Raw genomic sequence first — 97,278 nt, forward strand, 5'->3', positions numbered from 1 at the left:
TCCTCGCCCGCCACCTGGTCGCTGAGCGGGGCGTAAAGCGTCTGCTGCTGTTGTCACGGCGTACCCCCGAAAAGGGTTTGATCAAAGACCTTGCCAAGCTCGGCGCCCAGGTCGACACCGCACGCTGCGACGTGTCCGACCGCGCGGGGCTGGAGCAGGCGCTGGCAGCGGTGTCGCCAAAGCATCCCCTGACCGCGGTCATCCACACCGCCGGAGCACTCGACGACGGCGTCATCGAAGCCCAAACACCCGAACGCCTCGACACCGTCCTCAAACCCAAAGCCGACGCCGCCTGGCACCTCCACGAACTCACCAAGAACAGTGACCTCGCCGCGTTCGTCCTCTACTCCTCCGCCGCCGGCGTCCTCGGCGCTGCCGGCCAAGGCAACTACGCCGCCGCCAACGCCTTCCTCGACGCCCTCGCCGAACAACGCCAAGCCGAAGGGCTGCCCGCCCTCTCCCTGGCCTGGGGTTTGTGGGAGCAGACCAGCGGCCTGACCGCCACACTCACCGACACGGACCACCACCGCATCCGCCGCAGCGGCCAGCGGATGATCACCGCCGAACACGGAATACGCCTCTACGACACCGCCACACACCACGGCCACCCACTCCTGATCGCCGCCCCGACCAGGCCCGGCCTCGGCACCGAAGTCCCCGCCCTGCTGCGCGGACTCGCCACGGCCCGACGCCCGCAGAACCCGGCCGGGGCGGCTGACCGGAGCGTCCACGCCCTCAAGTCGCGCCTCATCGGCCGGACGGCCGCCGAGCAGCACCGCCTCATGCTCGCCTTCGTGCTCGGGAACGTGGCCTCCGTGCTCGGTCATGGCTCGGCCGACGCCATCGCGGCCGACAAACCCTTCAAAGACCTCGGCATGGACTCGCTGACCTCGGTCGAACTGCGTAACAGCCTGGCCAAGGCGACCGAGCTGCGGCTGCCGGCGACGATCGTGTTCGACCACCCGACCGCGGATGCCCTGGCCGCGCATCTGCTGGTGAAGCTCGGTCTGCCGGCCGCGTCACAGCCCCCCGCCGAACCGGTGGCGGACCGGGCGCCGGTGAACGAGCCGATCGCCATCGTGTCGATGGCCTGCCGGGTGCCGGGTGGCGTCACGTCGCCCGAGGGCCTGTGGCGCCTGGTGGAGTCGGGATCCGATGCGATCTCCGCGTTCCCCGGCGACCGTGGCTGGGACGTCGCGAACCTGTACTCGCCGGACCCGGACGCGCCCGGCAAGTCGTACAGCGTGCAAGGTGGCTTTCTGGACGGAGCGGCCGCGTTCGACGCCTCCTTCTTCGGGATCAGCCCGCGGGAGGCGCTGGGCATGGATCCGCAGCAACGGCTGCTGCTGGAGACGGCGTGGGAGGCGGTCGAGCGAGCGCGTATCGACCCGAGATCGCTGCGCGGCCGCGATGTGGGCGTCTACGTGGGTGGGGCGGCGCAGGGCTACGGGCTGGGGGCCGCGGAGGCGCAGCGGGACAACCTGATCACCGGTGGCTCGATCAGCCTGCTGTCCGGGCGCCTGTCCTATGCGCTCGGGCTGGAAGGACCGGGACTGACCGTGGACACCGCGTGCTCGTCGTCCCTGGTCGCCCTGCACCTGGCGGCGCAGGCGCTGCGGCAGGGCGAGTGTTCGCTGGCGCTGGTGAGCGGGGTGTCGGTGATGCCCACCCCGGACGTGTTCGTGGAGTTCTCCCGGCAGCGCGGCCTGGCGTCCGACGGCCGGTGCAAGTCGTTCGCCGCCTCGGCGGACGGCACAAGCTGGTCCGAGGGGGTGGGTGTGCTGGTGCTGGAACGCCTCTCCGAGGCTCACCGGCTGGGGCACCAGGTCCTTGCGGTCGTACGCGGCACCGCGGTGAACTCCGACGGTGCGTCGAACGGGCTGACCGCCCCCAACGGCGCGGCGCAACAGAGGGTGATCCGCCAGGCGCTGGCCAACGCCGGACTCGGCACGGCGGACGTGGACGCGGTGGAGGCGCACGGGACGGGTACGACGCTCGGCGACCCGATCGAGGCCGAGGCGATCCTGGCCACGTACGGGAAGGACCGCTCCACACCGGTCTGGCTCGGCTCCCTGAAGTCGAACATCGGGCACACCATGGCGGCCTCGGGCGTCCTCGGCGTCATCAAGATGGTCGAGGCCATGCGGCACGGCGTACTCCCCCGGACGCTGCACGTGGACGAGCCGTCGCCGCACGTGGACTGGGCGGCCGGCGAGGTCGCGCTGCTGACCGAGAACCAGCCGTGGCCCGGCGACGTGCGGCCGCGCCGGGCCGGCGTGTCGTCGTTCGGCCTGAGCGGGACCAACGCGCATGTCGTGCTGGAGCAGTACGAGGCGCCGGCCGCACCGGTCACGGCGAAGGAGAGCGGGCCGCTGCCGTGGGTGCTGTCGGCGCAGAACCCGAAGGCATTGCGACAGCGGGCCGGGCAGTTGGCCGCGGCCCTCGCCGAGGACTCGACGTGGCATCCGCTCGACGTCGCCTACTCGCTGGCGACCACGCGCTCCGACTTCGCCCACCGCGCGGTCGTGGTAGGCGCCGACCGCGAGGATTTCCTTCGTACGCTGGGGAAGCTGGCCGACGGCGCCGGCTGGCCCGGCCTGATGACCGGGACCGCGAAAACCCGGCGCGTCGCCTTCCTGTTCGACGGGCAGGGCACGCAGCGGCTGACCATGGGTCAGGGGTTGTACGAGAGTTTCCCGGCCTTCACGCGGGCCTGGGACACGGTGAGCGCGGAGTTCGGCAAGCACCTGGACCATCCGCTGGCGGACGTCTACTTCGACGGAGTCGGAGGCGCCGCGGCGACCGCCAATCTCGTGGACGACCCGCTCTACGCCCAGGCGGGCATCTTCGCCGTCGAGGTCGCGCTGGTCGAGCTGCTTGCGGAATGGGGTGTACGCCCGGACGTCGTCACCGGCCACTCGATCGGTGAGGCCGCGGCCGCGTACACCGCCGGAATGCTCTCGCTGTCGGACGTCACCACCCTGATCGTGGCTCGCGGAGCGGCGCTACGGGCGGCGCCCCCCGGGGCCATGCTCGCCCTCCGGGCCGGTGAACAGGAAGTACGGGACTTCCTCGACGATACGGGCGCAGCGCTCGACCTGGCCGCGGTCAACGGTCCGGCGGCGGTCGTCGTGTCGGGTGCGCCGGACGCGGTGACGGACTTCGCCTCGGCGTGGACGGCGTCGGGGCGCGATGCCCGACGGCTGAAGGTCCGGCGTGCCTTCCACTCCCGCCACGTGGAGGGGGTGCTGGATGATTTCCGTACGGCGCTGGAATCCCTGTCCTTCCGTACCCCTCTCCTGCCGGTCGTGTCGACGGTGACCGGACGCCTGATCGATCCGGCCGAGATGGGCACGCCGGAGTACTGGCTGGACCAGGTCCGGCAACCCGTCCGCTTCCAGGACGCCGTCCAGGAACTGGCCGGACAGGGAGTGGGCACCTTCGTGGAGGTCGGCCCGTCCGGGACGCTGGCGTCGGCCGGGATGGAATGCCTGGACGGTGACGCCACGTTCCACGCCCTGCTGCGTCCCCGCTCGGCCGAGGACGTCGGTGTGCTGACCGCCCTCGCCGAGCTGCACGCGGGTGGGACGGCCGTCGACTGGGCGACGGTTCTGGCCGGCGGCCGGCCGATGGATCTGCCGGTCTACCCGTTTCAGCACCAGTCCTACTGGCTCGCCTCGGCGGCGCCGGAGCCCGCGACGGAAACGGTCGCCGACGACGAGCCTCCCCAGACGGACGAGCCGCGCACGATGCTGGAACTCGTCCACCTGGAGGTGGCCGGGGTCCTGGGCATCACCGACCCCGACACCATCCTGGACGACGCGTCCTTCCTCGAGCTGGGCTTCGACTCGCTCAGCGGCGTCCGCCTGCGCAACCGCCTCGCGCAAGCCACCGGGCTCACCCTGCCGCCCACTCTGCTGTTCGACCACGTCACGCCGGCCGCGCTGGCCACCGAGCTGGACGCGCTGCTCGACGTGGACGTGGACGCGGCCGGGGTCCTCGACCTCCTCGAGGAGGTGGACGAGCTGGACGAGGAGGCTATCGCCATGAGCGCGGCGGAACACCGGGCCATCTCCGACCTACTGGCCAAGCTGTCCGAGAAATGGAAGGTCAAGGGATGACCGCTCCCCCGCGTACGGCCGCTTTCGACAAGTGGGTGACCATTGCCACCCCGTCACCGCAGAGCGCGGTCCGGTTGGTGTGCCTGCCACACGCCGGTGGATCGGCGAGCTTCTTCTTCCCCGTGTCCCGGGCGCTCGCACCGCGGGTGGAAGTGCTGGCCGTGCAGTATCCGGCCCGGCAGCAACGGCTGCGCGAGCCGGGCATCGACAACATCCCGGAGTACGCCGACCAGATCTTCGCCGTGCTCGCGGAGCTCGACGACAAGCCGCTGGCCCTCTTCGGGCACAGCATGGGAGCGATCCTCGCGTACGAGATCGCCCTCCGCATGCAGCAGGCCGGCCGCCCGGCACCGGTGCGGTTGTTCGCCTCCGGCCGGCGCGCACCGTCCCGGTACCGGGCCGACCGAATTCACGAGGGTACGGACGCCCAGGTCGTCGCCGAGCTCAAGCGCCTCGGTGGCCCCAACCCGGCGCTGCTGGCCGACCCCGAAATGCTGGAGCTGATCCTGCCCGCGGTCCGCAGCGACTACACCGCCATCGAGCGGTACCGGCACGAGCCCGGCCGCAAGCTCGACTGCCCGATCACCGCCGTCATCGGCGACAGCGACCCCCGGGTGTCGGACGACGAGGCCCGGGCATGGGCGGACCACACCGCGGGCACGTTCGACCTGAAGACCTTTCCCGGCGACCACTTCTACCTGGTCGGCCAGGCCCAGAACGTCATCATTCTCATCGACCGGGCCTTGGCGACCCCCAACCGGTAGCAACCGTGCCCAGACCCGCCCGTGGGGTCGCCGCGGGCTCCGACTTGTGCGCGGTGACCGCAGGCGGCGCCCGGCCAACCAAAGGTCGTACTTGAAATCCCCCCGGGATCCAACTTCCCGCAGAGGCGGAAGGGGCCGTCGGATCGGAGAATCTACGGCGTCAACGCACCGACGTCGCTTGGAGTGATCATGTCTGTCGCAACGAACGACCGGGAAGCCATCGCGTGGGCCTGGCCCGCCGTGTTCCTCATGTTCATGCTCGGGGCGGTGGGCAGTGTCGCGTACGCCGCGGCGTGGTTGTGGGAAACGTTCGGCTAAGCAAAGCCGCCTGCGGGAACCCCTGACAACCAAGGGTTCCCGGAGGCGGCAGCGGGTGACTCAGGCCGCGATCCGCCGGCGGCGGGCGGCCACCGTCAGGGCGGCGCCGCCCAGCAGCAGCGCGACCGCCACGCCCACCAGCACGCCCGCGCCCGGCCCGGTGACCGGCAGACCGCCGCCACCCTCGCCCGGTGCGGTGATCGTGATGTCGGTGTCCTGGCTCAGCGGCAGGCCGTTCGCGCCGATGCCGAGCGCCCGGATCACGTGCTCACCGGTCACGCCGGGCGGCAGGTCGACGCGCAGGGTCGCCACGCCGTCGGCGCCGGCGATCGCCGTGCCCAGCACGGTCGGCGTGGAGTAGAGCGTGAACGTCACCCGCGCGCCGGGGTCGTAGACCTCCGCGTGCAACTGGACGCGGTCGCCGGGCACAGTGCGCGGCCGGTCGAGGTCGATGCCCTTGTTCGTAGTGGACGCGGGCGTCGCCGCGTCGCTGAGCGGGCTGACCGGCGAACGGCCCAGATCGGACAGGGCCACCACCGAGAAGCGATACGGCGTCCCGTTGTCCAGCCCGCCGATCAGGCACGACGTGGCGGTCGCGCCGCCGGAGCAGGTGGCGCCGCCAGGGGCCGCCGTCACCAGATACCCGGTGACGGTCGAACCGTTGGCCTCCGGCCGCACCCAGGTGATCTTGACGGCGCTGTCCCCCGCGGCCGCGGCCGGCTTGGCCGGTGACGACGGCGGGGCGGGCGGAGTGGGCGGAGTGGACGCGCTGACCGTGGCGGCGCCGGTGACGGTGGCGCTCGCGTCACCGTCGAAGCCGCTGTTGCTCTTCGCCGTCGCGGTGACTGTGACGGCGGACGACGCGCCTTCGGACAGTCCGGTCACGGTGATCAGGCCGTCGCCGTCGTCGGTGGCGGTGGCGTCGTTCGTCTCGGCGAACGTGTAGTCGTACACATCGCCGTCGTAGTTCGTGATGGTGAACGTGAACCCGGTGGCGGTGCGGGTGACCGCGGAGAACGCCGGCGTCTCCGCGGGGGCGTTCTGGGCGCTGTTCGTGTACGACGAGCACGCGGTGCCGCCGCCGGCCAGGGCGGCGTTGAACTGCACGGTGGCGCTCTGGCCGGGGTTCAGGCCGGTGACCGTGGCGGTCACCGGGGTGTCGCCGGTCGCCCAGCTGGTGCCGCTGAGCGAGGCGGTCCCGTTGTTGGCAAGCGCCGTGATGTTGCCGGCCGTGGCGAACGAGCTGGTCACCTCGAAGGTGAAACCGCTCGTGCTCCGCACCGGGTTGCCGTACACGAGGCCGTGGCAGGCCCACGCCGGGCCGGCGGTGCCGGTCACGACGGCCGCGGACCCGGCGACGGCGAGGAGGCCGGCCACGAGGAGGCGTGCCGGGGTACGACGGCGTGCGCGCCGCGGAGGTGGTTGCTGGACCATGGTGCTCCGTTTCTGATTGCCCGACCGGGCGTTCGGCCGGCCGACAGTCAGGACACCACAGAAGTATAGCTTTCCCGGCATAACGGACAGCGTGTCGAGAACGCCATCATGACAGAACCAAGGATCGGACGATGAGGCCGCCGCAAGGCCTTTCAGTCATGTGGTGCAGGGCTTGCAACACCGTGCAGCTCGCGCCAGAGGTACTCCAGTGTCAGTGCCGAGAGAATGGCGGCCTGCTCGTTGTCCGCAGCAGCGCTGTGCCCGCCCTCCACGTTCTCGTAGTAGAAGACGTCGTGGCCCTGTGCTCGGAGCAGAGCCGTCATCTTGCGTGCGTGTCCGGGATGGACGCGGTCGTCGCGGGTCGAGGTGACGAACAGGCCCGGAGGGTACGACCGGTCAGGCCGGACATTGTGGTACGGCGAGTACTTTCGCAGGTAGGCCCAGTCAGCCTCGTCGTCGGGATCACCGTATTCTGCGGTCCACGAGGCGCCGGCCAGCAGCTTGGTGTAGCGGCGCATGTCGAGAAGCGGCACGGTGGCAACGACCGCCCCGAACAGTGTGGGGTAGCGGGTCAGCATGACACCCATCAGCAGCCCGCCATTGCTGGCGCCCTCGATACCCAGCTGTGCCGGGGTGGTGATCCCGCGTGTCACCAGGTCGGCCGCGACCGCGGCGAAGTCCTCGAACGCCTTGATCCGCTTGTCCCGCAATGCCGCCTGATGCCACGCCGGGCCGAACTCGCCGCCGCCACGGATGTTCGCCACGGCATAGGTGCCGCCTCGCGCGAGCCAGCCGCGCCCCATGACGCCGTCGTAGTACGGCGTCTGCGAGATTTCGAAGCCGCCGTACCCGGTAAGCAGAGTCGGCGCGGTGGCAGACCCACCCACGACGAAGTACGGCACGCGGGTGCCGTCGGCCGAGGCGACGAAGTACTGGCGTACCTGCATGCCGTCCGGGTCGAAGAATGCCGGCGCCCGCTTCAGTACCTCGACGCGACCTCCGACGGTGCCCAAGCCAAGGGTTTCCGGCCGCAGGAATCCGGCCGAGGCGATCAGGTACGAGTCGTCGTTGTCGGGGTCGGTGTCGACGATCCACGCGTCGTCGAGTTCACCGGCCCCGGACAGTGGCTGCCGACGCCATCCCGAGGCGCTCGGGGTAAGCAGGTGCAGGTGGGTCCGGACGTCAGCCATTGTGGCGATGAGCAGGTGATTGCGCGTCCACATGTACGAGCCGAGCGACGTGCGGTCATCGGGCTGGAACAAGACACTCACGTCGCGCCGGCCGTCGAGGTACGCGCCGAACGGGGCGGCCAGCAGCACACCGGCCGGATGAGTGACGCCGCCGACCGTCCACGGCGACCTGAGCAAGATCAGCAGCCAGTCCCGGTGGATGTCGCAGCCGGCGTCGTCCGGCACGTCGATCTTGACAAGGTCACCGGTCGGCCGGCGCAGGTACAGCTCGCTGCGGTAGAAGTCCAGGGTCCGGCCGACGAAGTCGCGCTCGTGGCCGGGCGTCGGGTCGTGGCCCGCGCTGACCGCGATGTCGTCAACCTGCCCTTCATATACGAGCTCCGCCTCCGACAGCGGGGTGCCGCGCCGCCACCGCTTCACCACACGCGGGTAGCCGGAGGTCGTCAGGGTCCCCGACCCGAAGTCGGTCGCGACGTAGATGTGGTCGGCATCGATCCAGTCCACGTCGCTCTTCGCCTCGGGCAGTGTGAAGCCGCCCTCGACGAAGGCCCGGCCGCGCAGGTCGAACTCGCGGACCGCCATGGCGTCGGCGCCGCCCCGGGACAAATTGACCAGGCAGCGGTCGTAACCGGGTTCCAGCACTGTGGCGCCGCCCCACACCCAGTTCTCTTTCTCGGCCGCGCTCAGCGCGTCGACATCGAGCAGGACGTCCCACGCCGGCTCGTCGCGCCGGTACTGCTCCAAGGTGGTCCGCCGCCACAATCCTCTCGGATGGGCGGCGTCCTGCCAGAAGTTGTAGTAGAGGCCATCGCCGCGCCAGCCCGGGTAAGGGATCCGGTCCTTGCTGTCGAGCACCTCCCGGATCGCGTCCTTCGCCCGGACGAAGCCCTCACCGGCGAACGCGGCCAGCGTCTCGGCGTTGCGGCCCGTCACCCATCGCACAACAGCTGGCGAATCCGACTCTTCGAGCCACAGGTACGGATCGTCGGCATCCTCGTACAGTTCGGCCTCCCCGGCTCGATCACGTAAACGATGATCGCACGCTCAGAAACCGACCGGTCGGTTCACGGTCAGACTCAACAGCCGCAGTTACCAGGAAGTCGGCCCCTCCGATCCCCATCGCGGCCGATCGACATCGGGCTTTAGCGGACTGATCCACCCCTCCGTCGCCGGCGCGCGTCCATTTCGGTGAACTCATCTACCGCAGACGTACGCGTTTCATTCTCGTGCCTCTCGCCTGGCGTGATTGATGTACTGGCGTCGCGAGGTGGAGCCGGCCCGTGCCGGGCTCCGCCCGGGTGGGCGGAGCCCGGCACCGCTCAGCGGGATCCGTCAGTAACGACGCTGTGTCAGTAGAAGACGCAGTTCTGGGTGCCTGGGCACTGGAACCGCGTGGTCTCCAGCGGCGAGATGAACCGCGGCATCTCCGGCTCGTCGTCGGTGGTGAAGACACCGACCACCGAGCCGTAGTAGTCGGCTGCGTTGACGAGCCGGTTCCCGTAGAGCGTGCCGGTGTCCCATCGGGCCGCTACCCCGGATGCGATTCGCCGGCTGCCGCCGTAATGGTTGCCGCAGCTCAGATCCGGCCAGAAATCGATGGCCTCCCAGCAGTTCGCGGCGACCGCCTCGAAGCTGACGCCGGGCCCACTGTCCCAGATGAACGTCTCCCGCCACTGCGCCTGGCGACCGTTCAGGTTGGTGCGGATGACGATGTCGAAGCTGCCGATCAGTGTCGGCCCGCTGCCGTACGCGGCGTTGCCCTTTGTCTCCTCGAGGAACTTGTTGCCGAACGGATTGCGGTGGCAGACGGCCTCGTTCTCGCACCACGAGTCGTAGTCGTCCGCGAGGGCAGACGCCGAATCCGTACCGGAGGTCAGCGGCGCCACCGGCGTCAGCGACTGGGTAGCCTTGCCGTTGGCGTCGCGCCTCGTGACGGTCAACCCCGCCGCGGTGCACGTCCATGCCGGGGCCTTGCTCTCGGCGGCCAGTTTGATGCACGGCGCGAAGATCTCGGCAGCGCGGTCGAGCTTGGCCGGCTCCTGAGCCGCCGCGGGCCCGGCTCCGACCATTGACAACGCCAACGCTGCGACGACGGCGCCAAGCAGCACACGGAATCTGGACACGTTATCCCCGTTCCGGTGACGGTCCGCACCGATAGCGGACCTCGTGTCCGAAGAGCATCATTTCGGTGCTTCACATGGGCTTCATCCCGTGCTCGTTCTTCGGCTCAGTGGGCCCGGCTCGCGGCTGCTATTTCGGCGTCGGCGACGTGACGCACCATCGCTGGTGGCGTCAAACACTTCAGGGCCGTACCACAAACCAAGCTTTTCTGTCCGGTGGAGCCGAGATTCGACTCTGGCCGCGTGGGCCGACGTGAAGGGTGATGATTACGACGTTTGCTTGATCAGGGGCGGTCCGGGGATCTGATGTGATCGAGGTGTCGCGGTGAGAAATTGGAGTATCGGCCGGCGGATCGGTGCCGGTTTCGCCGTCGTGGTGATGACGATGGCCGCGCTGGTCACGGCGGGCGTCGTCCAGGTGCGCAGCATCGACTCGAAGCTGACGATCATCAATGACGAGAACGCGGTGAAGCAGCGCTATGCGATCAACTTCCGGGGCAGCGTGCATGACCGCGCCATCGCGATCCGCGATGTGGTGATGGCGGGCGGCGCTTCGGAGGTCGACGACGAGGAGACCCTGATCGGGAAGCTCGCGGACAAGTACAAGGACTCGGACGCGAAGATGCAGCAGATCTTCGCCGACCCGGCGGCCACCAGCGATGACGAGAAGAAGGCCTACGCGGCCATCAACCAGGTGCAGGCCAGCACTTTGCCCCTGCTGCCCGAGGTGATCGAGCTCAAGCGGGCCGGGAACCAGACGCAGGCGATGACGGTGCTGAAGGAGCAGGCCAAGCCCGCCTTCGTGGAATGGCTGCGCGTCATCAACGTGTTCATCGATCTAGAAGAGGCGATGAACAAGAAGGAGACGGCCGCGGCCCGGCAGACCGCGGGCAGCTTCAACGCTCTGATGGCCGCCCTCTTCCTGGCCGCCATCGTGATCGCCGTCCTGGTCGCCTGGCGCACCACCCGCACCATCACTCAACCGCTGGCCGAGGCGGGCGAAGTCCTCAGGGAGGTCGCGGGCGGCGACCTTACCCGCCGCCTGCACGTCCAGTCGGCCGACGAAGTCGGGCAGATGAGCGGCTCGGTGAACACCGCGCTCGACGCGGTCGGCTCGGTGCTGACCCGGCTGGCCGCGAGCTCCGCGACCCTCGGCACGGCCAGCGACCGCATCGGGGAGATCTCCGGCAAGCTGGCCGGTGGCGCCCAACGCTCCTCGGAACAGGCCGAGATGGTGGCCGCGGCGGCCGGCGAGGTGTCCCGCAGCGTTCAGACGGTCGCCACCGGCTCGGAGGAGATGGGCGTCTCGATCCGTCAGATCGCCCACAACGCCAGCGAGGCCGCCCAGGTCGCCGGGCAAGCCGTCACCGTCACCCGGACCACCACCGAGACCGTCTCCCGGCTGGGCACCTCCAGCCAGGAGATCGGCGACGTCATCAAGGTGATCACCAGCATCGCCGAACAGACCAACCTGCTCGCCCTCAACGCCACCATCGAGGCGGCCCGGGCCGGCGAGTCCGGCAAGGGCTTCGCGGTCGTCGCCGGGGAGGTCAAGGACCTGGCCCAGGAGACGGCCCGAGCCACCGAAGACATCTCCCGCCGGGTGCAGGCCATCCAGGCCGACACCAGTGGCGCGATCACCGCCATCCAGGAGATCTCCCGCATCATCGCCCAGATCAACGACTATCAGACCACCATCGCCTCGGCGGTCGAGGAGCAGACCGCGACCACCACCGAGATGAACCGCAGCGTCGCCGAGGCCGCAACCGGCTCGGGTCACATCGCCGCCAACATCGACGACGTGGCCACGGTCGCCCGAACCAGCAGCGAACTGGTCGGCCAGTCCGAGCATGCCGCCGGCGAGTTGTCCGCGGTAGCCCGCGAGCTGCGGGAACTGGTCGGCGCCTTCCGCCTGTGAGCGATGGGACGTGCCGTCGGCCGCAACGGGGCCGGCGGCGCGTCACCGGACTGTTCGCAGTGTTCACCACCTTCTTGTCATTGGCCGGCTTCGGGCGGCCGGGAGGTGGTGTGCGTGGCGGTTGCTGGTGGCTGCACGAAGGCGCGGACGCGGGTGAGCAGTTCCTGGCTGGTGAAGGGTTTCTCGACGTGGTGACGCCGTCGGGCAGGGTACGGCGGTCAGCGCGGCGCCGGCCCCCATGGCCCGCTTTCGCGGCTGGGCGAAGTAGGTGTCGCGCTGGTGCGGGTGCCCACCGCGCAGACGCTCGGGTACCAGGACGTCGACGCACCGGCCGAGCAGTTCCTCGCGTTGGTAGCCGAACATCCGTTCGGCCTGGGCGTTGATCAGGGCGATGATGCCGTCGCGGGTGACGCCGATGATCGCGTCCGGGGCGGCTTCGAGCAAGCCTTCGAACATCGCCTCGGCGCGCTCGCGTTCGCTGATGTCACGGGAGATCGACGCCACCCCGGTGGCCTGGCCGTTGGCGTCGGTGATCGGCGAGAGGGTCAGCGACACGGTGATCGTGGCGCCGTCCTTGCGGCGGCGCTTCACGCGGTACTGGTCGATCCGGTCTCCGGTGGCGATGCGGGCCATCAACTGGCCCTCGGCGTGTTCCTGTCCGGGCGGGAACAGCATGGACGCGTACCGGCCGAGCACCTCGTCGCGCCGGAAGCCGTAGAGTTGTTCGGCGCCGGTGTTCCAGCTGGTGATCACGCCGTCGAGGGTCTTGCCGATGATCGCGTCGTGCGACGACTCCACGATCAAGGCGAGGCTTTGCCGTTCGGCGAGGATGTCGGCCCGCCCGGCCAGCGCCGCGGCACGGTGAGCCAGCTCGGTGAAAGCCGCGATGTCGTCCTCGGCGAACAGGCTGCGGTAGCGGTTGAGCAGCAGCAGCGCACCCGGGCCGTTGCCGGTGGGCACCGGCGCCACGGTCACGAACCGGGTGCCGCTGGCCCGGGCGAACATCACCGCCGCCGGCGGTGGATGAGTCCACCCGGCCAGGGCGTCGATCGGGCTGTCAGCGCTCAGCAGCGCGTCGCAGTCCGAGCTGGTCTGCTCGTAGTCGCCGGCCGGCAGGCCGGCGTGTCCGGCGACTTGCACCGTGCCGGTGTGTGTCCGCATCAGGATCACCACGGCCTCGGCACCGAGCACCGTGGCGGCTTCGTCGCAGAAGTGCTGCCACGTGCGCGTCGCCGGCTCGTCCGCGGGCGCGTCGACCAGTCGGCACAGCACCGCGGAGGTCACCTTCTGCGACCAGCTGCGGCGCAACGCGCGCGGCGGCACGAACGCCACCAGATACAACACGCCTGAGATCACGGCGACGGCCCGTGCTTGCACCGCCTGGCCGGTGGCGGAGATCAGCAGGGCGGAACCGATCAGGCCGGTGCCGGCCGCGGCACACCACAACCGGGCCCGCGCCGCGCCGCCGCGCTTCCGCGCCTCGGCACCCAGCAGCCACGCCGCGAGACCCTCGCCGATGAAGAAGACGCCGACCGCGGACCAGACCAGCGGTCGCGGCACCGGCTGCTCCGCGGAGGTCAGCACCGGCACCACGGTCAGCCATGCCGTGAACGCCACGGGCCACCACCACGAGGGCACCGGACGCAACCGGCTCACCAAACGCAGGCTGAACAACGGCTTCGCCAGCAACAACGCGATGGCCAGAACCATCACCGCTCGCGGCGGGATGCCCATGAACAGACGTAGCAACCCGACGACGAACAACATCGCCACCGCCGCGAACATCCACATCACGTCACGCAGCAGCGGATCCCGGCGCCGCAGATACCACCAGCTCACCCAGGCCAGAACCACCACGAACAGCGACGTGACCAGAAGCAGCGCCATGGAACCTCGGTCCCGCCGGCCGCGAGCCCGGCAATAGGGGCAATTCGGTTCAGGATATTGCAGAAGCGCGAAGTCATGTTCAGAAACACGACGTATCTGGCCGGCTCACGTTCGAGCTGTTCGCCGCCCTGGCTGAGTTCGAGCGTGTCCTGCCGCGCGAACGCACCAACGCCGGGCCGGCCGCCATCGCCTCCACCCGGGCCGGCGGCCGACCTCGCAAGATGACCACATGACCGGTGGGGCGAGTGTGTCTAGAACAGGTCACGGCTGGGCCGGGTGCGGCAGCGTCGGCGGGTTCGGGATCGCCCGATCGGCAGCTCGCCGACACTTCTTAAGCCATCCGAATCCCCTTGTCCTCCACGAACCGCGTGTACTGCGCGAACGCCACATCAAGCTCTTCCTGGGTCACCCCGTAGTGATCGAGCGAGTAGCGATGCGTGGGCGCGCCGGTTCTCTGAGCCGACTGCCGGTCGTACCATTTCCGGGTTCTGGCACGGCTCTGATCGTCGAGTGTCCGGCCACAGTGTTCGTAGACTTTCTCCGCGACACCCTCCGGGTTCTCAACAAGGTCGCGATAGCTGACGTCGAGGAATCGGTCTTCGAGTTCCGGGTGGGCGGCTCGGAACCGGGTGGCGCCGAAGAGCATGCGGCTCATCTGGTCGAGCTGTTCGCGTCCGATCGCTACCGGGTCGGATGTGTGGGCGGAAGCGTTTCGCACCGATTCGGTGAGGCTGAACCAGGACGGCATGAATTCGTGCGGACTGCGATGGGTCTGAATGAAGATCGCGTCCGGATAGGTCGCCAGCAGCGTTTCCAGCTCAGCGAGGTGGAACGGCATCTTGAGCAGCCACTGGCGCCGGGGAGCGGCCAGCCGCACACCGCGTTGCCAGCCGAGATGTTGCAGCGTACGACGATGCAGATCGTAAGCCAGGCCGGAACGCCGGCCGGTCAGCCAGTGCGCGTACTCGGGGACATGGAATCGCACCGTGTACGACCACCCGGCGAAGGACTGGTCCAGGAGCGGGAAGTCCTCTTCCGGCGCGTCGATGTCCACCTCGTGGATGCCGTGCATCGTTTCGGTCAGCTCATCGGCCGTCAGCAAATCGTCGACGTACTCGTTCCGTGCCGCCTCGGGTTTACCCACGGGTAGCGCGGGGTGCGCCAGCTCGGCCGGACGTAGCGCCCAGAAGCGGTCGCCTTGCGCAAGGAGCCGGTGCAGCAGCGTCGTTCCGGTGCGGTTGATGCCGATGATGAAGACGGGGCGCTCGACGGGCTCGGTGGCGATGGCCGGTTCTTGCTGGTACTCGCTGGTGAGCGCCGCACGGTTGGTCAGTGTTCGGGAGAACAAGAAATTGACGCCGGCGAGTCGTTCCTCCCGCAGCCGCGCTGCCGGGTCCCGCATCGCATGAACCAGTTTGTCGAGTCCTTCGACGAGTTTGGCCGGGTAGGCGTCGTCGAACTTCACGGAGAAGCGTTCGGCCAGATGACCGGCGCGACGAAGCAGGGCGTCCACGTCGAGGGAGGTTCGTGGCCGGGGAAACGGCCAGGTCTGTTCGTGCCGCACCATCCAGGAGAGGCTACGGGCGGTAGTGGTGATCAGCCCGGGCCAGGCCGGCGGTACGAGCGCGTCGGCGGAGAGAGCGTCGGCGGTGACCGGAGGCGCCGATGGCGAAGCCGTCGGCGCGAACCAGTACCGGGCGAAGTGATCGACCAGGCCCCAGTGCTGGTGGAGGGGCGAGCGGCTCCCCCGGGCCAGGCACGCGTGCCGGAACTCCGCGTAGCTGCATTCTCTTGTCTCGACGCCGAAGTCGGCCAGGTCCAGGCCATGTTCCACCGGGCGCGGGTTGACCAGATGATAGGTCGTCCGCCGGCGGCCGGGGTTGCGGGAGATCGAGACGAGCAACTGGCTGACGGTGTCCACCGGCTCGGTCCATGCGTACCGGAAGCCGGTCGGCCTCAGGCCGACGTCGAGGACTGCCATCATGATCCGGGTCTTGATGTCGCTGCTCTGGAGGTAGCCGGTCTCCCCGGACAGCGTGGTCTGCGGCAGCCGCATGATGGCGACCGGGACACCTGCGCTCCCGGCGAATCGCATGCCGTGCTCCACGACCAGCTTGGACCACGGGTAGCCGAGCACATCGGGCGGAGCGATCGACTCCAGCGTGTCGAGGTCCGGGTCGTCGCCGTCATCGATGCGATGGCCGCTGAACTCCCCCGCGAAATTGCTGAAGTACTGCGGGAAGACACCCATCGTCGAGGCGTAGATGAGGTGTTTGGTACGCCGACGCAAGGTCAGCTCGATGATGCCGGCGAGGCTGGCGGTGTTGGCCACGCGCACGGTCGAGTAGGGAGACAGGAGGTTGACACTGGCCGCGAGGTGATAGACGGCGTCGAGCTCGCCGCTGAGCCGATCGAAGTCCGGTTCGGTAAGACCGAGATCGGCCTGTTGGATATCGCCCGGCCACACTGTCAGGCGCTCCGCGTAGCCTTCGTCCCAGATCTCGGCCTCTCGCATGGCCGCCCGGATGCGTTCCAGGCCACGCGCGGGATCGTCGGCGCGTACAAGGCAGTGCACGGTCAGCTCTGGGTTCTGTCGCAACAACTCATGCAGGACGAATCGTCCGACGAAGCCGGTCGCGCCGGTGAGCAGAACGGCCCGGAAACGGTCCGGGCTTACCGGGTCGGTGACACCGTGGGTGTGCACCGCGGCGCCGATGGTGTGTTGCAGCCGGTCGAGGTCGGCCTGGCACTGGGCCGGCAGCCGGCCGCCGCGTTTCCCGGTCGGCTGGGGCGCCCCGGGTTCGGTGTCGGGCCGCAATATTGCCTCGGCCACGGATTCCGGTGTCGCTGTGGTCATCAGCTCCAGCAGGCCGACCCGGCGCCGGAACCGGGTGGCGATGAAGCCGGCGAGTTCGGCGACCGAGATGGAGTTGAGTCCGAAGGACCTGATGGGCTCACGGGCACCGATCCCGTCGTGCCCGGAGAGGGCGGTGATCTTGTCAGCGATCTCCCGCACGATGTCTTCGACGGTATCGCCCGTGCCACCTGCCGCGACGAAGGCCGCGTCGTTGGCGAGCCAGTGACCGGTACGCATGTAGTCGGCTTGATCGACGCCGCCGGGCCGGCTCGCCAGGTCGGCAGAGACGAGGTGCCCTTCGGGCGTCCCGCGTCGCAGCGCGTAATCCAGGTTCGCGATGGCCAGGGCAACGCTGATCGGCGGTATCCCAGCCGCCTTGGCCAGGTGAAGCACCCGCGGATCCCGGATGGCCATCCCGACCTCGGCGACGGCCGCCATGTTGTAGGCGAGGGCGGGCAGGCCGAGTTCACGCCGGTGCGCCGCGAGTCCGTCGAGGAACGCGTTGGCGGCGGCGTAGACCGTCTGTCCCGCGTTGCCGAAGGTCGACGCGATCGAGGAGAGCAGGACGAAATGGTCCAGCGGGGAGCCGCTGGTCGCCTCGTGCAGGTGCCATGCACCATCCGCCTTCGGCGCGAACACCGTTGTCACCGAGTCGTGAGCCACGTTGACCAGCAGCTGGTCGTCCAGGACAGCAGCGAGATGGAAGACGCCCTTGAGCGGCCGGGTCAGGCCGGCGATACATCGGTCGACATCCTCCCGGCGGGACACGTCTCCGGGTACGACGTCGATCTGGACGTCCTCGCCGGGGAAGAACTGGGCAATGTCGCTGGCATCACGGACCCACTTGGCGGTGCGGCCGCTTCCCGGGTCCCGATCGAGCAGAGTCAGATGCCGGGCGCCGACCGAGACCAGGTAGGAGACGAGGCGCAGGCCGATGCCCCCCATGCCACCGGTGACAAGGTAGGTCGCCTCGGCGTCCAGGAACGGGCGCCGATCGACCACCTCGAGGCCGGCCGCCTCCTTCTCGGTGGGCGCGGTCAGGACCAGTTTTCCCTCGTGCTGCCCGTTGGCCATGAACCGTAGTGCGTTCTCGTAGTCGCCGTACGCGAAGGGCTTCACCGGCAGTGGCGGTACGGTGCCGTCCTCGATCAGCCGGAGGCATGCCTGGGCCAGGGCTCGGGCGTGAGCCGGGTCGTCATTCAGCAGACGGTCGACGTCGATCGCGGCGAAACGAAGGTTCTTCCGGAACACCGCGAGGCCAAGCGCGTTGTCGGCGTAGATGTCGACCTTGCCGATCTCGCAATGCCAGCCGCCGGGACGCAGCGCCCGCAGACACAGGGTGATGTGGTGCCCGGCCAGCGAGTTCAGCACCACATCGACGCCCTCGCCGTCGGTCGCCGCCATCAGCTCGTCGTACCAGGAGTAGCTGTGCGAGTCGAAGGCGGCCTCCACACCGAGATCGAGCAGGCGGGCACGCCGCTCCGGCGTGCCGGCCGTGGCGTACACCGTGGCTCCGGCGTGCCGGGCGAGCGCGATCGCGGCCTGGCCCACTCCACCCATCGCCGAATGGACGAGTACCCGTTGACCGGCGCGTAGCCGGGCCAGGTCGATCAGACCGTGGTACGCCGTCAGGTAGACCGACAGCACCCCGGCCGCCTGCTCCATCGTCAGCCCGGGCGGAGCGGGGAAGACGGCGTCGGCGTCGACGACGACGCGGTCACCGATGCAACCGCCCTTGAGGAACATCACCCGCTGGCCGGCGGTCAGGCCGCTCACCGCCCCGCCGGTGGCGACCACGGTGCCGCTGCCCTCCATGCCGACCTCCCGCCCGAGCGCAGAGTGCTCGTAGGAGGCAGGGGGCAACAGGTCCATGGTGACCATGACGTCCCGGAAGTTCAGCGCCGCCGCGGCGACATCGATGAGGACCTGGTGCGGCCCGGGTTCCCGCGGTGACTGCGTCCGCATCGACAGGCCGCCGAGCTGTCCGGGCGAATTCAGCATGAGACGGTACGGTCGGCCGATGTCGGCGGGGACGGTGGCGTGTCCACCGGGCTCGCGGGCGAGCCGCGGGGCGTAGAGCCGGCCCGATCGGATCGCCAGTTCCCGTTCGCGCACGTCGTGCCGGGCCAGCCAGTCCAGCACCGGCAGGTCTGCCGCGTCACCGACGTCGACCAGCCGTAGGTCCACCGAGATCCCTTGGTCGAACTCGTGACCGAGCGCCCGGACCGCCCCCCACAGGGCGGCACCCCGCGGCGAGTTGACGTCCAGAACGGACCGCCGGGTGACCACGGTCAGCCGGCACGGCACGGCCGGGAGTTGTGCCCGGGCGTTCGACAGCGCCTGCGCGAGCAGCAGAAACCGGGCCGTGAGTTCCGCGCCGGAGGGATCCGCGTCGTCCTCGCCGGTGCAGAAGACATCGATCGAGCACAGAGACCGCAGCCGCTCCTGGGTCGCATCGGAGTACAGCGACTGTGCGTCGAGCGAGTCGAGGGGCTCACCGCCGTCGCCGATGACCCAGCGCGGGCCGGCCTCATCGGTAGGCCCGTCGTCGAACGGCTCGCCCGGTGAGCTCCACGCGGCAACCCGCTCGTCTCGGCAGATCAGAGTCCAGCCCGGTCCCGGCGGATCGAGCTCGCGATCCGGGTTCCGGATCACAGCGACGCCGCCCGGCACCAACAACCGCCGCAGGAAGGCCCATCCCGCATCGGTGAGCCTTGTCGTTCGGGCGTCCGCGAACACCGACTCGCACGCCGCCGCGCGCAGGAGCCCGGTGTCGAGATCGATGGAGTCCGGGTCCTCGAGGTCCGCGGTCGCGACACGTACCGCTGGACCTTGTTTGAACGCGTCGAACAACAGTTTGGTGCGCTCCGCGGTCGATCCGAGCAGCCACAGCTCGATCTGTTCAGGGCCGGGTGCACGGCTCAGGTACTCCGCGGCAGCCGTCCGATCCGGTTCGAGGGTCTGGCTGAACTCCGCCACCCGCCAGGTGCGGGCCGTGTCCCCGCGTGTTCCGGACGCCAGCGCGGTGACCACGGCGGACAAGGTCAGATCCTCGGCGGCCAGCTGGCTGAGCAGGCCGCGCGTGTCGGTCACGAACTTCGGCTGCCAGTTGATCACGAACTTGCTGCGTTCGATCACGTCAGCCTTGGGGTTGGCCATGAAGCTCGTGTACTCGGCCAGACGGGCCACGCGTTCGCCGGTGCCGGCGTCGTAGACGACCAGACTTCCGGTCCCCTGCTCGCCCAGCGCCAGGCTCAACTGGCCGAGCTCGTGCGCTGCCATCTCGCTCGGCGGAATGAAATGGCACACCAGGTGGCCCGAGGTGGGTAACCGGTCGATGGTCAGCCCGCGCATTCGCCGCGGAAAGCCGGAGATGTCGGAGCACTTCATCACGAAGTACAGGAAGGCCTGGAGGGCGCCGTCGAGCAGCGGCACGGCGAAGTGGTACCCGGCGTGCCGGCCGTCGCGCCAGAGCGCGTCGTCCAGCCGCAGATCCAACAGCAGTTCCTGGGTCGCGACATCGCGCTGTACCCGGGTTACCGGCTGGAAGTGCGGACCGTACTGGAAATAGTCGCCCAGTACCGCGTTGAGTTGTCCGTAGAAGGCTTCGCGCGAACCCATTCCGCCGTCCTCGGTGAACCGGGACCGGTCCAGGGTGGCCAGAACGTTTGACGGGTCCTCCGTGGGCGGCGTGCGGCGGACCCGCCCGGTGCAGTGCAAGGTGCTCTCACCGGTCGCGCCGTAGCTCAGAGACAGGATGCGGAACGAGTACTGACCAGGCTCGCCCGCCTCCGGTGTCAGCTCGGTCCGCAGGCGGAGCGCGACGTTCGTGACCGGGCAGGGCTGGTGGAACTCGACGTGGTCGAAGGAGGCGGGTGCACCGCCGAGCGCCTCCAGCACCATCTCGACGTACCCGGCCGCAGGCATGATGGGAGCGTTCTGTACGCGACGGTCGGTGAGCCAGGAGAAGTCCGCCGCGCTCATCCGCACCTCGAAGCGCGGGTGCTCGTCGGGCATCGCGCGGCCGATCAGTGGGCCCGCCGAATACAAGCCACGCTTGACCAGATGCATGTCATCGTGTGCCGGATCGAACGTCACCACGTCGTTCCTGGGATGGAGCGGCAGCAGGTGGCTGATCGACCGCGGGTTCGGGTACTGCGCGGCGAAGTCGAGGGCCACGCCCTGGCGGAACAGCGCGCCGAGCGTCTCGTGGAACGCCGCGCGGGAATCGGTGTCCCGGCGAAGGGTCGTCACCCGGGCTACATCGGCGGATTCCTCCAGACACTGGTGGACGGCGCTCAGCAACACCGAATGAGGCGCCACCTCGATGACCACGTTCGGCTCCAGTTCCGCTGCGGCGGCTTGCACCGCGGCCCGGAACCGCACGCGCTCACGGACGTTCGACCACCAGTAGGCCGCGTCCAACCGCTCGGTCGGACAGCCGGTAACGCTGGAGACAAAAGGTACCGACGGCGAGCGCAGGCGGTCAGCCAGGAAGGCCAGGCCCTCGCGCAGCGGCTGCTCGATCGGATCCATCGCCCGGGAGTGGAAAGCCACGTTGCCCCGCAGCATCCGGTGCGTTATCGCGCGCTGCCGCAGAGCCTCCGTCAGCGGGATCAGCGACGCCTCGGCTCCGCAGACCACCGTACTCACGGGTGAGTTCTCACATGCGATCTCGAGGCCGGCGTCCGGCAACTCAGCCAGCAGCGCCTCGGTGCCGGCCAGATCGAGGTCCACGGCCAGCATCCGGCCCGACCCGGCGGTGCGCTGCTGCAAAGTAGACCGGTGGAACGCCAGCCGGGCGGCGTCGGTCAGGCTCAGAATCCCGGCCGCGTACGCCGCGGCGACCTCGCCCGCGCTGTGGCCCACGACCCCATCGGCACGAACTCCCCACGAAGCCAGCAGGTCGACCAGGGCAGCCTCGATCATGAAGATCGCCGGCTGGGCGAGCCGGGTCTCGTCCAGTTTCCCCTGCGGTTCGTTGAAACAAGCTTCACGCAACGAATACCCGGCTTCGTGCTGCCACACGGCGTCGATGGCGTCGACGGTCCGGGCGAAGATCGGGGCGGTGGCGTAAAGCTCACGACCGCAGCCCGCCCATTGGGTTCCCTGGCCGGCGAAGACCATCAGGATGCGCCGCTCCCGTTTCCGCTCCTCGACCTCGGAGACTTCCGGGCGGTCGCGGACGAACGCGTCCAGTTGTGCGACGAGATCCTCCGGCCCCGTGGCGGCGAACGCCGTCCGGACTGGGAAGTGGGTCCGGCGGCGGCTCATGTTCGCGGCGAGCGTGTACACGTCGAACGGTGGCGAGCCGGCGAGCAGATCACGGTAGGCCGCAACGCTCTCCCGCAGCGCCTCAGGGGTACGGGCCGACAGCGGGAACAAGTAGCCGGCGTCAGGCGCCACCGGCCGGGAGTACATCGCCTCACGATCGGGGCGGTACTCGGCCAGTACAGCGTGACCGTTGACACCACCGAAGCCGAACGAATTGATACCGACCAGGGCCGGCCGGTCACCGAAGGCCTCGCTCGTCGTCTGCACTCGCAGTCCGGTGAAGTCGATATCGGGATTGGGCACCGCGAAATGGCTGGAGATCGGGGCGTACGCCCGGTGTTCGAACATCAGCAGCGTCTTGAGGAGGGCACAGGCGAAAGCCGCGGCCTCCATGTGCCCGACATTGCTCTTGACGCTCGCCACCCGCAGCGGGACAGACCTCGGCGGTTCACCGAAGACCTCGCGGATCGCGTTGCCCTCGATCCGGTCGCCGACCCGTGTCCCGGTCGCATGCGCCTCGAGGTAGTCCACGTCGCCGGGCGAGATTCCGGCTCGGCCACACGCGCTCCGCATCAGATCCACCTGCGCATGCTGAGTCGGGGCGGTGATCATCCGCCCGGCTCCGAGACCCTCGGCGCCATCGGCCGCGCCGGCCGTGTTCACCGCCGTCCCGGCGACCACGGCCAGGATGCGATCTCCGTCGCGCTGCGCCGCGGCAAGCGGTTTGACCAGGTATACGAACGCGCCCTCCGAACGCATGTAACCGTTGGCCGCCGCGTCGAAGGAATGGCAGGCGCCGTCCGGGCTGATGACCCCGAGTTGCGCGAAGGCAGCACTGGTCAGGGCGCTGCCCAGATGGTTGGACGCACCGACCACGGCCTGGTCGCAGTCGCCGCCGGCAAGGGCGGTCACCGCCGCATGCAAGGCGGTCATCCCCGACGAGCACGCGGTCATGTAGGTGGCGGAGGGTCCCATCAAGTTGAAGGTGTACGAGATGCGACTGGCCAGCATGTCGGAGCTGGATCCGCTGACGCTGTATTCGTCCGGACCGAACAGCGGCCGCCAATTCGTGGACGAAGAATCCTGAGCTCCGATAAAGACACCGGTACGACTGTTGCGCAATCGCTCATGGCCCCAGCCGGCGTGCTCGAATGCCTCCCACGTGCAAGTCAGCAGCGTGCGGGACTGCGGGTCCATGGAATTGGCCTCAGGCACGGACACGCCGAACAAGCGGCTGTCGAACAGGTAGAAATCGTCTCCGGACAGCAGACCTTCATAGGAGGAGCCGAATCGATCGGGACCGGGCCGACCGGCGGATGGTTCGTATCCCGGGCCGTAGCGGCCGGCAATCGGCTCCCGGATGAACCCGCGCTGGCTCAGCAACTGCCAGAACTGGTCGGCGGTACGAATTCCCCCTGGCAGCCGAAACGCGTATCCGACGATGGCACATGCGGCGCTGTCTTCCACGATGACCTCGCTGAACGACGATGGGCCGGCGCCTCGAGCGTCCGCCGATGAGGAGAAGGGCGCTCGGGCCGGAGCCGGCGGACAAGTGGATTGCTGCGACTTCCCGTATCAAGCAATCGCTGATGAGGAATTCTTCAAGCGCATTCGGCCGAGGTCCCCGGCTGGGATGGAAATGCGAGCCTTCGAAGACGACTGTGACCACGCAGCCCGGCCCAGCGGCCTCGGCTGGTTGAGCCGGGCAAGTCCGCTCGTAGCGGCTACCGCGGTGAGCAGAGCGGCGCGTTTGAAACGTTCCAATCACGTTCCATTTTTCTCCTCCTTCAACCGGACGTCTGCTGCCCTCATCGCTATGGACGATCCGGTGAGGCCGGAGTTCAGTGCGTCGCCAGTGAAAGTGTTCACAGTGGAGGGGCCGGCGATCGCGCAAAGACTCTCAGGCCGCACGCCACAGGCTGCGTGTCGAGGAGCCGCTGTTACGGCGGCGACCAGGTCGTGCGAGCCCTCCGGAAGGCTCGGTGTCGTTCTTGATGAGGCCTAGGCTGAGTTGGTCAGCCGCCGGCTGTCACGGACGCGACCAGGGCGGGCCGGTAACGGCCCGCCCTGAGCACGCCTTGTCTCTCAGACAACGGTTTACGGTGCTGATCGATCTGGTCCTGGATCTGCTGAGCGACCTGTTCGGCCGCCGACGACGCCGGCAGGTTGGACACCGCGCCCGAAGGAAGATCACCAGCAGCGCGAAGTTGACCAGCACGAACGGGATGTCGGCACACCTGATGCCCTGGTTGCCCACGCCGGCCTGATGAGTGGGACGGCGTGGGCGGTCCAGGAGTATCGGACCTGCGGTGTTACCTCGAACTGGTGCCGAGGCAGGTGTAGCCCAGCGCGAGCGGCAGGACGGTGAACACACCACCCTGGTTGGTGCACACCTCGCGAGCCTCACTCAGCCGCTGCCTGCTGGAGGGAACGAGGAGGAACGCGCAGGCGTACCCCAGCGGGTTCACCCTGAGGGAAAGCGTCCCTCCGCTGGCCAGGCAGAGTGCCGACGCGTTGGCCATGTCCGAACCCGGGCCGGATCCCGGCGGGGTGCTCGTGTTCTCGCAGTTGGCATGGATGTCGGGGTCCGGCGCGGGTCCCTGGCAGGTATCGGTGCCGAGCCCGCCGTCGAGGCTGTCCTGGCTGCCGTCGTTGGAGGCGCCGGCCAGGGTGTCGTTGCCGGCACTGCCGGAGATGGTGTCGATGCCCAGGCCGCCGGTGAGCGTGTCGTCGCCCGTGCCGCCGGTGAGGGTGTCGTTGCCGTCGCCGCCGTTGATCGTGTCGTCGAAGTCCGTGCCGGTGATCGTGTCGTTGCCGCCGTTACCGTTGATCGTCTTGCCGGGGTCGGTTCCGCCGCAGTCGATCGTGTCGTTGCCGGGACTTCCGGTCACGGTCGTGTCGGTCTGTGTGACGCCGGGGCCGACGACGCAGGGGGTGGCGGCGTAGGCCGCCGTCGCACCGCTGAACAGAGCGATGGGGAGAACAATGGCCAGGGCTGCACCGCCGGCGAGCATGCCGCGGCGAAGCCGATGGATCCGAGGGTGGTTCATGGTGGCGCCTCCAGTGCTGATCAGGTGCATGGATGGCCGCCCGAACCGGTCGCGTGATGCTGTCGCCGCCAGGCCCGAAAGGTCTGCTGGCGGGCGCATCGCGCTGACAGGAGAGGCTCGTGCAGACAGGAGGCTGGTGTCACGCCGGGTATGCCTGCGTGGGATGCGTCCGCGAAACCCCGGCCTCGGGCAATCGTGGATTTGGCACACTGCCGTGGTCTGGGGTAGCAAGACGTAACGGTACGCCTACTGTGGAGCGACCGCATCCGGAGGGGCGGGACCTGGGCGCGTTCGCGGCGTTGCGCGCATCCAGGCGACCGCCACCGAACGGCGCCGCCAGGGACCGCGGCGCTGACCGCTACACCGTGCCGGCGAGCCAGGCGGTCTCGCCCTGGTGGAACGCGTCGAGCTCGGCCGGCCGGTCGTCGCCGAGCAGGTCCTGACTCACGGTCACACCGCGGGTCGACTGGATCCAGGTGAGGAACCGGTAGGACGGCCGGAGCCCAGCGAGCTGGGCCACGTCCACCGGGAGCACCTCACCCGCGTGGACGGGGCGCAGTTCGTCGCGCTCCAGCAGGACCTCGAAGCTCATCAGCCTCCACCGCCCGTCGTCCCGGACGGCTCGTGAGAAGAACCGGCAGTAGGCGTGGAAGTCGACCTCCACTCCGTCCACCGTGGTCCGGTTGAAGATCTTCGCCGGGCTCTCGACGGTCGCCCGGTCGCCCTCGACCCGCGCGTAGGCGGGGAAGACCCAGTGCTTGCTGTTCCCGGTCCGCGCCATCCACGCCTTCGTCGCCTCGACGTAGGCCTCGCCGCCACGTCCGTCGTACCACGTGGTCCGCACGTAGGCGTCGTCGTGGAAGCAGTCACGCATCACGTCGAAGAGTCGCTGGTCGCGGGCGAAGCGTTCCCGCCGCACCAGGTCGAAGAGCTCCTCGCGGTCCAGGAGGACGGCCAGCCGTTCGCTGTGGTCAGGGTTCACCATGTCGTCCTCTCGTTCACCGCGGATAGCCGAGCACGGCCTTCACCTCGAGGTACTCCTCGAAACCGAACCGCCCGAACTCTCGTCCGTTCCCGGACTGCTTGTAGCCGCCGAACGGCAGGCTGCGGTCGAACGGAGCGCCGTTGAGGTAGACGCGTCCCGCACGGATGCGGTTGGCGACCCTGCGGGCGCGGTCAGGGTCCTTCGACTGTACGAAGCCCGCCAGCCCGAACGGCGTGTCGTTCGCGATCTCGACGGCCTCGTCCTCGGTCTCGTAGAGCAGGATCGAGAGCACGGGGCCGAAGATCTCCTCGCGCGCGATCCGCATCTGCGGCGTGACGTCGCCGAACACGGTCGGGCGGACGTAGAACCCCTCGTCGAGTCCGTCGGGGCGCCCGGGGCCGCCGACCACGAGCGTCGCACCCTCGTCGATCCCCGACTGCATGAGCGCGGTGATCTTCTCCAGCTGCGTCCGGCTCACCACGGGCCCCATCGTGGTCGACGGATCGAGCGGATCCCCGAGACGGACCTCGGCGACCGCCCGTCGTGCGGCGGCGTACGCCTCGTCGCGCTGCGAGCGGTGCACGAGCATCCGCGTGGGCGACTGGCAGTTCTGGCCGCCGTTGGTGAAGCAGGAGTGCACCCCGGCGACGACCGCGGACTCCAGGTCCGCGTCGGGCAGGATGATGTTGGCCGACTTGCCACCGAGCTCGAGCGCGACGCGCTTCACCGTGTCGGCCGCGAGCTTGGCGACCCTGATGCCGGCGCCGGTCGAGCCGGTGAGCGAGACCATGTCGATGCCGGGGTGCGCCGCGATGGCCTCACCGACGGTGGGACCGTCGCCGTTGACGAGGTTGAACACGCCGGGCGGCAACCCGGCGTCGTGGATGACCTCGGCGAGCAGCATGGCGCTGAGCGGCGCTATCTCGCTCGGTTTGAGCACCACGGCGCATCCCGTGGCGAGGGCCGGGGCCACCTTCGACGCGACCTGGTTCAGCGGCCAGTTCCACGGCGTGATGAGACCGCAGACGCCGATCGGCTCCCGCCGTACGATTCCGGCTCCCATCTCCTCCTCGAAGCGGTAGTCCGCGAGCACGCGGGCCGCCTCCTCGAAGTGGAACAGCGCCACCGTGGCCTGGCGTTCCGTCGAGAACGTGATCGGCGACCCCATCTCGCGGGTCATCGTCCGGGCGATCTCGGGCAGCCGAGCCCGGAAACCGGAGATGATCCGCTCGAGGTGCTCCAGCCGTTGCTCCACGCTGACTTGCGAGTACGCGGTGAAGGCCTCGCGCGCCGCCACCACCGCGCGGTCGACGTCCTCGGCCGTCCCGAGGCTGATCGTCGCGAACGTCTCCTCGGTCGCGGGGTCGAGGACGCCCAAGGTCCGCGGCGCGGCCGGATCGACCCACGTACCCCCGATGTAGAACTGATTCCTAGTGAACATGTCGCTCCAAAGGGACATCGACGCGTGAGCGGAGCTCGGAGAACGAGATTCCCCACGTCTCCCGTACGAGGACCTGGTCCCCGCCGGTGATCTCGAACGTGGCGACGTCGGTATAGACCCGGTCCACGCACCGCAACGCGGTGAGCGGATACGTGCATCGACTGACGAGCTTCGGCTCGCCGGTCCTGGTGAACAGCGACATCATGACGAAGACCTGCTTGGCGCCCACGGCGAGGTCCATCGCCCCGCCGACCGCCGGGATCGCGTCGGGCTCGCCGGTGTGCCAGTTGGCGAGATCCCCCGATGCCGAGACCTGGTAGGCGCCGAGGACGCACAGGTCGAGGTGGCCGCCTCGCATCATGGCGAACGAGTCGGCGTGGTGGAAGTACGAGGCGCCGGGCAGCTCGGTCACCGGGAACTTGCCGGCATTGATCAGGTCGGGATCGATCGCGTCGCCCGTCGCCGCCGGCCCCATGCCGAGCATGCCGTTCTCGGTGTGGAGGACGACCCCCGACGCCGGGGAGAGGTGGTCGGCGACGGTTGTGGGCTGACCTATGCCCAGGTTGACGTACGCCCCGCGGGGAATGTCGCCCGCCAGCACCCGGGCCATCTCGTCCCGTCCCAGCGGGCCACGGCCGGTGTGCTCGACGATGCTCGGAGACACCACGCTCATGACGACACCCGCACGATCCGGTCGACGTAGATGCCGGGGGTGACCACGGCCTCGGGATCCAGCACTCCCGGCTCGACGACGTGCTGCACCTGCACGACCGTGGTCGTCGCGGCCGTAGCCATGACGGGAGCGAAGTTACGTGCCGTCTTGCGGTAGACGAGGTTTCCGAGGGTGTCCGCGGTGTGGGCGCTGATGAGCGCGACGTCGGCGGCGATGGGCAGCTCGAGGACGTACGTCCGGCCGTTGATCTCGCGGGTCTCCTTTCCCTCCGCGAGGAGGGTCCCGACTCCGGTGCGGGTGTAGAACCCGCCGATCCCGGCTCCGGCGGCGCGCATACGCTCGGCCAGGTTCCCCTGCGGCGCGACCTCGAGCTCGATCTTCCCGCCGCGGTACAGCTCGTCGAAGACCCAGGAGTCCGTCTGCCGGGGGAACGAGCACACGATCTTGCGCACCTGCCCGGCCGCGAGCAGCGCCGCGAGCCCGGTGTCCGCGTTGCCCGCGTTGTTCGACACGACGGTGAGGTCTCGTGCTCCCTGCCGGATCAACGCGTCGATCAGGTCGAACGGCATGCCGGCCGTGCCGAAGCCGCCGACCAGCACCGTCGACCCGTCGGCGATGCCGCTGACCGCCTCGTCGGCGGAGGCGCAGAGCAGCGTCATGCGACGTTCTCGAGCACGACCGCCAAGCCCTGACCCACACCGATGCAGATGGCGGCCACGCCCCATCGTTCACCGGACTCCACGAGCCGCGCCGCCAGGGTCCCGAGAACACGCCCGCCCGAGGCGCCCAGTGGGTGCCCGATGGCGATCGCCCCGCCCTTGGCGTTGACGACCCCGGCGTCCCGCAGCCCGAGCCCGAGCCAGGCGTCGATACAGGCGATCGACTGGACGGCGAACGCCTCGTTCAGCTCGACGGCGCCGACGTCGTCCCAGGTGATGCCGGCCCGCCCGAGCGCGTCGTTGGCCGCCTCGACCGGGGCGTAGCCGAACCGCTGCGGCTCCAGCGCCGCCCAGCCGCGACCGGCGATCCGCGCGACCGGGTCACGACCGATGGTCGCGGCCGCGCTCGCCGAGCCCAGCAGGATCGCGCTCGCGCCGTCGTTCAACGGTGAGCAGTTGCCGGCGGTGATCGTCCCGTCGGGCCGGAACGCCGGCTTCAGCCCGGCCAGCGCCTCGACCGAGGTGCCGGCCCGGATGCTCTCGTCCTGGACCAGGTCGGCGCCGGGGACGGGCACCACGAGGTCGTCGTAGAAGCCCTTCTCCCACGCCTCCGCCGCGAGGCGGTGCGAGCGAGCGCCGAACTCGTCCTGCCGCTCGCGCGAGATCGAGAACTTCTCCTGGAGCTGCTCGTTGCACTCGCCCAGCGAGGCGGTCCAGTCGGCCGGCATCCGCTCGTTCACCAGGCGCCAGCCCAGCGTCGTGGAGACCGCGGTGACGTCGCCGGCCGGGAACCGGCGCGACGGCTTCGGCAGGACCCACGGCGCCCGCGTCATCGACTCCACGCCTCCGGCGATCGCGATCTCCGCGTCGTCGACCTCGATCATGCGTGCGGCCATCATGGCGGCGTCCAGCGACGAGCCGCAGAGCCGGTTCACCGTGGTGGCGGTCACCGAGACGGGCATGCCCGCCAGTAACACGGCCATCCGGCCGACGTTGCGATTGTCCTCGCCGGCGCCGTTGGCGTTGCCCCAGAACACGTCGTCGACCCGGCCGGGGTCCAGGCCCGGCGAGCGGTCGAGCAGTCCCTTCAGCGCGGTCGCGGCCAGATCGTCGGTCCTCGTGTCGGCCAGGGCTCCGTTGAACCGGCCGAACGGGGTCCGGACCGCCGTGTACACGAATGAGCTGCTCATCGGGTCGTCTCCACTTCCTGCCCCACCTCAGGAGGCGTGCCGTGCCAGTTCGGGAGGACGTGCCGCCCGACGAGGTCGAGCGTGTGGCGGGCGACGTCCGGCGGCGTGCCGAACGGGGCGACCCGCAGCTGGACCGACGTGACCCCCGCCCGGACGTACCGGGCGATCGTGGCGTCGATCTCGTCGGGCGTACCCACCATGGGGAGTTCCAGCTCGGCCGGGCCGTCCGCACCCATCCATGAGCCCCGCTCGGTGTAGTAGTCGGTCGCGGCCTTCAGGTGGCGCGCGGCGAGCTCGCGGGCCGTGGCGGCATCCTCGTGGACGACGCAGAACCTGGTGGTGGCGACCGCTCCCCCGGTCTCGCCGCGACACGACCAGTAGGCCGCCGACTGCTTGATCAACAGGTCGTCGCAGTAATTCGTCGCGCCGTAGAATCCGTCGGCGAGCGTCGCGGCCCGACGGGCCGAGGCCGGCACCTTGCCACCCACCAAGATCTGCGGCCCGCCGCGCTGCACCGGTGGTGGGATCGCCACCTCGGCGGACCAGGCGTCGCGCAGCAGCTTCAGCGTGGCGTCGAAGGCCGCGCCGGCCGGACCCGACGCGGGCAGCCCGACCCGTTGGGCGACCTCCGGGCCGCCGAGCCCGAGGCCGAGGGTGAGCTTCCCGCCGCACAGCTGGTCGAGCAGCGCAGCCTCATAGGCCAGCTTCCGCGGACTGTACGCGCGCAGGAGCAGCACCGCTGATCCCAGCGCCAGGGACGTCCGTCCGGCCAGATGTCCCAGGACCACCAGGGCGGACGGGAGGTGGAACGGCTGAGAGGCCGCGTGATAGCTCTCCCCCACCCACGCGGAGTCGAAACCGTGCTGCTCCGCGCGGGCGAGCATCCTGACCGTGCGATCCATCTGTGGACGGACCGGCTCCTGGGAGCTCAGGTCGAGCGCGACCCCCAGCCGCATTCAGCGGGCGCTCTCTGCTCGCTTGGTGACGTCGTCGTAGGAGAACTCGTTGATCGCCTTGAACATCTCGTCGGTGTAGATCTCCTTCGCCGGGAACTTCTTGATCAGTCCGGCCGAGGCCATGAAGTCGAGCGAACGGGTGAACGCGGCCTCGTCGATCCGGCCCAGGGCCTTGTCGTCGAAGCCCTGTCCGTCCAGGCGTACCTGGAGGACCTTGATCCCGTCAGCCAGCGCCTTCTCCTCCGGGCCGGATCCGCGGGTCTCCGGGTGGAGCTTCCACAGGTCGCGGATGGCGGCCTCGGGGTTGGCCTTGGCGAAGACGAACGCCTTCGCCACCGCACGACCGAACCGTTGGAGGACGTCCTTCTTGGCCTCGAGGTTCTTCCGGGTCGTCGCGAAGCCGCCGCCCCACGCCTCCGCCGTCTCGTTGACCGGAAGCGGCGTCAGGGTGACGCCGGCGTTCTTGACGGCCTGGTACTGGATGTCCCAGAGCGCCAACGCATCGACCTGGCCGCTCTTGATGGCGTTGATCTGCTGGGCGCCGGCACCGATCGGCACCAGGCTGGCCGCGTTCTCGTTCAGCCCGTTGAGCTTCATCGCAGTCCGGGCGAACGTCGCGCCGGAGCTCGCGACCGCGGTGACGCCGATCTTCTTACCCTTCAGGTCGGCGATGCTCTTCACGTCCGAACCGTCCGGCACCTGCAGGCTGTAGATCCACTTCGGCCAGTAGGAGCTGAAGTAGGCCAGGTTCAGATCCTTGTCGTGCCCGATGGCCACGGGCTCGACCGTCATGAGGCCGAGGTCGGCCCCGCCGCCGGCGACCTGCTGCGCTGCCTGGGTGGCCGACGGGAACAGGTTGGTCGTGACCTTCAGGCCCTCCGCCTCGTAGAAGCCCTCGGCCTCCACGACGGCCATGACCGCGAAGCCGGCGTTCCAGCTGGGGGACGCCATCGCGAACTTCACCGACGTCAGCCCGCCTGACTCGGCCGAGTCGTCGGATCCGCTGCCGGAACCGCACGCGCTCAGCATTACGGCCGCACACAGGACGGCGGCTGCAACTCCTCGTATCTTCACAATGGAACCCTCCTATAACGGGAGCGGGTAGGTGTCTTCGTTGAGCACTCGGCCCGGCGTCCGGGAGAAGTCCAGACGCGGCGGACAGAAGATGTCGATCAGCTGGTTGGTCCCCGAGCCCACGGCCTCGCTGGTGTGGATCATGGGCGGAGGGATCACGGCCACCGAAGGGCTGCCGCAGCGCAGGTGCCGGTCCTCGCGCCACTCGCTGCGACGTTTCGACCACGGGGTACGCAGGTGGTGGACGTACTCCCCCTCCACGGCGAGCGAGCACTGCTCGAAGTCGTCGTGGTCGTGCGGCGAGAGGCTGTCAGGATCACGCGGACCGATCCTGGGCGCCAGGAAGTTGACCATGAAGGTGCTGCACCGCACGATCTGGCCCGGGCGGACGGCGTCCTGCGTCACCTTCAGGTCGGCCAGTCGGTAGGGCCGGATGCGATAGCCCTCCGGCGGGTCCGGCCACGGCTCGAACGGCCTGACGTTCGGGTGCGGCTCCGCGTACGAATCCCGGTTGCGCGCCTTGTCCAGCAGGTCGGTGGACCGGGAGCTGAACAGCCGCACGACGGTGCAGTCGTCGACGCCGACGATCGCACTGCGGCCCGGCGGGACCATCACCACCGCCTTGCCCGAGACCGACGTGACCTCCCGCGACGCACGGACCTCGACGCTGCATTCCTCGTAGGGGAGGATCACGACGTACTCATCCGGCTGATCATCCCGCTCCAGCACGTCGCCGGCGACCAGCGTCGTGTGGGCGAGCACGAAGTTGTGTCCGCGGAAGTACCACGTCGACGATCCGCCCGGGGTCGTCTCGTCGGGATCGCCCGTACCGAGGTCGGAGAACTCCACGTCGGGCGGGGTGGCCAGGGTGGTCATCGCCTGTCCTTTCGGGTCAGCGGCAAGATGCCGGTTCAGTCGTCCAGGCCGAGCAGGAAGGCCGGGTTGTCGCAGAAGATCTGCCGCAGCGACCCCTCGTCCAGGCCGAGGTCCAGCAGCGCGGTCGCGACGCGGATGTAGGAGTCCACCGGCAGCGGCCGACCCTTCTGACCGAGGTCGGAGGCGATCACGGTGTGCTCCGGGCCGATCTTCTCGATCCAGTCCAGGAGGATCTTCGGGTCCCACTTCTTGGTCCCCTCGGGGTCGTAGAAGCCGGTCTCGTGCTCGACGAACGCTCCGTAGCCGACAAGCTCACGGCACTTCGCCTCGTCCGCACCGATGACGTAGTCGGGATGGTTGAGCAGCATCCGGGTGACACCCTTGTCCTTGGCCGCGGCAAACAGCTGGGTGATCGACTCGGTCTCCATGTGACCGCCGGTCACCATCGCGCCGCTCTCCTTCACCAGGTCGAGCACCTCGTGGACCTGAGGGATGAGCTCACCGTCCTCCTGGTGGATGTCGACCCGGGACGACGGCACCTCGACGCTCGCCGTGGGGAAGCCGACGCCCTCCGGATGGCAGTCGATGTGCCGGCCGGCCGAGAACGTCGGAAACCACACGGCCCTGCCCCCCATGCGCAGTGACATGGCCACCGCTTGCGGGTTGATGCCGCCGACCATGCTGTTCAGGGTTATCCCGCCGAAGACCGGGGTGCTGATCTTCGCCAGCCGGTCGCTCATCGCGAGCAGGTCCATGACGGTGTTGTGGTGGTGGGACTTCACCAGCACACCCCGCATGCCGAGCCGCTCGCCGTCCTTGCCGGCCTCGGCATGGTCGATGCGTCGAGGGAACGGGTTCGGGCCGGAATGGCAGTGCAGGTCAACGCAGCCGTTCAGCAGCTTGACGATCGCGGACGTGTCAGTCATGAAGTCTCCAGGCGTCGGCGTTGTTCGCATCACAGACTGAGAGTTCGCTATCCGGTCTGTCAAGGAAGTGTTTCGGATGGTGCTTCCGCGAAACCCGCAGGAAAACCTTGCAGGGAGATGTGCGTGGTGCTTACCCTCCGTCCGTACTGCGAACAACAGGCACGCTTCGTGGACACTCAACGGGACGGGGTGAGAGCCAATGGCGGCGGACCAGGTCGACGAGCCGGTGACTGCTCGCGAGCAGGACATCCAGGCGGTGAGCCGGACCGCGCAGATACTCGGCCTGTTCTCTCCGGAGACTCCGGAGCTCTCCGTCGCGGAGGCCACTCGCCGGCTCGGTCTGAAGCGGACCACGGTGCACCGCTACTTCAGCTCGATGATCAGCTCCGGCCTGCTCGAGCGCGTGGAGGACTCCGCACTCGTCCGTCCCGGACGGTCGATCCTTCAGCTCGGCAGCTTCACGCTGGGACAGCAGCGCATCATGCAGATGGCGCCGGCCTACCTGCGCGAGCTCGCGCTCGAGATCAAGATCAGCATCGTGCTGTCGCTGTGGGGCACCTCCGGACCGGTGGTCTCGCTGGTGGAGGAGGCCGACCATCCCACCCTGGTGACGGTGCGCGTGGGCTCGCAGCTCGCCCTGAACTCCTCGCAGGCCAAGGTGTTCCTGGCCTTCCTACCCGACCAGTTCCACGCCGACCGGCTCACCGGCAGCCTCCCCGAGCCCCAGCGCACCGAGACTCGCGGTCGTATCGAGACGATCCGGCAGGCCGGCATGAGCAGCGCCGTCAACCACCGCGGCATCTGCGTCCTCGCGGCGCCGGTGTTCGCGGCGACCGGGATCTGCGCCACGATCGCGGCCGTCGGCACCGAGCGGATGCTGCCGGAGGCGCTGGACTCCCGAGAGGCCACGGCGTTGAAGGCCGCCTGCAAGCGACTGACCAAGGAGATGGGCGGCACGTGGCCCGAGGCGACCGACTAATCACAGGTGAGGAATGACGGACATGCCGACCAGCACCGACACCGACTGCGTGATCCGCTTGGACTCGCTGTCCATGCTCTACCCGACGAAGTCCGGCGGGACCGTCCAGGCCCTCGACGACGTATCCCTCAGCGTCCGAGCCGGTGAGTTCATCTCCATCGTCGGCCCCAGCGGCTGCGGCAAGAGCACGCTGTTGCGGATCATCATGGGCCTGTCCCGTCAGACCTCCGGACAGGTCACCTTCGGGCCGTCGGAGGACACCCACCGCAACCAGCTCGGGATGGTGTTCCAGCAGCCGCTGCTGCTGCCGTGGCGCACCGTACGGAAGAACCTGCTGACGTCGCCGGACCTTCACCGGCTCCGGGACGCCGGGACCCACGCGAAGGCCGACGAGCTGCTGGTGATGCTCGGCCTGGAGGAGTTCGGCGACCGGTACCCCAACGAGCTGTCCGGCGGGATGCAGCAGCGGGTCGGGATCGGCCGCGCCCTGATGCACGACCCGCGCATCCTGCTCATGGACGAGCCGTTCGGCGCCCTCGACGCGATGACCCGCGACCAGATGGGACTGGACCTGCTGAAGATCTGGGACCAGGACCGCAAGACCGTGCTGTTCGTGACGCACAGCATCCCCGAGGCGGTGCTCCTCGCCGACCGCGTCGTGGTCATGACACCGCGACCCGGCCGGTTGGCCGACGTCGTCGAGGTCGCGCTCCCTCGACCCCGGCGGATCGAGAACGTCAACACACCCGAGTTCGGCGAGATCGTCCTGAAGATCCGCAAGCTGCTCGACTCCGAGCACAGCGCCCACTAGGAGGTCTGATGTCCACCCAGACGTTGGAAGCGCCTGCGAACTCGGACACCTTGGCCCGAGGCCGGCGCCGCCGAGTACCGGAGATCACCTACAGCGTGCTGGTGTTCATCGGGCTGTTGGTGGTGTGGCAGGTCGTGGTGAAGATGTTCGACGTCTCCAACATCCTCGTCCCCGCGCCCACGGCCGTCGCCGGCTCCCTGGTCGACGGCTTCCAGGACGGCAGCCTGATCACCCACTCGATAGTCACCCTGAAGGAGATCCTGATCGGGTTCGGCATCGCGGTCGGCTCGGCACTGGTCTCCGCGGTGCTCATCACCCAGTTCCGGCCGGTGGAGCGCGTGCTCTTCCCGCTGCTCATCCTGACCCAGACCATCCCGAAGGTCGCCATGGCGCCCCTGCTGATCGTCTGGTTCGGCATCGGGATCAGCTCGAAGGTGCTGACCGTGGCCCTGATCGCGTTCTTCCCCCTCCTCATCAACGCCGTCCTGGGATTCCGGTCCGCCGCCTACGAGCAGGTCGAGATGCTCCGGTCCTTCGGCGCGTCCCGCACGCAGGTCATGCGGCACCTGCAGATCCCGTCCGCGCTCCCGCACATCTTCGCGGGACTGGAGGTCGCCGTCATCCTGTCCGTGACCGGCGCCGTGGTCGCGGAGTTCGTGGGCAGCTCCGAAGGTCTGGGCTACCTGATCCAGGCGAGCAACTTCACCCTGGACGTGGCCAGGACCTTCGCGGTGATCGTCGTGCTGTCGGCCGTCGGCATCGCACTGCACGCGGTCGTCGTACAGCTCGGCAAGTGGCTGGTCTTCTGGACCGCCACCCCCACCGACACCGCCAGCGAGATCTGAGCCATGGCACGGGTACGCGACGGGATCAACGGCGGCACGCTCGGGACCTGGATCAAGCTCTCCAGCCCCGAGAGTGTCGAGATCATGGCCTACGCGGGCTTCGACTTCGTGGTCATCGACCTCGAGCACACGACACTGGACCTGGGCGCCGCCTCGGCCCACATCGCGATGGCCCACGCCCTCGGGGTGCATCCGCTCGTCAGAGTGCCTGACCACGGCCTCAGCGTGATCCAGCGGGTCCTGGACGCCGGCGCGGCCGGCGTCGTCGTGCCGCACGTCGACACGGTCGAGCAGGCCCGGGCGGTCGTGCGGGCCACCTGCTTCCCACCGCGCGGCGACCGCGGGTCCGGCGGCACCAGCCGAGCGGGTCGCTGGGGGCTGCTGCCACGGGCGGAATACCTCGAGTACGGCAACGAGCAGGCCCTGTGCGTCGTCCAGCTCGAGAGCGAGGTGGCGATCAGGAACACGAGGGAGATCCTGGCCCTCGACGGCATCGGTGCCGCGTTCGTCGGGACGGCCGACCTCTCGATGTCGATGGGCGTCGCGGCGGGAAGCGACGAGGTGGACCGGCTCGCCACGTCCGCGCTGGCGGCCGCCGCCGCGGCCGGTGTTCCCATCGGCACCGCGTCCGCCACGAGTGACCAGGCCCGGGCCGCGCTGGCCTCGGGCTACGACTACGTGGTGGTCAGCAACGACACCTCGATCCTCGCCAGCGGAGGCCGGGCGATCGTGAACGCGCTGAAAGCGCCCGTCGCCGGGCGATTCGCCCGGTGAGCGCGCCACGTGTCGCCATCGTGACGGGCTCGAGCTCCGGGATCGGAGAAGGGATCGCCCGCGCGCTCGCGGCCGACGGCTTCACCGTCGTGGTGAACTCGGCCACCTCGGTCGACGCCGGTGAGCGGCTCGCGGCCGAGCTCCCGGGGGCGAGCTACGTCCAGGCCGACATCGCCGATCCCTCCGACGCCGTGCGCCTGGTGTCGACGACCATCGAGCGGCACGGCCGGCTCGACCTGCTGGTGAACAACGCCGGGGTGTCGCGACCCGTCCCCCACGCCGACCTGGATGCGGTCACCGCTGACGACTGGCACCGGATCCTCGGCGTCAACGTCGTCGGGACGTGGCAGGTCTCCGTTGCCGCCGTGAAGGTCATGGAGCCCGGCGGCCAGATCATCAACATCACCTCGGTGGGCGGCTCGCGCCCCCTCGGCAGCTCGATCCCCTACTCGGTCAGCAAGGCCGCGCTCGACCACCTGACGAGGCTGCTGGCCAAGGCCGTGGGTCCAGACATCCGGGTGAACGCGATCGCGCCCGGGCCGCTCAAGACCCGACTGACCTCGGACAGCCTCGCCACGCGGGCGGCGCGCACCGTGGCAATGACACCGCTGGGCCGGCTCGGGCAACCATCCGATGTCGCGGCAATGGTTCTGGCGCTCATCAAGGTCCCCTTCGTCACCGGCGAGGTGATCCACGTCGACGGCGGCATCAACCTCGTCACCCACGTCGACGCGCCTCGCAACGACGACGCGTGATCCCGAGGACTGTGCCGACGAGAGCGCCAACACGAGCGTCGTGGAACAACGGCCAATCCTGACCGTGAAAGGCTGACCGCCGTCGTCTCCGGGGCCGTCCGGCTGTCAACCAGCCGACTTGCGGCTCGCTGAGCGGGCTGATCCGGCCGGTTGCCCACCGGTTGCCCATCGAATGCCCATTGTGGTGCGCCACGGTTCCGGCGCAGACATCACCGGGATTCGAGGAGGAACCACATGCACGTGCGAACCAAAATGTTGTGGGCGGTGGGTGCGGTTGTGGCCGTACTCGCCGCACAGACCGTGAACAGCGCACCAGCGGCGGCCGCGACCCTGCCGTTCGGCACGGTCAGGGCCTTCGTGACGCAGTCCGTGCCCGATCTGCGGCCGGAAAAGCCTCACAGCACGCCGTGTCCGGCGGGTGAGCGGGTGCTCGGCGGCGGTGCCTTCACCGTCGGCGGCATCCATGCTGTGATCACGGAGATGCAGCCGATCCACCCGGCCACCGGCCCGGACAGGTTCCAGGTCACCGCGGCGGCCGACCAGTTCGGCATCGCCGGCGTGTGGAGCATTCAGGTGTTCGCGTTCTGCGGTGTTGTGCCGGCCAGCACTGAACTGGAGATCCAGCCCCTCACCATCCCGCCGACCTCGGCCCCCGTTTCCCAGGCGTTCACGCGATGCTCGCCGGGCAAGCTGGTGGTCGGCACCGGCGGAAAGATCGAGAACGGCGCCGGGCAGGTCGACCTCGGCACGGTGCCGGGCAGCAGCGGGGGCGCCGCCGCCTCGAGCGCGGCGCTGGCGAAGGAGGACGCCGACGGTTTCGCCGGCCAGTACACGCTCACCGGATACTCGGTGTGTGCGCGGCCCAACCACCCACTCGATTTCGAGATGGTCCGGCAGACCTTCCGGGCCGCCGGTGGCGTGCCGAGCCAGACGGCCGTGATCGCCTGCCCGTCCGGGATGGCGCTGACCGGTCTCGCCGGCACGACCGTCCGGGCCGGTACGCATCTCCAGCAGATCCGGCCGACTGTGGCCGGCGGCCGACCGGCGAACCTCGCCTCCTTCGGCGCCCAGTCGGCGCCGACGCCGGACACGGCGTGGGACATGGACGCCACCGTGTTCTGCGCTCGATGAACGGCGGGTAGGCCACTCGGGTCACCGTCTCGCCTCACGCGGCGGGATGGTGGCCCGTCCGGCGCCGGCTCTCCTCGGCCTGGTCGGTACGCCGTGCCGAGGCTGTGCCGGGCCGCCGCCTCCGCGGCCGCGTCGTTCTCGTGCCGGGCGGCGAGCAGCGCCGCGTCCGCCGCGGTGAACCAGTCGGAGGCGTACCGGCGCAGGTGGAAGTATCCGCGCAGGGTGTCGGCGAGCTGCCATCCGGCGCGCCGCGGACCATGCGCCGCGGCGTACCTGATCGCGATCGCCAGGTTGTGCCGCTCAGCCTCCAGCCAGGCAAGCGCGGCCGTCTCGTCGGGGTACGTGTGGCGGCCGGTGGCCGGGACCGTTGTGGCGTTGGGGAGGCGGAGCATGTGTGGGTAGAGCATGTCGGCGGCGGCCCGTGCGCGGCGCAGGTAACCGTCGTAGAGCCGCCCGATCGCCGCACGCCGCCGATCGGGCGGGTCCTCGTCGTCCGCCCGCTCCATCGCGTAGAGCCGGAGCAGGTCGTGTGAGACGTACCGGCCGCGGGCGTGCTCGTCGAGCAGGTGCGCGTCGGTGAGGTGGCGCAGCAGACCAGCGGCCTCCCGCGGGCTGGTGTCACCGAGCACGGCCGTCGCGTCGTCCGCGGTGTGATCGGCGCTGGGCGCGATGCCGAGCAGGCGGAACAGGCGCCGGGCCGGGGTCGCCAGGCCGGAGTAGGACAGGTTGTAGGAGGCGCGGACGGCGTGCTGCTCGTCGCTTTCCACGGCGAGCGCCCCGAGCGGACTGAGCGCGTCCATCTCGGCAACCTGGTCGGCGACGGTCCGCCGCGGATAGAGCGTCAGGTTGGCCGCGGCGATGCGAAGGGCCAATGGCAGGTACGCGCACCGCGCGGCCAGCTCGGCCACGGCGGCCGGTTCCCCGGCGACCCGGTCCGCGCCGAGCACGGTTTCGAGCAGGGCCCTCGCCTCGGCCGGCGACAGAACGTCGAGGGTGAGGTGCGCGGCGCCCTCACGGGCCACCAGCCCGCCGAGCTTGTCGCGGCTGGTGACCAGCACCAGGCCGGGCCGCCCGCCGGGCAGCAGCGGGCGGACCTGGTCGGCGCTGCTCGCGTTGTCCAGCACGACCAGGATCCGTCGGTCGGCCAGGATCGTGCGGTAGAGAGCGGATGCCTGCTCCTGATCGGCCGGAATACGCTCGACCGGCACGTCGAGCGCCCGGAGGAAGCCGGTCAGCACCTCGATCGGGCGTAACCGCGGCGCCGCGGCGTACCCGCGCAGGTCGGCGTAGAGCTGGCCGCCGTCGAAGTGGTCGCGCACGCGGTGGGACCAGCGCACCGCGAGGGCGGTCTTGCCGACACCGGCTGTCCCGCAGATCACGGCGATCGACGGCGCGCCCCCGCTGTCGCCCAGCACCTCGTCGAGCCGGAGCAGGTCGTGCTCGCGGCCGGTGAAGGCGGACGCCGAGGTCGGTAACTGGGCCGGGACGGCGGCTGGCGCGCCGGACAGGACGTCCTGATGCGCCTGCCGCAGCGCCGGCCCCGGCTCGACGCCCAGCTCGCCGACCAGCGTCGCCCGGACCGTCCGGTATGCCTCCAGTGCGTCGGCCTGCCGGTCCGAGCGGTGCAGCGCGGTGATGAGCTGGGCCCAGAACCGCTCGCGCAGCGGGTGGTCCGCGGTCAGCGCCTGTAACTCGGCGATGAGCTCGGCGTGCCGGCCCAGCCGCAGCTCGTTGGCGACGCGCTGCTCGACGACGGCGAGCCGATGCTCCTCCAGTCGGGCGGCCTCGCTCCGGCAAGGGTCCAGGTCGATGCCGTCGAACGCGGGTCCGCGCCACAACGCCAGTGCTTCCCGCAGCATGGCGGCGGCACGCTCCCGGGCCCCCGTCTCCGCGAGCTGCGTCGCGTCCTTGACCAGCTCGTCGAAGCGGTCCAGATCCAACGCGCCCGGAGCGAGGCTCAGCACATATCCGGGCGCCCGGGTCAGCAGGACTCCGTCTCGTCCGGTGGTCAGCGCCCGGCGCAAGCCGGCGACGCACTCCTGCGCCAGGCTGCGGGCGGCGGACGGGGCGGACGCACCCCAGAGCTGCTCGGTGATCTGATCGATCGACACCACCCGGCCCGGTCTGGCCAGCAGCAACGCGAGCAGGGCGCGTTGCTGCGGCCCGCCCAGCGCGACGAGCCGCTCGCCGTCGCGGACCTCGAGCGGGCCCAGGATGAGAAACCGCACGCGGCGACCCTAAACCGGATGGTTGCCCGGCATTGTCGGCAATTCGATGATGTGGGACTCCCAACTGCCGACGCCCTCGCGATCAACTTCGCCCGCAACGTACGCGGTGCCGACGTCAGTCCTTGACCTTGGGCCGGCTACTTGCGGCGGGCGACGTAGACGACGTTGACCGCGTAGCGATCCGCCCCGGGCGAGCGGGTCGCCACCGCGTCGGCCGCGCGAGCCGCGACGCCTACCACCGGGCGCTCGTACCAGCCCGGGGTCAGCATCGAGAACCCACGACGCTCGACCAGCCGGAAGCCGTGCCGGTCGAACAGCGCGGTCACCTCTTGGTGCGACAACTCGGCGAACCATCGCCGCCCGGCGTGCCGGCCGGCGCGCAGGTGCCTCAACGAGCTGGCGTTGCCGTGATTCTCGACGACCAGCAGTCCCGCGGCGGGATCGGGCAGGGCCTGCGCCGCGAAGGCTAGGGCGCGATCGCGCACCACCGGATCCACGTTGAGCAACAGCCGGAACATCGTCACGATCGCGGGACGTCCCGCGTCGATCGGCGCCGGCACCGGGCCGTCGGGCGCCACCGCGTGCCAGTGGGCCCGCGCCCCGACCTCGGCCGCCTTGGCCATCATCTCGGTCGACGTGTCGTAGCCGTGCGCCTCACGCACGAGACCGTGCAGAGCCCGGATGGCCCGCCCGGTGCCGCAACCGAAGTCGTGCTGCACCGGCTTGCCGGCACGAAACGTGGTCCGCACCAGGCTGCGCAGGTAGCGCCGCTGGCGGTCGTTGATCCGTGACGCGTAACTGTCCGGCGCATAGGTGCGATGTTCGTACTTCTCGACCGCCGCGCTGTCGCGGAATACCTTCGTGTAGTCGGTGACCATGGGCCGCCCCTCCGAACGCGAGTTCCAACAAATTCCTACAACGAGTAGGTTTGAGGGAGGACGCGGCAGAGCGCGCGGTATGTCGCAGTCGGCGAGCCCGCCGCCGACCTCACGTCCCGGCCGGGGTGAACTGCCATTCGGGAATCGCGTCGAACGCTCCGACATCATGGGCGGGAACCACATGCACCCGATCGGCCAGGGCGATGATCCGCAGGAGGCTGGTACGCACGTCCGCCGGCCGGACGTCCGCGAGCATCCGCAGCAGCCCCGGCCGCTCCGCCCGCAGCGTGACCCCTTCCCTCTGCCAGGTCAGGTCACCGATGAAGGCGAACCGGCGGTCGTCAGGCAGGGTCACGAAGACAACGACCGAACCATCGGTATGACCCCCGGCCTCCACGATGACCACCGAGCCGTCGCCGTGCACATCATGGCTCCTCGGGAAGCCGAGGTAGGCCGGCCCGTCGAACGAGTAGCGGTGGATCTCGTGGTCGCGCGAGACGTCGCGGAACACGACCGCGTCCTTGGCCCGGTCGACGTACCGGCTCTCCCCGGCATTCATCCAGATGGGTACGGGGAGCCGGTCCAGGCCGCTCACATGGTCCCAGTGGGCGTGCGTGATGATGACGCCGCGCAGCCGGGCCAGGTCGTAGCTCGTCGCCGACAGCTGCTGATACACGGTGGCGCCGACCTGGTGCGGGCTGCGCCGGTAGGACGGCATCGTGGCGATGTGCGCGGCCACGTTCTCGCCGAACCCGGCGTCGATCAGCAGGTCACCCGCCGGATGCCGGACGAGGACGGCGGTCGCGGCGAAGCGCCGGGTCTCCGAGAACGCCCCGCCGCGGTAGGCGAGAAAGGCCTTGTTCTGGTACGTGCCGGTGGGAAGCCGGTAGATCGCCATGTCCGGCGGCGGTGCGGCCGGTGGCAGCGGATCCGTCCACGGCGCCGGGGCCGGCAGCGGCGAGGGCCGGAACGATCGGATCGCGAGGAGTACGGCCGCGACACCGGCGACGGCTACGCCCGTCCAGAGGATGGCCATGGTGTTGCCGTACCTTCCTGATCGCCCGACGCGTGCGGGGTTGTCCGTCACCGGTTCATTGGATCTCGGTCGGCGGCCCGGGTCCAAGACCCGTTCCGCCGGTGCCATACCGTGTGGGTATCGTCGGAGGGGTGGATCTCCGTTCGCTCGCCTACTTCGTCGCGGTGGCCGAGGATCTCAACGTGGGCCGGGCGGCGGCGCGGCTGCGCATGTCACAACCGCCGCTGAGCAGGGCGATCAAGGCTTTGGAGGGCGACTTCGGCGTCGAGTTGTTCACGCGTACCGCTCGCGGGATGACCTTGACCCAGGCCGGCCACGCGCTGCTTCCCGAGGCACGCGAGATACTCGCCCGGGTGGAGTCCTTGCCGTCGCTGGTGACCCAGGCGTCCGGCACGCGCGTCATCACGATCGGGACGCTGGCCGACAGCCTGGATCACGCGGGCCGGGCGATGATCGACACCTTCCGTGAGCGTTACCCCGGCGTGGAGATCCGCATCGTGGAGGGCGACCTCACCGATCCCACCGTGGGTGTCGGCCGCGGGCTGGCCGACGTCGCCGTCACCCGCGGCCCCTTCAACGCGGCCGGGATCGCCGTCGCTGAGATCCGCCGGGACGCCGTCGGGGTCGTCCTGCGGGAGTCCGATCCGCTCGCCGGCCGGGATCGGGTCCGGCTGAGCGATCTGCGGGACCGGCGCTGGTTCCGCCTCGCGGGCTCCACCGACCCGCTCTGGCGGGACTTCTGGGCCGGCGGCCGCGAGGCGGTGCCCGGCGTCGACACCATCGTCCGGACCGTACGGGAATGCATCCAGGCCGTCCTGTGGTCGGACGCGGTCGGTCTCGCCCCGCTCACGATCAATCGCGCGAACGGCATCGTCGTCGTTCCGGTGGAGGGTGTCGCGCCGAGTCCGCTGCTTGTCGCGTGGCGGCGCCGCGAGCGACGGTCCCTCGTTCACGGGTTCGTCGACATCGCGGCGGCAGTGCCCGCGGCCTGACCCACCGGACCTCAGACGAGCTTCAGCATTACCTCGGCGCGGCCTCAGCGGGCGGCCATACGTTGCGACCTCCGGTGCCTCAGGTATCGGGTTCGTCCCTTCCGCCCCGCAACGGAGCCGCCCGATGTCCTCCTCCGCACAGCCCTCCCCCGGCCGCCGGCTCCTCCGGCTCGGCCTGACCGTCGTGCTTTCGGCCGCCGTGGGCGCTATCGCCACCACCGGCGGCGCCTCCGCGCTGGCCGCCGGTGTCCCGGCTGCGCCGGACAACCTGCTGGTCTTCCCCGACCGCGATTTCATCACGGTCGAGGGCTACCAGGACCACATCGGCGAGGCCGCGACCATCGAGGTGACCCGCCCCGGCGTCGGCATCGTCGGGTCCGCGCAGGGCGTCGTCGCCGAGGGCGACGTCGCCTTCGAGGTCAACCATCCGGGCGGCTACTGCTGGGGCGCCGGGACCGGCCTGAAGGTGACGCCGGACATCCGGCCCGGCGACGTCGCCTCGATCCGGTTCGGCGACACCGCCGGCGGCGACACCCGGGTCCAGGACGGCTTCGTCACCGAGGACGCGGTGCAGAACGGCACCACCGTGACCGTGACCGGCCACCTCGGGGCGGGCGTCAACCCGGCCAACATCGAGCAGCGGATCATCGAGCCGGAACTGACCGCGACCGCCGTCGGGCGGCGGGACGTCCGCGCGCTGCCCGGCCCGCTCACCCCGGCGCCGAAGGGCGGATACCAGTCCGGGCTTTCGGTGAACGGGGACGTCTTCACCGCCACCTACGTCTTCGACGACGCGGCCGTCGCCCACATCGCCGCCAACGCCTCGCTCGGCGAGCGGCTGCTGTCCTGGGAGGTCACCGACCTGATCGGCAACCGGCAGGGCGTCACGATCGCCGAGTTCGGCGAGCCCGGCGGCCCCGGCATGGGCGGCTGCCCGAACGGCCCGCTGGCCTCCGGCCCGGTCGGGCCGACCGACGTCGTCGCGGCCAAGGTGCCGGGCGGCGTCAAGCTCACCTGGACGCCGGCGCTGGCCATCCCCGGCACCCCGGCGATCACCGGCTACCGGGCCACCGCGGTCGGCCAGACGATGACCGGCAACGAGCAGGTCGAGGTCGGCCGGCGGATCACCGGCCAGTCGGCCCGGGGCACGACCATCACCGGCCTCTCCGACGCCGAGACGTACGACGTGGAGATCGCGTCGGTCAGCTCGGTCGGCGAGACGTTCCCGCGGGTCTCGGTCCGCGCGGTCACCGACACCACCCCGCCGACCGTGGCGGCGTCCCGGTCGTCCGGCTCGTACGCGGTCCCGCAGACCGTGACGCTGACCGCGAACGAGGCCGGCTCGGAGATCTACTACACCGCCGACGGCACCGACCCGCTGATCGCCGACATGCTCTCCCCCACCGCGATCCACTACACCGCGCCGATCCTCGTCGCCGCGGACACGACCTTGCGGTTCGTCGCGTTCGACCCGTCGAACAACGTGTCGGTGGTGGGCTCCCGGACGTACACGATCACCAACACGCCGACGCCGGACGCGCCGGCCTTCGGTTCGCCGACGATCGGGACGGGTCAGGTCACCCTCCGATGGACCTCGGCCGATCCGAGCATCACCGGGTACGGGGTGCAGGCCTACGACGCGGCCGGTGCGACCGTCGGCGCGCTGGCCGAGACCACCGCCACCAGCCTCGTCGTGACCGGGCTGACCGCCGACACCCCGTACTTCTTCACCGTTCAGGCGAAGAACGTCAACGGATGGGGTACGCCGTCGGCCAAGCTCGGCCCGCTGACGCCGCAGGGCGCCGTGGTCGCGAACGCCGGCCCGGACCGCACCGGGGTCGTCCGCAACACCCGGGTCGCCCTGGACGGCGCCGGGTCGACGCCGGGCGCCACCTACGCGTGGACCCAGCTCGCCACCGGCACCACCAATCCGATCGGCGCCACCGACCCGGACCGGGTGGCGCTCACCGGGGCGAACACCCTGAGCCCGAGCTTCACCCTGCCGTTCTACCGCTACCCGATGACCAACCGGCCGCTGACCTTCCAGCTGACTGTGACCACCGCGGCCGGTTCCAGGTCGGACACCGCGCTGGTGGTGCCGGCCGTCGACCAGGTGGCGATCGGCACGGCGTCGTGGAAGGCCGGCGACTTCCGGGTCACCGGGGCCGGCTCGGTCGTCGGGGCGACCATCCTGATCCACTCCGGATCGCTGGCCGGCCCGGTGCTGACCTCGACCGGGGTGGTGGCGGCGCCACCGCTGGCCGGCGGCACGTTCGACGTACGCCTGCGGAACGGTGCCGCACCCGCGGCCCGGCCCGCGACCATCTGGATCGAGTCCAACCGGGGAGGCATCGCCGGGCCGTTCACCGTCAACTGATCACGCTGAGCCGCCCGGCCCCGGCCGGGCGGCTCAGCCGGTCACCTCGACGACGCCCATCATCCCCATGTCCTCGTGTTCCAGGTTGTGACAGTGGAAGACGTACCGGCCAGGGTGGTCGGTGAAGGTGACCCGGATGCTGGCCTGCTCGGCCGGCCGCAGGTCGATGGTGTCCTTGGGACCGTGGTCGTACGGCCCGGGCCCGCCGAGGCCGCGGGACACCACCCGGAAGGCCGCCAGGTGCAGGTGGATCGGATGATGAAAGTCCGAGCCGAGCCGCCAGATCTCGGTCACGCCCAGCCGGGCCGTCACCGCCGGCCGGCCGGGGCCGAACGGAATGCCGTTGATGGTCCAGCCGGGCATCCCGTTGACAGTGTCGTGACGGAAGCGCAGGTCCCGAGTCACCACCGGGTTGCCGGCCGGTTCGGCCTCGGGCGCCAGCACGTCGGGAATCCGGCTGTCGTCGGGCGCGGTGTGGGTGATGTCGAAGCGCATCACCGGCATGGTGGTCCGATCCCCGAACTCGTTGATCAGCCGAACCTGGCTGCCGGGCCGGTGGCGGCCGGCTGGCGGAGCGGATAGGCGTAGTCCCGGCTGTCGCCCGGCGCGACCAGGTCGGTCGGGAAGCCGTCGTCGCCGGCCGGTGTGTGCCCGCCGTGCAGGTGCACCACCGTCGGCACGGGCAGGTCGTTGCGGTGGCTGACGACGGTGCGGCGGCCTCGGACCGAGTGGATCGGCGGGCCGGGGAACCGTCCCTCGTACCCCCAGATCTCGGTCTTGACCCGGGGAAGATCTCGGCCGCCGCCGCTCGCTGGACGATCCGGTAGTGGTCGCCGGTGGCGTCGCGGCGGACCGGTCGGAGCGGAGGCGGGACGCGGAACGACAGGTTGAAGGGGCTCGGCAACCGCAGCCGGCTCGGCAGGAGCGATCCGGTGGAGGTCGATCCGCGTACGCCCGACAGCAAGGGCACGCCGACCACGGCCGCGACGCCGAGCCCACCCAGCACCTGCCGCCTGGTCACCCTCATGACCGCACCTGCCGGTAACGCCACGACCAGCCCGCAAGCAGCAGCGACCCCAGGATGATCACGATGCCGAGCGGAACGTGCAGGGTGAGCACCCGGGCGAAGCCGAGGGCGATCTGCAGTGCGACCAGGCCGAAGATGCCCAGCCCGGCGAGGAACGGCCAGATCGGGCCGCGGCCGGGCCAGCGCAGAAGCGCCGCGGCGGCCGCCGCCACCACCACCAGAACGGCGATGCCGGCGTAGGTGGCGTTGACCCGGTGGGTGTGCAGCGCCGGGAACGTGCCGGCGAGGAACTGCCCGGCGTACACGGCCTGATCGAACAGCAGGAGGGCGGCAAGCGACGAGGTGAGCCGCAGCGGCCAGGGGATGACGCTGCTCGGCCTCGACGGACGGCGGTTCGGCGTGCTGATGGCCCTCGCCCGGGTCGGTCCGGCCACCCAGAGCCGGCTCGTCACCGAGCTCGACGGTGACAAGTCGACGATGATGCGTACCGTCGACGAGCTGGAGGAAGCCGGGTTGGCCGAACGGCAGGCAGTGCCCGGCGACCGGCGGGCGCGCGCGGTGGCCCTGACCGCGCTCGGGCGCAAGCGGCTCGCTGAGGCCCGCACGATCGCCGACGACGTCGCCGGTCGGTTGTTCGGTGACATGGCAGCGGGCGAGCAGCTCGCGCTGCGCGACCTGCTCGCCTCCGTCGTAGGCCACCAGAAGGACGCCGGCTAGCGATCTCGCGATCGCGACGCGACCACTCGGGCCGCCCACCGGGCCGGGCCCGGCCCGGCTCATAGGAAATGCTTAGGGATGGCGCCACGATTTCTCACGATTGCCGGTCCACCATGAGACGAGGCGGGCCGAGAAACGGGGAGACACATGCGGGTCCTGGTCGTGGACGACGATGCTGCGGTGCGTGACTCGCTCGCCCGTACGCTGCGCTTCGAAGGCCACGACGTGGACACGGCCGGGGACGGGCAGGAGGCGCTCGACACCGTCCGGGCCGGCGAGCCGGACGTGATGATCCTGGACGTCAGCATGCCCCGGATGGACGGGCTGGAGACCTGCCGGCGGCTCCGGGAGGACGGCATCCTGCTGCCTGTCCTGATGGTCACGGCCCGCGACGGCGTCGGCGACCGGGTGGCCGGGCTGGACGCCGGCGCCGACGACTACCTGGTCAAACCGTTCGCCGTGCAGGAGCTCAAGGCCCGGCTGCGGGCCCTGCTGCGCCGCTCGATGCTGGCCACGCCGGCCGCCCCCGCGCCGCCGGACACCCTTCTCTCCTTCGCCGACCTACGCCTCGACCCACAAACCCGCGAGGTCTGGCGCGGTGACCGGGCGATCCGGCTGACCCGCACCGAGTTCTCCATCCTCGAGGTCTTCCTGCGGCACCCGCGGCAGGTGCTCACCCGGGCGGTTCTGTTCGAGCAGGTCTGGGGGTACGACTTCGGCGAGAGTTCCAACAGCATCCACGTCTACCTCGGCTACCTGCGCCGCAAGCTGGAGACCGGCGACGAGCAGCGGCTGCTGCACACCGTCCGCGGGGTCGGCTTCGTGCTGCGGGAGGAGCCGCTGTGAGGGTGTGGTGGGGCCGACGCACCCTGCATGCTCGCCTGTCCCTGCTGGTCACCGGGGCCGTGGCGGCTGCCGTGGTGCTCATGGCGGTGGCGTCCTGGCTGGTCGTGGAGGAGATCCAGCAACACCGGATGCAGTCCGAGCTGAGCGCGGACGCCAACGCCATCGCCGCGCAACCCGACCAGTGGATCACCACCGGCGGCGGCCGGCCCGGCCCGGAGGATCAGCGCGGCGGCGGGCGGCACGGCCCACGGCAGCTCGGGCCGCGCTGGCAGATTCTCGACGCCCGGGCCGCGGTGCTCAGCTCGGCCGCCAGCCCGCTGCCGGTCACAGCGCAGGCGCAGCAGGTCGCGGCCGGCGGGCGCCGGATGGCGCAGGAGGAGGTCGACGTCGGCCGCGAGACGTACCGGATGCTGACCGTTCCGGTCAGCGGTGGTGGCGGCGGCGCGGTGCAGGTTGCCCTCGACCAGGGACCGGACGACCGTACCCTGCGATTGTTCGCGATTCTCCTCACCGTCGGCTGCGCGCTCGGCATCGCCGGAGCGGCCCTGCTCGGACGCGCCGTGGCCCGCGCCGGGCTGGCGCCGGTGCAACGACTCACCGACGCGGTCGAGGACGTCGCCGTCACCATGGACCTCAGCCGCCCCATCGCCACCGACGGCGCCGACGAGATCGCCCGCCTCGGCACGTCGGTGAACACCATGCTGGCCGCGATCGACACCGCCCGGCACGCGCAACGCACGTTGGTCGAGGACGCCGGCCATGAGCTGCGTACGCCGCTGACCAGCATCCGTACCAACATCGAACTGCTGCTCGAGGTGGAACGTCACCCCGAACTGGCCCACCGCCTCCCGCCCGAGGAACGCGCCAAGCTGCTGCACGACCTCGACGCACAGGTCGGCGAGCTGGCGACGCTGACCACAGAACTGGTCGAGCTGTCCCGCGAGGAGACCACCCGCGGTGACGCCGAGCCGGTCGAGCTGCCCGAGGTGGTCGACGCCGCGCTCGGCCGGGTCCGGATCCGCGCCTCCGGCCTCACGTTCACCGCCGACCTCGGGCCGGCCACCGTGCTGGGCCGGCCGAACGAGCTGGAACGCATGATCGTCAACGTGCTCGACAACGCCGCCAAGTTCAGCCCGCCCGGAACCACCGTGCACACGTCGCTTCTCGCCGACGGCCCGGACGGCTACCGGCTCACCGTCACCGACCAGGGTCCCGGGATCGACGAGGCCGACCGGCCGCACGTCTTCGACCGCTTCTACCGCGCGGTCGCCGCCCGGTCGACACCCGGCTCTGGCCTCGGCCTGGCGATCGTCGCCCAGACCGCCGCGCACCACGGCGGCACCGTTACCGCCGAGGCGGGTGAGCCGCACGGGACCGTGATCACCATCCGGCTCCCGGCCGCGCCGGTTCTCTCATCGGCTTCTTAGGAACACCACAGGCCTGCTCTTAGCAGCGGAGCCGATGGTTATGGGTGACGGACGGGACAGGCCCGGACCGCCATCCACCAGAACGGGGTTGCCATCATGACCGACCAGACACCGCGTCCGAACGCCGACGACGAGCCCACCGCTGCTCAGCCCCCGGCCGGGGGCCATCCTGCCGCCGAGGACACCACCGCGGCCGGACGCTCGCCCGACCAGTCCCCCGCCGCCGGACCCGTCGACGCCGCGGCGGCGGCCGGCCCGTTCGGGAACGCGGCCGGCGACGGTCCGCGGCCGACGCGCCGACGCTGGTGGGGTCGGCCCGCCGAGGGCCGCCGCCGGGTGCCGCTGGCGGTGGCTGTCGCGGCGCTGCTGCTCGGTGGGGTGCTGGGCGGTGGCTTGGTCGCGATCGGCGCTCTCGTCGACGGCGGCCACCACGGCGACGACCGCGGCCACAGCCGTGGCGGCAACCAGGCCGAGGGCCGTGACGGCGACCGGGGCGGTGACCGGGGCGGCCGCAACGGGCGGGGCGACGACGGCCGGAGGGACCGCAACGGCTCGGGCGACGGCAACCGGCGGGGTGACAACGGCCGCGGGAACAGCGGTGATGACGCCACTCCAGCACCGTCGGCGACCTCCGCGCCCGCTCCGGCGGCGTCCTGACCGTCCGAAGGTCGCGGGTGGAAGCTGATCTCGGGCCGGCCGGCAGTCGGCCGTTCCAGGTTGTTGATCCTACAATGCGTAGGTTTTTACCGTGTCGGCGCGGTTCTCGCGCATGTCAGCGGCGGTATCCTGACGCCGGAGGTCAGCAACTGTGACGACGAAGGACGGGCGGCGGGCGCCAGGGGCGCTCGAGGCGAACGTGATGGCCGCTCTCTGGGCGGCGGAGGGACCCCTGACCGCGGCCGACGTGCAGCGCGAGATCGGCGGCGAACTGGCGTACAACACCGTGCAGACGATCCTCATCCGGCTGCACGAGAAGGCCGTGGTCGAGCGGCGCAGGGAAGGCCGGGGACACGTCTACTGGCCGGTCCAGGATGCTGCCACGGCCGCGGCGCACCAGATGCGGTCCGCCCTGACCGACCGCACCGACCGGCAGGCCGTGCTGCAACAGTTCGCGGCGTCGCTCGACGAATCGGACGCGGCGGTGCTGCGGGCCCTGCTGGCCGGCACCGAGCGCAAACGCCGCTCGTGACCGTCGCCGTCTACCTCCCGCTGTTGATGGCGCTGCCGCTCGTCCTGGCGGCCCGGCGCATCGCCGCGCGGGGCACGCCCGGCCCGGCGGCCTGGACGCTCACGCTGACGGCGGTCGTCGCGGCGGTGTCGTCCACCTGGTCGCTGACCATGCTGGCGCTCACCATGCTCGACGACGTGCCACCGCTGTCCGCCCTGGACAACCAACCCACGCTGGAGTTGCCCGAGCCCGTGCCGGGACCGGTGGCCCTGGTCGCCGGACTGCTGCTGCTGGGCGGTGGGCTCCGGTTGCTGGCCGAGGTGCGCCTGCGCGTCACCACGAATCGGCGCCTGCGGTCCATCGGCACCCCGCAGGACGGCCTGGTGGTGGCCGATTGGTCGGAGCCGCTGGCCCTGGCCGTGCCCGGATCATTCCGCCGGCCGGGCCACCTGCTGGTCACCACCGGCATCCTGCGGCTGCTGGACGCCGACGAGCGCCGGGTCGTCCTCGCCCACGAGCATGCTCACCTCGCCCGGCGCCATCACCACCTCACCACGGCGGCGGCCGCCGCCGCCGCGCTCAACCCGCTGCTGATCCCGGTCCGCGAGGCCGTCGCCTACCTCGTCGAGCGGTGGGCCGACGAGGACGCGGCGGCCGACGTCGGCGACCGCGAGCTGGCCGCCCAGGCGGTCGCACGGGCCGCGCTCGCCGGAGCAGGCGCCGGACCGCCCGCCACACTGGGCATCGACGGCGGCGTCGCGGTGCGCCGGGTGCAGGCCCTGATCGGACCCGCACCCGCGCCACGGCTGCGCCGGCTGCTTGCCCCGGCCCTGCTCGCCGCCGCGTTCCTGGCCGTGGCCGGGCTGGCGACGGTCAAGTTCGTCGAGCTCGCGCGGGCCTGGCTCTAGCGCGCGGCCTCGTCGAGCAGCGGCAGGCCGTAGATCTTCGGCAGGGTGTGCAGCAGGTCGTAGTGGTCCAGCCGGCCCCGTACTGGTGGGCTGACTGGGATGTTTCTCGCCGTAGAGGGTCAGCATGATCGCCGAGCTTCGAGCGAGGCTGGACAGCCACGGCCCGGCGCGGGACACGCCCGGATCAGTCGGCCTGACGACCCGCCCGACGCCGGCTTCGCAGCAGCTCGACGGCGATCGGGACCACCGAGACGACGACGACGCCGATCAGGATGAACTCGATGTTCGACCTCACGAAGGCGATCTGCCCGAGGAAGTAGCCGAGGGTCGTCACGGTGCAGCCCCACAACGTTCCGCCGATCATGTTGTAGGTCAGGAACGTGCGGTAGCGCATTCGACTCGCGCCGGCGACGATCGGGGTGAAGGTCCTGACGATCGGCACGAACCGGGCCAGGACGATCGAGCGGGCGCCGTACTTGGCGAAGAACTCCCGGGCCTTGGTCAGGTTCTCCTGCTTGAAGAACCGCGAATCGGGCCGGCGGAACAGGGCGGGCCCGAAGCGCCGCCCGAAGACGTAGCCGCACTGGTCACCGGCGACCGCGGCGATCGAGACCAGCAGGCACATCAGCCACAGCGGCTGGTGCAGATAGGTGCCGTCGGCGACCAGCAGGCCGGCGGTGAACAACAGCGAGTCGCCGGGCAGGAAGAAGCCGATCAGCAGACCGGACTCGGCGAAGACGACGGCCAGGATGCCGATCAGCCCGAAGGTCGAGATGAGCCACTCCGGGTCGAGGAACGACGGCATCAGATGGACCTCTCTCGGACAGCCGCCCGGACGGCGACTCCCCTGAAACCTACATGCTGTAGGTTCGGACCGCCGCCAACGGCAGGGTGATCCGGAACGCCCCGCCGCCGGTCAGTCGTCCGGCGTGCCACGTTCTCGATGCCGGACGCCGGCGAGAAAAATGTCCACTCCAGCGAGGAACTGCGCACGGTCGTCGTGGTCACGAAGCAGCGATGCCGACTCCTGCACCAAGGCGCCACCGTCGTGCTGCGCCCATCGCGCGGCCAGGGCCTCCAGGAAGTCTCGACGGGCCGCGTCGTCCGAAACGCGCCGAGCACCGGCGGCGTACTGGGCAGCCGCGCCGAGCACGTAGTTGACCAGTGCCGACCCGGCGTCGGCCAGGGCCGTTCCGCGGGCGCCGAGCCGGTGCAGAAGCATGCCGACACCCGTCCAGATGTGCAGGACCGCGGGCTGGAACGGGTCGCGGGAGAGCTGCGTACCCACCCATGGGTGCGCGTCGATCGCGTCGAAGATCCCTGACGCCAGAGCACGGATCGCCCGAGCCGCGTCGTCGACGCCGGCCGCTGCCGCCGTCAGCGGGCTGATCACACCGTCCGCCGCAGCGGTCAGAAGTTCGTCCTTGTTCGTGACGTGGTGATAGATCGCGCCCCGGCCGGTGGAGAGATGAGCCGTGACGGCCCGGACCGTCAGGCCGCCCTCGCCCTCGGCGTCGAGGATCTGGATCGCCGCCTCGACGATGCGCTGCCGGGAGAGGGCATCCCGGCGCCGGGGGCTCGACTGTGCCGAAGAAGTCATGGATGCATCTTGACAGCGTTGGACCGGCGGTCCAATAGTGGAGGGAGTGGACCAACGGTCCAACCATCCACGGGAGGAAGCGCATGACCACTCCGGTCACCGTCATCGGCGCGGGTCTCGGCGGACTCACTCTGGCGCGGGTCCTGCACCTCAACGGCGTACCCGTCACCGTCTACGACGCCGACGCGTCCGCTGATGCCCGCACCCAGGGCGGACAGCTCGACCTGCACGAGCAGAACGGCCAACTCGCCCTCGCCGTCGCCGGGCTCACCGAGGAGTACCGCTCGATCATTCATCGCGGCGGCGGCGCGCAGCGGGTCCTGGACCAGCACGGCGCGGTGCTCGCCGAACTGCCCGACGACGGCTCCATGGCACGCCCGGAGGCGCTTCGCGGCGACATCCGGCGCATCCTCCTGGAGTCGCTGCCGGCCGGGGCCGTGCAGTGGGGCAAGAAGTATTTGTCAGCGACGCCGCTCGGGGCGGGACGTCATGAACTCACATTCGCCGACGGCTCCACGGCCGTCTCAGGTCTGCTCGTGGGCGCCGACGGGACCTGGTCGAAGGTCCGGACGCTGCTGTCCGACGAGCAGCCGGTGTACGCGGGCATGAGCTACGTGGACACGTACCTGCACGACGTTGACGCCCGCCATCCCGGGGCGGCCAAGGCGGTCGGCAACGGGGCGATGTACGCCCTCAAACCCGGCCGTGGATTCCTCGCGCATCGTGAAGCCGGCGACGTCATCCACACCTACATCGTCTTGAACCGCCCGGTCGAATGGTTCGCCGGGATCGACTTCGCCGACGCCGACGCCGCGAGGAAGCGCATCGCCGCTGAGTTCAAGAGCTGGGCGCCGGAACTCGTCTCCTTGATCACCGACGGCGAGACCGGGCCGGTCCTGCGCAGCATCCACCGGCTCCCCGACCGGCACCGGTGGGACCGCATTCCCGGCGTCACGCTCCTCGGCGACGCCGCGCACGTGACCCTGCCCGGCGGGGAAGGCGCCAACCTCGCGATGCTTGACGGGGCCGAGCTCGGACAGGCGATTGCCGCGCACCCCAGCGATCCCGAGACCGCCCTCGCCGCATACGAGGAAATCATGTTCCGGCGCAGCGAGTCCGAAGCCATCGCGGCACGCGAGACCATCGAGCTGATCTTCGGCGCCGGCGCACCCCAGGGGCTCGTCGACCTCTTCAACGGCGGCGACGGTGATCGCGACTGAGATCGGCATCGCGTCGACCCCGGGCCGGTGATCCACGATCAGCACGGCGGCTGCGGCTACGGAAGCTCCTACGGCCCGTCTCGTGCGGATGTGTCCGCGCGCCGTCCCGACTAGAACGAGCTGAAGCTGTCCACTTCGATCAATGTCAGCACCTCGGTACGCACCGCCGGGCATTCCGTCTTGGTCGCCGCGTCCAGTACGGCGCTGTTCTCCGGCTTGCCGTGGGATTCGAAGAAGGTGGCCAGTTTACCGGCCAGGTTAGCGTGCCGCCCGACCGGGCTGCCGACCTCCTTCAGCGCCGGGATCTCGCCCTTCAGGTAGGCGCAGACCTCCGTCGCTGAGTAGGAGCCGCCCGTCGCCGCGAGAGGCTCGCGGTTCGCCCTGGTTGCTCGGTCGCCGCCCGAGGTGGGCGCATCGGTGGACGGCGGGTCGGTGTCGGCTGACGTGCAGCCGGACAGCGCGGCGGTACTGATGATCATGGTGACGAACGCTGCGAGGCGCCGGTGAGAGGTCATCGCGTGCTGGTCCTGTCCGAGTGAGCGGTGATCAACCAAAGTCCGGTCGGCAGCCGGTAGCCGGCGCCGGCGGTACGGAACCGTTCGAGCAGGCGGGCCACGCCGGCGCGGGCACGCGCCTGGGTGGTGGGTTCGGCGTCCCGATAGGCGTTGCTGGCGGGGCTGATCTCGATGAGCCATTCGGCGACCGCTTCCGGGTCGTCCGGGGCGTCGAGCGTGACGTCGTGCGGGTGGATGTCGATGTCGGTGAAGCCGGCGGCGGTGAGAAGCCCAGTCATGCGGGCCGCGTCGGCGAATGCGAAGGGGCCGGGGTCGTCGCCGATCGGCAACGGCGGCAACGGTCCCAGATGTGCCGCCGCACCGAGCAGCGCGCTCGGCAGCCAGGGGTTCGCCCGGCCGTCGCGGAACACTGTCGCGGCCATCCGGCCGCCGGCACGCATGGACCGCCGGATTGTGGTCAGGCCGGCGACGGGGTCGGCGAGCAGCATCAACGTCATGCGGGAGTAGACGGCGTCGAACGGCGCCCCAGGCACGGCATCAATCGTCTCGATGTCGCCGGTGACGAATTGCGGTCCTGCGCCGCCTGGCACAGCGAACCGGCTCCGCGCCGTCGCCACCATGGCCTCGGCGAGATCGAGGCCGACCGCGCTGCCCGAAGGGCCGACGGCCCGCGCGATCTGGGCGGTGGTGCCGCCACAACCGCAGCCGACATCCAGCACCCGTTCACCGGGCTGGGGTCGCAGCTGCTCGAGTGCCACGGCGCCCAGCGGTCGGCCGATCTCGTCGTGCCGGTCGGCTTGACGGGCCCACCCCGGCGCCGTCTGGGCCCAGAAGTCGGCGTTGCGGACGCGCAGCGTGGTGGTGTCGATCATCAGAACGGCATCTCGGTGCCGTCGACGCTCGCCGACCGGAAGGCGGCGGCCTTTGCCGGGTCGAAGCCGTCCTCCTGGGCGGCCAGGCCGGCGGCCCGGACCAGGCGTTCGGATTGGAAGCTGCGAAACGCGGCCTCGTCGACCCAGATGTTGATGATCCGCCAGCCCTCGTCGGACGGGCCGGCCACGTGGGCCAGCAGGCCCGGCGGCCGGTCCGGGCCGAGGTGTTTCTCGACCTGCCGGTATTCCCGCTCGCTGACTGCGGGCATGTCTTGCACGACGCCGTACGGCATGGCTGTCCCCTGATGTCGAGTCGATAGAGTTAGGCTCTATCGAATAGTGCACTACACTATCCGGGTGACTGTCAACCGGCGCTACGTCTCGCCCCGCCGCGAGGAGCAGGCCCGGCAGACCCGGAGGGCGATCCTCGACGCGGCAGCCAAACTGTTCGTGGACCCGGGTTACGCGGCGACACCGCTGACCGCCGTCGCCGCTGAGGCCGGCGTTGCCGTGCAGACCGTGTACGCGGTGTTCGGCAGCAAGCGCCAGCTGCTCTCGGATCTCGTCGATGTCACTCTGGTCGGCGACGACGAGAGGATGGCGATGGCGGAACGGTCGTTCGTCACCGACATCCGGGGCCTGGTCGGCCTGCGGACGAAGCTCACCCGGTACGCCCGGCATCTCGCCGAGACCCACGCGCGACAGGTGCACGTGATACTCGCGCTGGCCAGTGCGGCGACCGCCGATGCCGACGCTGCGGCGATCTGGCGCAAGAACATCGAGGACAGGCGCCGCGGCATGGCGATGTTCGCCGCCGATCTGGCGGCCACCGGCGAGGTCCAGGTGAGTCAGGAACGGGCCGCCGACGTGCTGTGGCTCGCGCAGGATGTCCGCAACTACGACTGGCTGGTACGCGAGCGTGGGTGGCCGGTCGAGCGGTTCGAGCGGTGGTTCGTGGACGGCGTCGCCGCCGTCCTCGGCGCGCCGGACTGACCGCGCTTCCGCGCCGCGTCCCGGCATCGTCTACCTGAGGCAGCCCTGATGTCGGGGGCGGCCCTCAAGACCGGATGACGCCGGAAGTCGCGCCGTGCGGACCATCACCCTCTCGACCCGGCGCCCGAATTTGTGGTGTGAAGAATCGACGGGCGTGTACATGATCTGCCGGTGACGCATCTTGACGATGAACTGATCGAGCTTCGCCGGGAGATCCACCGTCACCCCGAACTGGCCGGTGAGGAGCGCAAGACGGCCGGGCTGGTCGCGGACCAGCTGCGCGCAGCAGGACTCGAGGTGACGACCGGCGTCGGCGGACACGGCGTCGTCGCGGTGCTCGACGGTTCCGCGGACGGGCCGACGCTGGCGTACCGGGCCGACATGGACGCCGTCGACGCGCGAACGAACGTGCTGCCTATCCAGCGATCGGGCCGGGTCTTCGACGAAGGCTTCGCCTCTCGCGTCCCCGGCGTCGAGCACCTGTGCGGGCACGACCTGCACACCGCGATCGGGGTCGGCGTCGCCCGGGCGCTGGCTCAGGGTTCCGAGCCGGTGAGGGGCCGGTTGGTGTTCGTCTTCCAGCCGGCCGAGGAGCCGCTGCAGGGCGCACGCGCGATGCTCGAGACCGGCGTGGTGCAACGCCTCGCGCCGCGCGAGATCTATGCGGTTCACTGCAGCCCGTTCCCCGCCGGCACCATCGCGGTCTCTCCGGGGTACGGCCTGCCCGGGCTCGACCACGTCCGGATCGTGCTGCCGGGCGGTGACGACTCGGTCGCCGCCGCCGTCACGGCCGAGGTGGCGGGGCTCAGCACCGTCGAGTTCCCCCGGAGCATCGAGGACTACCACGCGCGCTTCCACGCGTTGGTGGCGCCGGAGATCGCCGCGACGATCCAGGAATCCGTGTCCGTCGCCCACTGGTCCGAGCACACGTCCGATGGGCATCCGGCCGTCAACGTTCTGCTGCGGGTCTGGCCGCAGGAGCGGCTCCCGGAGCTACGCGCGCGGATCAAGCAGCTCGCGGCGGCCGCCGGGGGGCGCGTGGAGTTCCCCGTCGATCCCTTTCCCGCCATGGTGAACCCGGCGGAGCCCAGCACGGCGGCTGGCCAATACTTGAGCACGTTGCTGGGGCCGGATTCGGTCTTGTGGGCGCGGGCGTCCTGGCCGTTCAACTGTGAGGATTTCGCACTGTTCCTCAACGAGGCGCCGGGCGCGATGTTCTACCTCGGCGTCGCGGACGCCGAGAGCGGGATGAACGGCGCGCCGCACGCCCCCGACTTCGCCGCCGACGAGCGGGCGATCGGCCACGGCGTGCGCGCCATGGCCGGCCTGCTGACCGATCGGCTGGCAGCCCGGTCGACCCTGGGCGACGGCCTCGGGTCCCGGACCGCATAAGCAGCGCGGTGATTGCCCCTTGCCATCCCTCGGCAGAGCTACCGCGATTGTCCCCTGAGGAGGGATGGATCGCCGGACGACCGGCCCTAGAGTCAGGCCCGTCGATGCTCGCGAACCACGACATTTCGACATCCACCAAGCACCGGCCGTAGCAGACCGCACTGACGTCTGGCCGGTCTTTTCCGATGACAATGTGGGGAGTACGGCATGACAGACCGGACCCGAACGCACGCATCGACCGACCACCCACTGACAGTCACCGCTGACGATGGCGTGGGGCTGGCCGGCACGCTGACGTTGCCGGGTACGCCCGGACCGCATCCGGCGGTGCTCTTCCTACCCGGCTCCGGGCGCGTCGACCGTGACTCCAATGCCGGCCGCCTCCGCCCTGGTCTCGGCCCCGCGCTCGCCGCCGCACTCGCTGAGCACAACATCGCCTCCTACCGCTATGACCGTCGCGGCGCCGCGAACACCCCTGGTGACTGGTATCAAGTCGGTTTCCACCAGAATCGCCTCGATGCCGCCGCTGCCCTGCACGCTCTTCACGCCCACCCGGGTATCGATGCGGTCGCCGTGGTCGGCCACAGCGAAGGCGCCATCCACGCCGCTACCCTGGCCGCCCACCACAACCCCGCCGCTGCTGTCCTGCTGGCCGGTTACGCCCGGCCCGGCCGTGACATCCTGCGCTGGCAGGCAGCCAGCATGGTCGGCCACCTCCCAGCACCGCTACGCGCCATAGCCTCCGCGCTGGGCCCGTTCGCCCACCGCCAGATCGAACGCATCTCCGAATCCACGACAGACGCCCTTCGCGTCGGCCCAACGCGGCTCAATGCCCGCTGGTTCCGCGAACAGCTCGCCCACGACCCCCGCCCCGATCTCGGTGCCATCCGGGTGCCGCTGCTCGCCATCACCGGCGACAGCGACCTGCAAGTCGACCCCGGCGACCTCGAGGTGATAGCCCGCCTGGTGCCACACGCCGATACCCGCCGGATCCCCGGGCTGACCCACCTGTTGCGCAAAGACACCCGCCGCCCGTCCCCGCTCGCCTACCCGCGGCTGCTGCGCATGCCCACCGACCCGGCTCTGCTCACCGCCGTCGCAACGTGGCTCGCTGCCCACCTGCACTCATGAGCGGTCAACACATCTGTCCGTCGCGGACGGCAAGGTTCGGCACAGCATCGTCGACCGGCTGCGTCTGAGACTCTGCTGAGATCTGTCGCCCATGATGTGGACTCCACAGGCTCCACACCGACTTCGGGAGAAAGACAACAAATGCCATCACGAGGAAAGATCGCCTCGCTGGTCGCGGCCGGCGCGATGACCGTCGTCGCGGGACTCACCGCGGCGGCGCCGGCTCAGGCCAGCGCGGCGGCCGACCTGCGAGGGACACTGCGCAACGCGGGAACCGGGCTGTGTCTCGACTGGCCGGGCTCGCTCAATCCAGGCAACGCCACGCTCGCCGTGACGGCGACATGCACCGGCTCGAAAACCCAGCAGTGGACGTACTCGGAGACCGACCACCTGATCCACAACACCGGTACCAACTACTGCGCCGCCACCGCCAACACCAACGCGGTCTTCGTCACCACCTGCGCCGACAAGTGGGGCGAGCACTGGAATTACACCAGCGACGGACGCTTCCACCAGCTCGACTGGACGACCGGCTGCATGCAGGACAACAGGTCCGCGGGTGCCTACGTCACCTGGACCGGCGTCTGCCAGACCACCGACATCGAGGTCTGGCAACACCCGGCGGCCTGACCGAAAAGCGGGCGCTCGCTGGGGATCAAGCTCGTACACGTCTTCCGTGAGCGCAGGCACAACGCGTAAAGCATCCTAGGAAAGAAAAGCCAAGATCAGCTGGCGGCGACAGCGGCGCCCGATCCGGCTCTAGGTCAGGGTCGAGGCAGGCGGCCCCCGAGGTCCGATGCACCTCGGTGAGGCCGTCGGGGTGCCGCTCTGCTCCGCTCCATTCGGTCAACGGCAGGTCTTGCCCTTGTTGATGCAGGTGGCGATCTTCTGCATGGTCCGGGCGGAGTTCACGTTGATGAAGTCGTTGTGGTCGGAGAAGGGGTTGTGGTCCTCCTCGGGGAAGGAGTCCAGGGCAAATTGACCCCTGGTCTGTACGTCGCGGGGGATGTCGTAGGAGAGGGTGATGCGTAGCTGCGGGATGGCGACGAAGCCCTGCTTGCAGGCGCCGGTGCCGGCATCAGCGAAGGCCACGTGGTCGCGGTGGTTGGTGCTGTCGATGTTCTTGCCGTCCCAGCAGCCGGGGAAGTCCTGCACGCGCTGGACCTGGCTGCCGTCCGGGCAGACCGGGTACTTGTCGGAGAGGCGGTCGGTGAAGCCGGAGCAGGTCCAGGTGGCGCGGGCGTTGGCCGGGCCGCGACTGGTCGGCTTGGCGTCACCGGTGAGCGCCCGCAGGAACTTCGGCATCGGGACCACCTTGGTGGTGGCGTTGCCGCGGTACTCGATCAGGACGGCCGCGGGGCGGACGATGCCGCCGGTGTTGTTCGGCAGCTCGAGGTTCGGGCCCTGCGGGTCGGGCAGCGCGGCGGGGGCGCTGGGTACGGCCGCTCCGCCGTTCTGGTTCCCCTGGTTGCCCTGACCGTTCGGTGCCGGGTCGGTCACGGTGCAGCCGGCCAGCGCCCCGAGGCCCTGCGGGCGGGCGGCGCGGCGGGAGATGGCGATGCCGATGCGGTCGAGGACGGCGGTCCGCTTGGCCTTCAGCGGTCCCAGGATGGCGTTGTCGACGAAGTTCTTCCCGCCCTGTCCGCGGGTCGTGACAAGCCTTTCGTTGGCCTCGGAGATCTGCCGGTCCAGCTCGGCGAGGTTGCGGTTGACCTCATCGAGAGCTTGGGCGGGTACGCCGGGCAGCTTGTCGCGTACGGTCGGGCATTGGACCTGCTGGTTGGCGGCCAGGCCGGCTTTGACGCTTGCGGCGGTGTGGCGCATGACGGCGTGCATACCGTCGTAGTTGGTGTCGCATTCCACGAGCGAGACCATGACGGAGGTACGGCCGCCACCGGCCGCGGCGATGCTGTCGCTGATCCCCTTGATCGACTTGGCTCGCTGTTCTCGCAGGTCGGCCAGGACAGACGCGTTGAGCCGGGCGTCGATGCGACCCTTACCCGCCGCCATCCGCTCGTTGGCCGCGGCGTACCCGCGGTCGAGCGCGGCCAGCCGGTTGTCGACGGCGGTCTTGGCCCCCGCGGGTACGGCGGGCAGCCGGTTCCGGACGCTGGGGCACGTCACCATCGGGGTCGTCGCGGCCAGGGCGCGCTGGGTCTCGGCCCCGGACCGGACGGTCTTGTCGATGCGCACGACCGGCCAGAAGTACGAGGACTTGTCCCCGTTCCGGCAGGTGGTCCCGGACGCGTCCAGATCGGCGTTCGACGAGTTCGCGGTGATGGCGAGGTTCCCGACGAAGTCATGGACGTGCTCGGCGCCGTTCTTGATGCCGGGCTGCGCGACCGGGTTGTCCGGGCTGAACTTGCCGTTGCCGTTGGTGCCGCAGTCCACAGTGAAGGAGCCGGTCGACGCTCCTGCGCCGGGTACGGGGTTCGTCACGTTGGGCCGGACCTTCTGGATGGCGACGAACTGGTTCAGTTCGGTGGCCGCGTCCGCGGTGCCGTTGCCGCCGCTGGAGACGAAAGTCGCGATGAGTACGCCGGATGCGGCGACAACCGCCACCGCCATCGCGATCCGTACAGGGCTGGTGTGCATCCGCCGTTGTCGGCGTGGTGTGGTTCGCACGCTTTCACTCCTCGAAGCCTTTTGGTGTGTCGGGACGGCTCCATCGGGAAGTCGCCACTCGCAAGTACGAGCGGATCGAAGCAGCAGACGGGTCTGAGGTATCCGTGTAAGCAGTCGGTAAGAATCTGGGCCACCGACCTTCCACCATGAACTGCCGATCGGTTGTGCCACCTCGGATTCCGCCAGGAACACAGCAGGAGCCTCGGCTGTCGTAGACAGCGAACATCCCGAGGCGGCCACCGCATCGATGGCCGCCCCGGGGTGCAGATTCGGCGAGGTGCGCGTGGGGACGTGGTGCGGGGGCCGGGTCCGCACGCGTACCTCTCCTGCTTTTCGCCGGCTACCAGACGACCAGGCCCTCCATGCCGGACCCGTCAGCGAAAACGGGGAGGCCCTTGTTCTCGGTTTCCACCAGATTGAGCTCGCCGTTCGGGCCGACCCGGAACCCCTCGATGGTTCCCGCGAGGGTGTTCTGCACGTACAGCAACGTGCCGTCAGCCGTGGCAGCCAGGTCGATCGGACCCGCACCCGGGGCGCCGGCCGGTTCGGCGTCCGGGTCCTGCTCGGCGGCCGCGGCCGCGGCGGCCACCTCCGCCACCGCCTCCGGGCCGCCCGCTGCGGCGATCACGCCGTCCTTACCGCCGATGGCGACCTTCCCCTTGTCGTCGACCGTGTAGAGGCTGATGGTCGAGCTGCCCGGATTGGTGCCGTAGAAGAATTTCCCGGCCCGGGCGATCCAGCACAGCACCTGCTGGCCCGACTCCACCGACGGCGTGATGACGTCGAGGGTGCCGTCCTTGCGAAGCGTGTACGAGGTGACCCCGGACTTCGCGGCCTCGGTGACGAGCAGGTGGCCGGCCTGGTCGAAGACGAAGGAGAAAGGTACGTCCCCGGTCGACGTGGTGGTCACCGGCTTGGCGGAGAGCCGGCCGTCGTGGGCCGTCGCGAAGACCTCGATGGTGTTCTTGCTCTTCGTGGTGACCAGCAGGTGCCGGCCGTCTGGGCTGAAGCCGACCTGCGGCGGGGAGTCGGTGAACAGTGGCACGGCGGCGTTGGTGATGCCCAGCTTCCGGGTCGAGCCGGCGAGCGGGTGCAGGCCGTCGCGGCTCAGCCGGAAGCCGGTCACGTTGGTGGCGCCGCCGGCGTTGAGGACGTATACCGTCCGGCCGAAGACGGCAATGCTCACCGGGAAGTCGCCACCGGACTTCACCGTGCGCGGGTGGGTGAGCTTGCCGTCTCGTACTCGAAAGGTGGTGACCGAGTTGCTGCCGGCGTTCACCGCGATCATGATGTTGTGCCGGCGGTCGAAGACGAGGGATTCCTGGGATGCGAGGGGGTCGAACGGGTTGTCCTTCTGGGCGCCGCCGCGGCCGCCGGTCGGGTACGCGTCGGCGGCCGTCAGCTTGCCGTCCGCCGCGCGCCGGAAGGCCAGGATCGAGTTGTGTTCCGGGTCGTTCGACTGGACGAAGACCATCCCACCGTGCCTCGTCGCCGCGCCGCCCTTGCTCGCCTCGGATCGTTTGCCGGCTGGGTTCTCATGCGCCGAGGCGATTCCCGTGGACACGCCGCCAGCCGTCAGCAACAGGCCCACGGCCACGGCGATACCAGTTCTCCTACGCATGTCTGCCCTACCTCCGACGAACGAACGGTGCCTTCCGTCATCCGGTACGGCACTGCGGCATTGCCGGTTGAAGTCCGGCGCCGGTCGTAAGGACTACGTAAGGCCTCCCCGCAGAGGAGTTCCAGCCGTGCACCCACGCCGGCCGGGGCGGGCATCCGGACCTCTCAGTCGCGGCAGACCGTTCCCGGGGACGGCAGGCCGCCGTCAGCCAGGAAGCCGTTCGTCTCGTCGCGGACGCACCGGCTGAGCAGGTAGGCGCCATGGCCGGTCCCGTCGAGGGTCAGCAGGCGGGCGTCGCCCAGCTGGGCGGTGAGTTCCCGGCTCCATCGGTACGGCCCGGCGGTGTCGTGGGTGATCCCGACGACGAGCACCGGCGGGGCGCCCGGGGCGTGCAGCTTGTGCGGTGGCGTCGGCGCCCGGGCCGGCCAGCGGGTGCAGGGTGAGCCCGCGGTGACCTCCCACCCGAGGACCGGGGCCAGCCGCGAGGTGCGGGCCGCGTCGTGCAGCACCTGCGTCGCGGTCCGGTGGTCGGGCAGGTCCTGGCAGGTGGTAGACATGTTCTGGATGTCCAGGGTGGTCGCGGGCGCCGTCTGTGCCACGATCATGGCGTCGCCTGGGACAGCCGGTTCGCGAGCCTTTCCTCAGCGGCTGGACCGCGTCGTGCCAGCGAATGGCCGTACAAATGCCGACAATGACCCCCTGATGGGTCAGTCCGATCACCAGCATTGGACGCGCCGCGAGCTTGCTCGTGGCGTGTGCCGTGTTCGATCGCGCATATGCTGCCCACCGTGACCGAGAGCCCCACGAGCGGTGCCGACCTCAATGACGTCCTGCTCGCGGTGGAGAAGGCGGCCCCCGTCGACGCGGTGGAAGCGGTGACCCGCACCATCGGGACGAACCTGAATGCGCTGTGGGTGTCGTTCCTCGTCGCGGACATGAGTGGCCGCGCTCTGGTACGTCTGGTCCACACCACGGCCGGAAGGGTTCCCGCCGCCCGCCGACAGGATCAGGACGTCGCGCTGGTGCTGCCGTTCGACGGCGGCCCCCAGGAGCAGGCGCTGCGTACGCAACAGGTCCTGGTCGAGCCGGCCGGCGACCGGTTCGTGGTGCGCGCCCCGGTCACCCAGCGCGGGGAAGCCATCGGCCTGCTGGAGATCGCGCTGCCGTCCGCCCCGGACGAGACAACGGTGCGGCAGGTGTCCCGAGCCGCGCACACCCTGGCGTTCGTGGTCATCGCCAACCGACGGCACACCGACCTGTTCGAATGGGGTCAGCGAACCACCCCGTTCACTCTCGCCGCGGAAATCCAACGACGGCTGTTACCCGAGGCCTTCACCTGTGAAGCCGACTCGTTCACCCTGTCGGCATGGCTGGAGCCGGCCGCCAGCATCGGCGGGGACACCTTCGACTACAGCCTCGCCCGTGACCTGCTGCATCTGAGCATCACCGACGCCGTGGGCCACGGTGTCGACAGCGCGATCACGGCGACCCTGTGCGTCGGCGGGCTGCGCAACGCCCGCCGGCGCGGCGCGACCCTGCTCGAACAGGCACAAGCTGCGAACCAGGCCGTCCTCGACAACACGCCGGCCGGGTCGCTGTTCGCCACGGGGCTTCTCGGCCGCCTCAGCCTGTCCTCCGGCGTTCTCGATGTCGTCAACGCCGGGCACCCCGCGCCGCTGCTGATCCGCGACGGGCGCGTCGAGAACGTGGCGCTGTCGGTCAACCGGCCCTTCGGGGTGCTACGCCACAAGCCGTACCAGGCGAGCAGGCTGCAGCTGTCGCCCGGCGATCGCCTGGTGCTGATCACCGACGGCATGCTGGAGCGGGGCGCTGCCGCGATCGATCTGCCCACACGACTGCAGGACCTGAGCCGGCTCCATCCGCGAGAGGTCGTCCGCGTGCTCGGCGACCTCGTCCTCGACGTGGCCGGCCCCGCCCTGCCCGACGACGCGTGCCTGCTGGTCCTGGACTGGTACGGCGGTCATGGCGACACCCGCTCCACCACCGCCGGCGCCGACCCCCTCCGAGCCAGCACATCCGATCGGTGACCGGAGCCTCCATCGGCAGCGTCGCGGCGGACCCCTTTGTTCACCGGGTGAATCGACGGACATCGGGATAAAACGGCGCTAGGCTGGCCTGGCGTCAGCGCTGTCCGCCACACCCCCCGGGTTGCTACGAGGCGGCGCTACGCCACGGGGGAAACATGTCAGATTCGACGCCGGTGGGCTGCGGCTGTGAAATTCAGCAGCCGCAGGCAGTGCTCGCCGTCGCGCCCGACGCGTACATCGCGGTCGACGCCACCGGCCGGATCGTCGCCTGGAACCCGGCCGCCCAGACCACGTTCGGCCACGACCACGCTCACGCCTGTGGCCGCGACCTCGCCGACCTGATCATCCCGGACCGGTACCGGGCGGCCCACCGGGCCGGACTCGCCCGCCTCGGCGCCGGCGAACCAGCCCGGGTGCTCGGGCAGCGGCTGCACCTGCAGGCGTTACACGCCGACGGGCACGAGTTCCCGATCGAGCTGACCCTGACCGCCACCGAAGGCTCCACCGGCCCGGTCTTTCACGCCTTCGGCCACGACGTCACCACCACCTGGCGCATCAGCCGCTTCGCCGAGGTGGAAGCCACCGTCTCGCGCGGCCTGGCCGAGGCCGCGTCCAGCCACACCGCCGCCACCCGGGTTGTCGATGCCCTCGGGGTGACGATGAGCTGGCCGGTCACCGAACTGTGGCTGGCCGACGACGACCGCGATGTGCTGCTCTGCTCCGCCCGGCACGCCGCACCCGGACGTCGGCTGGGCCGTTTCGCCCTCGACGAGCTGGAACCCGGCGTCGGACTGGCCGGCCGCGTCTACCAGCAAGGCCACCCGCTGTGGATTCCTGACCTGGCCGCGGACACCGCGTCGCTGCGCAGCCGCGCCGCGGCCCGGATCGGCCTGCACGTCGCCGTCGGCGTACCCATCAACACCGGCGCCCGCAGCATCGGTGCGCTGTGCGTCTACGGCGACCGCATCGAAGATCCCGAAGACTCCCTGACCACCCTGCTGGTCGGCGTCGCCGCGCAGGTCGGCCAGTACCTGGAACGTCGCCGTGCCGAGGAACTCACCATCGAACTGGCCCGCACCAAGGACGAGTTCCTGGCCCTGGTCACCCACGAGCTGCGCAACCCACTCGCGGTGATCACCTCGACCGCCTCGCTGCTGGAAGAGGAACTCGACGGGCTGCTCGACGCCGATCAGCGCCAGTACGTGCACACCATCCTGCGCGGCGCCGGACGCCTGTCGGTCCTGGTCGACGACCTGCTGGATCTGGCCCGGCTCGAGTCCGGTCACCTGGCCATCGACCCGGCCCCGAGCGACCTGGTCGCCATCGTCGAGCACGCCGTCGCCGCCATCGCCGCGCAAAGCGCCGAAAAGGCCCTCACCGTCACCATCGACACCCCGGCACGCCTGGACCTGTACGCGGACAGCAGCCGGTTGCAACAGGTCGCCGACAACCTGCTGTCCAACGCGGTCAAGTACACCCCGGCCGGCGGAGCCATCACCATCACCGCCGCCGCCGACCCCGACGAGGCATGGATCACCTGGACCTTCACCGACACCGGCATCGGCATTCCCCCCGCCGACCGGCCCCACCTGTTCCGCCGCTTCTACCGCGCGTCCACCGCCCTCGACCGACGCATCCCCGGCACCGGCCTCGGCCTGGTCATCACCCGCGCCATCATCGAACGGCACGGCGGCACCATCGGCCTGGCCAACCACAACGGCCCCGGCACCACCTTCCACATCCGCGTCCCCACCAAGCCCGACGTCGCCAGCAACCCCTGAACGGTCACGCGCGGACCGCGGCTGAGATCACCAGACCGGTGGCGGCTCGGCGAAGGTGAGCTCTGGCAGGATCGTCGATGTGACGGCATCCCTGCTCGCGGTCAGTGACCTGCACATCTCCTACGAGGAAAATCGCGAGGTCATCGACCGCATTCGACCGGATTCCGAGGATGACTGGCTGATCGTCGCCGGCGACGTGGGCGAGCTCTTCGACGGCATCGCCTCCACGCTGCGCCTTCTGCGCGACCGGTTCGCCAAGGTGATCTGGGCGCCCGGCAACCATGAGTTGTGGACACATCCCCGCGACCCGGTGCAGCTGCGCGGCGACGAGCGTTACCGGGCCCTGGTCGACCTGTGCCGGACGCTGGACGTGGTCAGCCCCGAGGACGAATACCCGGTCTGGCCGGGCCGCGACGGGCCGGTCGTCGTTGCTCCGCTCTTCCTGCTCTACGACTACTCGTGGCGGGCGCCGGGCACGACCACGAAGGAGGAGTCGCTCCAGCGCGCGTACGACGCGGGGGTGGTCTGCACCGACGAGATGCTGCTCTTCCCCGACCCTTATCCCGACCGGGAGTCCTGGTGCTCCGCCCGGCTTGCGCAGACCGAGAAGCGACTCGCCGCCATCGACCCGGCGCTTCCGACCGTGCTGGTCAGCCATTGGCCGCTCCGGCGCGAGCCCACCGAGATCATGTGGCATCCGGAGTTCGCGCAGTGGTGCGGCACCGACCGCACGGCCGACTGGCACCTGCGGTTCCGGGCCGCGGCCGCGGTGTACGGCCATCTCCACATCCCTCGCTCGACGTCGTACGACGGGGTGCCCTTCGAGGAGGTGTCGCTCGGCTATCCGCGGGAGTGGAGAAGGCGTGGTGACACCCCGCGACCGGTACGGCGCATCTTGGAGGGCGCCGCGTGATCAAGGCGCTGCTGCCTCCGGCGGTCGTGGCCGTCGAGGCGTTCGACGACGTGCCGGGTGAGGCTCCCTTTCCCGGCGAGGAAGATCTCATCGCCCGAGCGGTGGAGGCCCGTCGGCGCGAGTTCATCACCGCCCGCCGATGCGCCCGGACGGCGTTGCGCGCATTCGGCTACCCGGACGCGCCGATCCTCTCCGGGCCCAGACGCGAGCCACGTTGGCCGGCCGGAATCGTCGGCAGCATCACGCACTGCGCCGGCTACCGGGCGGCGGCCGTGGCTCGTGCCGCCGATGTCGACCTGCTCGGCATCGACGCCGAGCCGAACGCGCCGCTGCCCGAGGGCGTCGCCGGGTCGATCACCGTGCCGGGTGAGCCGGCCATGATCGACCGGCTCGCCGGCAGCCACCCGGGCCCGCACTGGGGGCGGCTGCTGTTCAGCGCCAAGGAGTCGGTCTACAAGGCCTGGTTCCCGGTGACCCGGCGCTGGCTGGGCTTCGAGCAGGCACGCCTGGCCATCGACCCGGATGCCGGCACGTTCACCGCGACACTCCTGGTGGACGGGGCCAGGATCGACGGCAACCCGCCGCTGAGCCTCCTGCACGGCCGCTTCGCCGTCACCCACGACCTGATCCTGACCGTGGTGGCCGCGGGCTAAGCCGCCCGCTGGCTGCGGCGGGCCGCCCAGGCGGCCATGTGGGCTCGCGAACGCAGGTCCAGAACGGTACGGATGTTGCGGATGTGGGTCTCGACCGTGCGGACCGACAGGAACATGCGGTGGGCGATCTGGAAGTTGGTCAGGCCGTCCATGACCAGGTGGATGACTTCCCACTCGCGGGGGGTCAGCACGTCGTCGCCGTGCCGGCGGGCGGTCGAGCAGCCTTCGCGGGCGTACCGGACGAGCTGCTCATGGGTGAGTTGCCGGCCGGTGGTGACCGCGGTCGCGGCCTGCGACTTGGACAGGGCGCCGGTGGCGATGGCGTGGGCCGGGTCGAGCTGGTCGCGCCAGGACGGGAAGAGCAGCAGCGCCGAGCTGTGGCGGCCCGCGGCGGCGGCGATGAGGGTGAGGGCGCGTTCGAAATTGCGCGTGCGTACGGCACACAGCGCCAGGCCGACGACCGCGTCGCAGACCCCCGGCCGGTACGGCACGGCGAGGATCTCGGTGAAGTACGTGCTTGCCCGGTCGACGTCGTCCCGGTCGAGCGAGAGGGCGCCGGCGGTCACCAGGGCGGCGCACATGTCCGGTGAGGGGGCGGCGGCCCGCAGGACCGGGAGGCTCTTGGCGAGCAGGGTGCGGGCGGCGTCCGGCCGGCCGTGCTGGAGCAGGTGCCGGGCGAGGTGGCCGCGGCACACGGCCACGAGCCGGACGTCGTCGTGGCGCCGGGCGATCTCGAGCGCGGCGAGCAGGTCGGACGGCACGGCCGCGCGGTCGCCGTACATCTCCTGAGCGAGGCCGGCCAGCACCCGAAGTCTCGCCAGCGGGACACCGGCGGCGACCCGTACCCCCTCGGCGGCCAGCCGGAGCGCTCGCTCACCGTGGCCGTTCCAACAGGCCAGGAGGAGCGCGGCCTCGTACGCCTCGGCACGGTAACGGCCGGCGACCGGCAACGCGCGCTCGACGGCGGACAGCGCTTCGACGGGGTCGCCGCCGGTCGCCGAATCAATCACGCCCAGCGCCCAGGCCAGGCTGAGCCGGCGTTCGTCGGAGGTCGGCGCCAGCCAGTCCAGGAGGGTACGGACGGTGTCGCGCTCGGCGCAGAGCCGCTCCAGATCCTCGGGTCGATCCACCCGCCACCGGGAGAGGTCGCCGAGCCAGGCGGCCAGTCGTTCCAGGACGTCCTCGCGCTCACCCGCCTCGATCGCCTCCCGCCGCCCGAATCCCCGAACCGAGTTCGGCACCGTGAAACCGGTCGGCCGCGCGGTGATCAGGGACTTCGCCTCCAGGCCGACCAGCCGCAGCGGCGCCTCGGCGGCGAGGTCCGGGCAGGCGACCTGAACCGCCTCGATGCTGAACGTGCCGGGCAGCAGCGACACCCGGCGAAAGATGACGCGTTCCGCTTCGGTCAGGCCGTCGTAGCTCCATCGCAGCGCGGCGGTCCAGCTGCGGTGGCGGAAATCGGCGGTACGCCACCCCTGCCCGAGCACGGCCGGCTCCTCGGCCACGCGTCGCCGGGCCTCGGCCACGGGCAGCGCGCGCAACAGCTGGGCGGCGAGCTCCAGGGCCAGCGGAAGCCCGTCGAGCAGCACGCAGATCGCCGCCACGTCCGCCACGTTCTCCCGGTTGAGGGTGAAGGTCCGGTCGGCCGCGACGGCGCGGTCGACGAGCAGCCGTACGGCGTCGGCCCGCAGGCACTCGTCCGGTGAGCCGGTCATGCCCTCGTCCGGCAGCGACAGCCCGGACAGCCGGTAGGTGACCTCGCCGGACAGCCGCCACGGCTCCCGGCTGGTCGTGATGATCCGCAGGTGCGGGTGGCGTGCGAGCAGGTCCATCACGGCCGGCCCCAAGGTCTCCAGGACGCGGTCGCAGTTGTCGAGCACGAGGAGCTCACCCACCCGGGAGAGGTCGACCCGGGCGAGAGCGCCGGGGTCGCAGAGGTCCACGACCATGGCGCCGCGGCCGGCGATCTCCTGGGCCAGCCGTGACTTGCCGGCCCCGGGCGGTCCGGTGACGGTCAGCAGCCGGGCGCCTCGCAGGATGCGACGGCCCTCGGCCAGGTCGTGATCGCGTCCGACAAAGGTGCTCAGCCGGGCCGATCCGACGACCCGGCGACGATATGCCCGCTGCCGGCAGGCGTTGGAGCAGTAGCGGGTGACGACCGAGGCCAGGGCGCTCCCGCATCCCCCGCAGCGCGCGATTCCCCCGTCAGCGGTCATGGCAGCCCCTCGTCGAAGAGCGCGGGCACGGCGAAGAGAAGAGTCCGATGTGGACATGTGGCCAGGCCGGGCGAGCGATCGGTGACCGCTGACCAGAAGGTAACCGCGCCGGCCTCCCCGCTCAATCCCGAATTACCGCTCCCCCGCGGCCGTTTCGAGACCCCAAAAGATCGGCTACGATCTATCGCCCGCGCCGCCGTCAGAGAGCAGCGCGGACGAGACACCGCGGGGTGAGGTCCCGCAGGCTCGTGCCGCCGCAGGCCGCCAGCGCCAGGTCGAACTCGGCGAGGAGGCACCGCATCACGTGCTCGACGCCGTCGCTGCCGCCGAGGGCCAGGCCGTACACGTACGGCCGTCCGTAGAGCACCGCGTCCGCGCCGAGGGCCAGCGCCTTGACCACATCGGCGCCGGTCCGCACACCCGAGTCGAACAGCACGGTGAAGTCCTCGCCCACCTCCGCGCGGACCGCCGGCAGCGCGTCGAGGGCGCCGATCGCGCCGTCCACCTGCCGGCCGCCGTGGTTGGAGACGACCACACCGTCGACCCCGAGATCCTTCGCCCGCCGGGCGTCGTCCGGGTGCAGCACGCCCTTGATCAGCACCGGCAGCCGCGTCCGGCCGCGCAGCCAGGCGATGTCGTCCCAGGTGAGCCCCGGGTTCGAGAAGACCGCCGCCCAGCGGGTCAGGACCGCCCGCTGGTCGGCGCCCGGCTCGAGGCCGGCCCGGAAGGCAGGGTCGTCCACGATGTTCGCCGCGCCGTGGCCGTGCAGCGGGGGAAGGAACCCGGCGTCGAGATCGGCCGGCCGGTAGCCGATGACCGGAGTGTCGACGGTGACGACCAGGGCGGTGTACCCGGCGGCCTCGGCCCGGTCGGCCAACGACGCCGTCACGGCCCGGTCGTTCACGCAGTAGAGCTGGAACCAGCGGGTTCCGGCGCCGTTCGCCTCGGCCACCTCCTCCAGCCCGACCGTGCTGACCGTCGAGAGCACGAACGGCAGCCCGAGCGCCTCCGCCGCCCGCGCGCTGCCGGCCTCGCCCCGCGGATGGGCCAGACCTTGGCCGCCGATCGGGGCTAACAGCACCGGCGCGGGCATCCGGTGCCCGGCCACCTCGGTCGTCAGGTCGCGGCTGCGCACGTCACGCAGCACCCGCGGGACGATGCGCCAGCCGTCGAACGCGGCCCGGTTGGCCGCGTCGGTGGCTCCGGTGCCGGCCGCGCCCGACACGTACCCGAAGGCATCGGCGCTCATCACCCGGCGGGCCGCCTCGGCCAGCTTCGTGAGGTCGGTCGGCAGCGACGGCCGGACGCCCGAGAGGCCGGCCAGGTAGATCTCGGCGGTCAGATCGCCGTACGCCATGACGCCTCCGACGCGGGGAAGTGCCGCAGGATCGAATCGATGACCTCGCGCCGGCGGCGACCCAGGTAGAAATGGCCGCCCGGGAAGGTCCGCAGCTCGAAGTCGCCGTCCGTGTGCCCGGCCCACGCGGCGGCGGCGTCGGGCGGCGTCGCCTCGTCGTCCTCGCCGAACAGCGCCGTGATCGGCGCGATGACCCGCGCACCGGGCCGGACCGAGTAGGCGGTCATGAGCCGGTAGTCGTGGCGAAGCGGAGGCAGCATGAGCATCAGCGCTTCCGGGTCGGCCAGCAGCGCCTCATCGGTGCCGCCCATCCGCCGCAGTTCCTCGACCAGGTCGTCGTCGCCGGCCTCGGGCGTCAGGGTCATCCGACGCGGGCGGGTCGGCGCGCCGCTGCCGGAGGCGAACAGCCGGCTGACGAGTCCGGGCCGAACCTCGTCGAGCAGCAGGGTGGTCTCGAACGCGACGATCGCGCCCATGCTGTGGCCGAACAGCACGGTCGGCGTCTCCGGGGTGGACAGCAGCGCCCGGGCGGCCGACCGGGCCAGTTCCCGGAGGTCGGCGGCCGCCGGTTCGGCGCGTCGCCACTGCCGGCCGGGGTACTGCATCGTCACCACCTCCACGCTCGGTGGCGCGGCCGCGGCCAGCGGGGCGGCCGCCCCGGCCGAGCCCCCGGCGTGCGGGAAGAAGACCAGCCGGTACGGGCCGCCCGGCCGGCGGTGGAAGACGGTCGTCCATTCCTCGCTACGCACCGCCATCGCCGTCACCCGCCTGTCCGTCGAGGCCGAGCTCCGTGGTCAGGTGGGCGACGAGCTCCCGTGGCGTGGGGTGGTCGAAGATCAGCGTGGCCGGCAGCGACACCCCCGTCCGCTCGGTGATCAGGTCGCGCAGCTCGATCGCGCCCAGCGAGTCCAGGCCGAGGTCACGGAACTGGGCGGCCGGTGCGACCGTCTCGGTGGCCTCCATGCCCAGCACCTCGATCACCGCGGCCGTGACCAGCTCCAGCAATGCCGTACCCGGGGCTTCCTGGGGCGCCGGGTCGGGGTCCGGCGCCGTTTCCCGGGCGGCGTCGTCCGGCCGGTCCCGGACCCGCAGGACCAGCTTGCCGATGTGCCGCGCCTCGGCCATGTGGCGAAACACCTGGGGCGCCTCGGTGACCGGCCGGACGACGGTGTGGACCGGTGCGAGGGTTCCCTTGTCGAACAGGCTCATGATCTCGTCGAGCAGGACCCGCACGCCCTCGGGCCCGGGATCGCGGATGTCGAACTGGCAGTAGGACACCCCGTCGTACCGGGCGGCGACCGACCGGGGGTCCCGGATGTCGGTCTTGCCCATGTCCAGGAACCGTCCGCCGGAGTTCAGCAGCCGCAGCGACGCGTCGGTCAGCGGACCGGCCAGGGAGTTCAGCACCACGTCGAGGCCCTCGGCGCGGCGGAACCGCTCCTCGAACGAGGCGTCCCGCGACGATCCGATGCGCTCGGGGGGTAGACCCATCGAGAGCAGGGTGGCCTGTTTGGGCGGGCTCGCGGTCGCGTAGACCTCGGCACCCAGGTGCATGGCGACCTGCACGGACGCCATACCGACGGCCCCGGTCGCGGTGTGCACGAGGACCCGTTCGCCGGGAGCGACCCGGCCGAGCCGGGCCAGCCCGTAGTACGCGGTGAGGAAGGCGATCGGCACCGAGGCGGCCTCCTCGAACGACCAGCCGGCCGGCACCCCGGTGAGGAACCGGTGGTCGCCGACGGCCAGCGGGCTCATCGTGTCGACCAGGCCCATCACGCGGTCGCCGGGTTTGAGCCGGTCGACGTCGGAGCCGGTCGCCAGGACCACGCCGGACGCCTCGACGTTCTGGGCCAGCGATCCGCCCTGGGCGCCGGCCGCCGGTGACACGAGGCCGAGGGTGGTCAGCACGTCGCGGAAGTTCAGCCCGACGGCGTGCAGGGCGATCCGTACCTCGTCCGGTCGCAACGACCGGTCGGGCCGTGCCGCCGGGACGATCCTGATGCGGTCGGGCGAGCCGGCTCCGGCGTACTCCAATCGCCAGTTCTCGTCCGACGGGAGCTGGAGCGTAGGGCGGGGCGTGCCACCTCCGGTGGGACGCAGGCGGAGCGAGTCGACCACGGCGATCGCGGCGCCCGTCCGATCCCGCAGGTCGACCCGGTAGGTGTCCGGGGCGAGGCGCGTGACCCGTACCCGGGCCGCCGGCGCGCCGGGGCTGAACACCCGGTAGCCGGTCCAGGCGAACGGGACCCGGGGCCCGGCGCCGCCCGGGGCGGAGGCCTCGACGGCGTGCAGCGCCGCATCCAGAACAGCGGGGTGAAGGCCGTACCCCGGGGCCTCGGTCTGCAGGGTCGCGGCCGGTTCCACCTCGGAGTAGACCGCGTCGCCGTCGCTCCACATCACCGAGGCCGCGCGCAGGTCCGAGCCGTACACGAGACCACGGGCGTCGAGCCGGCGGTAGATCTCGTCCCGGCCGACCGGGAGCACGGGAGCCGGCAGCGGCGCCGGCGCACCCGCGCCGGGCAGCGCGTCGGCCGGTACGCCGGCGGCGTGCCGTGTCCAGCTTCCGTCTCCGTCCGAGTCCGCGTAGACGGAGAGCGAACCGCGCGTGCCGTCGGCCGGCCGGTGCAGCACCACGCGCAGCCGGACGCCGTCCGCGGCGGGCAGTGGCAGGGCGCGCTCGATGACCAGCTCCGCGACACCGGCGTATCCGCTCTCCACGGCGGCCCGGTGGGCCAGCTCGACGAAGACCGATCCGGGCAGGATGACCCGGCCCTCCACGACGTGCGCGGCGAGCCATGGGTGGTCGCGGACGGAGACCGTACCGGTCCACACGACTCGGTCGGCCTCCGGCACCTCCACCGCCGGCGCGAGGATCGGGTGCTCCTGACGGCCGGACCGCCGGTGGCGCGCGGGCGCCGTCTCGAGCCAGTAGCGGCGGTGCTGGAAGGCGTACGTCGGGACGCCGACCCGCCGGGACGCCCCGGGTGGGACGATCCGGGTCCAGTCGATGTCGGCGCCGGCCACGTGGGCGTCGCCGACCGCGCCGACGAGGGCCGGCACCTCCGGTTCGCCGCGGCGCTGCAACGGGATGGCCCGGCCGCCCAGCGCCGCGCGGGTGAGCATCGACAGGGTGGCGTCCGGCCCCAGCTCCACGAAGCACTCGGCGCCGGCCTCCCGGGCGGCCCGGACGGCGTCGGCGAACAGCACCGGCCGCCGGATGTGCTCGGTCCAGTAGCGGGCGTCGGCCGGCTCGTTCTCGCCGAAGAGCCGGCCCGACACGGCGGAGATCATGCGTACGGTCGGCAGCCGGTAGTCCAGCCGGCCCGCGATCCGTTCGAACTCGGAGAGGATCGGGTCCATCTGGGGCGAGTGGAAGCCCTGGCTCACGTCCAGCGCCGCGGTCCTGATGCCGGCGCCGGCGAGCCGGCGTCCGACCAGGGCGACCGCGTCGGCGGCCCCGGAGACGACCACGGACCGCTCGCCGTTGACGGCCGCGAGGCTCACCCGGTCCGAGAGATCGGCCAGTTCCGGCGCCACTCGTTCGCGACCGGCCTGGACGGCGAGCATCGCGCCGTCGCCGGGCACCGAGTCCATCAACCGGCCGCGGGCCGCGACCAGGGCCGCCGCCTCGGAGAGCGTGAGCACGCCGGCCACGTGGGCGGCGGTCAGCTCGCCCAGGGAGTGGCCGAGCAGGTAGTCGGGGCGCAGACCCCAGTCGAGCACGAGGTGATAGAGCGCGACCTGATAGGCGAAGAGGGCCGGTTGCGCGGTGGCGGTGCGGGCGAGGAGCGCGCCCGAGTCCCCGAGCACCGCGTCGGCCAGGCGATGGGTGAGGTGGGTGTCAAAGGCCCCGCACACCTCGTCGAAGGCCTCGGCGAAGACCGGGAACCGCGCGTGCAGCTCCCGGCCCATGCCCGGCCGCTGGGTGCCCTGGCCCGAGAACATGAACGCCACCGGCGGCCGGACCGCGCCGGGCTCGGTGGGCTCCAGGTTGTCGAGCGACTCTCGCACGGCGTCGGGGTCGGTGGTGGAAACAGCGGCCCGGTACGGGAAGTGGGTGCGGCCGGTGGCCAGGGCCGCGGCGACGTCATCCAGGCCGGCGCCGGGGTCGCCGGCCAGCATCTCGCGCAGTCTCGTCGCCTGTCCCCGCAGCGCCGCGGCCGATCGGCCGGAGAGCAGCAACGGCAGGCCCGGCGTCGCCGGCCCGGGGTCCGGCGGATCCGCCGCGGGCGCTTCCTCGACGATGACGTGGGCGTTCGTGCCGGAAATCCCGAACGACGACACCCCCGCCCGACGCACCCGACCCCGCGCCGGCCACGCCACCTCCTCCACCAACAACCGCACCGACCCCGACGACCAATCAACATGAGAAGTCGGCACACCCACATGCAACGTCCGCGGCAACACCTCATGCCGCAACGCCATCACCATCTTGATCAAACCACCCACACCCGCAGCCGCCTGCGAATGACCAATATTCGACTTCAACGAACCCAACCACAAAGGACGACCCACCGGCCGACCCCGCCCATACGACTCCAACAACGCCGACGCCTCGATCGGATCACCCAACCTCGTACCCGTCCCATGCGCCTCCACCACATCCACATCAGACGCCGACAAACCCGCCGACCCCAACGCCAACTCCACCACCCGCCGCTGCGCCACCCCACTCGGCGCCGTCAAACCATTCGACGCACCATCCTGATTCACCCCCGAACCCCGCAACACCGCCAACACCGAATGCCCCAACCGGCGCGCATCCGACAACCGCTCCAACAACACCAACCCCACACCCTCAGCCCAACCCGTACCCTCCGCATCCGAAGAAAAAGCCCGACACCGACCATCCACCGACAAACCCTGCTGACGCGAAAACTCCGCAAACACCCCCGGCGTCGACATCACCGTCACCCCACCCGCCAACGCCAACGAACACTCCCCCGACCGCAACGACCCCATCGCCAGATGCACCGCCACCAACGACGACGAACACGCCGTATCCACCGTCAACGCCGGACCCTGCAAACCCAACGAATACGCCACCCGACCCGACAACACACTCGCCGACGTACCCGTCAACAAATAACCCGCCGAACCACCCACCGACTCATGCAAACGAGGCCCATAATCCGACGAACCCCCACCCACAAAAACACCCGTATCCGAACCCCTCAACAACCCCGGAACAATCCCCGCACCCTCCAAAACCTCCCACGAAACCTCCAACAACAACCGCTGCTGAGGATCCATCGCCACCGCCTCACGCGGCGACACCCCAAAAAACGACGCATCGAACAAACCCGCGCCCGACAGAAAACCTCCCTCGGACGTGTACGACAATTCACCGTCCAGGTCCCACCCGCGATCGACCGGGAAGGGCGAGACGGCATCGCCGCCCGACCTGACCAGATCCCACAGATCGTCGGCCGACGCGACACCACCCGGATAACGGCAACCCATCGCCACGATCGCGATCGGCTCGTCCGCGGACATCACCGAGGACGGCCCGACCGGCTGCGGCGACGAATCGCCGACCACCGACGACACCAGGAACCCGGCCAGCGCGACGGGTGTCGGGTGGTCGAAGACCACCGTCGTCGGCAGCCGCAGACCGGTCACCGACACCAACCGGTTACGCAGCTCCACGCTCATCAACGACCCGAAACCCAAGTCCTTGAACGTCAGCCCGCCGTCGGCCACCCCGCCACCGGAGACCACCGACACCTCGCTCAGGACCAGCCGCAGTGCCACCTCGGGCCGCTCGGCCTCCGGTCGTTCCCGCAGGCGCCGGGCCCAGGCCGAGCCGACGTCCGGCCGGTCGGCCGGCCGGCGCGCGGCGGACCGGCGGACCAGCCCGGACAGGATCGCCCGGGCGGAGCGCTGGAGCAGCGCGGTGTCGAGCGGGGTCGCGACCACGGCCGGCACGTCCACCGCGGTCACCGCGTCGAACAGCGCCATGCCCTCGGCCGCCTCGATCGGCAGCAACCCGGTCCGGGCAAGTCGTTGCCGGTCCTCCGGGCGCAGCCCGGCGGCCATGCCGCTGTCCAGGGACCAGACGCCCCACGCGCACGAGGTGGCGGGCAGGCCGAGCTGCCGGCGATGCCACGCCAGCGCGTCGAGGAACGTGTTGGCGGCCGCGTAGTTGGCCTGGCCCGCGTTGCCCAGAACACCCGCCACCGACGAGAAGAGCACGAAGTTCCGGATCGGCAGGTCCCGGGTGAGCTCGTGCAGGTGCCAGGCCGCGTCCACCTTGGCCGCGAGCACCTCGTCGACGAGCGCGGGGGTGAGCCGCCCGACCGTGACGTCGCGCAGGATCCCGGCGGCGTGCACGACGGCATGGAGCGGGCCGGTCGCGCACACCTCGGTCAGCAGCCGGGCGAGGGCCTCACGGTCCGACACGTCGCAGGCGCGGACCTCGGCGACGGCGTCGTGCGCGGCCAGCTCCGCGACCAGCTCGGCGGCGCCGGGGGTGTCGGCCCCGGACCGGCCGGTCAGCACGAGCCGGCGCACGCCGTGCCGGCGTACCAGCTGCCTGGCGACCATCGACCCGAGCGCACCGAGACCGCCGGTGATGAGGACGGCGCCGCCGGGTTCGAGCCGTGGTTCGCCACCGGGCACGTGGCGCGTCAGCCGGGGCACCAGCACCTCGTCCGCCCTGATGGCCAGCTCGGGCTCCGCCGTGGCGAGCGCGCGGGCGAGCGTCTCGGCGGTGACCGGCCCGTCGACGTCGAGCAGCACAAAGCGGTCGGGGTGTTCGGACTGGGCCGACCGCAGCAATCCCCACAGCGGCGCCCGTACCAGGTCGATCTCCGCCGCATCGTCCCCGGTGACGACCGCGCCGCTGGTGACGAGCACGAGCCGGCTGCCGGCGGCCCGGGGCTCGGCGATCCATTCCTGGACCAGGGCGAGCGCCTCGCGCAGAACGGCGGACACCGCGGCGGGGACGGTTTCCGGGCCGGCACGCTCGCCGAGGAAGGGCGCGAACACCACTGGCGGGGCGGCTGCCCCGGCCGCGTCGGTCAGGGCCAGGAGGCTCTCGAGGCCCGCCGCGGTCCGCAGGCCGGCGAGAAGCGGGGCGTCGCCGACGACCGCCCAGTCGGCGCGGTCCCAGAGCGGGGAGGTCGCCGGACGTTCCACGGGTTCCCAGCCGACCTGGAACAGGGACCGGCGCACCGTGTCGGCGGGCGAGGCGAGGCTGCCCGCCGGCAGCGGTCGCAGGGTCAGCCGGTCCGCGACGAGCACCGGCTGCCCGTTCTCGTCCCAGACCGAGAGCGCCACGGCGTCGTCCCGCACGAGGGTGAGCCGGGCCCGGGCCGAGCCCGTCACCGAACCGGCCACGTGCACGCCGCTCCAGGCGAAGGGGAGCATGACCGCGCCGGCCGAGGTGGCGGTCTCCAGCGCCCCGAGCTGGATGGCCGCGTCGAGCAGGGCCGGATGGATCGCGTACCCGTCGGTCGTGACGTCCTCCGGCAGCGAGAGCGACAGATAGATCTCGTCGCCGTCGCGCCAGGCCGCCTCGACACCCTGGAACGCCGGGCCGTAGTCGTAACCCAGATCGGCGAGGCCCTCGTACGGGTCCTCGAGGGCGGCGGCTCCGGGCGGCGGCCACTCCCCGAGGGACGGCCCGGCCTGCGGTTCCTCCGCGCCGAGGACACCCGTGGCGACCTGCTGCCAGTCGTCCTCGGCGGCGCGGGAATGGACCGTGAGCGGGCGGCGTCCGTCCGCGCCGGCCGCGCCGACGATCAGCTGCAGGTCGAGGGTGCCCGCCGGGTCGAGCACGGCGGGCGCCTGCAGGGTCAGCTCGTCGACCACCCCGAGCCCCGCATGGGCCGCCGCCGTGAGGAACAGGGTGCCGGGGAGCAGGATCGTGCCGTCGACGACGTGATCGGCCAGCCAGGGATGGGTCGCCAGGCCGAGGGTGCCGGTCAGAATGGTCTCGTCGCGGCCGGCCGGGGTGACGCGGGCGCCGAGGATCGGGTGGTCGCCGGGGCGGTGCCGGGTGGGGCTCAGCCAGTAACGCTCGTGCTGGAACGGGTAGGTCGGCACGCGCAACCGGGTGGCGGCCGGGATCGGGGCGTCGCGTACGGCGGTCCAGTCGACCGGGCGGCCGGTGACGTGCGCCCGGGCGAGGACGGTGTGGAAGTCGCCGAGGCCGCCACGGTCACGATGCAGCGACGACAGCACGGTCGGAGCGGCGCCGGGCAGGGTCTCGGCGGTCTGCTCGACGGCCACGATCAGCGTCGGGTGCGGGGCGGCCTCGACGAAGGTCCCGTGCCCGGCCGCGATCAACGCCCGGACGGTCTCGTCGAGCCGGACCGGCTCCCGCAGGTTCCGGAACCAGTACTCCGCGGTCAGCCCGGTCGTGTCGAGGGGCGCGGCCCGCACGGACGAGTAGAAATCGACCTCCGACGACACCGGCCGGATCCCGGCCAGCGTGGTGATCAGGCTGTCCCGTACGGCGTCCACGTGCGGGCTGTGCGAGGCGTAGTCCACCGCGATCAGCCGGGCCGTCACGTCCTCGCCCTGCCAGCGCTCCACCACGGCCCGCACTTCGGCCCGGTCCCCCGAGATCACCGTCTGAACCGGGCTGTTCACGCAGGCCACGTGCACGTCGCGGTACTCGGCCAACCGCCGGCGGACCTCGGCCGGCGGCAACGGGACCGACGCCATCGTGCCGGTGCCGGACAGGTCGGTGAGCGCCCGGGCCCGCACCGCGCTGACGAAGGCCGCCTCCGGCAACGTCAGCGCACCCGCCACACAGGCCGCCGCGATCTCACCCTGCGAGTGCCCCACCACGGCGTCCGGCCGCACGCCGTACGCCTCCCACAGCCGGGCCAGGCTCACCATCACGGCGAACAGCAGCGGCTGGACGACCTCGACCCGCTCCAGGTCCTCCGGGTCCTGACGATCCAGCACCTCCACCACGTCGAGACCCAGATGCGGACGCAGCGCATCGGCGCAGGCCCGCAACTCCCGGGCGAACACCGGCGACGCCGCGGCCAGCTCACCTCCCATGCCCACCCACTGCGAGCCCTGTCCCGGGAACACGAACACCGTGCGGCCGGTGTCGCCGGCCGTGCCGGTCAGAACGCGGGGGTCGGCGTCCCCGGCGGCCAGGGCGGCCAGCAGGTGCGGCACGTCGGCGGAGTCCGTGGCGGTGACCGCGGCCCGGTGGGCGAAGTGGGTGCGGCCGGTCGCCAGCACAGCCGCGACGTCATCCAGGCCGACGCCGGGGTCGCCGGCGAGCATCCGGCGCAGTTCGTTCGCCTGCGCCCGCAACGCCGCGTCCGTCCTGGCCGAGAGCAACAACGGCATTCCCGGTACGGCTGTCGCCGGCGTCTCGTTCTCGCGGGGCGCTTCCTCGACGATGACGTGGGCGTTCGTGCCGGAAATCCCGAACGACGACACCCCCGCCCGACGCACCCGACCCCGCGCCGGCCACGCCACCTCCTCCACCAACAACCGCACCGACCCCGACGACCAATCAACATGAGAAGTCGGCACACCCACATGCAACGTCCGCGGCAACACCTCATGCCGCAACGCCATCACCATCTTGATCAAACCACCCACACCCGCAGCCGCCTGCGAATGACCAATATTCGACTTCAACGAACCCAACCACAAAGGACGACCCACCGGCCGACCCCGCCCATACGACTCCAACAACGCCGACGCCTCGATCGGATCACCCAACCTCGTACCCGTCCCATGCGCCTCCACCACATCCACATCAGACGCCGACAAACCCGCCGACCCCAACGCCAACTCCACCACCCGCCGCTGCGCCACCCCACTCGGCGCCGTCAAACCATTCGACGCACCATCCTGATTCACCCCCGAACCCCGCAACACCGCCAACACCGAATGCCCCAACCGGCGCGCATCCGACAACCGCTCCAACAACACCAACCCCACACCCTCAGCCCAACCCGTACCCTCCGCATCCGAAGAAAAAGCCCGACACCGACCATCCACCGACAAACCCTGCTGACGCGAAAACTCCGCAAACACCCCCGGCGTCGACATCACCGTCACCCCACCCGCCAACGCCAACGAACACTCCCCCGACCGCAACGACCCCATCGCCAGATGCACCGCCACCAACGACGACGAACACGCCGTATCCACCGTCAACGCCGGACCCTGCAAACCCAACGAATACGCCACCCGACCCGACAACACACTCGCCGACGTACCCGTCAACAAATAACCCGCCGAACCACCCACCGACTCATGCAAACGAGGCCCATAATCCGACGAACCCCCACCCACAAAAACACCCGTATCCGAACCCCTCAACAACCCCGGAACAATCCCCGCACCCTCCAAAACCTCCCACGAAACCTCCAACAACAACCGCTGCTGAGGATCCATCGCCACCGCCTCACGCGGCGACACCCCAAAAAACGACGCATCGAAAGAGCCGGCTCCGGCCACGAAGCCGCCTTCGGACACATAGGACAGCCCGTTGCCGGTGTCCCATCCACGGTCGACGGGGAACGGGGAGATCGCGTCCCGGCCGGCCGCGACCAGATCCCACAAGCCCTCCGCCGAGGAGACGTCGCCCGGATAGCGGCAACCCATCGCCACGATCGCGATCGGCTCATCGGCGCTCGCGACGGTCGTCGGCAGCGGTTCCGCCGCCGTCTCACCCGCCGCCGACGACACCAGGAACTCGGCCAGCGACGTGGGCGTCGGGTGGTCGTAGACCACCGTCGTCGGCAGCCGCAGACCGGTCACCGACACCAACCGGTTACGCAGCTCCACGCTCATCAACGACCCGAAACCCAGATCCTTGAACGTCAGCCCGCCGTCGACCGCCCCGCCGCCCGCGACCACCGACACCTCGCCCGCGACCAGGTCGTAGACCTCGGCCGGGGTCATGGCAGCCAGGTCGGGGCGCGGTTCGGCGCCGGTCCCGGCCGGACGACCGGACGGCACGGCGGAGCCCTCGGCGGGCCACCAGTAGCTTTCGCCCTGGAAGGCGTACAGCGGAAGGTCGACCACCCGCGGCGACGTCCCGGCGAAGGCGGCGCTCCAGTCCACGGTGGCGCCGCCCGCGAACGCACGCGCCAGCGCCTCGGTTCCCTCGGGCGCGTCCACGCCGGGCGTGGTCCCGCCGCCGGCCGGTGGGCGCAGCGGATCATCGGCCACGCCCAGCACGACCCCGGCCGGCGTCTCACCGCCGGCCAGCCGGCGGAGCAGGCGCTCGGCCTCGCTGACCGACCCGGCGAGCACGACGGCCCGGTGCTCCATGACCTCGCGCGTCGTCGCCAGCGAGTAGGCCACGTCCACCGCTCGCACCGGCTCTCCCGAGGACAGGCGCTCGCACAGCCGGCCGGCCTGGGCGCGCAGCGCGGCTTCGGTTCGCGCGGACACGACCCAGGGCAGCACCCGCGGATCGGACGGCGGTTCCCCGGCCGGCTCGACGATGCCGTGGCGGGCGACGGAGGCCGGCGGTTCCGCGACGACCAGGTGGCAGTTGGTGCCGCCGACACCGAAGGACGAGACGCCGGCGATACGGGCGGCGAGCGGGTCGGGCCATGGCGTCAGCGCGGTCTGCACCTGCAGGCGCAGGTCGTCGAGGGGGATGTCCGGGTGCGCCGTGGTGAAGTGCAGGCTGGGCGGAAGTTCGCCGTGCGACACCGCGAGGGCGGTCTTGATCAGCCCGATCCCGCCGGCGGCGCCCTCGAGGTGGCCGATGTTCGTCTTCACCGAGCCCACCCGCAACGCGGGCCGCGACCCACGCCCAGGTGCGAAGACGGCGCCGAGCGCGCGGGCCTCACGGGGGTCGCCGGCCTTGGTGCCCGTGCCGTGCAGCTCCACGTACTGCGTCTCGGCCGGGTCCACGCCCGCCCGCCGGTGCGCCTCCCGCAGGGCGTCGGCCTGCGCCTCGGCGCTGGGCACGACGAGGCCCTCGCCCGTGCCGCCGTGGTTGACCACGCTGCCCCGGATGACCGCGTAGACGCGGTCGTGGTCGGCGACGGCGTCGCTGAGCCGTTTGAGGACGAGCAGCGCCGCGCCCGAGCCACGGGCGAAACCGTCGGCGTCCGCGTCGAAGACCCGGCTGCGCCCGGTCGGGGACAGCCCGCCGAAACCCGCCGCGAGCCAGGCGCTGCGCGGGCTCAGGTTGAGATGCACCCCGCCGCTGACGGCCAGGTCGGCCTCACCGGACCGCAGGCTCGCGCAGGCGGCGTGCACGGCGACCAGGGACGAGGCCTGACCCGCGTCCACCGTGAAGCTGGGGCCGTGCCAGTCCAGGTGGTGCGACACCCGGTTGGCGATCACGCTGCGGTGCAGCCCGGTCATCGCGTGCTGGGGCGCCGGCTCGGCCGGGTCGGCGCCGGGCAGCGTCAGGTAGTCGCTCGCGCAGACCCCGATGAACACTCCGGCGTCACCACCGCGCCGGTTGTGGGGCACGATCCCGGCGTCCTCCAGCGCCTGCCAGGCCAGTTCCAGCACGATCCGCTGCTGAGGATCCATCACGTTCGCCTCGCGACGCGAGATGCCGAAGAACGCGGCGTCGAACCGGCTCACCCCGGCGAGCCCGCCCTCCTCGTCGACGGCGTCCTCGCCCCGGAGCAGCAGCCGCCAGAACTCGCGGACCGACTCCGCCCCGGGCACACGGCACGCCATGCCCACGATCGCCACCGGTTCCTCGCCGAGCGCTACGACGTCATCTGCCACCTGAGCTCCTCGGTTCCGTGTCACCAGGCGACCGCGAGCCTGGCCAGGCCCCGCGTCGCAAAACTGTCCGACCAGGTCACGGCGTCGTCGCCGGCAGCCAGGCGCAGGCCCGGGAACCGCGTCCCGAGCCGGGTCAGCGCGACCTCCAGCTGGACGCGGGCGAACGGCGCGCCGAGACACCGGTGCACGCCGTGCCCGAACGTGACGTGCCGCGGCGGCCGCTCGCCGTCGACCCGTTCCGGGGCCGGGAACACGTCCTCGTCGTAGTTGCAGTGCAACAGCGAGACGATCACGCCCTGCCCCGCGCGGATGAGCGTGCCGCCCAGCTCCACGTCCTCGGTCGCCACCCGCGGGAAGCTCATCGGCGTCGCCGGCGTCACCCGGATCAGCTCCTCGATCGTCCCCGCGCCGGGCACACCCCCGGGACCGGCGTCGCCGGCGAGAATCGCGAGGACCGACATGCTCAGCTGACCGGCGGTGGTCTCGTAGCCGGCCATCAGCAGCGCCAGCCCGAAGCTGATCAGCTCGGCGCGGGAGAGCGCGCCGCCGTCGTTGGCCTGGACGAGCGCGCTGAGCACGTCGTCGCCGGGCTGCCGGCGTTTGCCGGCGACCAGCGAGGACATGTAGTCGACCAGGAGCAGTTCGTGCTGGGCCCGGACGGTGCCGTCGCCGGCCTCGGTCATGCCGAACAGGGCCACCACGGAGGAGTCGAACTTCGGCCGGTCGGCCTGGGGTACGCCGAGCAGCGCGCTCAGCGCGGCGAGCGGCAGCGGGGCGGTGTATCCCGCGACCAGGTCGGCGGGGCACGGTCCGGCCGCCAGGGTGTCGAGCAGCTCATCGGCGATCTTCTCGATCAACGGCGCCTGCCGGGCGACCCGATGGGTGGTGAAGGCGGCTGCGGCGAGCCGGCGCAACCGGGCGTGAGCGGCGCCGTCCATGCTCATGATCGAGTTGGGTGACGGGTTGAGGGAGCTCCATCTCGGCGCCTCGGGCCGGGCGGCGGCGGCCCGGCTGAAGCGGGCGTCGGTCAGCACCGTGCGACCCAGAACATAGTCGGTGACCAGCCACATCGGGTCGCCGTGGGGCACTTGCACCCAGGTCACCGGCCCCGTCGGAGACACGTCGAGGAAGGCCGGGAGCGGACCCAGCCTGCGCCGGCGGACATCGATCGACATCGGGCCCACTCCTCACACGACACCGGGCTGATCCACCCATGCTCGGCACGTGCGAGGAATTGATCATCGGCAATTACCGCCGTTACGCGGGCGCCGGCCGCGCGAACGCAACCGGCCGGCGCCCGTACGAACGGGGCCGGCCGGTGTGGCGGAAAGCGTCAGACGGAAACGGTCTCGCGGGCCAGCCGGGAGTGTCGGGTGACCTGACCGGCCGTGGCCCGCTCGACCTCGGTGACACGCAGTTCGAAGCGCGGCCGGCCGGGCTGCGCCTGGCCGTACGACGTGGCGGCCAGCACGAGCCGCCACTCGGTGTCGAGCCAGAGCATCACGCGCTGGATGCTGTGCCGCGAGTAACTCACCAGCAGGCGGGTGCAGCCGCGACCGGCGATCAGCTCGCGACCGGGCAGCTCGAGCGCCTCGGTCTCGGCCGGGTTGGGGAACCAGGACAGCGGCGAGGCGACCATGCCGGCCGGTTCCCGCAACCAGCCCTCGGCGCCCACCCGGACCGGCCCGCGCCGGTCGCTCGACGTGGACGGGGCCTCGCTGCGCCCGGCGAGCTTCGGCATGCCGATCGGCTCCTCGAGCAGCCACTGCCCGTCGACCATGCGGGTGAGCTGGAACGTGCCGTGTCGCGGCTCGGCCACCGGCGGACGGTTGTCCCAGTCGCCGCGCAGCACCAGCGCCGGGACGCCTGGGGACACACGTAGCCGCTCGGTCAGCTGTGCCCAGCTCACGGGCGTGCCGTTCTCGTCCACCATGGCCTCATCATAGGACCCGGCCCCGAACCGTGTGATCGGCCTGGCCGGCCGCCGTGCGCCGGTCAGGCGGACACCCGGCGTACGAAGGCCCGCAACGCGAACCAGACCACGGCCGCGGTGCCCACCGTCATCGCGGGGAGGAAGGCCCAGGCCGGCAGGTGCGGGATCTGCGGGGTGAGCGCGGCGCGCAGCCCCTCGCTGACGTAGACCAAGGGGTTGAGCAGCGACAGCACCTGCAGCCAGCGCACCGAGCTCAACGCCGCCCACGGGTAGAAGACGCAGCCCAGGAACGTGGCCGGGAAGATCACGACGGTGAACAGGGTCGCGGTCTTGCGGGGGTCCACAACGGTGCCGGCCAGCATGCCCAGGGCGGCCGACAGGATCGCGGCGGTGACCAGCATGAGCACGAGCAGCGGCAGACGACCGGCGGTCACGTCGGGACCTTGGCCGCCGGCGTGGACGAAGTAGGCCAGGGCGAAGACCAGCAGCCCGGCGAAGAGCGACTGCACCGCGCCGGAGACGATCTTCTGGACGCCGATGTGCCAGGTCGGGATCGGCGCGAGCAGCCGGTCCTCGATCTCGCGGGTGTACGCCAGCTCCATGACCAGTGGCTGGGTCACCGCGACGAGGCCCGCCGTGATCATGGTGCTGCCGATCAGCCCGGGGATCAGCACGGTCGACGCCGAGGCGCCGGTCGAGCCGGTGATCCCGCCCGCGCCACCCAGCTTCGGCAGGATGTACGCGAAGAGCAGGACGAACAGGGCCGGCTGCAGGGCGACCCGGGTGACGAAGGAAGGCAGGTCGTTGCGGAGCACGTGCAGGTCTCGCACGGTCATGACCTGGAAGGCGTGCCAGGCGCTGACCCGGCGGACCGGCGCCGTCGTGTCCGACGCGGTGGTGGTCGTCACTCTCGGTACTCCCGTCCGGTCAACATGAGGAAGGCGCTCTCGAGGCTCGGCCGGATGGTGGTGGCGCCGGTGACCCGCGCCCCGGCCTCGTAGCCGTAGGACACCAGGTCGGCCAGGACGACCTCGGGACTGCTGGTGAAGACCTTCACCGTGGTGCCGGTGATCTCGGCCCGGGACACCGCCCCGTGCTCCTCCAGCGCCTTGACGCGGTCGGGCGGGCCGGAGTCGTAGGTGATGGTGACGACCGTGTCGGCTCCGGCCAAGGCGGTCAGGCCGGCCACCTCGTCGCAGGCGATCACCTTGCCGTGGTCGAGCACCGCCACCCGCCCGCAGAGCGCCTCGGCCTCGTCCAGGTGGTGCGTGGTCAACAGGATCGTCTGGCCCTGGGCGTGCAGCTCGCGCAGCAGTTCCCAAAGGTTGTGCCGGGACTGCGGGTCGACGCCGGCGGTGGGCTCGTCGAGGAAGAGCACCCGCGGCTCGTGCACCAGGGCGCGAGCCACCACGAGCCGCTTGAGCTGGCCGCCGGAGAGCTCGTTGACGCCGGCCTTGCCGCGGTCGGCCAGCGCGAACCGTTCGAGCAGCTCGTCGGCGCGCCGGACCGCGGCGCGGCGCGACATGCCGAACATGCGCCCGCGGAACTCGAGGTTGGCGGCCACGCCGAGCTGCCGGTCGAGCGCGTCGCGCTGCGGCGCCACTCCGATCAGCTGGCGGACCAGCACCGGGTCGCGCAGCACGTCGACCCCCGCGACCTCGGCGGTGCCGGCGTCGGGGCGGGCCAGGGTGGTGAGCATGGCGATGGTCGTCGACTTGCCCGCGCCGTTCGGGCCGAGCAGCCCGAAGAACTCGCCCTCGCGGACCTCCAGATCGAGGCCGTCGACCGCGCGCACCGAACCGCGTGGCGACACGTACGACTTGGTCAGGCCGGACGCGCGAATTCCCGCTTCTGGATGCGCCGTCAAAGATCCTCCAGGCATAGTCGGAACGGGCGCGCGAAGGCACCCGGAATTCTCACGTAATTACACCGGGAATGGCAGCGCCACCAGGGGAAAAGGGGGTCAAACCGGGCGGCGGCTTCATACCTTATCGGCTGTCCCCACCCGGCACAACCGGACCCCGTCCACACCGGACACCCTGACCTCGCAGCCTCTCGTCGATCTTGGCGCAGATCTCGGTGACGTGCTCCGGTCGCAGCATGTGATGGTGTGACGCATTGATCTGGTGATTCTCAATGCGACCGGTGACGTACGGCCGCCACGAATCCGGGGTGAGCCGGTCATCGATGTCGTTCAACGCGGCGGTGAACAACAAAAGATCTCCCCGGAATTGCTGGAGCTCGAAACGCGGAAGCAGCGGAACGGTGTTCTTGCCCAGTTCCACGATCGCCGCCACGGTCTCGCGGCTCAGGCTGGCCAGCGCGCTGCCCTCGGAGCCGAGCAGGTCCACCGCCCGGGAGAAGTCGAGCGGCCCGTCGGTCGCCGGGTCGTGGGGCACGCCGACAAAATCGAGGAAGGCCGCGAGGATGTCCGCTTCCCGGACCGCGTTCACCACGTCGGTCTGGTCGGCGATCTCCGGGAAGGCCGCGAACGGATAGGTGTCCAGGACCACGAGCAGCTCGACCTCCTGGCCCTCGGCCTGCAGCCGGGTCGCCACGCCGTGCGCCAGCGCGCCCCCGAGCGACCAGCCGAGCAGCCGGTACGGCCCCTCCGGCTGGGCCTTGCGGATCTCGGTGAGGTAGTCCGCGACCATCTCCTCGAGCCCATCGACCGGCGCCGCACCGCGCAGGCCACGCGCCTGAACGCCGTAGATCGGGGAGTCCGCCCGCAGCTTTCGGGCCAGGCCGGAGTAGACCCAGCTGAGCCCGAGCAGCGGGTGCAGGCAGAACAGGGTCGGCTCGGTCCCGCCCGCGCGCAGTGGCAGCAACACGTCGAGGGCCCCGTCGGCGCCACCCAGTCCGAGGTGGGCCGCGACACCGGCCGGGGTGGGGTCCTCGAAGAGGTCGCGGATCGACAGTTCGGTGCCGAGCGCCGCCCGGACCCGGCTGAGCAGCGTGGCGACGAGCATCGAGTGGCCGCCGAGCACGAAGAAGTCCTCGTCCACGCCGACCGCCGACAGCCCGAGCACCTCGGCGAACAGTTCGCAGACGACCTGCTCACGGGGCGTGCTCGGGGCCCGGCCGGCCGTGCTCGCGACGTCCTCGGGCGCGGGCAGGTCCGCCGGGTCCATCCGGTCGAGCACTATCACGTTCTGGGGCACCATGTGGTCGGGCAGCCGGTCACGCAGGTGGTGGCGCAGGCCGGGCAGGTCGACCCGCCCGGTGACGTAGGCGGTCAGGCTTCCCTCGCCGGCCACCACCGCGGCCTGATCGACACCGGGGTACGCGCTCAGCACCCCCTCGATCCGAGCAGGGTCGATCGGGAAGCCCCGGATCAGCAGGTGATCACCGGCTTGGCCGAGATGCTCCAGCTCACCGTCCTTGGTCCAGCGGGCGATCTCACCGGTGCGGCACATCCGGGAACCGGGCGGGCCGAAGGGATCGGCGACGGAGCGTCCGTGGTCCTCCCCGACCGGGCCCACGACGTACACCTCCCCCGGCACCCCGGGCGGCACCAGCCGCAACCGCTCGTCCAGCACGCGCCGCGGTAGCCGCAGCATCCGCTCACGCTCGTCCTCGGCCAGGACCGGCAGGGAGCCCACCCGCCGGCCCGGCGAGCCGGCGGCGGCGCCCAGCATCAGCGCCCAGCGGCTCATCAGCGACTCGACCGTGGCCCGGTCGAACAGGTCGACGGCGAACTCGGCGTAGACGTTCAGCCCGGCCGGCTCGCCGTTCGCGCCCCAGCGTTCGGAGACCGACATGGACAGGTCGAACTTGGCCGTGCCGGTCGTCACCCGCACCGCCGAGACGCGCAGCCCGTCCAGGCCGCCGTACCCGGCCGGGGCGTTCTGCAGGGTCATCATCACCTGCACCAACGGCTGGTAGGCGCTGGACCGCACCGGGTTCAGCACCTCGACCAGATGGTCGAACGGCACGTCCTGGTGCTCGAAGGCGGCCAGGTCGGTACGGCGTACCCGGTCGAGCAGATCCGCGAAGGTGGGATCGTCCGACACGTCCGTACGCAGCAGCAGGGTGTTGCCGAAGAACCCGATCAGGTCCTCGAGCCCGTCCTCGGTCCGCCCGGCGACCTGCGATCCGATCGGGATGTCGGTGCCCGCGCCCAGCCGGTGGAACAGCGCCGCCAGCCCGGCCTGCAGCACCATGAACAGGCTGACCCCGTGTGAGCGCGCGGTGTCGATCAGGCTCCGGTGCAGCTCGGCGCCCAGCTCGGCCTCGAGGTGGTCGCCCCGGTGCGACGCGATCGCCGGACGTGGCCGGTCGAAGGGCAGGGTGAGCTGCTCGGGGATGCCGTCGAGCTGCCCGGTCCAGAACGTCACCTGGGCGTTGAGCAGGCTGTCCGGGTCCGACTCGGCGCCCAGCAGCTCGTGCTGCCACAGGGCGAAGTCGGCGTACTGGATCGCCAGCGGCGCCCAGCCGGGCGCACGTCCGTCCAGCCGGGCCCGGTACGAGGTCATCAGGTCGTTGGTCAGCGGGACCATGGACCAGCCGTCGCTCGCGATGTGGTGCAGGAGCAGCACCAGCACGTGCTCGGTCCCGTTCAGCCGCAGCAACCGGGCGCGCAGGGCCGGCTCGGTGGTGAGGTCGAACCGGTGCCGGACGATCTCCCGCAGGTCGCCGTCCAGCCGCGCCTCGTCGACGTCGATCACCGGCAGGTCCGGGACGCTCGTCACGATCTCCTGATAGGGCACGCCGTCACGGTCGGGAAAGATCGTGCGCAGGCTCTCGTGCCGGTCGACGACGTCCCGGACGGCGGCGCGCAGGGCGGGCACGTCGAGTTCTCCGGTCAGGCGCAGGGCGAGCGGGACGTTGTAGGCGGCGCCGCCGTCCTCCATGCGGTGCAGGAACCACATGCGGCGCTGCGCGAACGACAAGGGGATCATGAGTTTCCTTCCGGGCGCGGCCGGGGCCGGAGCCGCGGGCGTACGCGGGCCGGCTCGACCAGGTGATCGGCGAGCCCGGCGACGGTGGGGTTCTCGAACAGGGCGCGGATCGGCATCTCCACGCCGAGGGTGGCCCGGACCCGGCTGGCCAGCCGGGTCGCCAGCAGGGAGTGCCCGCCGAGCGCGAAGAAGTCGTCGTCGATCCCGATCGCCGGCCGGCTGAGCACCTCGGCGAACAGGTCGGCCAGCGTCTGCTCCCGCGGCGTGCGAGGCTCACGGCCGGCGGGGCCGCCGGCCAGCTCCGGTACGGGCAGGGCGCCCCGGTCGAGCTTGCCGTGCACGGTCAGCGGCAGCTTCTCCAGCGTCACGATGGCGGCCGGGACCATGTATTCGGGTAGCCGGTCCCGCAGGTGCGCCCGGAGCGCCGTGGCGAGCTGCCCGTCCGTCCGGGTGTGCAGCGGGTTGTTCGCCGTCCGATGACGTCCCGGCCGATAGGCGCCGACCGCCGCGCCCCCGAAGACCGCATCGAAGGCACCTGAATCGTCATCACCGGTCCAGGTCAGCACCGCACGACCGGCCAGCTCCGACGGATCCACACCGTCACCATGCAGCCGGGCATTACGAATGCCTCGAACCCGGGTTCGTTCCGGCCAGACCAGACCCGGATACCAGTCCACCACCGGCAGATCCCCGGACTCCGGGACCGCATCGCGGTGCAGCACCACGTCATACCGATACGCCGACAACTCATTGACGTAACCACCCGGCTTCAACCGGATCTCCACGCCGTGGGTGAACCCGGCGAAGAAATCAGGATCGAGCAACAACTCCTTCTCCACCGCGACCCCGTGATCCACCGCCCGCCGCAACCGATCACCCGACAACCGCGGCGACAACACCGCCTGATGCAGATGACGCAGCAACCGAAGATTCCGCACATCACCCACAAAGATCCGGCCACCCGGAGCAAGCAACGTGAGAGCCTGCCGGAGCACCCGGCTCAGATAGGCCGCGTCGGGGAAGTACTGCACCACCGAATTCAGCACGATCGTGTCGAAATGACCCTCAGGCAGACCGGTCACGTCATCGGCCGGCTGCGCGCGGAGCTGGACACGATCACCGACCTGGGCGCGCAACCGCTCGATGACCACCGAGGACAGGTCGGTCGCCCAGTACTCCTCGACCCGCTCGTGCAGTCGCGACATCAGCAGCCCGGAGCCGACGCCGATCTCCAGGATCCGTTCGCCGCCGAGTCCTTCGATGGCGGCCACGGTGTCGTCCCGCCACCTGTGCATCTCGGCCAGGTCGATCGGCTCGCCGGTGAAGGTGCTCCGCCAGCCCGAGAAGTCGTCTCCCCAGGCCGGCGTGCCACCCCGGCCGTACAGCTCGTCGTAGAACTCCTGCCACTCGCCGACCTGCTCGGTGTCGGCCGTCGCGGCGGCGCCTGCGGCGGGCACCACGTATCCGAAGAGGTTGTCGTCGCGTACCACCACGGCGGCCTGGTCGACCAGTGGGTGTTCGGCCAGCGCCGCTTCGACCTCACCCGGCTCGACCCGCAGACCACGGATCTTCACCTGATCATCAGCCCGCCCCGCGAACTCGACCTGACCATCCGCCGCCCACCGCACCACATCACCGGTGCGATACATCCGAGCCCCAGCCGGACCGTACGGATCAGCCACAAAACGCTCACCGGTCAACCCCGCACGGTTCACATACCCCAACGCCACACTCGCACCACCGACATACAACTCGCCGGGGACGCCCGGAGGCACCCGCCGCAGACGCTCATCCAGCACATACGCCCACGTGCCCACGATCGGGCGACCGATCGGCACACCACCACCGACACTCAACCGGTCCGACAACGTCGTACACACCGTGGCCTCAGTCAACCCGTACCCATTGACCATCAACCGGCCCTCGGCCCAGCGCTTCATCAACGCCGGCGGACACGCCTCCCCACCAACCAGCAACGTCCGCAACGAAGGCAGAGACGCCTCCGGCACGGTCGCCAGCACCGACGGCGGAATCAGCGTGTGGGTGATTCGCTCCCCCGCCAGCAACGAACCCAGCTCCGCACCGACCACCGGACCAGCCGGCGCCACCACCAACTCGGCCCCCGCACCGAAAGCCATCATCAGCTCCATCATCATCGCGTCGAAACTCGGCGAGGAAAGCTGCAACACCCGCGACGATGAATCCACCACCAGCCTCGACGCGTTCGCCGCCGCCAACGCCGCCAGCCCCCGATGCGGAACCACCACACCCTTCGGCGTGCCCGTCGACCCCGACGTGTAGATCACGTAAGCCGCGCTCGACGGCCTGACCACCACCGCAGGCGCATCAACCCGGCCCGCACCCGTGAACGGCTCGGTCACCGTCAGCGCCGCACCCGCGGTCATCAACGCCACCCGCTCGGCCGGAAGCTCCGGATCCACCGGCAAATACGCCGCACCCGCCTTCACCACACCCAGCAGCGCCACCACCAGATCAACCGAACGCGGCAACATCAACGCCACCACGTCACCCGGCCGCACCCCGGACTCCACCAACGACCACGCGACCGCGTTCGCGGCCTGATCCAACCCGCGATACGACAAACACCGCCCCCCACCGGACACCGCCGGCTCCGCCGACCAGCGCCCGACCAGCTCCGGCAACGTCGCCGGAGGCACATCGGACGTCTCCGGGCGCTCCCATCCGGTCAGCCGGTCGCGTTCCTGCGGCAGCACCACCTCGGCCGCGGCAACCCGCTGGTCAGGGTCGGTCACCAGTTCCTCGAGCACCATGACGTAGCGAGCCATCAACGCCTCGACCGTGCCGGCGTCGAACAGGTCCGTCGCGTACTCCAGCAGGCCCGAGATTCCGGCCGGTTGGGCGCCGCCTCGCTCGTTGAGGTGGATGGAGAGGTCGAACTTGGCGGTGTGGGTGCCGAGCGCGGCGCCCCGGATCTCCAGTCCGGGCAGGGCGAACGAGCCGCGCGGCGCGTTCTGCAGGGCCAGGACGACCTGGAACAGCGGTTGATGGGCGGTCGACCGGGCCGGGTTCAGCACCTCCACCAGATGTTCGAACGGCACGTCCTGGTGGGCGTACGCGGCCAGATCGGTCTCCCGCACCCGGCCCAGCAACTCCCGGAACGACGGGTCCCCGGAAACGTCGGTCCGCAGCACCAGGGTATTGACGAAGAACCCGATCAGATCGTCCAGCGCCTCGTCCGTGCGACCGGCGATCGGTGACCCGATCGGCACATCCGTACCCGCGCCCAGGCGCGTCAACAGTGCGGCCAGCCCGGCCTGCAGCACCATGAACAGCGACGCGCCGTTCGCCCGCGCCACCTGCGCCAACCGGGCGTGCAACCGCGCATCGATCTCGAACCCGAGTGTCGAACCCCGATAGGACGCCACCGCCGGACGCGGCCGGTCGAACGGCAGCCGGATCTGCTCCGGCACCCCGGAAAGCTTCTCCGCCCAATACCTCATCTGAGCACTCAGCAGACTTCCCGCATCCGACTCCGCACCCAGCAGATCACGCTGCCAGAGCGTGTAATCCGCGTACTGCGCCGGCAACGGCGCCCACTCCGGCGCCGATCCGGCGGCGCGGGCGGTGTAGGCCGCGACCAGATCACGGGAGAGCGGCTGCACCGACCAGCCGTCGCCCGCGATGTGGTGCAGCAGCAGCATCAGCACGTGCTCGTTCTCGGCGGCACGCACCAGCGTCGCCCGCAACGGCGGCTCGGTGGTCAGGTCGAACCGGTGCCCGGCCAGCTCCCGCAGGTCCACATCGGAGCCGACGATCGCCAGATCCGGAATCTCGTCGAGGACCAGCTGGTACGGCACGCCGTCGCGGTCCGGGAACACGGTCCGCAGGCTCTCGTGCCGGGCGGCCACGTCACCGACCGCCGCTCGCAACGCGGAGACGTCCAGGTCGCCGGTCAGCCACAGCACGAGCGGGATGTTGTAGGTGGCGCTGGGTCCTTCCATCCGATGCAGGAACCAGAGCCGGCGCTGGGCGAACGACAACGGCACCACCTCGGGACGCGGCCCCCGGGTCAACGCCGGGCGCGCATCCCGCGCCCGGCCGAGCTGCTCCGCGAGGCGCTCCACCGTCGGCGCCTCGAACAACATCCGGATCGGCATCTCCACACCCAGCGTCGCCCGGACCCGGCTGGCCAGACGCGTCGCCAGCAACGAATGCCCGCC

At 70.7% G+C, this 97,278-nt stretch carries 67 protein-coding genes; 27 read left to right on the forward strand and 40 right to left on the reverse strand.

Features of this window, described 5'->3' with window-relative positions; genetic code table 11:
- The 3 genes from AB0M54_RS41620 to AB0M54_RS41630 all read left to right on the forward strand — a co-directional run.
- Window positions 1-4,121, forward strand: a 4,121-nt coding sequence (locus AB0M54_RS41620; protein WP_364477743.1) for a type I polyketide synthase, incomplete at its 5' end; no start/stop codon positions are given.
- Entirely contained in the window at window positions 4,118-4,885 is a 768-nt protein-coding gene (locus tag AB0M54_RS41625; RefSeq protein WP_364477746.1) for an alpha/beta fold hydrolase, read from the forward strand. The genes AB0M54_RS41620 and AB0M54_RS41625, both read left to right, overlap by 4 nt.
- Window positions 4,886-5,074: 189 nt before the next feature.
- Window positions 5,075-5,203, forward strand: coding sequence for a hypothetical protein (locus tag AB0M54_RS41630; RefSeq protein ID WP_364477749.1), 129 nt, complete (start codon window positions 5,075-5,077; stop codon window positions 5,201-5,203).
- Between the two features lie 60 nt (window positions 5,204-5,263).
- On the opposite strand, the gene AB0M54_RS41635 is transcribed toward AB0M54_RS41630, so the two are convergent.
- The 3 genes from AB0M54_RS41635 to AB0M54_RS41645 all read right to left on the reverse strand — a co-directional run bounded on the left by AB0M54_RS41635 (window position 5,264) and on the right by AB0M54_RS41645 (window position 9,950).
- The gene (locus AB0M54_RS41635; RefSeq protein ID WP_364477752.1) at window positions 5,264-6,637 is read right to left on the reverse strand and encodes a fibronectin type III domain-containing protein; all 1,374 of its coding nucleotides are present in this window, start codon (window positions 6,635-6,637) and stop codon (window positions 5,264-5,266) included.
- 152 nt (window positions 6,638-6,789) lie between these two features.
- Window positions 6,790-8,829 carry a prolyl oligopeptidase family serine peptidase gene (locus tag AB0M54_RS41640; protein WP_364477885.1) on the reverse strand — a complete coding sequence of 680 codons (2,040 nt, stop codon included), beginning with the start codon at window positions 8,827-8,829 and terminating at the stop codon, window positions 6,790-6,792.
- Window positions 8,830-9,176: 347 nt separating this feature from the next.
- Window positions 9,177-9,950: a hypothetical protein gene (locus AB0M54_RS41645; protein ID WP_364331598.1), complete on the reverse strand. Its 774-nt coding sequence runs from the start codon at window positions 9,948-9,950 to the stop codon at window positions 9,177-9,179.
- A gap of 322 nt (window positions 9,951-10,272) precedes the next feature.
- Between AB0M54_RS41645 and AB0M54_RS41650 the strand changes: the two genes are divergently transcribed.
- Window positions 10,273-11,865: a methyl-accepting chemotaxis protein gene (locus tag AB0M54_RS41650; RefSeq protein ID WP_364477755.1), complete on the forward strand. Its 1,593-nt coding sequence runs from the start codon at window positions 10,273-10,275 to the stop codon at window positions 11,863-11,865.
- Window positions 11,866-11,928: 63 nt separating this feature from the next.
- Here AB0M54_RS41650 and AB0M54_RS41655 read toward each other — a convergent pair whose 3' ends face one another.
- On the reverse strand, window positions 11,929-13,752 hold the full coding sequence (locus AB0M54_RS41655) for a PAS domain S-box protein (RefSeq protein WP_364477758.1): 1,824 nt from the start codon (window positions 13,750-13,752) through the stop codon (window positions 11,929-11,931).
- 331 nt (window positions 13,753-14,083) lie between these two features.
- A complete protein-coding gene (locus AB0M54_RS41660) occupies window positions 14,084-23,350 on the reverse strand; it encodes a thioester reductase domain-containing protein (protein WP_364477761.1) in 9,267 nt (3,088 codons plus the stop codon).
- 635 nt (window positions 23,351-23,985) lie between these two features.
- Here AB0M54_RS41660 and AB0M54_RS41665 point away from each other — a divergent pair.
- Window positions 23,986-24,150, forward strand: a complete 165-nt coding sequence (locus AB0M54_RS41665) for a hypothetical protein (RefSeq protein ID WP_364331583.1) — start codon at window positions 23,986-23,988, stop codon at window positions 24,148-24,150.
- A gap of 45 nt (window positions 24,151-24,195) precedes the next feature.
- Here the strand turns inward: AB0M54_RS41665 and AB0M54_RS41670 are convergent, their stop codons facing one another.
- From AB0M54_RS41670 to AB0M54_RS41715, 10 genes are all read right to left on the reverse strand, one after another.
- Window positions 24,196-24,933 (reverse strand): calcium-binding protein, encoded by a 738-nt coding sequence (locus tag AB0M54_RS41670; RefSeq protein ID WP_364477764.1) that lies wholly within the window; start codon window positions 24,931-24,933, stop codon window positions 24,196-24,198.
- 358 nt (window positions 24,934-25,291) lie between these two features.
- A complete protein-coding gene (locus AB0M54_RS41675) occupies window positions 25,292-25,918 on the reverse strand; it encodes a nuclear transport factor 2 family protein (protein WP_364477767.1) in 627 nt (208 codons plus the stop codon).
- A 13-nt stretch (window positions 25,919-25,931) separates the two neighbouring features.
- Entirely contained in the window at window positions 25,932-27,359 is a 1,428-nt protein-coding gene (locus AB0M54_RS41680; protein ID WP_364477770.1) for an aldehyde dehydrogenase family protein, read from the reverse strand.
- Window positions 27,349-28,032: a 3-oxoacid CoA-transferase subunit B gene (locus tag AB0M54_RS41685; protein WP_364477773.1), complete on the reverse strand. Its 684-nt coding sequence runs from the start codon at window positions 28,030-28,032 to the stop codon at window positions 27,349-27,351. Before AB0M54_RS41685 ends, AB0M54_RS41680 begins: the two co-directional genes overlap by 11 nt.
- Window positions 28,029-28,691 carry a 3-oxoacid CoA-transferase subunit A gene (locus AB0M54_RS41690; RefSeq protein ID WP_364477776.1) on the reverse strand — a complete coding sequence of 221 codons (663 nt, stop codon included), beginning with the start codon at window positions 28,689-28,691 and terminating at the stop codon, window positions 28,029-28,031. The genes AB0M54_RS41685 and AB0M54_RS41690 overlap by 4 nt, the downstream gene beginning before the upstream one ends.
- The gene (locus AB0M54_RS41695) at window positions 28,688-29,881 is read right to left on the reverse strand and encodes a thiolase family protein (RefSeq protein WP_364477778.1); all 1,194 of its coding nucleotides are present in this window, start codon (window positions 29,879-29,881) and stop codon (window positions 28,688-28,690) included. The genes AB0M54_RS41690 and AB0M54_RS41695 overlap by 4 nt, the downstream gene beginning before the upstream one ends.
- A complete protein-coding gene (locus AB0M54_RS41700) occupies window positions 29,878-30,837 on the reverse strand; it encodes an LLM class flavin-dependent oxidoreductase (protein ID WP_364477781.1) in 960 nt (319 codons plus the stop codon). The genes AB0M54_RS41695 and AB0M54_RS41700 overlap by 4 nt, the downstream gene beginning before the upstream one ends.
- Complete coding sequence (locus AB0M54_RS41705; protein WP_364477784.1) at window positions 30,838-31,800, reverse strand: ABC transporter substrate-binding protein; 963 nt, start codon at window positions 31,798-31,800, stop codon at window positions 30,838-30,840. It lies immediately after the preceding gene.
- Between the two features lie 123 nt (window positions 31,801-31,923).
- Complete coding sequence (locus tag AB0M54_RS41710) at window positions 31,924-32,787, reverse strand: hypothetical protein (protein ID WP_364477787.1); 864 nt, start codon at window positions 32,785-32,787, stop codon at window positions 31,924-31,926.
- 35 nt (window positions 32,788-32,822) lie between these two features.
- Window positions 32,823-33,713 (reverse strand): DUF6282 family protein, encoded by an 891-nt coding sequence (locus AB0M54_RS41715; RefSeq protein ID WP_364331554.1) that lies wholly within the window; start codon window positions 33,711-33,713, stop codon window positions 32,823-32,825.
- Window positions 33,714-33,912: 199 nt separating this feature from the next.
- Between AB0M54_RS41715 and AB0M54_RS41720 the strand changes: the two genes are divergently transcribed.
- From AB0M54_RS41720 to AB0M54_RS41740, 5 genes are read left to right on the forward strand one after another with little or no spacing between them, the layout of a single operon-like run.
- The gene (locus AB0M54_RS41720; protein WP_364477790.1) at window positions 33,913-34,692 is read left to right on the forward strand and encodes a helix-turn-helix domain-containing protein; all 780 of its coding nucleotides are present in this window, start codon (window positions 33,913-33,915) and stop codon (window positions 34,690-34,692) included.
- A 22-nt stretch (window positions 34,693-34,714) separates the two neighbouring features.
- A complete protein-coding gene (locus AB0M54_RS41725) occupies window positions 34,715-35,503 on the forward strand; it encodes an ABC transporter ATP-binding protein (protein WP_364331548.1) in 789 nt (262 codons plus the stop codon).
- An 8-nt stretch (window positions 35,504-35,511) separates the two neighbouring features.
- Complete coding sequence (locus AB0M54_RS41730; RefSeq protein WP_364477792.1) at window positions 35,512-36,348, forward strand: ABC transporter permease; 837 nt, start codon at window positions 35,512-35,514, stop codon at window positions 36,346-36,348.
- A 3-nt stretch (window positions 36,349-36,351) separates the two neighbouring features.
- Complete coding sequence (locus AB0M54_RS41735; RefSeq protein ID WP_364477795.1) at window positions 36,352-37,122, forward strand: aldolase/citrate lyase family protein; 771 nt, start codon at window positions 36,352-36,354, stop codon at window positions 37,120-37,122.
- The gene (locus AB0M54_RS41740; RefSeq protein WP_364477798.1) at window positions 37,119-37,877 is read left to right on the forward strand and encodes an SDR family oxidoreductase; all 759 of its coding nucleotides are present in this window, start codon (window positions 37,119-37,121) and stop codon (window positions 37,875-37,877) included. Before AB0M54_RS41735 ends, AB0M54_RS41740 begins: the two co-directional genes overlap by 4 nt.
- 395 nt (window positions 37,878-38,272) lie before the next feature.
- Here the strand turns inward: AB0M54_RS41740 and AB0M54_RS41745 are convergent, their stop codons facing one another.
- The 4 genes from AB0M54_RS41745 to AB0M54_RS41760 form a co-directional block, all read right to left on the reverse strand.
- On the reverse strand, window positions 38,273-38,446 hold the full coding sequence (locus AB0M54_RS41745) for a hypothetical protein (RefSeq protein WP_364477802.1): 174 nt from the start codon (window positions 38,444-38,446) through the stop codon (window positions 38,273-38,275).
- On the reverse strand, window positions 38,447-41,236 hold the full coding sequence (locus tag AB0M54_RS41750) for a BTAD domain-containing putative transcriptional regulator (RefSeq protein WP_364477805.1): 2,790 nt from the start codon (window positions 41,234-41,236) through the stop codon (window positions 38,447-38,449). It lies immediately after the preceding gene.
- A gap of 137 nt (window positions 41,237-41,373) precedes the next feature.
- Window positions 41,374-42,114, reverse strand: a complete 741-nt coding sequence (locus AB0M54_RS41755; RefSeq protein ID WP_364331532.1) for a methyltransferase domain-containing protein — start codon at window positions 42,112-42,114, stop codon at window positions 41,374-41,376.
- A 109-nt stretch (window positions 42,115-42,223) separates the two neighbouring features.
- Window positions 42,224-43,150 carry an MBL fold metallo-hydrolase gene (locus tag AB0M54_RS41760; protein ID WP_364477808.1) on the reverse strand — a complete coding sequence of 309 codons (927 nt, stop codon included), beginning with the start codon at window positions 43,148-43,150 and terminating at the stop codon, window positions 42,224-42,226.
- Between the two features lie 131 nt (window positions 43,151-43,281).
- Here AB0M54_RS41760 and AB0M54_RS41765 point away from each other — a divergent pair, with 131 nt between their 5' ends.
- Entirely contained in the window at window positions 43,282-44,142 is an 861-nt protein-coding gene (locus AB0M54_RS41765; protein WP_364331527.1) for a LysR family transcriptional regulator, read from the forward strand.
- A 124-nt stretch (window positions 44,143-44,266) separates the two neighbouring features.
- Window positions 44,267-46,519 (forward strand): chitobiase/beta-hexosaminidase C-terminal domain-containing protein, encoded by a 2,253-nt coding sequence (locus AB0M54_RS41770; protein WP_364477811.1) that lies wholly within the window; start codon window positions 44,267-44,269, stop codon window positions 46,517-46,519.
- A gap of 33 nt (window positions 46,520-46,552) precedes the next feature.
- Here AB0M54_RS41770 and AB0M54_RS41775 read toward each other — a convergent pair whose 3' ends face one another.
- The 3 genes from AB0M54_RS41775 to AB0M54_RS41785 are packed head-to-tail and all read right to left on the reverse strand — an operon-like array spanning window position 46,553 to window position 47,851.
- Window positions 46,553-47,014 carry a multicopper oxidase domain-containing protein gene (locus AB0M54_RS41775; RefSeq protein WP_364331521.1) on the reverse strand — a complete coding sequence of 154 codons (462 nt, stop codon included), beginning with the start codon at window positions 47,012-47,014 and terminating at the stop codon, window positions 46,553-46,555.
- Window positions 47,015-47,049: 35 nt separating this feature from the next.
- Window positions 47,050-47,583, reverse strand: a complete 534-nt coding sequence (locus AB0M54_RS41780) for a multicopper oxidase domain-containing protein (protein WP_364477813.1) — start codon at window positions 47,581-47,583, stop codon at window positions 47,050-47,052.
- Window positions 47,543-47,851, reverse strand: coding sequence for a hypothetical protein (locus tag AB0M54_RS41785; RefSeq protein ID WP_364477816.1), 309 nt, complete (start codon window positions 47,849-47,851; stop codon window positions 47,543-47,545). Before AB0M54_RS41785 ends, AB0M54_RS41780 begins: the two co-directional genes overlap by 41 nt.
- Window positions 47,852-47,888: 37 nt before the next feature.
- Here AB0M54_RS41785 and AB0M54_RS41790 point away from each other — a divergent pair, with 37 nt between their 5' ends.
- From AB0M54_RS41790 to AB0M54_RS41815, 6 genes are all read left to right on the forward strand, one after another.
- The gene (locus tag AB0M54_RS41790; RefSeq protein WP_364477819.1) at window positions 47,889-48,263 is read left to right on the forward strand and encodes a MarR family transcriptional regulator; all 375 of its coding nucleotides are present in this window, start codon (window positions 47,889-47,891) and stop codon (window positions 48,261-48,263) included.
- A gap of 147 nt (window positions 48,264-48,410) precedes the next feature.
- The gene (locus AB0M54_RS41795; protein ID WP_364477821.1) at window positions 48,411-49,109 is read left to right on the forward strand and encodes a response regulator transcription factor; all 699 of its coding nucleotides are present in this window, start codon (window positions 48,411-48,413) and stop codon (window positions 49,107-49,109) included.
- Window positions 49,106-50,536: a HAMP domain-containing sensor histidine kinase gene (locus AB0M54_RS41800; RefSeq protein ID WP_364477824.1), complete on the forward strand. Its 1,431-nt coding sequence runs from the start codon at window positions 49,106-49,108 to the stop codon at window positions 50,534-50,536. Before AB0M54_RS41795 ends, AB0M54_RS41800 begins: the two co-directional genes overlap by 4 nt.
- A 96-nt stretch (window positions 50,537-50,632) precedes the next feature.
- Window positions 50,633-51,193, forward strand: a complete 561-nt coding sequence (locus tag AB0M54_RS41805) for a hypothetical protein (protein ID WP_364477827.1) — start codon at window positions 50,633-50,635, stop codon at window positions 51,191-51,193.
- A gap of 151 nt (window positions 51,194-51,344) precedes the next feature.
- Window positions 51,345-51,725 (forward strand): BlaI/MecI/CopY family transcriptional regulator, encoded by a 381-nt coding sequence (locus AB0M54_RS41810; protein ID WP_364477830.1) that lies wholly within the window; start codon window positions 51,345-51,347, stop codon window positions 51,723-51,725.
- On the forward strand, window positions 51,722-52,612 hold the full coding sequence (locus tag AB0M54_RS41815) for a M48 family metalloprotease (RefSeq protein ID WP_364331500.1): 891 nt from the start codon (window positions 51,722-51,724) through the stop codon (window positions 52,610-52,612). The genes AB0M54_RS41810 and AB0M54_RS41815 overlap by 4 nt, the downstream gene beginning before the upstream one ends.
- A gap of 184 nt (window positions 52,613-52,796) precedes the next feature.
- Here the strand turns inward: AB0M54_RS41815 and AB0M54_RS41820 are convergent, their stop codons facing one another.
- Together AB0M54_RS41820 and AB0M54_RS41825 are read right to left on the reverse strand one after the other, a co-directional pair.
- Window positions 52,797-53,417, reverse strand: coding sequence for a VTT domain-containing protein (locus AB0M54_RS41820; RefSeq protein WP_364331497.1), 621 nt, complete (start codon window positions 53,415-53,417; stop codon window positions 52,797-52,799).
- A gap of 111 nt (window positions 53,418-53,528) precedes the next feature.
- Entirely contained in the window at window positions 53,529-54,212 is a 684-nt protein-coding gene (locus tag AB0M54_RS41825; protein ID WP_364477833.1) for a TetR/AcrR family transcriptional regulator, read from the reverse strand.
- 83 nt (window positions 54,213-54,295) lie between these two features.
- Here AB0M54_RS41825 and AB0M54_RS41830 point away from each other — a divergent pair, with 83 nt between their 5' ends.
- On the forward strand, window positions 54,296-55,432 hold the full coding sequence (locus AB0M54_RS41830; RefSeq protein WP_364477836.1) for an NAD(P)/FAD-dependent oxidoreductase: 1,137 nt from the start codon (window positions 54,296-54,298) through the stop codon (window positions 55,430-55,432).
- A gap of 110 nt (window positions 55,433-55,542) precedes the next feature.
- On the opposite strand, the gene AB0M54_RS41835 is transcribed toward AB0M54_RS41830, so the two are convergent.
- From AB0M54_RS41835 to AB0M54_RS41845, 3 genes are read right to left on the reverse strand one after another with little or no spacing between them, the layout of a single operon-like run.
- A complete protein-coding gene (locus AB0M54_RS41835) occupies window positions 55,543-55,911 on the reverse strand; it encodes a hypothetical protein (protein WP_364477838.1) in 369 nt (122 codons plus the stop codon).
- A gap of 32 nt (window positions 55,912-55,943) precedes the next feature.
- Window positions 55,944-56,819 (reverse strand): methyltransferase domain-containing protein, encoded by an 876-nt coding sequence (locus AB0M54_RS41840; protein ID WP_364477841.1) that lies wholly within the window; start codon window positions 56,817-56,819, stop codon window positions 55,944-55,946.
- Window positions 56,819-57,088 (reverse strand): hypothetical protein, encoded by a 270-nt coding sequence (locus tag AB0M54_RS41845; RefSeq protein WP_364331483.1) that lies wholly within the window; start codon window positions 57,086-57,088, stop codon window positions 56,819-56,821. The genes AB0M54_RS41840 and AB0M54_RS41845 overlap by 1 nt, the downstream gene beginning before the upstream one ends.
- Before the next feature lie 88 nt (window positions 57,089-57,176).
- On the opposite strand from AB0M54_RS41845, the gene AB0M54_RS41850 reads away from it, so the two are divergent.
- The 4 genes from AB0M54_RS41850 (at window position 57,177) to AB0M54_RS41865 (ending at window position 60,965) form a co-directional block, all read left to right on the forward strand.
- Complete coding sequence (locus AB0M54_RS41850) at window positions 57,177-57,812, forward strand: TetR/AcrR family transcriptional regulator (protein WP_364477844.1); 636 nt, start codon at window positions 57,177-57,179, stop codon at window positions 57,810-57,812.
- A gap of 171 nt (window positions 57,813-57,983) precedes the next feature.
- A complete protein-coding gene (locus tag AB0M54_RS41855; RefSeq protein ID WP_364477847.1) occupies window positions 57,984-59,204 on the forward strand; it encodes a M20/M25/M40 family metallo-hydrolase in 1,221 nt (406 codons plus the stop codon).
- A gap of 207 nt (window positions 59,205-59,411) precedes the next feature.
- Entirely contained in the window at window positions 59,412-60,335 is a 924-nt protein-coding gene (locus AB0M54_RS41860; RefSeq protein WP_364477850.1) for an alpha/beta fold hydrolase, read from the forward strand.
- Window positions 60,336-60,476: 141 nt separating this feature from the next.
- Window positions 60,477-60,965, forward strand: coding sequence for a ricin-type beta-trefoil lectin domain protein (locus tag AB0M54_RS41865; protein ID WP_364331471.1), 489 nt, complete (start codon window positions 60,477-60,479; stop codon window positions 60,963-60,965).
- A gap of 216 nt (window positions 60,966-61,181) precedes the next feature.
- Here the strand turns inward: AB0M54_RS41865 and AB0M54_RS41870 are convergent, their stop codons facing one another.
- From AB0M54_RS41870 to AB0M54_RS41880, 3 genes are all read right to left on the reverse strand, one after another.
- Window positions 61,182-62,903 (reverse strand): DUF1996 domain-containing protein, encoded by a 1,722-nt coding sequence (locus AB0M54_RS41870; protein ID WP_364477853.1) that lies wholly within the window; start codon window positions 62,901-62,903, stop codon window positions 61,182-61,184.
- A 397-nt stretch (window positions 62,904-63,300) separates the two neighbouring features.
- On the reverse strand, window positions 63,301-64,581 hold the full coding sequence (locus tag AB0M54_RS41875) for a beta-propeller fold lactonase family protein (protein WP_364477856.1): 1,281 nt from the start codon (window positions 64,579-64,581) through the stop codon (window positions 63,301-63,303).
- Between the two features lie 164 nt (window positions 64,582-64,745).
- Window positions 64,746-65,186 carry an alpha/beta hydrolase gene (locus AB0M54_RS41880; RefSeq protein ID WP_364331463.1) on the reverse strand — a complete coding sequence of 147 codons (441 nt, stop codon included), beginning with the start codon at window positions 65,184-65,186 and terminating at the stop codon, window positions 64,746-64,748.
- Between the two features lie 183 nt (window positions 65,187-65,369).
- On the opposite strand from AB0M54_RS41880, the gene AB0M54_RS41885 reads away from it, so the two are divergent.
- From AB0M54_RS41885 to AB0M54_RS41900, 4 genes are all read left to right on the forward strand, one after another.
- Entirely contained in the window at window positions 65,370-66,629 is a 1,260-nt protein-coding gene (locus AB0M54_RS41885; RefSeq protein ID WP_364477859.1) for a PP2C family protein-serine/threonine phosphatase, read from the forward strand.
- Between the two features lie 155 nt (window positions 66,630-66,784).
- The gene (locus tag AB0M54_RS41890) at window positions 66,785-68,410 is read left to right on the forward strand and encodes an ATP-binding protein (protein ID WP_364477861.1); all 1,626 of its coding nucleotides are present in this window, start codon (window positions 66,785-66,787) and stop codon (window positions 68,408-68,410) included.
- A gap of 79 nt (window positions 68,411-68,489) precedes the next feature.
- Window positions 68,490-69,323 (forward strand): metallophosphoesterase, encoded by an 834-nt coding sequence (locus AB0M54_RS41895; RefSeq protein WP_364331457.1) that lies wholly within the window; start codon window positions 68,490-68,492, stop codon window positions 69,321-69,323.
- Window positions 69,320-69,976, forward strand: coding sequence for a 4'-phosphopantetheinyl transferase superfamily protein (locus AB0M54_RS41900; RefSeq protein ID WP_364477864.1), 657 nt, complete (start codon window positions 69,320-69,322; stop codon window positions 69,974-69,976). Before AB0M54_RS41895 ends, AB0M54_RS41900 begins: the two co-directional genes overlap by 4 nt.
- Here the strand turns inward: AB0M54_RS41900 and AB0M54_RS41905 are convergent.
- The 10 genes from AB0M54_RS41905 to AB0M54_RS41950 form a co-directional block, all read right to left on the reverse strand.
- Entirely contained in the window at window positions 69,973-72,192 is a 2,220-nt protein-coding gene (locus tag AB0M54_RS41905) for a LuxR C-terminal-related transcriptional regulator (RefSeq protein WP_364477867.1), read from the reverse strand. The genes AB0M54_RS41900 and AB0M54_RS41905 overlap by 4 nt on opposite strands.
- 199 nt (window positions 72,193-72,391) lie before the next feature.
- The gene (locus AB0M54_RS41910) at window positions 72,392-73,549 is read right to left on the reverse strand and encodes an alpha-hydroxy-acid oxidizing protein (protein ID WP_364477870.1); all 1,158 of its coding nucleotides are present in this window, start codon (window positions 73,547-73,549) and stop codon (window positions 72,392-72,394) included.
- Window positions 73,531-74,304: an alpha/beta fold hydrolase gene (locus tag AB0M54_RS41915; protein WP_364331445.1), complete on the reverse strand. Its 774-nt coding sequence runs from the start codon at window positions 74,302-74,304 to the stop codon at window positions 73,531-73,533. The genes AB0M54_RS41910 and AB0M54_RS41915 overlap by 19 nt, the downstream gene beginning before the upstream one ends.
- Entirely contained in the window at window positions 74,291-86,242 is an 11,952-nt protein-coding gene (locus AB0M54_RS41920) for an SDR family NAD(P)-dependent oxidoreductase (RefSeq protein WP_364477873.1), read from the reverse strand. Before AB0M54_RS41920 ends, AB0M54_RS41915 begins: the two co-directional genes overlap by 14 nt.
- A gap of 20 nt (window positions 86,243-86,262) precedes the next feature.
- On the reverse strand, window positions 86,263-87,417 hold the full coding sequence (locus AB0M54_RS41925; RefSeq protein WP_364331436.1) for a cytochrome P450: 1,155 nt from the start codon (window positions 87,415-87,417) through the stop codon (window positions 86,263-86,265).
- A gap of 158 nt (window positions 87,418-87,575) precedes the next feature.
- On the reverse strand, window positions 87,576-88,175 hold the full coding sequence (locus tag AB0M54_RS41930) for a hypothetical protein (RefSeq protein ID WP_364477876.1): 600 nt from the start codon (window positions 88,173-88,175) through the stop codon (window positions 87,576-87,578).
- Window positions 88,176-88,237: 62 nt separating this feature from the next.
- Window positions 88,238-89,083 carry an ABC transporter permease gene (locus AB0M54_RS41935; RefSeq protein WP_364331431.1) on the reverse strand — a complete coding sequence of 282 codons (846 nt, stop codon included), beginning with the start codon at window positions 89,081-89,083 and terminating at the stop codon, window positions 88,238-88,240.
- Window positions 89,080-90,042, reverse strand: coding sequence for an ATP-binding cassette domain-containing protein (locus tag AB0M54_RS41940; RefSeq protein ID WP_364331428.1), 963 nt, complete (start codon window positions 90,040-90,042; stop codon window positions 89,080-89,082). The genes AB0M54_RS41935 and AB0M54_RS41940 overlap by 4 nt, the downstream gene beginning before the upstream one ends.
- A 121-nt stretch (window positions 90,043-90,163) precedes the next feature.
- Entirely contained in the window at window positions 90,164-93,076 is a 2,913-nt protein-coding gene (locus AB0M54_RS41945) for a condensation domain-containing protein (RefSeq protein WP_364477879.1), read from the reverse strand.
- Window positions 93,073-97,266, reverse strand: coding sequence for an amino acid adenylation domain-containing protein (locus AB0M54_RS41950; protein WP_364477882.1), 4,194 nt, complete (start codon window positions 97,264-97,266; stop codon window positions 93,073-93,075). The genes AB0M54_RS41945 and AB0M54_RS41950 overlap by 4 nt, the downstream gene beginning before the upstream one ends.
- Window positions 97,267-97,278: the final 12 nt, after the last annotated feature.

Origin of the sequence: Actinoplanes sp. NPDC051470, assembly GCF_040682035.1 — a bacterium.
Lineage (GTDB): Bacteria > Actinomycetota > Actinomycetes > Mycobacteriales > Micromonosporaceae > Actinoplanes.

Bases quoted from the DNA above. Each gene is read 5' to 3' on its own strand.
- AB0M54_RS41860 (WP_364477850.1), top strand. From the start codon at position 59,412: ATGACAGACCGGACCCGAACGCACGCATCGACCGACCACCCACTGACA.
- AB0M54_RS41865 (WP_364331471.1), top strand. From the start codon at position 60,477: ATGCCATCACGAGGAAAGATCGCCTCGCTGGTCGCGGCCGGCGCGATG.
- AB0M54_RS41710 (WP_364477787.1), bottom strand. From the start codon at position 32,787: ATGACCACCCTGGCCACCCCGCCCGACGTGGAGTTCTCCGACCTCGGT.
- AB0M54_RS41730 (WP_364477792.1), top strand. From the start codon at position 35,512: ATGTCCACCCAGACGTTGGAAGCGCCTGCGAACTCGGACACCTTGGCC.
- AB0M54_RS41830 (WP_364477836.1), top strand. From the start codon at position 54,296: ATGACCACTCCGGTCACCGTCATCGGCGCGGGTCTCGGCGGACTCACT.
- AB0M54_RS41655 (WP_364477758.1), bottom strand. From the start codon at position 13,752: ATGGCGCTGCTTCTGGTCACGTCGCTGTTCGTGGTGGTTCTGGCCTGG.
- AB0M54_RS41845 (WP_364331483.1), bottom strand. From the start codon at position 57,088: ATGCCCGCAGTCAGCGAGCGGGAATACCGGCAGGTCGAGAAACACCTC.
- AB0M54_RS41820 (WP_364331497.1), bottom strand. From the start codon at position 53,417: ATGCCGTCGTTCCTCGACCCGGAGTGGCTCATCTCGACCTTCGGGCTG.
- AB0M54_RS41925 (WP_364331436.1), bottom strand. From the start codon at position 87,417: ATGTCGATCGATGTCCGCCGGCGCAGGCTGGGTCCGCTCCCGGCCTTC.
- AB0M54_RS41675 (WP_364477767.1), bottom strand. From the start codon at position 25,918: ATGGTGAACCCTGACCACAGCGAACGGCTGGCCGTCCTCCTGGACCGC.
- AB0M54_RS41715 (WP_364331554.1), bottom strand. From the start codon at position 33,713: ATGACTGACACGTCCGCGATCGTCAAGCTGCTGAACGGCTGCGTTGAC.
- AB0M54_RS41825 (WP_364477833.1), bottom strand. From the start codon at position 54,212: ATGACTTCTTCGGCACAGTCGAGCCCCCGGCGCCGGGATGCCCTCTCC.
- AB0M54_RS41905 (WP_364477867.1), bottom strand. From the start codon at position 72,192: ATGACCGCTGACGGGGGAATCGCGCGCTGCGGGGGATGCGGGAGCGCC.
- AB0M54_RS41635 (WP_364477752.1), bottom strand. From the start codon at position 6,637: ATGGTCCAGCAACCACCTCCGCGGCGCGCACGCCGTCGTACCCCGGCA.
- AB0M54_RS41625 (WP_364477746.1), top strand. From the start codon at position 4,118: ATGACCGCTCCCCCGCGTACGGCCGCTTTCGACAAGTGGGTGACCATT.
- AB0M54_RS41770 (WP_364477811.1), top strand. From the start codon at position 44,267: ATGTCCTCCTCCGCACAGCCCTCCCCCGGCCGCCGGCTCCTCCGGCTC.
- AB0M54_RS41695 (WP_364477778.1), bottom strand. From the start codon at position 29,881: ATGAGCAGCTCATTCGTGTACACGGCGGTCCGGACCCCGTTCGGCCGG.
- AB0M54_RS41630 (WP_364477749.1), top strand. From the start codon at position 5,075: ATGTCTGTCGCAACGAACGACCGGGAAGCCATCGCGTGGGCCTGGCCC.
- AB0M54_RS41930 (WP_364477876.1), bottom strand. From the start codon at position 88,175: ATGGTGGACGAGAACGGCACGCCCGTGAGCTGGGCACAGCTGACCGAG.
- AB0M54_RS41725 (WP_364331548.1), top strand. From the start codon at position 34,715: ATGCCGACCAGCACCGACACCGACTGCGTGATCCGCTTGGACTCGCTG.
- AB0M54_RS41680 (WP_364477770.1), bottom strand. From the start codon at position 27,359: ATGTTCACTAGGAATCAGTTCTACATCGGGGGTACGTGGGTCGATCCG.
- AB0M54_RS41795 (WP_364477821.1), top strand. From the start codon at position 48,411: ATGCGGGTCCTGGTCGTGGACGACGATGCTGCGGTGCGTGACTCGCTC.
- AB0M54_RS41915 (WP_364331445.1), bottom strand. From the start codon at position 74,304: ATGGCGGTGCGTAGCGAGGAATGGACGACCGTCTTCCACCGCCGGCCG.
- AB0M54_RS41835 (WP_364477838.1), bottom strand. From the start codon at position 55,911: ATGATCATCAGTACCGCCGCGCTGTCCGGCTGCACGTCAGCCGACACC.
- AB0M54_RS41910 (WP_364477870.1), bottom strand. From the start codon at position 73,549: ATGGCGTACGGCGATCTGACCGCCGAGATCTACCTGGCCGGCCTCTCG.
- AB0M54_RS41875 (WP_364477856.1), bottom strand. From the start codon at position 64,581: ATGCGTAGGAGAACTGGTATCGCCGTGGCCGTGGGCCTGTTGCTGACG.
- AB0M54_RS41890 (WP_364477861.1), top strand. From the start codon at position 66,785: ATGTCAGATTCGACGCCGGTGGGCTGCGGCTGTGAAATTCAGCAGCCG.
- AB0M54_RS41775 (WP_364331521.1), bottom strand. From the start codon at position 47,014: ATGCGCTTCGACATCACCCACACCGCGCCCGACGACAGCCGGATTCCC.
- AB0M54_RS41880 (WP_364331463.1), bottom strand. From the start codon at position 65,186: ATGATCGTGGCACAGACGGCGCCCGCGACCACCCTGGACATCCAGAAC.
- AB0M54_RS41735 (WP_364477795.1), top strand. From the start codon at position 36,352: ATGGCACGGGTACGCGACGGGATCAACGGCGGCACGCTCGGGACCTGG.
- AB0M54_RS41720 (WP_364477790.1), top strand. From the start codon at position 33,913: ATGGCGGCGGACCAGGTCGACGAGCCGGTGACTGCTCGCGAGCAGGAC.
- AB0M54_RS41685 (WP_364477773.1), bottom strand. From the start codon at position 28,032: ATGAGCGTGGTGTCTCCGAGCATCGTCGAGCACACCGGCCGTGGCCCG.
- AB0M54_RS41700 (WP_364477781.1), bottom strand. From the start codon at position 30,837: ATGCGGCTGGGGGTCGCGCTCGACCTGAGCTCCCAGGAGCCGGTCCGT.
- AB0M54_RS41760 (WP_364477808.1), bottom strand. From the start codon at position 43,150: ATGGCCATCCTCTGGACGGGCGTAGCCGTCGCCGGTGTCGCGGCCGTA.
- AB0M54_RS41690 (WP_364477776.1), bottom strand. From the start codon at position 28,691: ATGACGCTGCTCTGCGCCTCCGCCGACGAGGCGGTCAGCGGCATCGCC.
- AB0M54_RS41945 (WP_364477879.1), bottom strand. From the start codon at position 93,076: ATGATCCCCTTGTCGTTCGCGCAGCGCCGCATGTGGTTCCTGCACCGC.
- AB0M54_RS41670 (WP_364477764.1), bottom strand. From the start codon at position 24,933: ATGAACCACCCTCGGATCCATCGGCTTCGCCGCGGCATGCTCGCCGGC.
- AB0M54_RS41755 (WP_364331532.1), bottom strand. From the start codon at position 42,114: ATGGTCACCGACTACACGAAGGTATTCCGCGACAGCGCGGCGGTCGAG.
- AB0M54_RS41870 (WP_364477853.1), bottom strand. From the start codon at position 62,903: ATGGCGGTGGCGGTTGTCGCCGCATCCGGCGTACTCATCGCGACTTTC.
- AB0M54_RS41745 (WP_364477802.1), bottom strand. From the start codon at position 38,446: ATGCTCCACACGCCGGCGATGCCGAACTGGTCGGCCGCCGCGGTGACC.
- AB0M54_RS41805 (WP_364477827.1), top strand. From the start codon at position 50,633: ATGACCGACCAGACACCGCGTCCGAACGCCGACGACGAGCCCACCGCT.
- AB0M54_RS41840 (WP_364477841.1), bottom strand. From the start codon at position 56,819: ATGATCGACACCACCACGCTGCGCGTCCGCAACGCCGACTTCTGGGCC.